Raw genomic sequence first — 115,343 nt, forward strand, 5'->3', positions numbered from 1 at the left:
TCTCCTTCACTTCCTGAAGCTCGTCTTTCATTACCTTCTTGCAAAGTTCAGGATCGTTGAGGATAGACTGCAGATAATTGATCTGACGCTCCAACTCCTCATATTCGGCATGCAACTGCTCAAGACGCAGACTAGTGAGCTGGCTGAGACGCATATCAACGATTGCCTTAGACTGCAACTCATCGAGCTCAAAGCGCTTTTCCAAATTGCGCTGTGCGTCTGACGGAGTCTTGGATGCACGGATGATGTGTACCACCTCGTCGATGTTGTCACAGGCGATGATAAGGCCTTCAAGGATATGTGCCCTTTCCTGGGCTTTCTTCAAGTCAAACTTAGTACGACGAATTGTAACGTCATGTCTATGTTCAACAAAATGATGAACGCATTCCTTGAGAGTAAGCAGACGTGGACGACCTTTAACCAAAGCGATGCAATTCACTGAGAATGAGCTCTGCAGAGCCGTCATCTTGAAGAGTTTATTCAAGATAACATTTGCGTTGGCATCCTTCTTCACGTCAATGACGATACGCATACCCTGACGACCAGACTCATCATTGGCATTGCTTATACCATCGAGTTTTCCTTCTTTGACGAGATCGGCGATATATGTAATAAGCTGAGCCTTATTCACGCCATAAGGTATTTCCGTAATGACAATTTTGTCATGCGAATCACCACTCTCAATCTCAGCCTTCGCACGCATGACAATGCGTCCCCTACCAGTTTCGTAGGCATCTTTCACTCCCTGTATACCATATATATAAGCACCTGTAGGGAAATCCGGAGCCTTGATATAACGCATCAGTCCGTCAACATCGATTTCTGGATTATCGATATATGCGCAACATCCGTCAATGACTTCACCGAGATTATGGGTCGGAATATTTGTCGCCATACCTACCGCAATACCGTTTCCGCCATTTACAAGCAGGTTTGGAATCTTTGTTGGCATGACTGTCGGCTCAACGAGCGAATCATCGAAGTTGTTCGTCATGTCAACCGTATCCTTGTTAAGGTCATCCATGATGTGCTCTCCCATCTTTGAGAGTCGGCACTCCGTATAACGCATGGCAGCAGCAGAATCGCCATCCACGCTACCAAAGTTTCCCTGACCATCAACGAGTGTGTAACGCATGTTCCAGTCTTGCGCCATCCTGACAAGGGCTCCATAAACAGAACTGTCACCATGTGGGTGATACTTACCAAGCACCTCACCGACAACGCGAGCACATTTTTTATAAGGCTTGTCACTTGTATTGCCAATACCCATCATTCCATAGAGTATTCTTCTGTGCACAGGCTTGAAACCGTCGCGCACATCAGGCAACGCACGGGCAACAATCACCGACATAGAATAGTCGATGTATGAGGATTTCATCTCCTCCTCAATGTTAATCTTGAGAATTCTGTCTTGATCAATAGTGTTGTTACTATCCATTAGTTAATCTGTTAATTTTCTTAAATTCCCGTTTTAAGGGCATTTCCTTGCGTTTTAAGCGCATTTTACAATTTGGGTGCTAAGTTACAACAAATTATCCAACTGCCCTAATATTTAACACAAAAAAGATTCTGCAAAATATTTTCAACTTACATTTACCGCTCCTGCCAAAGAACTAGGAATAGGAACAAAGGAGAAAACTGAGGCATACAAACTCAAAATAATTACACACCGAGGGCAAGATGTGCAGATTTTTAAACCATTTTAAACAATAAACACACAAAAGCAATTAGAATTTTGTAATTTTTAGCTTTAAATTTTGTGCAAATAATATTTTTTAGTAAATTTGCAATATCAAAGAAACAATAGGAAGAGAATTTATAGTGAGAAGATTCATATACATAATAATATTCATTTGTATTCAGATAGCATTTTGCTCATGCGAATATAAGTTCAAGGCTTTCGACTTCTTGTATAGCGAACCGCAGAAAATTGAAATCTGCCGCTACGACAGGTTGGAAAGTCAATACCTCACCACGAGCGACTTTTCTGCCCTTCAGCAGATGAACACCGACTACCCGATGGAGACAAGAACACTCATTGAGGATATGCTCAAGCTGGGCGAAGTAAACGACCCCGAGATAAACAAGATATTTCTGACTTTTTATCAAGACTCTACACTACAGACACTTATAAGCGATGCAGAATCACAGTATGCTAACGTTGACGACTTGAACGACCAGTTCAATAAGGCATTCACGAACCTGCAGAAGATTTATCCTAAAATTGTGATTCCAAGGATATACATGCAGATTGGCGCCCTTGACCAAAGCATCATTATCGGCAACAGCACGATAGGAATCTCCATAGACAAATATCTCGGAGAAGATTATCCTCTTTACAGGAAATACTATCCGGAAACGCAGCGCAAAACTATGAACAGAAAGAACATTGTGCCTGATGCCATCTGCTTCTATCTGATGAGCATCCACCAGATGCCCAACTTCGACAAAAGACCTCAAATAGAGCGAGATATACATCTGGGGAAAATAATGTGGCTCTGCAATAAGGTCTTGGAAGAAAAGGCTTTCGACACTAAATTTGTCAAGGCTACCGAAAAGTATATGCGGTGCCATCCAAAGACAGACATTACCAAATTCATCCAAGACAACGATTTTTCCGTAATCATTAAACACATGTAGCAGAAAGTGGAAACAAGCCTTAACACAACAAGCCCAAATGGTTGATCCGGATTACAGAGCGTCTCCCTGGCGAATGTCATTCTCTCGAAGATATTTATTCAATTTATCTGTAAACTCATAGTTCTTCAGCCCCCAGTCTGGAGCAAGAAGCATTCCCTTTGGCGATTGGGAAACGAAACGCTCAATGACAATCGAAGGACGTAGATTGCGGATATACTCTGAGATTGTGCGAATATATTCGTCAACCGAGAAGACATGAAAAGGTTTTCTCTCATAATCCTCAGCCAACCGTGTTCCTCTAACGACCTGTAGCTGATGGATTTTCAGAATGTCGAGAGATGTTGCAGATATCTTTTTAGCCTGAGCTATAATGTCGGAGGCAGACTCTCCAGGCAGCCCCACAATAACGTGCCCACCGGTGACAATTCCCCTTTTTGAAGTTTCTTCTATAGCATGGACAGAGCAACCGAAATCATGACCGCGGTTTATTCTCAACAATGTGGAATCCTCTGTGCTTTCTATCCCATACTCTACCGTGAGGAAAGTCTGACGATTCAATGACTCCAGATAATCCAGAATCTCGTCGTTGATACAGTCGGGACGGGTTCCTATAATAAGTCCCACAACATCATCACACGCCAAAGCCTCCTCGTATTTCCTACGCAAGATGTCAACACCAGCATATGTATTGCTATAAGCCTGGAAATAAGCAAGATACTTCATGTCTGGATATTTGTGCGAAAAAAACTGTTTACCCTTCTCTATCTGGTCTGTAATACTCTGTTCCCTGTCACAATAGGCAGGATTGAATGAACGGTTGTCGCAGAAGCAACAACCTCCCCTACCAACCTTTCCATCTCTGTTAGGACAGGAAAAACCGGCATCCACGGAAATTTTCTGAACCCTGAACGGGAATTTCCTTCTTATCCACTCGCTATAAGAATTATAATTCGGCATATAATATTTATATATAAGTTGGCATATTCTATTATTACTGGTAAGTCAGGGAAATACCTGATGCCGGCAATACGTTTTATTCGTAGCCCCATCAAATATCACCAAGACAGAAGCCATCCAACTGTCGTCGGGATTAAACACATAGCATCAACAGTTTCTGATAAAATGTGAATGCAAAGATACAATTAAAAATTGATAATCTATGGACTAAAGAATGGTTAAAGCCCTACAAACCGTACTATTCACACAATATGCAAATCCTCAACACCGGGTAACAACCCATTTGGGTTAAATTGTGTTTAATCATGAGTACTAATTGCAATATAATTGCTAATTTTGCAATAGATATAGAAATACTATAAAAACAGATAAATTTAATTATGAGAAAATTGTTCCTAATGTGCGCAGCTTTATTGATTAGCGCTACAACTGCTTTGGCTGGCAACGACTTGTCACTCAAGGACATCACGTCCGGCAAGTTCGCCCCCAAAGGAATTGGAAGCATCACGGCTCTCGACGACGGAGAGACCTATGCCCAGGTTAGCAAAGACGGCAAGAAGGTGGTGAGATACTCCTTCCGCACCGGCAAACAAACCGACGTGCTGTTTGACGTGAACAACACCATCGGTCAGAAAATAGAGTCTTTCGAAGACTATATTATGAGTCCTGACGGTACAAAGATGCTTATCCAGACGAATTCACACAAGATTTACAGACGTTCTTTCACAGCCGACTTCTACATCTACACCATCGCAAGCCGCAAGCTTGAGAAGCTGTCTGACAACGGAGCACAGCAGACACCAGTCTGGTCACCAGACGGAAAGCAGATTGCTTTCGTGCGTGACAACAACATCTTCCTTGTAAAACTGCTCTACGACAACGCCGAGAGCCAGGTGACGAAAGACGGCAAGAAGAACGAACTCATCAACGGTATTCCAGATTGGGTGAACGAGGAGGAGTTCGGATTCAACACGGCCATGACTTTCAATGGCGACGGCAGCATGATATGCTGGATAAAGTATGACGAGAAGGACGTACGTGAATACTCTCTGCAGATGTTCAAGGGGGAATATCCTGAACACAAGGAATATGCCACATACCCTGGTCTCTACTCATACAAATATCCTAAGGCTGGAGAGAAGAACTCTACGGTGGCAGTATACAGTTACGACATCAAGTCGCATCAGACAAGGAAATTGCAGGTACCACTCGACGCTGACGGATACATTCCACGCATCGTAGCTACTAAAGATGCCGAGAAAATCATCGTCTATACATTCAACCGCCATCAGAGCGACCTCCGCCTATATGCCGTAAATCCAAGAAGCACAGTAGCAAAGATGCTCATCCAGGAGAAGAACGCCAAATATGTTCAGGAGGAGGCCATGGCAAACATCAAGATTACCGACAGCCATATCTTGCTGCCAAGCGACCGCGACGGCTTCATGCAGCTGTATCTCTACAGCATCAACGGCAGTCTGGTGAAAAAAATCACTACTGGCAAACATGACGTGACCGATGTTTACGGCTACGACGAAAAGACCGGCAACACCTATTATCAGGCTGCAGGCAAGGATCCGATGAACCGCGAAGTATATGTAACGGCAAAGAACGGCAAGACCGAATGTCTGACAAAACGCGACGGATGGAGCTCTGCATCTTTCAGCAAGGGCTTCAAGTATTTCGTGAACATCTGGAGCGACAGAAACACTCCTTTCGAATACTCAATGTGTGACAAGAACGGAAAGCGCATCGCAATGGTGAATGACAACAGCGAGCTGAAAACCAAGCTCAAGGAATACAACCTTCCACAGAAGGAGTTCTTCACCTTCACGACATCCGAGGGAGTAAAGCTAAACGGCATCATGGTAAAGCCACACAATTTTGACGCTTCAAAGAAATATCCTGTCATCATGTGGCAGTATAGTGGTCCTGGCAGTCAGCAGGTTAAAAACTCATGGGCAGTAGGTTCAATGGGCAACGGATGTCTCTATGACGGATATCTCGCTGACAGAGGTTTCATCCTGGTTTGCGTTGACGGACGCGGCACTGGCGGAAGAGGAGAAGAATTCATGAAGTGCACATATCTCAAGCTTGGCGACCTTGAGTCGAAAGACCAGGTGGAAACAGCCCTCTATCTTGGCACTCTGCCATACGTAGACAAAAACAACATCGGCATCTGGGGATGGAGCTTCGGTGGCTTCAACACTCTCATGAGCATGAGCGAGGGAAGAAACGTATTCAAGGCAGGTGTTTCAGTAGCACCTCCAACAGACTGGCGTTTCTACGACACCGTATACACAGAGCGCTATATGCGTACTCCTCAGGAGAACCCTGCAGGTTACGACACCAACCCGATCAAGAGAGCGGCTGGTCTCAGCGGCAGCCTCCTTATCTGTCATGGCCTTGCAGACGACAACGTGCATCCACAGAACGCATATGAATACACGGAGGCTCTTATTCAGGCAGACAAGGATTTCCGCATGAACATCTACACCAACCGCAACCACAGCATCTATGGTGGCAACACTCGCAACCACCTGCTCAGACAGATTGCAGACTTCTTTGTTGAAAAGATGAAGTAAGCTTCTGACACACCTGATTTGGAATAAAAGAACCAAACGAATATAAAAGAATAATGGCGGTTTCCCCAACAAGACATAAAGTCTAAAGGGAAACCGCCATTATTAATTTATCAAAAAGGACACTACAAAGAGCAATTTATAGCTACAAAATGCATTTTATACTACAATGAACAATTCTTATAGCTACAAAAAGCAAGACTTTTAGCTATAACAAAGAACAACGCCCATACCAACATGCACCAACTGGTTATCCTCAACCTACTGTCAGAACATATATTTGAGCATAAGATCATGTCGTTGTTATTATTCCACGATACCTATTTCACTCCACCCACGAAGCAAATTTTCACAGTCTGCCTTTGCCACTTCAGCATCAACATCATACTTTTCCAAAAGTAAAGAAGCCATCATATCGGCATCAAACTCCTTGTCTCCCAAAGCCTCCCAAATGAAGGCCGAAGTCTCGTTCATACTTATGATATTGCTGAAGTCTATGTTCTCTTTACCCTCAGCCACGACAATCTGCTCTCCACAGACGTCACGAAGATTAAATCCAGGTTTCTTACGCATATTTTTCAATTGATATTTTCGGTTTTAACAATCCTGCGATAAGCAGCAAGTATGTAGCGACGCACTATGAGAGGCGTCAGTCTTGTCCACAGAAACGAATATAGACACCATTTCAGGCCATTGGTCTTGTCGATATGTTCCCTGCCTTTGCGGTAGAATCCTATTGCCTCCGCCCTTACGTCAGAGAGCTTGCAGCGTTCGGTACCGATATTTCCGTCGCCACGAAGTACCACATTCTCTCCTTTTATGCTCACAATCCTATGCAATACGAAATAATTCTCGCCTATTTCTGCCAGCACGGGCATTCCCACTTTAGGGTCTCTCGCCCGAATGAGCAATGCCTTGTCACGGTTGTCTTCAAGAAAGGGCCGCATACTATATCCTCTCAGTGGCAAGGTCACGGTATGTCCTTCCTCCAGAAGACTTATAACCTCTGGAATAAGTTCTGAATTTGAAAACAATTTCTCTTCTCTCTTCTTCATAAGATTATGTATTATCTGAACAGGCTCAAGTTCATTCATGGTCAATCATCGAGTGACAGACCTCTGCCGACTCTCTGTCTGGCAGACAATGCAACGTATATAATTCGGAAAATCTTATCACGTCAGAAATACAGTTGCAGACATTGTCAAAAACCCTCTTGTCCCATCTCATAGTGGAACACGAAGGTAGGAATGAAGCAAAAGCCGCCACCGTAGGCAGTTTTTCCACCCAGTTTCTCTCGCAGCGTTCAATACGAGTTACTGCTGCCAGAGGCGCTTTCACATCACGATAGCATGGCGTCTTACCACTCCACGGAGTTCCATAAACAAACACTTCTTCGCCGATGACTCTCACCACAGGATTATCATCGTTCATAAGGTCACAGTCTGGTATATACCTCAGCCAGTTGCTCACCTGAGTGCTCTTTCCCGTTCCGCTTTGGGCTATGAAAGCATAGCCACGTCCGTTGTGTCTCACCAGCGAGGCATGAATCATCAAAGCCTTCTGAAAACTTGCAGCAAACGAGAAAGCCATCATCACGGCATTGTTGAGCGCATACTGCCTCATGAAGAAATCACCGTTCAGCGCACAGCGACAATCGTTGAAGTCTGCGTTTGTCTGTAGCAGGCAGCAAGCCCTGCCTTCAAGATCCTTTATTATATACTGATAACTGGAATCCGGGAAGCGGTCTACTATTACATTGCCATTCCCCGTATCGAAATCTCCAATACGTTCCCTGTTTTCTTTTTTAGGCTGCAGTTTATCGTCTACATAAAGACGCAGCAACAAAGACTCCTCCTTACACATCCTACCAATGACAAAGGGTGTGAAAGAAGGAATCAGACTTGTTCCATCGGTATAATCCTCCGAGAAACTTATTTCAATAGGGAATTCCGCTATTCGATAGAGCATTTCGAATTATTTCAATTATAAAATAAAGACAGGGCCCTGCATCCATTCTCAATGCGCCATCACTACACGCTGATAGGCGAACTCTTCAGCGGGTATCTGCTTTACGATGAGTTTGTTCTTACCAGCCAGCCGCTGCTTCATAGAGCTCAATGATTTCTCTGCCTCTTTGCGAGACTTGGCATTTACTGTTACACAAGTAGCATGCTGAATACCTTTGCCGCCCATGAATTCACGTAGCTGATAAGAATACTCCTGTTTGTTTGCCAGAATGCCTGTTTTTCCTACAGTCGTTACAGAGTCAAGCTGCTGAATGACAGTTACATAAGCCGTAGAATCGTTGAACGATGTTGCCACACCAAACACATAAGTAGTCTTGACTCCCTTTCCCTTGGCAGCATAAGCCAGTTGTACTGTCGTCAAAAGCAGTACAGCCATAAGTGCCACATATTTTAAAGATCTCATTATTCTGTTATTCGTATTGTTTCTATTTCGTTTTTTTTATATACTCATTTATCCATTTCAGAAATCACCCGGACCCTGGTCTCCATCATTCAGTAGCACCGGACTTTCATATCGTTTCCACCTATGGAATTTCGATACGCCAAGCCTACAGACGCCTTTCCCTTGTCTGTAGGCTATCAGCTACCGAGGAAGGATTTCAGCTGTTTGTTCTGAGTGGAATGGCGTAGTCGGCGTATTGCCTTTTCCTTAATCTGCCTTACGCGTTCTCTTGTCAGTCCATACAGCACTCCGATTTCCTCAAGCGTCTTTTCCGGTTGGTCTATTCCGAAGAAAGCCTCTATGACTTTGCGCTCTCTTTCGTTCAGGGCCTGCAACGCTCTTTTTATCTCCTCGCGCAGGGATTCCATCACGAGCTCATTGTCAGGATCCGGCGAGTCGGAGTTAGCCATTATGTCAATAAGGCTTCCTTCCTCACCTTCTTTTATTGGCGAGTCAACGGACACGTGTCTTCCGTTAATTTTCATAGCTTCGCGTATCTTGTCCTCCGGCAGGTCTGTCTGCTCTGCGAGTTCGTCAACGCTAGCCCTTCTTTCGTATTGCTGTTCAAATTTGTTCTGCGCCTTGTTAGCCTTGTTCACGGTTCCCACCACATTCAGTGGCAGTCTCACTATCCTGCTCTGCTCTGCAATAGCCTGCAGAATGCTTTGCCTTATCCACCACACGGCGTATGATATGAACTTGAAGCCTCTTGTCTCATCAAATTTCTCAGCAGCCTTTATGAGTCCGAGATTCCCTTCGTTGATAAGGTCAGGAAGACTGAGACCCTGGTTCTGATACTGTTTAGCGACTGAGACAACGAATCTGAGGTTTGCCTTTGTGAGGCGTTCAAGTGCCTTCCGGTCACCTTTTTTTATCCGCTGCGCCAATTCCACCTCTTCGTCTACGGTCAGCAGTTCTTCGTGTCCGATTTCCTGCAGGTACTTGTCAAGCGAAAGGTCCTCGCGGTTTGTAATGGATGATGTGATTTTCAGTTGTCTCATAGAAAAAAGTTTTAACTAATTTACCAAATGCAAATATAATATTATTTATTCTAACGACAAAAGATTATATTCTTTTTTTTCAAATACCTATGAATATGAAGTCAAAACAGCCTGTTTTGAATAAAAAAAGCACAAACAAACTGCCTTTATGTAGGTAGTTTGCCTGTGCCATTGATATTTTTATCGTTATTCAGTCGAAAGATTTTACTGTTTGTCAAGCATCACAGCGAAGTAAGCCTTCTTTCCTGTTGGCGAAAATCCCTTGAGGATAAGCACAGGATCTTTGCTTGTAGAAGCGTCCTTGACTGCCTTCTGCAGGTCGTTGAGAGTCTTCATCGGTGTGTCGTTAGCCTGCTGGATTACGAAGCCTTTATAAACTGCCGCATCCTTGAGCGCTCCGCCGGTAACCTTTGTCACTACCAATCCGTAGCTGATGTTCAGATCTTTCTTCTCCTGTTCTGTCACCGGGCGGAATGTTCCACCGAGAACATCCAGGTCAGCGTCTTTCACGATGTTCGTGTTGCCCTGCTCGTTCTTGAGAGTGATAGTAGCGGTCTTTTTCTGCTTCTTGCGCAGATATGTCACGGTCACCTTGTCGCCAGGGCGCTTGTTTGTGATATATTCCTGGAATTCGCTCATCTTGACCACCTTCTTGCCATCTACGGCTATGATCACGTCGCCTTCCTTGATTCCGGCCTCGGCTGCAGAGCCGTCCTCATCCACCTTGGCTACATATACTCCCTCCATGGTTCCGAGGTCTACCTCCTTGCCCTGTTCTTTCTGCGAGTCGAAATACTTGTTCACGTCGATAGCTGAAACTCCGAGCACACCACGCTGCACAACTCCGTATTTCTTCAGGTCAGCCACTACTTTGTTCATGATAGTGGTAGGGATGGCAAATCCATAGCCGCTATAGCTTCCGGTCTGTGAGTAAAGCATGGCATTGATACCCACGAGCTCCCCACGTGTGTTTACCAATGCTCCGCCGGAGTTTCCAGAGTTGATGGCAGCGTCGGTCTGAATGAACGACTCTATGCCGTTGGCTCCGAGCGACCGCGCCTTGGCGCTTACGATTCCTGCTGTAACTGTGGAGTTAAGGTTGAAAGGATTTCCCACTGCAAGCACCCACTCTCCCACTTTCAGCTTGTCGCTGTCGCCGATAGGCATGGCTGGGAGGTTTGTGGCACTGATTTTTATAAGTGCGAGGTCTGTAGTCTTGTCCGTACCGATGATGCGGGCAGAATATTCTTTGTTGTCGTTGAGCGTCACGGTTAGTTCGTCAGCTCCATCCACCACGTGGTTGTTGGTCACGATATATCCGTCGGTAGATATGATGACTCCTGAACCGGAACCCTCTCTCTTTGGAGTCTGCACTTTTCTCTTCTGCGTGCCACCATTCCCAGGGTTTCCAAAGAAGCCAAATGGGTCGAAGAAGTCTCCGAAGGGATCAGACTGCACATCAACGGTCTGCACTTTGCTATTCTGCAAGAAACGAATATGCACCACAGATGGCAGAGCCTTCTCTGCTGCGTAAGTCAGGTCAACTGGTTGACTTGGAACTGCATTGACGCCCGCAAAAGCTGCTGTTGGCGTCGCAATGGTCAATGTAAGTGACATTGCAGCCATCGCAATTCGATTAGATAGTTTTTTCATTTCAAAATATCTTTATTGTTACACATTTCAGTTTGGTTTTCGGAGTGCAAATATAGACGCAACAAATGTAAAACTGCCATAATGTCTCATACTTTTCTTCTCTTTTAACAATCAATCTGTAAGCGTTAACGGCTCTTAGCGTGACATGTTCGTTTTTTTACTTTTGTTTAACCCATACGTTATAATGGCATATTGAGGTAAGCGTGAATCTCTCATCAGGCTAAACGGAAGAACGTCTAAAGCTAAATGACAGGAATGAGGTTACGGAATAAAAGAAATCCATCCGCCCGATGCAGCCTACGGATACATAGCCTACATGAGCGGATGGACCGGAATGTTATTTGTTTATATTGTGCTTTTATGCCAATAAATTTCTGTGAGGAATTTTATTCTTGCTTATGAAACTTTGTTGAGTTTCTTGATGATAGAGAAGATGAAGAGTGCCGAAACGAGACAGATGCCTGCAAGAACTCCCCATATAGTCACGAGGTTGAAGTTCATGCCCCACATGATGCCAGGCACCATAACGAGCTGGTTTCCGATAGCAGTAGCACCGAACCAGAGACCCATCATCAAACCTGCATATTTTGGAGGAGCAACCTTCGACACGAACGAGATACCGATTGGCGAAAGAAGGAGCTCTGCAAATGTCAGAATGAGATAAGTAGAGATGAGCACGTTTGCGCTTACTCGTGCGCCTTCCGTAGCTGCGTTGCCCTGTGTGAGCGGAAGTTCAAGACCCATTGAGCATACTGCCATCCACACGAATCCGAGAGCTGCAACGAGCATACCGAGACCGATTTTCTCTGGTGATGTTGGTTCTTTGCCCTTCTTGTTGAGCCATGAGAAGAGAGCCACGCTTACTGGTGTAAGAGCCACCACATAGCAAGGGTTGAACTGCTGGAAGATAGGAGCCTCAATGTCTACGTGGCTGTCGAGTGTGGTATACTTGTAGAAGAGGAAAGCTATGGCAGCGAGGATAACTCCGAATGCGATGCCCTTGCCCTTGCCGGTCTTGCTCTGTGCAAGAGCGAAGCTTCCGTAAACCACAAAGATACAAGCCACGAGGTTTGTCACGTCGAACGCCATAGACTGCAGACCTTCAGAAGTCTTCTGTGTGAAGTCACGTGCGAAGAGTGTCAGCGTGTTTCCGTTCTGATGGAACGCCATCCAGAAGAAGATAACGACTGCGAAGACGAGACACAGACAAACGATGCGCTCCTTTGTCTCAGCCTGAGAGAGTTCCTTGACTTCTGCCTTTGCTGCCGGATCATCCGACTTGGCCTTTGTCTCGTTTGCAAGAACGTGCTTGTATGTAGAGCTGAAAGCATAATAGATTGCTATACTGAGGATGAGCGAAGCACAAGCCACGGCGAAAGCGAAGTGGTAAGAATCAGCCTCAGAAACGCCCAGACTCATCTGCGCCCACTTCATGATCTTGATGGCAGCAGTAGGTGCAAACATAGCGCCGATGTTGATTGCCATATAGAAAAGTGAGAAACCGGAGTCGCGGTTGCTGGCAAACTGTGGCTCGTCGTAAAGACGACCTACCATTACCTGTAGGTTTCCTTTGAACAGACCTGTTCCCAATGCGATGAGGATGAGGGAGATTCCCATGGCAGCAATTGCCACGCTGTCTTTGCCGAGAGGTAGTGAGAGCACGAGATATCCGATGAACATGATGAAGATACCTGTGGTTACCATTTTTCCGAATCCGAACTTGTCGGCAGCTATACCTCCGATAATCGGGAGGAAGTAGACCATCATCAGGAATGTTGAGTAGATGGTACTTGCCACTCCGGTCTGGAATCCGAAGTTGGCCTGCAAATAGAGTAAGAACACGGCGAGCATAGTGTAGTATCCGAAACGCTCACCTGTGTTTGCCAAGGCTAATGCCCACAAACCTTTTGGTTGATTTTCAAACATAATTGTGTTTTTTTTATAGTTAATAGTTAATAATGTTTCTTGGTTAACCTTTCCGCCCGGCTGCTTCCCGTCGTCTGAGCTGTTTTACCGTTGTTTAGGCAGCCTTACCGCCACCTCGACAGCATTCTGCCGCTTCTGCAGTCTTGCGTCGCGACCGAACGGCTATCTGCTTCACTTCGTGAGGTCGAAGAGGTAAGTGAGCTTCACTACGATGTTTCCGAAGTTCGACTTTCCGAAGTAGTCTTTTTTCGAGTCTCCGTAGATGTTGCCGAGTCCGTAATAGTATCTTCCTTCCAGCTGAAGGTGTCCCGCCTTGGGGTGCGAGTATTCCATTCCGAGTCCGGCAGCTATTCCATAGTCGAATTTATTTTCCACGGGCATGGTCTCCTGCGCCACCGTCCTGTTTGCACGGTCTTGCAGATTAGGTGCCGAGAGGTCGTAGCTTGCTTCTGTCGACTCGCTGAGCCAGATCCCCACCTGTGGTCCTGCCTGGAAGAAGAACTGCATTCCTTTCTTTTCCTTTCCCCATGCCAGATGTGCGAACACGGGAATTTGTATATAGTTTATGGTGCGCGAGTATTCCTCTGCCGCTCCTGTCTGCGGGTTTATCACGGGAGAATCGTTGAGGTCGAGTATGTCTTCCTTCCACCCTATCTTGGCGTAGTTTACTTCTGCCTGCACCGAGCAGATGGTGTTGAAATATTTCTCACACACATAGCGGAATGCTAATCCTCCCATCATTCCGCCATACATTTTCTGGTTTACCTTTGGCGTGAATCCAACGTTGCTCATCACGTATCCTCCTCCGGCTCCTATGCTGAACACGCTTCGATGCTCTCCCACCTGTGCCATTGTGCCTACGGGGATCAGCAGCGTCATAAAAAGTGCCACGGCGAGAATTCTTGTCATTCTGTTCATCTGTCTTTTTGTCCTTTTGCCGTCGCCACGGCTTGTGGCGGCGTGTCAATAATTGATTATGGATATTGAGTGGTTCGTGTTGTAGTGAACGAAGCTCAGCGCCACGTTCTGCATTCCTGCTGCCAGGCTTCCCGCCTTCTTGAAATGCAGCTGAGTCTGCAGCACATTGCTGTCGGCCTCTGTCCCGAGGAACTGTCTGCCCTTCTTGCTTATTCCTCTGATGAAGAAGAGAGCGTGGTCGTGTCCTGTTATAGCGAACCGTGGCTGGTAATCCATCAGGCTCTGGTCGAATTTCAGTCTGTATTCCCTCTCGAATGCCTGTGTGGATGATGAGAGTGGGTTATAATAGAAATGTGTGGGTATGTATGTGTCATACTTGCAGAACTTGTCGAGATTGTATTTTGCATACATAAGCCAGTCTGTATATCCGAAGAGTGAGATTTTCACTCCAGGCTGGTCCATCTTCAGCTGGTCGAGCTTTGCTATCACTGTGTTCAGCTCGGGCGAGCGTCCTGTGTTGAGCACAACCACGTTTGGTTTCTGCCTGCTGAATGCCTTGCTGAAATATTCCCCGCTGTTTGAGAGGTTTGTGATGCTGCATGTCATTCCCTTTTCTGCGAGCGCCATTCTGAGCGCCATGGTGAATACTCCCTTGTCGCTCTTGGCGTCGTTGCAGTCCACCACCACCACGTGTGACCCTTGGAAGCGCTCGATGAAATACTTCACCGTCTGCTGTGCGAAGAACTGCGGCGACTGGTATACCTGGAACACGTTCGGGTTTTTCTCCACCTCGTTTCCTGTTATGGAGAATGGTATCACCATCTTTATGCCGTGCTGCTTGGCGAAAGCCGCCAGCGGCGCAACCTGTGCGGAGTATAGCGGACCGAAAATCACGTCACACCTGTCGGCACCCTCCTTGGCGAGTGTCTGGCTGATGTTGGCGTCGATGGGCACGTTCCATGCCATGACTTCCACGTTCTGCCCGGCCTTCTTCAGCTCGTCGCATCCCATGAGGAATCCTCTGTAGTATTCTATCATGCGCCTTCCATCGCCGTCCACGTTGTGAAGCGGCAGCATAATGCCCACCCTCACTGTCTTGTCGTCCTTTGCCTTCTGCGAAGCGGCAGGTTTCTGCGTGGCTTCAGGCTTCTGCCCGTCGGGATATGGTATGAAGATATAGTCGCCTTTCTTCAGTTCGTAGCCCACCGCATTCATGTCGGGGTTGGCTTTTATGAGCTGGTCCACGGTGATTTCATACCTACGCGCGATCCCGAAGAGGGTTTCCCCTTTCTTAACTTTATGCATCTCGCGGTAGTTCTGCTGCTGCGCCTCTGCCACGACGGCAAAGAGCAACATAACCAGCAACATGGAAAATCTGAACAAACTTTTCATTTTATTTTCAAATCATTTATTTGGGCACAAAGATAAGTTGAAAAATCCAAACTCACAAATAATATCTTTTCTATTATTTTGCAGGACAAAGAAAAAAGCCGTATTTTTGCAAAAATAGTTATTAGCATGACAACGACAAGACAAATATTAGCATTCTTATCACTGTTCCTGTTCGCCGGCAACGCCTTCGCCGACGACGAGACCCCGACCATCAACCCCACAGCCACCTACACGAGCGTGGACGGCGAAGTGACCGAAAGCGCCGAGATGTCGGGCCAGGCCCCGCTCAAGGGCTATTTCCAAGCCAATGCCAGCAACGTGGGCGACTACACCGCCACCTACGAGTGGCGCTTCACCCGCGAGGGCTCTACAGAACCTTATCTCACAAGGTATGAGGAGAACACGGAATACACTTTCACCAAGGCTGGCAGCCACAGCATAGTGCTCTACGCCACCTTCACCAAGGGCAACGACGTGATACAATACGGACAAGAATACTGGAGCGAGCAGCAGCCGCTGCGCGTCACCATCAGCGAAAGCAAGCTGGAAATGCCCAACGCCTTCTCACCCAACGGCGACGGCATAAACGACATCTACAAGGCGAAAGACGGCTACCAGTCGCTCACCGAATTCCACGCCTACATCTTCAACCGCTGGGGGCAGAAGCTCTATGAATGGACCAACCCCGCCGACGGATGGGACGGCAAATACAAAGGCAAGGACGTGGCACAGGGCGTGTACTATGTGCTCGTGAAAGCTAAGGGCGCCGACGGCAAGACCTATAATATAAAGAGAGACGTGAACCTGCTCAGAGGCTACACCGAAGGCACCAACACGGGAGGAGGAACCGCCAGATGAAAAGAGAAGACGACAAGATATGCGTCTGGGGAGCCAGGGTGCACAATCTGAAAAACATCGACGTGGAAATCCCAAGCCATAGCCTCACCGTGATAACAGGAATGAGCGGCTCAGGAAAATCATCACTCGCCTTCGACACAATCTTCGCCGAAGGGCAGAGGCGCTACGTGGAAACATTCTCTGCCTATGCCCGTAACTTTCTGGGCGGACTGGAGCGCCCAGACGTGGACAAGATAACGGGTCTGAGCCCCGTAATAAGCATAGAGCAGAAGACCACTAACAAGAACCCACGGTCAACTGTGGGCACCACCACCGAAATCTATGATTTTCTGCGACTGCTCTACGCCCGAGCCGGCACAGCCTACAGCTACGTGACAGGCGAAAAAATGGTCAGATACACAGAGGAAGAGGTTATCAGAATGATACTCACCGCCTATGAGGGCAAGCGAATCTTTATCCTCGCCCCGCTGGTGAGAAACAGGAAGGGACACTACCGCGAACTCTTCGAGAGTATGCTCAAGAAGGGGTACCTCTACGTGCACGTGGACGGACAGGTCATGGAGATAAAGAGCGGAATGAAGCTCGACAGATACAAAAACCACAACATTGAAGTGGTTGTGGACAAGCTACAGGCAAGGGAAAAAGACCAGGAACGGCTGCGCAAGAGCGTACAGACAGCAATGAGGCAGGGCGACGGACTGCTCATGATAATGGACAAGGACACGGGCGAGGCGAAATACTACAGCAAGAGGCTCATGTGCCCCACATCAGGAATAGCCTACAACGACCCGGCACCTAATAAATTCTCGTTCAACTCCCCCGAAGGAGCATGCCCCCGATGCAAGGGACTGGGCACGGTGAACGAGATTGACCTCGCGAAGATAATCCCAGACACCTCGCTCTCGATACACGAGGGAGCCATACTGCCACTCGGAAAATACAAGAACCAGATGATATTCTGGCAGATAGACGCCATACTCGACGACTACGGGTTCTCGCTCAAGACACCAGTGGCGGAACTGCCCGACGACGCTCTCAACGAAATACTCAACGGCAAGCTCGAGAAGATAAGGATAAAGAAAGAGGTGGTACACACAACGAGCGACTATTTTGTCAGCTTCGACGGAGTGGTGAAATACCTTCAGGCAGCCATCCAGGGCGACGACAGCAAGGAAGCGCAGAAATGGGCAGAACAGTTCATGAGCGTAAAGACCTGTCCCGAATGCCACGGCGGACGGCTCAATAAGGAATCGCTCTCCTACCGTATTTACGACAAGAACATCTCGCAGGTGGCAGAACTCGACATCAGGCAGCTCTACCAGTGGCTCGATGAAGCCGAAGCCCACCTCGACCACAAAAACAGGCAGATAGCTGCAGAAATACTAAAGGAGATAAGGACCAGAATACGATTCATACTCGATGTTGGACTGGAATACCTCGCCCTCAACCGCCAGTCGGTGTCGCTCTCCGGAGGCGAAAGCCAACGCATAAGGCTAGCCACACAGATTGGCTCACAGCTCGTCAACGTGCTCTACATCCTCGACGAGCCGAGCATCGGACTCCATCAGCGCGACAACGAAAAGCTCATCACCTCGCTGAAAAACTTGCGAGACATCGGCAACACGGTGATAGTGGTAGAACACGACAAGGACATGATGCTCAACGCCGACTATATCGTGGACATTGGACCGGGAGCCGGACGCAAGGGTGGCAAGCTCGTATTCCAAGGCACACCACAGGAGATGCTCCGCCAGCACACCGTGACGAGCGACTACCTCAACGGCACCAAGGGCATCCCCGTGCCCCAAGAGCGCCGACCGGGCAACGGATCCCATATCATCATACACGGCGCGAAGGGCAACAACCTGAAGAACGTGGAAGTTGACTTCCCATTGGGCAAGCTGATCGTAGTAACGGGAGTGAGCGGCAGCGGAAAATCCACACTCATAAACGAGACTCTCCAGCCCATTCTCAGCCGACACTTCTACCGCTCGCTCAAAGAACCTATGCCCTACGACAGCATAGAGGGAATGGAACACCTCGACAAAGTGGTCAACGTGGACCAGTCGCCTATAGGACGCACGCCACGCTCAAACCCCGCCACATACACGGGAGTGTTCAGCGACATCAGGGCGATGTTCGTAAACCTGCCCGAAGCCAAAATCAGAGGCTACAAGCCCGGACGCTTCTCCTTCAACGTAAAGGGCGGACGCTGCGAAGCCTGCGGTGGCAACGGATACAAGACAATAGAGATGAATTTCCTGCCCGATGTGATGGTGCCCTGTGAGGTGTGCCATGGCAAACGCTACAACCGCGAGACGCTCGAAGTGAGATACAAGGGGAAGAGCATCGCCGACGTGCTCGACATGACCGTAAACCAGGCAGTGGAATTCTTCGAAAACGTACCCGACATACTGCGCAAGATAAAGACCATACAAGACGTGGGACTAGGATACATCAAGCTCGGACAGCCCTCCACCACACTCAGCGGCGGAGAATGCCAGCGCATGAAGCTCGCCACCGAACTGAGCAAACGCGACACGGGCAAAACGATGTATATCCTCGACGAGCCCACCACGGGACTCCACTTCGAAGACATCCGCATACTGATGAACGTGCTGGAGCGGCTCGTAGACAAAGGTAACACCGTGATTATCATAGAGCACAACCTCGACGTTATAAAGCTCGCCGACCACATCATAGACATGGGACCCGAGGGCGGCAGCGGCGGCGGCAACGTGATGACGACCGGCACTCCCGAAGAGGTGGCTCGCTCAGGCAAGGGCTACACATGGCGATTTATAAAGCAGGAGCTTGAAGCAAGCCACAATCCATAATCTCGGTTGGGTTCTTTCCGTTTATTAGACACTACAGGAAATGCATCCTCGCGAAAAGATATTATCATAATTACCAACAAAGAAACTCCCCCGAATGGAAGAGAGAAAGGCCGAATCAAAAAGTTTTGAATTGCCAATCACTCGCCATTCGGGGGAGTTGTCGTTTCCTTCCTTTCCGGAAGGAATGCATGTTTTTTGAGTTTTTATTTCATCACGAACTTCTTTCCTCCAGACACATACACTTGTCCCGGCAGCATCCTCAGGACACGCTGGCCGGCAAGGTTGTATATTGCAGAAGCGACGGCAGAAGAGTTGGAGGCCACCTCGCTGATGCCGTCAGCAGCGCCCTTGTCGATGACAAGAGAGAATGGCTTCACGCCACCGTCGGTGATACTACCGTGAAGCAGTATACAGTTTCTGAAAGCCTCAACGCTGGCATCTGATGCAGCGCTGAACAGGAGCTGCGCCTTATCGGCGTCGGTCAGCTGAGAGAGCATATAGGCATAGAACTCCTCACCAGCCATAGAAGAGGCACTGGTGCTGCTGAATGTACCTTTCAAGGGCAGATAGTCGACAGGAGTGGCAGAGAGGTCTGTCAGAACCACGTTCTCGCCAACGAACGAGATGACGGTCTGAACTGCAGCATCGCCATCGACGCCTGACAACGAAACGAAGAACGGCATTCCAGCAGGGATTGTCTTCGCTACGGAGCCTTTGTATTCTTCGTTTGAAGCAGACTGTAGGATAATCTGCGAGCGCGCCTCATCGATTACGTTCTTCGACGGGTCTAAGAAAGCAATGTCAAACTGGTCACCCTCAAACTGGTCTTGCAGCGAACTGGCAGTAATATCGAATGGCAGTGCGTATGGCTCATAGAGACCATTGCGCGACTGCTGGCGCTCATATTCCACTCGGGCAGCCGCAATTTGCTGAAGTCCCGATGCTGAAGGGAAGAAATAATCCTCTCCATCGGTAAGACGCACTAGGTTTGCCTTTCCGTCGGCAGTAATCACATTGGCAGACAGCGAGGCAACGGAGTCGCTGCCGAGAGTTTCGCTGTCAGCATCGAGCACGATGAAATCGTTGGCGTCGGCTTCGAAATCAAACTCAGAGAGATTGTCGGCATAGTATCTGCCATCCTGAGCATAGAGGACACCACCCTGGGCATCGGCCACATTGGCGAAATATCTAGCCGTTGAAATGGCGTTGTCTGCCGTGAGGAACGAAGGCATCTCGTCGGCACCTATCTTCATTCCGAACACAGACGGAGCTCCGTCTTCGCTATCGAGGAGTTTCCACAGAGCAAAGCAGGCTGACTTGCCCTCGATGGTTCTGGAGTCGGCCTCGAGCATGCCGAGAGTACCGCCAGAGAGTTTGTAGAGATACATGGTGGCTCTTTCGCCTGTGGTGGGGTCTATCTCCTCGCCACGCACACGGGTGAAGCAGTTTATCACCTTCTCGGTGTTCATGTATGCATAGTTCATGAGCTGTAAGGCAGGGGTGTCAGAGGGTGTGCCGTAGCAGCACTCCACGGAGAGTCCGTTGCCATCCTCGTCAGTCGACTGCACATCAGCGTCGAGCAGACTCACGTTGTCGAGGGCGAGGTTTCTGACGGAGCCCGTGAGCGAGCTACCAGCGAAAAGAGCCGGCTCCTCAGCTGCGCCGTAACCCTTGATGGTGTGACGCTTGCCGTCGAAAGAGCCCGAGAAGTTCGTTATCTGCACGTTTGGATTCTCAGCGCTGAACTCAAGGTCAGCGGCAAGTTCAGCATCCACCTTGAAGCCCTGATTTGCAATCGAGGCAAAGTCGTTATACTCATCAACGGTGGTGATGACGCTGTTTGCCTGATATGCGTTGAGAGTGAGCACATAGGTAAGGCTCATTCCCGATGTGGCTTCCGCAACGCTCACGGTAGCCTGTGCGTCTTTTGCTGCTGCCTGTGGAGCATAGGTGAGCGTTACCACGAGCGTGTTTTCGGCGTCGGCATCGGGAGCCACACTGGCAGCCACGTCATCGGCAGAGGAAGTCACTGTGATGTCGTCGGCAGAGAGAGTAGGCAGATAGGTAACATTGAACGTGTCTGTGGTCTGCTGACCCACAACGGTGGTCATGCTGCCCTCTCGTCTGGAGATCATGATCGGAGCGTCAATGTTTGCCACAAGCTTGTATTCTTTAGTGTAACCCTCATTGCCGGAGTCGGCAACGGTAAAGAGCGAAGTAAGCTCACCCACCTGCATCGGCTCCAGCGCCGAGTCATAACAGAAGTCCACTATGGCAGAGCCTTCCTTGCCGGCAACGCCGGATATGGTGAACGATGTGGAACCCTCAGGACCGAAGGTGATGTGATGGTCGGCGGTGGTGACCACGATATCGCCTGCGGGGTTTGAATAAGCCACGCTGAACGTTCCTTTTGCCTTTGAGCCATACTCCATGGAGAGTACGGCTGCATCTGTCTGCGAGGCTATAGGCTCCGTGACGTTGATATTTCGCCAATATCCCATGCGTGAGCCAACGTCGCCGAAGGTATATTTGGCGTCGTAATAGAGCTTGATGTAGCGGGTGTCTTTGCTAAGGTTTGCCGATAGGTTGATCCACGAAGTGGAGGCGGCACCATTATAGATGTCGGTGAACTCCTTGCCGTCCGTGCTTTCCTGGATGAGCATCACGTTACTCTTGCCGTATCTCGTTCTGGAATAGTCGAGATGGAGCATTCCCGGAGTGTCCTTGAAGGTGAACACGGCAACTCCTCCGTCCTGAAAGTTATCGGTCTTCACGGCACTTTCCGTGTCATCCCATCCCACGCGTGTCTTCTCCACGAAAATAGAGTCAGCGTTGAAGACGTCCTTGTTCACGCTGAGCGGCAACGCCACCTGTGCCGTAGCTCCCAAACTGAAGATCGAGAGCGTTGCATACAAAAAATACAGTCTTTTCATCTTTTATAGCTAAAACTTAAATATTAAAAATCACCTGTCTGATCTCTTATGTCGTTATGGAAATAAATATCTCTTTCTGGCGAAAATGCCATGAAACAAAAAAAGACTGCCATATAGCAGTCTTCTTTGCGGTGCGTACGGGACTCGAACCCGTGACCTCCTGCGTGACAGGCAGGCATTCTAACCAGCTGAACTAACGCACCAAATAGAGTTTTGAATTTCAAGAGTTTCAGCGGTGCGTACGGGACTCGAACCCGTGACCTCCTGCGTGACAGGCAGGCATTCTAACCAGCTGAACTAACGCACCAGAACTCTATCGTTTCATTTGCGGTTGCAAAGGTACGAATAATTTTGAAACCTCCAAAACTTTTCGCAACTTTTTTTATAAAAAATATTGCATAAGCACCGCTTCACGGTATTTTTTGCCGTCGAAAAGCCAGTCTTTGAGGGTTATGGAGCTTATAAAGCCGCAATTTTCAAAAGTCCTCAGGGCGGTGGAATTCTGACAATCCACATAAGCATAAAGCTGATGGATAAGGAGAATGTCACGGGCATAGGCCTTGATTCTCTCTATCGCCGCCTGGGCATAATGACGCCCTCGGAAGGGACACTGGATCACGATGCCGAGTTCGGCACGGCGATGGCGGGGATCGAAATCGGTGAGGTCTACAACGCCCACTATATCGCCTGCGTCATTGCTGATTATCATCCTCACCTGCTTGTCGGCATAGATATCACCACTTGAACCGGCTATATACTCATGAAGCATGTATTTGGAATAGGGCACGTTGGTGACACCCACGTTCCATAGGCTCGTGTCATTTTCTATCTTGTAGAGCACGTCGAGATCTTCGGGCTCTATGGCGCGGAATCTCACGGCTGGCAGTTCTTCTCTTGTCATCTCTGCTGTCATGTTGGGGTCTGAAATTGTATTCTCAACTATTTGTAGGGCAGGAATCGTCCACCTTATTTATATAGGCACTTATGTATCGCATGCATCATACTTGCCGACAAGGCAGACTAACAGGCACTATCGCCACCCCTGCCGTCATCTCAGCACTTCCTGGTCGGTGATGAGGATGTGGTTCCGGGGGTTGAAGGTTCCTATCAGCACGTTCTTGCGAGGATTACCCTCAAAGGCTCGCAGTATGTCGCCATAGCTGAAGAGGGAGATGTCGTAGACCACATAGGTAACGGTATCGGAAGAAAGCCTGTCGAGATAAGCCTCATGCCCCTTCTCCCTATCGACAACGGAGCATTCCACAAATCGGGCGGTAAGTCCACGGTTGTCGGCAAGCCGACGGCAGGACGAGAGGTTCTTCCCGGAGCACAGGAACAGGTATTCTGGCTCTTTCTTCCTTTTCACCGAGAAGAAGCCCATAGAATGGGCTGACTTGCCTAGAAGCATCTGAACGAGGGCTATGGTGGCCTTGACATAGATGGCGAGACGGATAGGCAGACTTATCCAGAAGCTGAGATGGCGGTAGTGTTTGCGGAAGAAAATGAGCATGGCCTCATAGAAGACGTGGACGTAACGGAAGGAGGACTTATGGGTGCTCTCGCCCTTGTAGTGGAGTATGGAGACGGGCAGATACCAGTTTTCGAAACCGCCCTTGAGCAGACGGTAAGAGAGGTCAATGTCTTCGCCATACATGAAGAAGTCTTCGTCTAACATTCCTATCTTATCTATCGCCGTGTGGCGCAGCAGGCAGTAGGCTCCGCTTATCACCTCTATCTGGACAGGCTCGTCCCAGCTGAGATAGCTCATGTAATATTTGCCGAAGCGGCGACTCTGGGGATAGCGCCCGCAGAGTCCGCACATCTTATAGAAGGCGGTGAGCGGCGAAGGAAGCCCTCTCCTACTCTCCATCGCTTTATCGCCGTCACACTTCAACATCTTTACACCAAGTCCACCGGCTGCCGGGTGGCCGTCCATGAAATCCAGACATTCACGGATGGTCTCTTCGCCGACGAAGGTGTCGGGATTAAGCAGCAGCACGTACTCGCCCTGGGCTTTCCTGATGGCGAAATTGTTAGCACGGGCAAAACCGAGGTTGTGAGTGCTCGCCACGAAGGTAACTTCACGAAAACGGCGGCGGAGATATTCCACGGATCCATCGCGCGAATGATTGTCTACGACAAACACCTCAGAGGGGATGTCGGCAAGGGCCTTACGAAGGCTCAAGAGACATTGCTCGAGGTAGTATCTAACGTTATAGTTTACTATTATTACTGAGATTTTCATTCTCCAATATTGGTTTCATTGATACAACGGCCTATGCTGGGATAAACAAACGTGAAGCACAGACCGCCGATTATAGCCATGTAGCCATAGGCCACGGACATCGACATATAATAAAGAATGGTATTGGCAACGAGAGGAACGCCTATCATCGCCAGACGACAGGAACCGAAAAGGACAAGTCCACGGACTCTGTCAGCCTTCAGACGACGGCGGACCGCAGAGAGGCCGAACATCTTCAGAGCTAAGGGGATGAAGCATATCGTGAGGACCTCCATTAGCATGAGCACCTGGTATTTCACGAACACGTCTTGGGCACAGGCTCCCACTTCAAGAAAGTCTGACTCGAAACCCACCACCACGGCTACCGCCAGCAAAAGGTAGGCAATGAGTTGTCCAAGCAAGAGTTTCCTTGCGGGATGTAATGTATTTTCTTCCATTGTCATGTTTTTTTTAGTTAACGAAGAACTATTGTTGAGTTTTTTTCAGCTGATGAGAAACCTTATACGGAGTCATTACCTAGCCTCTGACATCAGCCCCATCTGCCCCCCAGTTTGGGAGGAACCGGATACTCTGGGCATTAACATCTGAATATCAGCAGCACATCCACCACAAGCAGCAGAATACAACCTTTCTCCTACGGGGACGGGGGGGGGCAGAACCGGTCAAGCAGAGATCAGGTATTGAACGGCGTGCGGTTGACGATCGACCTGCCCAGAGTGACCTCATCAGTATATTCCAACTCGTTGCCGACAGAAATGCCACGGGCTATGACACTGACCTTCACACCGAGAGGGGCAAGTTTGCGGGAGATGTAGAAATTGGTGGTATCACCTTCCATCGTGGAACTGAGCGCAAGAATCACCTCCTCTATCTCGTCGTGGGCCTGCACACGTTCAACCAGAGAGTTTATCTCTATGTCGTTGGGGCCGATGCCGTCCATCGGAGAAATCACGCCACCGAGGACATGATACAGGCCGTTGTACTGCTGCGTGTTTTCTATAGCGAGCACATCCTGTATGTTTTCCACCACACAGACCAAAGCCTCATCGCGGTGGGGATTGGCACATATCGGGCAGATGTCGGTATCGCTGATGTTGTGGCACACGGAACAATGTTTCACGTTGTGGCGCAAATCCGAAAGCGCAGCGGCGAAAGAGTCAGTCTGACCAGGCTCCTCACGCAGCAGATGCAACACCAGACGGAGCGCCGTCTTGCGACCCACCCCTGGCAACTTGGAAAATTCCGATACTGCCTTTTCAAGCAATCTCGAGGGATATTGCTGGTTTATCATAATTGCATTTATAATTCTTCCAGCCTACAAAGGTAGTGTAAAAGGAATGAAACACAAAGAAAAATCGGCTATTTCACATTTTGTTTCTGCTCCTGCCATTTTATAAAGGGCGGATTTTGAATATTTTCATTGTCGCAAGCGGCTTTTTTATTAACTTTGCAGAATCTCCATCGCAGATACGCACCTAACAGGCTGCATCGACGGCAATGGCGAAATCAAAAGTTTTCACAAAACTACAAACATGGGAAGAAACAAATACTCGGAAAAAGAAATCAAGGAAATAGGCAAGCTACTGCACCTGAAGAATTCTGCCAACAGGGCGAAGCAGAAAGAGATAAGACACACTCTGCGCACGGAATTCGAATTCAACATCTCTGACTTCAACGAGCCTGGCAAGGCGTTCGGCGACAACGAACTAAATGAGGCTATAAAAAGAGGTGCGATCCGAATACTGGACGAAGCCACGATTGAGGCGATGAAAGAGAAAAGGGCGCGCGACAAGGCGAAGGACGAAAAGGAAAAGCAGCAGCAGGCTATCGAAGCCGGAGAACAAACAGACTGGCAGCAGGCGATGAAGGAATGGGCGGAATGGAAGAAAGGAAAAGACGGCGAGAAATAATGAAAAGCGCTGGAAAGAATTCCTGAAAGACCTACATAAGTAAAACTCCAAATTGGTCATTTGTGACATTAGGAATCGAGCGTACCAATAAAAAAGACATGCATTCTGAAACGCATGTCTTTTATTATTATAGTTATTGGCGGATTGTCTTTTTCATCAAATTGTCCCGCTTAAACTGACTTTTCAGATTGCCCGACTTAAACAGACTTTCAGATTGTTTCGATTATAGATCAAATGTTACTTCTTGTCGTCAGCCTTCTCTGCTGCAGGTTTGGCAGTCTTGCGGGTGGAAGTTGCTGTCTTGCGCGTTGTGGTCTTAGCTGCAGCAGCCTTCTTTTTCTCAGTCAACTTGTCAAGCTTGGCATTCAACTTGTCAACATCCTCCTGAGCCTTTGTCAGACGGGTTTTCAAACGCACTATCTCATTGTCTTTAACCTGAATCTCATCGCCCTGGTTCTTGATGGTGGTGAGGAGAGAGTCGAGCTGGTCGTTGTCGATTTCTTCCGGGTAGAGGGAGTTCACCCTGTTTATGAAGTCGCCAAGAATGTTCATGTAATTTGTGAAGGCATCAAACGGCGAATTGTAGATGCCGCGGTCTAGACCTACATTCGACGGCTTGGTGGTCATAAATCTGAAGTTGTTGCTTGCCTGCAGATAGTCCCAGTCCTGATTGATGCGAGGGTCGTTGGCTATTCTCACACGGTCGGCAATACTGTAGAGCTTATCGAACGCCTCGCGTTGCATAGGATTGCCGAGCCAGCAGCTCACATCCCTCTCCTCATCGACCCATGACAGGGTGTCGGGCACGAATAGGTCGCCTACACTGTTCATCCTGCCACACACCTCAGAGGGCGTGGAGAAAGTGATTCCCTTCTGACGGGCACATCTCGGCAAAGCCTTGATGAACTCAAGGATGTTTGAAGACAAAGGCTGCGAAATGCCAAGAGCCAAAAGCTCCATGAAGATATTTATAACCTGCTCGTCTTCTGGCAGTGTGGCAATCCTGTTGACATAATTGTCGGCAAACAACGGATAGCCTTCCCAGTCACTGTCGTTGAAGCGCAGACTGATATCGTCGCTGAGATCTACATCGCGGAGAAGCAACTTCAGACCAGGAGCCTGACAACAGTTGTAGACATAATGCGGAGACTTCCAACCGAGAACGTGCTTGGCGCCTTCTGTCAGCATTCCCTTGAAGCCCATAGAAGCTGCCACATTGCCTATCTCGTCGCTATAGATGAGCGAGGAGTTGCGCAATACGGTAGGACGCTTGCCGAAATATTCTTCCATCTTCGACATCTGCCTCCTGACATCGGCGATGAAACACTCGTCGTTGGCAAGAGAGGAAAGTCCGTGAGAATATGGCTCGGCCAGGAATTCCACGCAGCCAGTGTCGTTGAGTTCCTGAAGCTTGGCTATCACCTGTGGGGCATGCAACTCAAGCTGCTCGAGACCAACTCCGGAAAGCGAAAAGGCAACCTTGAAATAGTCGCCGTTTTCTTTTATCATGTCAAGGAACGCATTGAGCGCAGGCATATAAGAACGCTCGGCTATTTCGCCTATGCTTCTGTCGTTCTCATAGTCGTCATAATAGTAATGGTCTGTTCCAATGTCAAAGAAACGGTATCTCTTCAAATGGACTATCTGGTGTATTTCAAAATATAAGCAAATTGTTTTCATCTTATATAGATTTTTTGTTAATTATCATATTGACTAACGCAAAAGCAGCTGGTCGTAGAGTTTTCTTATCCTCAAGCCCACCTTCTCCCATGTAATCTGGTCGACCTCCTTCTTGCCCTCCTCCTGGAGATAATGGAAAAGGCCGTCATTGTGGCAGATGGAGTAGATGGCGTCAGCAAGGGCGTGAACGTCCCAATAGTCCACCTTAATGCAGTTTGTGAGAATCTCGCCGCAACCACTCTGCTTGGAGATTATCGTAGGCGTGCCACATTGCATAGCCTCCAAAGGCGAGATTCCGAACGGCTCGCTGACAGACGGCATGACATAAACGTCGGAATCCTTCAAACATTCGTAGACTTCCTTGCCTCTCATGAAGCCTGGGAAGTGGAAACGGTCGGCAATGCCTCTCTTGGCAGCAAGATAAATCATCTGGTCCATCATGTCACCGCTGCCTGCCATGCAGAAACGCACATTACGGGTGCGATGCAGCACCATATTGGCGGCCTCGACAAAATACTCCGGCCCCTTCTGCATTGTGAGCCTACCGAGGAAGGTCACAATCTTCTCCTTGCCGGTGTGGTCGGGGCGAGGAATGTCCTGTAGCTCCTGACGCAATGGATAAACGGCATTGTGCATGGCAAAGCACTTGCGTGGGTCCTGATGGTATTGGTTTATCACTGTCTGGCGTGTCAGCTCAGACACACACATGATGCAGTCGGCATTATCCATTCCGTCTTTCTCAATAGAATACACCGTAGGGTTCACATTTCCTCGGCTCCTGTCAAAATCCGTGGCATGCACGTGGATGCAGAGCGGTTTGCCACTAACCCGCTTGGCATGGATGCCGGCTGGATAAGTAAGCCAGTCGTGGGCGTGGATAATGTCGAAATCCTCGGTGCGAGCCACCACTCCAGCTATTATGGAATAGTTGTTTATCTCATCGTGGAGATTTGACGGGTAACCGCCGGCGAAATCCATGCATCCAAGCTCGTTGACATACATATAATTGAAATCCGCATAGAGATGATCGCGCAGACGATAATAATAATCGGGGTCCATCACATTGCCGATTCTACTCTTCACATAGTCGTAGTCTACGTTGCGCCAGGCTATAGGCACACAATTCATCGCCACGATACGCGCTGCTGTATGGTCCTCATCACCAAATGGCTTTGGCAAGCACAATGTTATGTCAATGTCGCCCTGGGCATGAAGACCCTGAGTGATTCCGAAATTTGCAGTTGCAAGACCACCGTATACATGAGGAGGATACTCCCAGCCAAACATTAAAACTTTCATACTGTCTTCCTCCTTATATTATATCTGTGTATTTTTCCAATATACTCAAAGTGCGCAATGTCTCTCCTACATTCATCGCAAAGGATATGGCTCCGCGAGCCTTGAACGGAGGGTTGCCGTCGAACATCTCGGGCAGGGTGCCGAGGCAGTTTGTCTGCATCTCGTCCTCATATCCCACCAGCTGACGCTCGATGAAGCTGAGCCTCGTGCGACGATATATCTTGAGACATGCTTCCATATAGAAACCGCCAAGCCATGGCCATGCCGTGCCCTGATGGTAAGACAGGTCACGCTGCATCTGCGGACCGGCACATATAGGATTATAGCCGCCGCTCTTTGGCGAAAGGGTTCGCATGCCCTTTGGCGTGAGCAATTCCCTGGTACAGACATCAAGGATGCTTTTACGCTGGTCTGCCGTGAGAGGCGAATAGTCGAGAGCTATGGCAAACAGCATATTAGGTCTGACGCTCCAATCCATCATATTGCCGTCGACATAGTCGAAAAGATAACCATAGTCATTGAGGAATGTTTTTACGAACGACTCTTTGCATCGTGCCGACAATTCCTCAAGCGTCTCCGTAAACTGAGCGTCTCCTTCTATCTTGTTGAGTCTTGCGGCAAAGCCCAAAGCATTATACCACAAAGAGTTGATTTCCACTATATATCCGTTGCGAGGTACGACAAGTCTGCCGTTCACAGTGGAGTTCATCCATGTCATGACCTTACCCTTTCCGTCAACATATACAAGACCGTTATCTTCTACACGCATATATGGATGTTTGCCTTCCAAGAGGAAATGGAGAATGTCAAAAATGAATTTGCCATATTTCTTAAGGCATTTCTCATCACCTACCACTTTGGCATACTGCTGAATAGACCATATTGCCCATAATGGCACATCGGGCTGGTCTATCTCACTGAGACTAACGGTAACGGGTTTCTCACGCATGAATTCCTTATAACCCTTCTCGGCAGTAGCCATCACCTTTTCAAAGTAGCCCACTTCGTCTATTGACAATGTAAGACCAGGGAGGGAGATGAACGTGTCTCTAGCCCTGCTCTTGAACCAAGGATAACCGGAGAGCAGATAACACTCAGAACCATTCTTGGTGTTATGGAACTGGTGAGCGGCATTTACAAGACAATGGTAGAAATTGTCTCTCGGATTTCTTTCGTCAACTTCCTTCTGGAAGAGTTTCAGCAATCCTCCAGTCTTGATCTCTGACGTTGAGGCTGAAAAGACAATACTCTCGCCCTTCTTGATTTCTGTCTCAAAATATCCAGGCACATAAAGATCCTCATAAGAATCGTAACCCCTCTCCTGTTCCTTTGGATATTCTATTCCTCTATACCAGTCAGGATGGAAGACAAACTCGTTGCCCTTACTGAACTGCATATACAGATAAGGATAACCTTTATACATCTGGGTCTTGATTCCGTTGTCTACAAGCTGGTAATCCCTATTTGCCGCTGAATTCTCATGAGTAAACTCCCTGACGCTTCTGAATGCCATAAACGGGCGGAAGCGAAGCGTTGTGGAACTATGGGCGTCAAGCAAAGTATATCTCAGAAGAATCCTGTCCTCATAATGCTGGAACACGACTTCTTTCTTCAGAACGACTCCCCCGACACGATAAATGGTAGTCGGCACACTGTCACAATTAAATTCACGGATGTACTTGTGGCCATTGGGGCTGAAGTTGTTTCCGCGATACTTATGAAGGCCAAGATTGAACTCGGCACCATGTTGAACTACTGTAACGTCCAACGAGGAGAGCAATACATGATTTTCTTCATCCAATTCAGGAACGGGCACTACCAACAACCCATGATACTTGCGAGTATTACAGTCAACAATCGTCGAACAAGAATACGCGCCAGACCGGTTGGTGCGGAGCAGCTCTCTGGAAAGAGACTCTTCCAAATTGGTCATCAGACTTCTTTCAAATCGAAGATAGCTCATAATATTCTATTAAGGTGTTAATACATTTATTATGTTATACCAAACTTGAAGCATAGAAACCATACAATCGTTTGGCACTTCAAAAATAATAATTATTATTAATTCCACAAAATAATGTGTTCATTTTTTCGGAACAAATCCGGAATAGATGTTATATAACATAAAAATTGAGTGTAAAGTTTAAACATTTAAGAAAAAAGCAGTATTTTTGCAAATTGAAAAGAGTCTAAGGACAAAACAACTCAAACAGCACAATAGGTTTTGGTAAATGGTAAAAGTCAAAGAAATTAGCACGGAAAAGATTGAAGACATCATTTTTAGCCTGTGGGAACCACTGACAGACAACGAGAAAAAGATAATTTCAGAGAATATAACGGTTGAGGAGTACAACAAGAACGACTATATATACAAAGAACTGGAAATACCTGAAAGCATCAAATGGCTCATCACAGGAAAGGTAAAGATATGCAAAAGCGGCGCAATGGGACGCGACCAGATTTTGCGTACAATACGCCAGTCAGAGATATTCAGCTTCAGAGCATATTTTGCAGAAGACGACTATCTCACGTCGGCAATTGCATTTGAACATTCGATTGTTGCTTCGATGCCTATGAAGCTGGTTGTCAAGCTGATGCACCAAAACAACAATGTATGTATGCAACTAATCAAACAACTGGCAATAGAACTGGGAAAAGCTGATTGCAGGACAATAAACCTCACACAGAAGCATATCCGCGGCAGACTGGCAGAAACGCTAATTATACTTAAAGACAGATATGGGATTGAAGCCGACGGATATACAATGAGCATATACCTCAGCAGAGAGGAGCTCGCCAGCATGTCTAACATGACAACGAGCAATGCCATAAGAACCCTTTCCGCCTTCGCTGCTGAAAAAATCATAGCGATAGACGGAAGGAAAATAAAAATCATCAACGAGAACGAGCTGAAAAAGATATCCGAAAACGGATAAATACAACACTACTACGCCCTACCCTATTTACCCATTAACGGTCATTAGTCCACAATGTCGTATTTGACGGATATCTGCCATAATGAGAGACAACATATAATAGTAATTACTCAGGAATAAGGAAATTGATGACTTCCTGCTCCACCTCTATACTATACTCACCGACTGGTGTCTTGAGCAGTCTGCCGTCTACGGATACCATAGCATGAGAAGCATCAAGAACATCAACACGACGAGTACGATAAGGGTGTACGCTCTTGTGGTTGAGAAACTTACCTGTAAACAAAAGATAAAAGCCTTCTATCAACTGCATCATCTCTGGATGGTAAACCACCGAGACATCAAGCAACCCATTATACGGCACAGCATTGGGCGTCTGGCCATAACCCTCAGCGTTGCCAACACATACAGTCATCACCTTACGCTTGACAACATCATTGTTTATTTTCAGATGCATCTTGTATTCCAGACGCTGGAACACCATCAAAGCCATAGAGAACAGGTATGACAAAGTACGCGAACCAAGAAGACGACGAGTCTGGTTTCTGAGATTCATTATTGCAGACAACAGTCCTATATTAACACAATTAAGGAAATAACGATGACACTTTTCGTTCTTCTTGTTTGTATATCGGATACAACCGAGGTCTACCTTCCTTATCCTCCTTTCTTGCAACCATTTTATGGTCTGCTCAGGCTCACTCTCCTTGAACCCCCAATAACGGGCAAACTCATTCATCATTCCATTTGGAATAACTCCAAGAGCTATTGATTCACGAGTAGCCTTGTCGGTACTCATCAGACAATTCACGGCATCATTAAGCGCAGAATCTCCACCGACAACAACTATAGTCTTATAGCCATTGCTGATAAACATCGAGATTAGCCGAACCACACTGTCGCTACTCTCACTCTGAACGAAATCATAGTCGATTTGATACGCATTGAGTATCTTCTCTATTTTCTTCCAGCGTCGCATCGGACTTGTGACACTGTGCTTAGGGCAATAAAGTATTCCCCAACGAGTTTGCTCTTTCATAATACCTTCTTTATTTCGTTAATTTTCTCTTCCATACTATCAGCTGCATCTATCCAATGGATAGTAAAACCACGACGCTCCATACCACGAAACCATGTCATCTGCCGTTTGGCGAATTGATGTATTGCAATCTCTAATGAACGGTGCATCTCTTCAAACGTCGATTTCCCTAATATATATTCTGTCACGAACTTATACTCAAGTCCATAATATATGAGGTCGTCGGCCGGTATGCCAGAATCAAGCAGGGATTTCACTTCGTCAACCATTCCGTCCTGAAGGCGTTGGTCAAGTCTCCGCGTGATTTTCATGCGACGCAAATCCCTGTCTATGCCTACACCGATAATAACATTGTCTATCTTCGGAAATGTCCTTTCTTCAATATGCGCCTCTTTGTACGCCATCTCAATTTCTATGGCACGTATTGCACGTTTAGAAGTATCGACATCCGTAGAATTGTGCATATTGGAGTTGTTTTCAGCCTTTAGACGTTCGAGAATTGACGTCAATTCGAGAAGGGATTTTCCCTCAAGTTTATGCCTCAGCTCTTTATTTTCCGGCACTGGAATAAGTCTGTACCCCTTGAGCACCGACTCTATATACAAACCGGTTCCACCACACAAAATTACATTCTTGCCACGACTCCTGATATCATTATACGCCTCAAGAAAGTCCCTCTGATACTCAAATAGGTTATACTTGGTGCCTGGCTCAACAATATCTATCAGATGGTAAGGCACACGCTTACCATCAACGACATAGTCCGCAAGGTCTTTTCCTGTACCAATATCCATTCGCCTGTACACCTGACGACTGTCAGCAGAAATTATCTCTGCAGACAGTTCGGCTGCAAGATGTGCGGCAATATCGGTCTTGCCACTTGCCGTAGGGCCAAGAATTGTTATCATCGGTATCATTTCGGCTATATCAAGTTACGTTTAAAGTTAGAAATACAATATTGGTTTACAAAATTAATAAAAAAAGACCGCACGGCAATGCCGAACGGTCTTTTTTTTATAATTGCGGAAAAAACGCCAATGAATTAACCATTGTGCTTCTTCATGATCTTGATCAGGTCAACAACCTTGTGAGAGTAACCGATCTCGTTGTCATACCAAGAAACAACCTTTACGAAGTTGTCTGTGAGGTATACACCTGCGTTAGCGTCGAAGATAGAAGTCAATGGGCAGCCAAGGAAGTCAGAAGAAACAACAGCATCCTCTGTGTATCCGAGTACACCCTTCAACTCGCCCTCTGAAGCAGCCTTCATAGCAGCGCAGATAGCCTCCTTAGTAGCAGGCTTTGCGAGGTTTACAGTCAGGTCAACTACAGATACGTCCAATGTAGGTACACGCATAGAGATACCTGTCAGCTTGCCGTTCAGCTCAGGGATAACCTTACCTACAGCCTTAGCTGCACCTGTTGTAGAAGGGATGATGTTGCCAGCAGCGGCACGACCACCTCTCCAGTCCTTCATAGAAGGTCCGTCAACAGTCTTCTGTGTAGCTGTTGTAGAGTGAACAGTAGTCATCAAACCGTTCTCGATACCGAAGTTGTCATTCAGCACCTTAGCGATAGGAGCCAAGCAGTTAGTTGTACAAGAAGCGTTAGAAACGATCTTCTGTCCGTTGTATTTGTCTGTGTTTACACCGCAAACGAACATGTCTGCCTGATTTCCGTTAGCGTCAGCCTTTGAAGGAGCAGAAAGCACTACGTACTTAGCACCTGCCTTCAAGTGCTTCTCAGCCTTATCATAAGCGAGGAAGAGACCTGTAGACTCTACTACATACTCTGCACCTACCTCGTCCCACTTCAAGTTCTCAGGATCACGCTCAGCAGTAACGCGGATGTGGTTTCCGTTAACGATCAACTCGTTCTTCTCAACATCTGCCTCAACTGTACCGTTGAAACGTCCGTGCATTGTATCATACTTCAACATATATGCCATGTAATCTACAGGGCAAAGATCGTTGATAGCTACAACCTGAACTTCTTTTGCGTTCTCAGCCTCACATGTTGAGCGGAAAACGAAACGGCCGATACGACCAAAACCGTTAATACCAATCTTAATCATTGTAATGTTTATTTTAAGTTGAAAATAATAAAATATTTCTTTTAAATTACATGCCTAATCAGTTATACCTGAATTCTACTATTATATAAAAGAGAAGATTAGCATCCACTTTAAACTTTTCCCTCTTTAACGGCGGCAAAGTTACAAAAAATATCTATATTTGCATCAACTTTAATTATTAAATTATATAAAAATAATATATGGGCAAATTTATAAATGAATTTAAGGAGTTTGCGGTAAAAGGAAATGCCGTTGACATGGCAGTCGGTGTGATTATCGGTGGCGCTTTCGGAAAAATCATATCTTCTATAGTGAACGACATCATCATGCCGCCCATCGGATGGCTTATCGGAGGTGTCAATTTCAGAGATCTGAAAGTAACACTGCCATCGGTTGACGTTGGAATTGAGAGATTACAGCCTGCCACTATCAACTATGGCAATTTTCTTCAGACGACTTTCGACTTCATCATCATCGCCCTCTGCGTATTTATGCTCATCAAGGGAATAAACAAGATGGCAAGAAAGAAAAAAGAGGAAGAAAAGAAGGAGGAAACGGTAGCAGCTACAACTCCGACGAAGGAAGAGCTGCTTCTGACTGAAATCAGAGACTTGCTGAAAGCCAACAAGGCATAATTGTTAATTCTGCAGACGGGAGTATGTAATGATTACCAGAAAGTCTGCACAAAAGTACATCAAAAACAAACAGGACATGCAAAAGGTCATATTCACCCTTTTCATGTCCTGTTTGTTTTTCATTCTTTATCCCCCTTTTCATTGGGCGTTGCCTGATGTGAAGACTTGGTCTCTACTTTAGGCTCACCTTCTGAAACAGGAACAGTTTCCTTGTGTCGCTTTTCATTAGGCATTTTGTCATGAGCATCATTTTCTGTTGTTTTTTCTTTTGCATTGACTGCGGCCTTACTTTTAGTCGCAGGAGCAACCAGAACATTGTCACCTTGCGTCAAAAAATTGAGATAACGCTTGTATATCTTAGGAGAATAAGCATTGAAGATATTATTGGCAAACAAAATATCCGTTATTTTGTTCTCCTCCACATATTTCTTCATATTACGACCGAAATAGCGATAGTCTACAACATGTATCTCTTCGAAACTGTAAAAGAGATAACCAGGAATGGCATTGCCGAAACTGTCCTTCAGAATCATCAGGCGCCGATGGTTCTTCATTCCCGTCCTGACCTGAGTGATCCTCATGTCACTACCCATAAAGGTACAGTATGCTCCACCGCTTCCATCTTTATAATGGTAAAAGAATATGCTCTTGTAAGGTTTACTTACTGAAGTAACATGATAATTCTTATCCACAGTATAATCTATATATGTAGTGGTATACTTTACATTCTTCGGCACATAGTAGACGAAATTCTCTGGGGCATTCTTGACAGATATGTCGTTTGAATAGCCATACATGCTACCTACATATCCATGCACGACCTTACGCTCATAACTAGAGAGGGGCTTGAAAGGAACGCCAGCGACCTGAGCGAATTTCTGAGCGGCGTAATAGGCTCCAAGAGGTGCCCAATGATGGTCAGTACGCAAATATATGTCTTCTTTTGCATGTTGGCCAAGTGGAGTATATATATCAACGGCCTTCACTTTCGGACTAAGCTGAGAATATATATGGTTAATGGTCGGACGCTGAGGACGAGTACATGAAAGGGCATTGTCTGGACAATAGAACTCCGCGGCTGTAGGTATCACCATACAATAAACATGTACCTTATCACCGAAAACCTCTTTGTATTTGTTTGCAGCCTCAGAATATTGGCCACCTCCTCTTGAGCTACCGCCAAAGGCCATCAACGCCCTGACTTTATCACCTTTTCCTACTACAATTATACCGGCATTGGCAATCTTGGCATTATCGTCAGCGGTTATTTCATTCTTATATGCTCCAACATTTCTATCCGACGCATCATCGTATTCGTCATCTGCCGGCACAGTTGTTTTTGCAGCATGAAACCTGACATTGTTTTCTGTCGGGGCTATACCTATAATGTCTTTTATCGTCATACTGAGTTGCATCAACACATCACGGTATGGTTCACTGTCGCTATACCATGATGAGACTTTCTTGGTAAACTCACCACTCAACAAGGCGTCTTCCGTATACTTTGGAAAAGCGGCAAGTTCTCTTTTTTCCAATTCCGACACCTTACTGCGAGGAAAGAAATTAAAGACCAATGCTATTGAGAAGAAAGCAATGCTCATTAAAACGATGTATACTGCTGAATATTTCTTTGAACTCTCGTTAGTCATATATGTAATTGATATTGTTATAGTATAAGCAAATTGTCTTACAAATCATTTTCAAGCAAGTCACCCTACTTAAATAGCGACAGCCAGCCTCCATTCATCGGGCCAGCATATTGAGATATTTCCTTGTCGTAGATGGCGAACAAGCGTGTATCAAGTTATTGGCAAATAAGACATCTGTTATTGAATTGTCAGCAACATATTTACGTATACTGTGAGGGAAATAACGAAAATCTACCACATGCACTTCTTCAAAGCCATAGAATAGATATGCAGGAAGTGCATTTCCATAACTGTCCTTCAATATCATAAGCCGTCTTCCATTCTTGTTTCCTGTCACTACCTTGACAGTACGGGTATCTCCTCCCATAAAGGTACAATATGCGCCGGCACTACCGTCTTTATAATGTATGAAGAAGTTTCGTTCAATAGGAGCACTTTCACCTACCGTCTTGCCTTTACTCAACGTATAATTGATAAACCAACTCTTGTAGTCTATTCCCTGAGGCATATAATAGACGAAATCTTCTGGTGCATTCTTAACGGCAATATCTTTAGAGAAGGTGTACATACTTCCTACGTAGTTGTGCACCGTCTTGGCATCATAGGATGAAAGGGGCCTAAAATTCACACCTGCAGCATTTGCAAAACAACGCGATGCATAATATGCACCTAATGGAGCCCAATGATGGTCTGTACGGGAATAAATAGGCTCACTTTTGTGAGATTCCAACTCATCGTAGATTTTCACCGGTATTATTGTATTATCGAGGTTTGCATAGAGCTTATCAAGAACGGACTTCTCATTATTTGTCCATGAGCGCTGTTCTTCAGGACAATAGTAAGCTACTGCATTGGGAATTGTCATACAATAAACCGCAACGCTATCACCAAATGCCTGCTTATAACTGTTTACCATCTCTGCGTATGACATTGCTCCAACTTGTGTTCCGCCAAAGGGTTCGAAAGCCCGAGTTTCGGCTCCGTTGTCTATTACAATTATGCCGGCACGCGCTCTGCGTACTTCATATTTGGAGCCATCATTAATTGTATCCGCATTGGAATATTGGGATTCTTGCTTTTGAATTTGTGAAAACACTGGCATTATTGAACATGCAGCAAAAGACAGAAGCAAGATTAGTCTTATTCTTTTCATTTGATATATCATTTCATCATTAAAAACGAGTGTAAATAAAGGCATTGTTAGTTGCACCAACGAGTAGTGCAGCACATACAACAAGCATAACAACGGAGAATACCGTCTTTACAATGAGCGACATGGCATTGTAAACAGAGGGAACCGATGATTCTTCTTGTCTATGAAGCACAAAAGAGGAGACGGTCTTGCGCAACGGCATTGAGAACACTATAGCTGCTACCCATATCCAGAAATGGTCGAGAAAAGCGCTGTGAGTGACAAAGCTATCAAACGTTTTGCCTCCTCCAAAGAAACTCTTGAAGAAGACGAGCATTCTGCCGAAATCATCAAAATAGAATATTCCCCATCCTATCACTACAAGCAACAGGCTATATAAATGGAGCAAGGGAGATGGTATGTTGTCCTTAACTTTCAGCAGAGTGTATTTCTCCGTCATCACTATTATGCCGAAATATACGCCCCAAATGATGAAGTTCCAACTCGCACCATGCCACATTCCTGTAAGGAACCATACGACAAGGATGTTGACGGCCTGATGTTTACGGTTTCCTCCCATTGGAATGTATACATAATCTCTGAAAAAGCTACCTAGCGAAATATGCCATCGACGCCAAAAATCAGTTATAGTATCACAACAATAAGGATGGTTGAAGTTCTCATTGAAATGGAAACCCAACATTCTGCCGAGTCCGATAGCCATATCAGAATAACCAGAGAAGTCAAAATATATCTGGAATGTAAACGCTACGATACCCAACCAAGCTCCTGTCGTGGTTAAATCATTCAGACCATTGACAAGGAATTGGTCAGAAATCTCAGAAAGCTGATTTGCCAAGATGACCTTTTTCCCAAGACCGATAAGGAAGCGGTATGAGCCATCTGCAATGTCCCTGCTATTGACACGACGATTGGCTATCTCATTTGCCACTGTACCATAACGCACAATTGGACCGGCAACAAGTTGTGGAAACATTGATATATAAAGCAACAGGTCTGGATAACGACGCTGAACAGGAGATTCGTTCCTGTAAACATCTACAAGATACGAAATAGACTGGAAGGTGTAAAAACTGATACCTATAGGCAAAGCTATATTGGGGACCTTGATATTCATCCCCAAATCAGAAAGTATTCCCGCAAAGAAACCAAGATACTTGAATATGCCGAGCATCAAAAGGTTTAAGCTTATACCCACAACGAGTGCAGTCTTTCGTCTTGACTGCATCCTGCCAGCTATATTTAGACCTGATATATAATTTATCAAAGAACTGAAAAGCATAAGGAACACATAGACTGGTTCACCCCATGCATAGAAAATCAACGAGAAAACAACAAGAACAGCATTCTTGAGAACATTTCTACATGCCATTTGTGACGGGTCTAAAGCAGAAACTCTACTTGAAAACAGTTCCTTATCACCGACCGCTGCCAATAGATAACATAGAAAGAAAGCCGGAAGGAAAGCGAAGAGAAAAAAGAGATCAGAAAATATCATTTGCTGAGATTATTATGTTTGAAAAAGATTTCGTGAAAACTAAAACAAGTAAATTAATAGCACAACAAGGAAGTAATATGATTGGCAATGAGATATCCGTTTCGCCGAGCACCTCTCTCTGATGTATGAGTGCCATCAACTGTCAAAAAATAGCCATTCATCTCTCTGGAAGAATACACACCTGTAATATAATCCTGCCTAATTATAGGAATTGACATACGATGGGCACATTCTTCAAGAATATTTCCAACTTTATTGATAATATCATAGGATGCTTTCGTAGTCTGCATAGGTGAAAGGAGCACTATTTGGGCATCAGGAAATCGGGACATCAGTTTCTCACAAATCAATTTGACGGAACCTGCTAAAGACACTACAGAAGAAACTTTCTGAGGTGCATTAAATGTATTAGGTGTACCGAATGCCTGTTCTACTGTTTTCGAAAATATCCCAGGACGCTTACTGTTAAACCATGCGTCGTTTGTACCTGCAGCAATCAGTATCAGGTCTGGCGAAGGCTGCTGTTGGTTATCACAAGCAGTTATCAATCTGTTCATCTGATTGAATATCACATTGTTGTCTGAAAGGACTTGTGTGTTTTCTACTATGTCATAGCGGGTTCTGACAGTATTCGTCCAAGTAGCACCACTTCTTGCATAGCTTTTACATGTCTTGGGAGAAATTTTATCTGCAAACCATTTTGACCAACCTTTAGGGTTCGTACAATCATCTCCACCAATAGAGGTGTTTGAATCTCCAAGAATCACAATATTCAAGTCATGTCCATTAACAGCCGAAAGCAGACAGCTCTTGCAAATCAACACACAAAAGAGTAAAAGAAACCTTATAGGGATGTTCATTATTTGTTTACTAGTTTAACTCGAAATAATTATTTCTGAACGGTTGGCAAAGGTAATGTATTTTTTTGACATAAGAATAAACAATTGAAAATATGTCAAAAAAAAACAATAAAAAAAATGATGCCAAATCCAATATTGAATTTGACATCATTTTTTATTATATCAAATAAATCACATTCCTGCTGCTTGTGCCAGCCAATCATAAACACAGCTACAAACACCAAACAGTAATATGCCTATAGTACAAAGTGCAAGAGCAAAACGAGTATTGTTGTCACTCTTGAACGTTGGCAACGGTGTTTCGGTCTGATTGATATACATGCACTTCACAATCTTCAGATAGTAGTACAAGCTTGGTACTGTGTTCAACAAAGCAATGAATACAACAAGGTATGCCAATGTTGAACCTTGTTCAGCAGCTGCCATGAACACGAAGAACTTACAGAACATTCCTGCGAAAGGTGGAATACCTGCAAGAGAGAACAACGCCAAGGTCATCAAGAACGAAAGTTTTGGATTCGTTCCATAGAATCCATCGTAGCAGTTCATCTTGGTATTGCCATTTCCACGTGTCTCTACAACATTGATAATAGTGAAAACTGCCATATTGGCTGCAACATAAATCAACACATAGTACATGAGAGCTGTAAGACCCATAGCACTGTTTCCAATTACAGCAAGCATTATGTATCCAGCCTGAGAAATAGAACTAAATGCCATGAATCGTTTCAACTCCTTCTGACGGAGAGCAAAGAGGTTAGCAATGGTGATGGTAAGCAGAATTACTATATACATAAGATATTCCCAATACTCAACCATCGGTGCGAAAACCTTCATAAGAATCGTCATCAGAGCAAACGCTGCAGCTCCCTTTGAAACTACACTAAGATAACCAGTTACTGCTGTTGGTGCACCCTGATAGGTATCAGCAGTCCAGAAGTGGAATGGAACAAGAGAAATCTTGAAACCAAGTCCGCTGAAAAAGAACACCAATCCAAGAATTGTCAGTGGCGAAGCACTGATTTGTGCTGCTACATCACCAAAATACAATGTACCGACAGCACCATAGATAAATGAAATACCATAAAGCATTACACCACTTGAAAATGTTGCCGTAAGGATAAACTTGGCAGCGCCCTCAGCTGAATTCTTCTTGAACTTGTCAAAAGCCACCAGACATGCCATAGGAACTGATGCCATTTCCAATCCTAAGAAGAACATAAGGAAATGTCCTGAAGAAATCATCACATACATACCCAAGAGGGTTGAAATGATGAGTTCATAATATTCACCTTCCTTGTTCTTCACGTCAGCACGCTCAAGCCAAGACTGTGACATCACCAGAACGATGAACGCACCAGCTGTAAGAATTATCTTCATAACATTGGCTGCTTGAGTTGACTCATAGCATCCACCAAAGACAGAAGCTGGTTCTGCATAGAAGCAGAGAGCTGTCTGACAAATGAAGAGAGCGCCTGTCAGCAGGCTCAACACAGAATGTTTCTTCTCACCTTTCAGAATAAGATCGGCGAGGAATACTATTACCAGCACTGCAATAAGGCCAGCCTCTGGTATCATATTAAAAAACTGACTATAATCCATTTTGTCCTACTGATTAATTATAAGTTAACGACTTGGAGAATTGGTGTCACTGCATCTGTAATTGCATTGCTAGCCCACAATGGGAATGATCCAAGACCTGCAACACAGAATATCAAACAGCAAACAGCAAAGCGCTCATCCCATGTAGCATCTGTCAATGTGAGATAGTGCTCATCCTTGACTTTCTCAAACAAGATGAAACCTACTGTACGCAGGATATAAACCGCGGTAACAACAATTGATGTGATTGCAATTATCGTACAGCAACGATGGAATGTGTCTGGATTTTCAAATGAACCTGTGAAAATTGTCATTTCGGCAATGAAACCAGAGAAACCAGGCAAACCAAGGTTGGCAAGACCTGCAATGACATATCCTACTGAAAGGAATGGCATGATCTTCATCAGACCACCGAGCTTGCGGATATCACGTGTATGTGTTCTGCCGTATATCATACCGATAAGGGCAAAGAACAAAGCTGTCATCAAACCATGAGAGAGCATCTGAAGTATTGCACCTGTGCAAGATACCTTTGTCATCATGAGTAGTGCGAAAAGCACAAGACCACAGTGAGAGACTGAAGAATAAGCATTGATAAACTTCAAGTCTGTCTGTACACATGCAGAGAAAGCACCATATACTACAGAAATTGTGGTAAGGATAAGGAATATCCAAGCCAAATCCTGAGCCGCATGAGGAAGCAGGAACATGGCAATGCGGAAACAACCGTAACCACCAAGTTTCATAAGCACACCAGCATGAAGCATTGACACAGAAGTAGGTGCACAACCGTGACCGATAGGAGACCAAGTGTGGAATGGGAACAAAGCACCAAGCACTCCGAAGCCAATGAACACGAATGGGAACAGAACATTCTGTACTGCATCAGGAATATGATTGTTATGAGCAATCTCCAGAATGTTCATTGTTGAAGCACCATTAAAGAAATAGATACCAACAAGACCCAAGATGATAAGTGCAGATCCACCCATCAACATAAGAGTCAACTTCATTGCTGCATATTCTTTTCTTCCTGATCCCCAATAACCAATCAATAGATACATAGGAATAAGGGCAACCTCATAGAACATGAACATCGTGAAAAGGTCGATGCTGATGAAGAAACCATAAACTCCAGTAGAAAGCAATGTAAACCACATGAAGAATTCCTTCGTCAAAGGTTGTAATTTCCACGAAGCGAAAGTTCCTGTAAAGACGATGATGCTTGAAAGAAGCAACATCACTACAGAGATACCGTCAACACCAACTGCATAGTTGATGTGAAGAGGAGCAAACCAAACTGTAGATGACTGAAGAATCATCTCTTCAGTGTTTCCTGCAGCGCGCTCTCCAATGAAATGTAATGTCAACCAAATTGACATTGCCAACAGACATGATGATCCTATGACCATCACCGTACGGACCTGCTTGATGTCACGGGCAGCCCAAAGGCCGAGCAACATCAAAACTGGGATTACTACAAATATACTTAATATACTCATCGTTCTTATAATATGCTAAGTAATACTAATGTTAATGCAACAGCTCCAGTCAGGAACCAAACGGCATATTGACGTACATCACCACTCTGCCAAGGACGGAGACTCTCGCCAGCTTCGTTTGCACCCCATGCACTGAAATCAATGAGACCATTGATGATATGCTCATCAATCCACTGAACCGGACGAGATACAAAACGGAACAAAATCTTATGTGTGACGAACATATAGACTTCATCCATATAGAAACGTTTGTAAGCCCAACGATGAAGACGAGGGAATGTCTTATACAACTTGTCAGCAATCGGCTGTTTCTCACCCTTATATATATATGTAGCAAGAGCAATTGAAATAACGGCAATTACTGTGGAAGTGATAGCTACCTGAGGAGCGAAATGTACTGTATATGCAGTACCTGCAGCACTTACTATCTCACCGAAGCTTGCCCAGCTCCAATCCAAGAAACCACCAAGCGTAGTGAAGACACCAACGCCGACGGTGATTATACTCAAGAATATCAATGGGAAGGTCATTGTCAGCGGAGCCTCGTGTGGAGTGTGATGAGCATGAAGTTCCTTATTCTCTGTACCCCAGAAAATACCATAGTAAAGACGGAACATATAGAACGCTGTCATAGCGGCAACACCAGTCATCCACCAACCGATGAACTGAGAATGCTCAAAACATGCAGTGATAATCTCATCCTTAGAGCTGAAGCCTGAGAAGAATGGAATACCCGCGATGGCAAGACAGGAAATCAAGAATGTGGCATGGGTAATAGGCATATATTTCTTCAGACCACCCATCGCAGACATCTCATTTGAGTGAACAGCGTGAATGATACAACCAGCACCCAAGAAAAGACAAGCCTTGAACATAGCATGAGTGAAGAGATGGAATAGAGATGCCATATATCCAAGCTGAGCATGATTGTCGAGAACAGCACCATGATGACCTGGCAAGCAAACGCCAAGTGCCACCATCATAAAGGCAATCTGAGAAATCGTAGAGAATGCAAGTACTCGCTTGATATCACTCTGTGCACATGCCACAGCAGCAGCATAGAAAGCAGTAAACGCACCTACATACACGACTATTTCCATTGCCTGTGGAGCATATTCAATCCAAATAGGGAACAGACGAGCAATCTGCACTACTCCTGCAACCACCATGGTCGCAGCATGAATAAGCGCAGAAACAGGTGTAGGTCCCTCCATAGCATCTGGCAACCAGATGTGAAGTGGGAACATGGCAGACTTACCAGCACCTCCGATAAACATCAGCACGAGAGCTGTAGGAAGAATAAAACCTCCTGCGGCTGCAGCACGTGAAGCATCACATGTTGTGAATGCAGTCATTCCCTCTGCTATATGAACTTCAGTTCCAGTGAAAGAGAAGTTAAATGAACCTGTATAATATCCGAAGATGAGAATACCGATCAAGAAGAACATATCAGCGAAACGAGTCACTATAAATGCCTTCTTACTAGCATGAACTGCTGCATGCAATCCATAATAGAATCCGATCAAAAGATATGAGCTGACACCCACGAGCTCCCAGAACATATACATCTGGAAAATGTTGGTAGCCAGAACAAGTCCTAGCATTGACATTGTGAAGAGAGACAAGAAAGCGTAATAGCGCTGGAAGCCCTTCTCACCATGCATATAGCCAAATGAATAAATGTGCACCATAAAGCTAACTGTGGAAATGACAATCAGCATCATCACTGAAATAGGATCAAGAAGGATACCTAAATCAAAGTGAAGATTACCGAGTGGCAACCAAGTGTAATTGTATGGTACTAATGTCGCAAAAGTTCCGTCAGCCAAACGCGGAGCTGTGAAATACTGGAAAGCTGTGATATAGCTCAACACAGTAACCAATCCAATAGAACAGGTTCCGATAAGACCGGCTGTTTTATGCGACCATGCATACTTGTTTCCCGCAAAATCGGGCAAGCCAATGACGAGGAAACTCAACAATGGCAAGAGAAGTATCAACAATGAATATGTATAATCCATAACTTATTAATATTTCATGTTTTCAATACTGTTCACCTGATCGCTGTGGAAATTACGGTAAACATTAATAATTATAGCGATAGCCACTGCACTTTCTGCCGCACTTACGCCCACTGAGAAAAGGGTCATGAAGAAGCCCTCGAATTCACCGGGGAAGAGCAGTCTGTTAAAGGCAGCGAAATTGATGTCTACAGCATTGAGCACAAGCTCAATGGAGATAAGCATTGCTATCAAGTTACGACGAGTGACGAATCCGTAAACGCCGATGAAGAACAGAAGTGCGCTAAGCACAAAATAACATTCTACTGGTACCATAATTATTTATCCTCCTTTTCTTTACGAGCCACAACGATGCCGCCGATAATGCAAGCGAGCAAGAATACAGAAATGAACTCAAACGGTAAAACATACTGGTATTTCTCGCTTCCAACAAGAGCCTCACCAATGACATTCATTGAAACCTCCTCGTCAGCAACCTCACATGCTCTGAACAAGAATTCATTCTTGAGCAGAACAATAGTCACTGTAAGGAAGCCAGCGAGAGTTACAAGAGCAGCGCCAATGGCACGGCTTCCTTTCACATGCTCTACCAAGCCCTGAAGTGTACGGCGATTAACGAGCTGAATAGCAAAGATATACATCATCGTGATGCCACCAGCATAGATACTCAACTGGGCAGCACCCAAGAAAGTGTAGTCAAGAATAAAATACAATCCAGCAACACCGAACAAAACGAAGAGCAGGAATGTGGCTGCACGCATGATACGCTTTGTAGCGACACACATAACAGCAGAACCCAGAATTATTACGGCAAGAATGCCAAACATTATAATATTAGCCATTTCTTATGTCCTCCTTATTTTGTTTTGGTGTTAAACTTACCGATTTCAAGAGGAGCTCCACCATCTATGAGGTTAGGAAGGCTTCCTCCGGTATATACCTCCTTGTCAAGGTGAAGAACGAGTTTGTCTCTATCAAAGACAGAGTTCTCGAAGTCATTCGTGAAATGAATGGCACCGAAATTGCATGCATTGACACATAGTTCACAGAACATGCAATCTCCGAGATCATATTGATAGTCAACCAACTTGCGTTTCTTCTTGCCCGTCTCAGGGTCCTCCACCATCTCTGTAAGAATCTTTATCGAGTCATTAGGACAAGCCTTCTCACACAATGTGCAGCCAACGCATTTGTAGTTTTGGTTCTCGTCGCGTGAGAAAACAAGTCTACCACGATGGCGAGCCGACACATGGAGCGTTGTCTTGCGGTTCTCAGGATACTGCTCAGTGCTCTTCTTGGTGAAATACTCAGTAAGAGTAGTCTTCATACCAATGGCGAGAGTCTTTACAGCAGAACCAATTTCTCCAAAATATGATTTATTATTATCTTCCATATCTATTTAAACTCCTTATTTAAAAGTGCCAGCCAAATGCCACAATGATAGTCATAAGCACCAAGTTGATGAGACAAAGCGGCATGAGATATTTCCACTCAAGTTTCAATATCTGGTCAATACGCAGACGTGGGAAAGTCCAACGTACCCACATAAGCAACCAAACAACGGCGAAAGTCTTGCCAAGGAACCATACGATACCAGGGATGAGGTTCATGATTCCATCGAAACCTTCTATACCGATATTTACAGGTGCCCATCCTCCAAGGAATACAGTAGTTGCGATTCCAGATACCACGAAGAGGTTAAGATACTCTGCAAGGTAATAGAAACCGAATCCCATACCAGAATACTCTGTATGATAACCGGCTGTCAACTCGCTCTCAGCCTCAGCCAAGTCGAACGGACCACGGTTTGCTTCTGCATTACCAGCTACGAGGAAAACCAGGAAGGCTATAATAGCAGGAACATGACCTTTGAAGATTAGCCAGTTCCATGGTCCGACCTGTGCTTCAACGATACCGCTCACCTGCATTGTACCTGTAAGTATTACTGCAGTAATGAGACACAAGCCGAGAGACATTTCGTAAGATATGAGCTGAACAGCTCCACGCATAGCCGAAACGACACTATACTTGTTGTTACTTGCCCAACCGGCGAGGAAGATACCAACCACTCCGATACTTGACACCGCTGTCAGCAAGAACACACCAACGTTGAAGTTCAGCACCTCAGCGCCATTATTCCATGGCAAGAAAGAGAAGGTGCCCACAGAAGCAATGATAACAAGGAACGGAGCCACGAAATACAGCAGCTTGTCAGCCTTGTCTACAGTGAAAATCTCCTTGATGAGCATTTTCAGAACGTCGGCAAAAACCTGGAATATACCCCATGGACCGACACGCATCGGACCAAGTCGGCACTGGAAGTAAGCACAAACCTTACGTTCCATGAAAATCAAGCAAATAGCAAGTATGGCATAACCTGCAAGAATAAGTACGCCAACCAGTATGCACTCGATAAGGATCGACCAGAAATCTCCAAGTCCAATAGTCTGGCGGAGAAGAGCGTCGAACCATATTGTTACGTTACTAAAGTCAAACATAATATAAATTTTGATTTTAGAGTTTAGAATACATCGAATGTTTCCAACCCCTTAATTCATTTTTCGATTATCTGTCAAGGTCAGGGATTACGAAGTCGATAGCCGCACCGGTTGTGATGAGGTCAGCGATTTTCTGTCCACGCAACATCGAATCGAGAGCACCTGCCAGAGTAAGACCCATCGGACGCATCTTCATACGATAAGGACTCTTGTCACCTCTTGAGTCAAGATATACCCCGAACTCACCGCTTGCACCCTCTACAGAAAAATACCACTGTCCCTCAGGAACCTTTATGATTGGTTTCTGCTTGATGTAATATTCTCCCTCTGGGATGTTGTCGATAAGTTGTTCGATAATATCAAGACTCTGATAAAGCTCCTTGATATGAACATAATAGCGATCCATAGAGTCACAACCTGTCATGGTAATCTCCTCCCAGTTCACTTTGTCATAGCAATCGTATGGATGACGCTTACGTGTATCGTTCTTCCATCCGGCAGCACGTCCTGCAGGACCAGTCACCGCATAGTTGATACAGTTTTCCTTATCCATAGGACCAACGCCTTCAAGTCGCTTATGTGTGATGACGTTATCTCCGAACACATCGAGATACTCCTGAATCTTAGGTCTCAAATACTTGCAGAGTTTCTTTGTATTCTCAACGAAATTAGGATCGATATCAGCCTGAAGACCACCGATACGATAGTAGTTCATAATGAGTCTGCCACCAGTTGTCTCCTCCATCACATTGAGCACATGCTCACGGTCGCGCATGCAATACAAGAATGCTGTGAGTGCTCCAAGGTCCTGGGCTGTACAGCCCAAGAACAACAAGTGGCTGTCGATTCGCTGCAGCTCATCCATGATAGTACGGATGTAGCGGATGCGGTCTGACAATTCGATTCCCATCGCCTCTTCAATCACACCCACGAGAGCATGACGATGCATCATTGCAGAGAGATAGTTAAGACGGTCTGTAAGAGCCAATGTCTGAGGATAAGTCATTCCCTCCCACATTTTCTCTATACCACGGTGGATATATCCGAGATGAGGATAAATGCGTTTTACAGTCTCACCGTCGATAACGGTCTGCAAACGCAGCACACCGTGAGTTGACGGATGGTTAGGACCGATATTTACTACATATTCGTCCTCTTCAAACAAGCGATGCTTTGTTTCCACCAAATGACCATCCTTGTCGAGTGAATACTCTACTGTGAAATCGTCCTCTGGCTCATCAGTCAGAGGGAACTTGTTTGCTTCCGGACTCATATCAAAGTCCTTGCGCAATGGATGTCCCACGAAATCAGTACGCAAGAAGAGTCTGCGCATGTCTGGATGTCCAAGGAACTTGATTCCTACGAAGTCGAATACCTCACGCTCAAGTAAGTCTGCGGCTTTCCAGAGGTTTGTTACGGTAGGGATAACATCGCTACCATCCACTTTCTTGGCTATTGTCCTTACGGAACAACGCTCATTGTTCTGAGTGTTTTCAAGAATGTAGATACAACCCAGACCTTCTTCACCGAAGTCCTCACCGATTATAGTAACAAGGTAATCGAAATGCTTCTCGTTCTTCAGCTTGGCCATCTCATTGGCGAAGTTTTCGAAAGTGAGTTCTATATTATTCAGTTTCATGTCTTATACCTTATTATATTATACAGTTTGGTTTTTCTCAGAATCAGCGAGGTCGCCGACTTTGAAATCAGCGGGAACATCAGTCACGATGATTGGCTCCGGATGTCCGAGCTTCTGAGAATCCTGAAGGTTCTCGTTGCTCAATCCACGGAGACCTCCCTTGCTCATTGAAAGTTCCTTCTCCTCCTTTGTCATCTTGTGGTTAGCGCCACCAAAGAACTTCTCGATCTTAACCTTTCTCTGGAGCTGCATCATACCATAGAGAATTGCCTCAGGACGTGGAGGACAGCCTGGGATATACACATCAACAGGCACGAGTTCATTGATACCACGCACTACATTGTAGCTCTTCTTGAAAGGTCCGCCACTGATGGTGCATCCTCCGACGGCAACGACATACTTTGGCTCAGCCATCTCATCATAAAGACGCTTGAATACCGGTGCCATCTTGTTGGTGATAGTACCGGCACACATGATAAGGTCTGCCTGACGTGGAGAGTTTCGTGTCACCTCAAATCCGAAACGCGAGAAGTCATAGCGCGCACAACCCACAGACATGAATTCGATACCACAGCAACTGGTACCGAATGTGAGCGACCACAACGAGTTGCTTCTTCCCCAGTTGATCACCTGATCAAGGGAACCGAGCACCACATTGCAACCGCCTTCATGAAGTTGGTCTACTATCTTCTCAAGAGTGTCATTGTCCTTAAACTCGTTGTAAGGAATGCTTTTGATAACGGGTTTTCTTACTTCCATTCCAACGCTCCTTTCCGCCAAGCATAAGCAAGGCCAAACACCAACACTAAGAGGAAGAATCCAATGCTACACAAAGCCATTGGACCAAACTTGCTGACTGCCACAGCCCATGGATATAGGAACACTGTCTCGATGTCGAACATCAGGAAGAGAATGGCAAAGAGGTAGTAACCCACATGCATTGGCACCCATGATGTGCCGCGCGTTGGGATACCGCACTCAAAAGGCTGTCCCTTCACTGGGTTGTACGACCTAGGGCCAATGAGTTTCGCAACTACATACGCTCCTACAACCAATACAACTGCCGTCAAGATAACGGTAATAAATAGGATAAAATACATAAATATTTTATTAAATAAAAAATTTGACTGTCAAAATCGTTTGCAAAGATACATATTTTATATTATAATCTGCAATGAAAGGTAAACAAATCGTAAAATAAGATTATTTCTCCGACTTATCCTTACCTCCAAACCACTTGTCTATCAGCAAAGCCAGAGAACCGTCACCTGTCACATTACATGCAGTTCCGAAGCTGTCCATTGCGATATATAGGGCAATCATAAGGGCTTGGTCTGCCTCTGTGAAGCCCAATATTGAAGCCAGTACACCGAGAGATGCCATTATCGCTCCACCAGGAACACCCGGAGCAGCGACAATAGATATTGCAAGCATCAGAATGAATCCTATAACGGTGACGAAATCGTATGATATATGCTGCATCATCATGAGCGCCATGGCACAGGCAACGATTTTCATCACGCTTCCCGACATGTGGATTGTTGCACAAAGAGGTATGACGAAACCCGCTATGCTTTTATTCACTCCATTGGCTATAGTCTGTCGGAGAGTCACGGGAATAGTGGCAGCTGAAGACTGTGTTCCGAGCGCTGTGAAATAAGCCGGCAGCATCCGTCCCAAGAGTCTGAACGGATTCTTTCCCACAAATGCGCCTGCTACACAATACTGGAATATGAGCAAGAAGATATGCATCACGAAAATCACTCCGATGATTTTCACGAATACTGTCAATACGCGTGCTGCATCACCGGTGTATGCCATATTGAGGAATATAGCGAAAATGTATATCGGCAAAAGTGGAATTATTGCCACATTGATTGTCTTGATGATTACCTGCATGAAGTCTTTCATAACGTTTTTCAACGCCACAGACTGCATTGTTGCCGTTGTCAGACCGAGGGTGAAAGCTAACACAAGGGCTGTCATAACATTCATTGGAGCTGGTATCTCAACGGTAAAAAACGGAGCCATCGCCTCTGTCGTCGCCAACGATGCCGCCGTAGTCTGTGTGTCAATAAGCGACGGGAACGTAAGCTCACTAACCGCATAAGACAGGAGTCCAGATGTCACCGTAGCGAAATAAGCCAAAGCTGTAGTGGCAATCAACATTTTGCCGGCTCCCTGACCGATGTCGGAAATAGCTGGAGCAACAAGTCCGAGAATCAGCAATGGAATAAGGAAGCCAAGGAACTGGCTGAAAATGCCGTTGAACGTGAGGAACACCCTGACGACCTCTCCCGGCAAAAACATTCCGAACACTACACCACAGACAATGGCAATGATAATCTTAGGCAGCAGGCCTATTTTGAAAGTTTTCATTTGATATAGATTTTTAGGTTTTTAATATTTCATTTCAACACGTTAGCAACCAATCCTTCCATCGGGCTTTTGATTATTTTCCCAACGGTATATCCGCATTGTCTTGCTGCTTCGACAAGTTGCTTTTCGTAATAATGTGCCACACTACCCACAACATTTACTTTAAGGTCTTTTCTTTCATAGCGGTCAACATTCTTGACAAAGAAAGCCTTGAAGTTTTCCACGACGATTGCCTCTAATTCCGGCACATCGAGGTGTTTATAAATAAACGGCGACAAAGAAGCAAGAAAACGGTTTGCCAGCGGTTCCTTGTAGACACGCCTTATGATATCGTCCAAATCAAGATTTGTAGATTCAAAGAATTCCTCACACAAGGTTTTCGGCAGTCCGCCTTTGAAAACGGCATTCAAGAAAAGTTTCCCGAGAACGGCCCCGCTACCCTCGTCACCGAGTATATATCCCAGCGGTGATATATTGGCTACTATCTTCTCGCCATCAAACAAACAGGAGTTGGCTCCAGTTCCAAGAATGCATGCAATACCTTCCTCACCTCCACAAAGAGCATGAGCCGCAGCCATCAAGTCACTGTCTACAAAGACTTTACCATCTGCAACAGACAGACAGCCCACCAATATTGCCTTCAACGATTTGGCTGCTTCGCCACGACATCCCGCCCCATAGAAACGCACATCAACATTGCCACGACTTTCATGCCACAACTCCGCAACGTTGGCCCTGAACTGCATCAGCAGCTCTCTTACCAAGATATTTCTGATCTGTTCTTCTGTCTGATGTGCAGGATTTATGCCTTGTGTATGACAACTGAATACCGGTTGTCTGCCTGAAACGAGACACCAGTCTGTCTTCGTACTGCCACTGTCGGCAAAAAGCGTCAATGGCAATTCTTTATTGATGGTAATGTCTGACATTTGATGGTAGTAATTAAAACGTGGCAAAATTAATAAAAAAAGTGTGAGTTGGCAAACTTAACATTGAAGAAAATGCATTATCTTTGCAAAACGGAAAATCGCTTTTCTGATTGCAGCATGCCAGTGACGACAAACGCGACACTGCAAAAACAAATCAAATCGGGAACTGTAATACAACAAAAAAAGACAAACAATAATTTTATAAAGAACAATATGAAGAAGAGACTGTTTTTACTATTTCTGTTCGCAATAACAATCACCATTTCTTGCAATGCCGTGCTCAAGGAGAAAGACCTTGACAACACATTGTCGATACTCAGAAATGAATTGACCACTTATCACCAAGAGCAGAAAAAGAGACAGATGAAATACAAGAACAGCAGTGAGCTGATAAGGAAGAACCTCTTCTCCATTCTTGCAAAGAGTAATCAAAATGCCCTCATGCTTTATTCTCAGAAGCCGGAATATGTTTTTGACCTTGCTTACGCATGTCATGAGGCAACCGACCAGTTCAGCAATTTCCGCAAGAGTTCTCTGCCATTCCGGTCGTATATCACGCAATTGGACAGTGAAATCGCCCGCTACGACAGCCTTGTAAACTCGCTCAGTTCCATGCCCACCTTCGCTCTTAGCGACAAGGCAAAGGTAAACCGCAACGTGTGTCTCACCCTGGCGGTAAGCATCCGTAACAACATGACGGAAAACAAATCCATGCTGCAGGACTACATAAAGTATTACAACCTGACAGAGAATCACTTGAAAAGCCTCAACGATTATGCCAACGGCAGATACAGTGAAATTCAGAACAACATATTCCGGAATGGCGGAGAAAACTATTTCAGTATCCTAGCCAATCTCGGCACTCAAGTGAGCAAGACAACCGAAACGGTAAACGACAAATACCGTTCTTCCAAGAAGCTCCACTCGCAGTGGGACTCTCGTATGATCTTCGGATTGTTCGTCAGCATACTTTTCTATGGCATCATAGCCATTCTCCTGAACATGCTCGCAATACGCTTTCTGATGCCGAAGAAATTCCGCACCGAACAGTTCATGCTGAAACGTCCGTGCATCATGATGGCGACATCCACAATAACATTTGCAATTCTTATCGGCATCATACGCAGCACGGTGAACCAGAATTTCATCACCATGGCGAGCAACCTGCTCGTTGAATATGCCTGGCTGCTTGGCGTAATCCTGATATCTCTACTTCTGAGGGTAGACGGAAAACAGATAAAGAGCGCCTTCCGCATCTACTCACCGCTAACGCTGGTGGGATTCATAGTGATAACATTCCGCATCACGCTGGTGCCTAACGACTTGGTAAACCTGATTTTCCCTCCGGTCCTATTGCTCTGCACACTATGGCAATGGAACGTGATAAGAAGACACAACGAGAAGATACCCCGGTCTGATATGTTCCTGACATACATCTCATTGCTGGTATTCGCGACGAGCGTCGTGTGCTCATGGATAGGATTCACTCTCCTCAGCGTGCAGATGTTGATTTGGTGGATAATGCAGCTCACCTGCATCCTGACAATCAGCTGCCTGGCAAGTTGGATGAGCGAATACGCCGCAAAGCATCATCTTGAGGAGAAACCTATAAACAAGACATGGATATACAGACTGCTTCTGAAAGTCATAATCCCCTTGATGGCAATCTCTTCCATACTGATTTCCATATATTGGGCTGCCGACGTCTTCAACCTCAGCGACCAGATGATGCGCATCTTCACCACGCGTTTCATCGACGTCAGCAACTTCAGCGTCAGCATATCATCCATTGCCACGGTATTGGCACTATGGTTTGTTTTCGCTTATATCAGTTATATAACGATAGAATTCATGCGACTGCACCTGATGAACATAGACTCTCGCACGGCTGCCAGCCGCAACGTGATGGGAAAGAACATCGTGCAGGTTGTAGTCTGGGGCACATGGCTGCTGATAAGCCTCGCCATTCTCCATGTGAGCAACACTTGGCTGGTTGTCGTTTCGGGTGGTCTGTCCACTGGTGTCGGCTTCGCATCCAAGGATATTCTCGAAAACATATACTATGGAATATCGCTAATGGCTGGCCGTATCAACATCGGTGACTGGATAGAGTGTGACGGCACTCGAGGAAAAGTGAGCAGCATAAGCTACACAAGCACTATGATAGAAGCCACCGACGGTTCGGTGATCGCATTCCAGAACTCCCAGCTGTTCACCAAGAACTACAAGAATCTGACCCGCAACCATGGTTACGAGCTTTCTGTAGTAAACTTCGGAGTGGGCTATGGCACTAATGTGGAGAGAATGAAAAAAGTCGTTACCGATGCCATCGAGAAACTTCATATTCCCTATATCGACAAAGAGAAACAGCCAAGCGTACTGTTCAAGGAATTCGGCGACAACAGCATAAACTTCAAATTCGTATGCTGGGTTGACGTAACGAAACAGGTAGTTACAGAGAGCATGATCATGGAGAGCATCTACAACACGCTCAACGAGAACGACATAGAAATGCCATTCCCGAAACGCGATGTTTACATCAAGGAAATGGCAAAGTAAACAGACTATCCAATAAAATTATGACCTCGGAACATATACTCCGGGGTCATTGTTTTATCTGGTAACGGAACATACACAAACCAGATCAGAATAATATACTCAAGTTTCTGATTTAGATAACGCCGAAATGCTCCAGCGCATTCTTCACACCGTCATCATCAACTGAGGTAGTGATATAATCAGCAGCAGCCCTCGCCTCGTTACCGGCATTTCCCATTGCCACACCGATTCCCGCACGCCGCAATATCGACTCATCGTTTCCGCCATCGCCAAAAGCCATGGTTTCCGAAATGTTGAGGTCCAGATATTGCGCCATTGCTTCAAGTCCTTTTCCCTTGTCAGCCTGCTCTGCCGTAATATCCGTAAATGCAGGATTCCAACGTCCCGACACGCAGCCCGGCATCTTTTCCATGATTTCCTTTTCATATTCCGCAGAGAAGAAGGGCGTAAGCTGAAGAATCTGCTCATTCCTCATAATGTCCTTCACATCAATAGCCATATCGATATTCTGGACAGCGAGATCCCTCACGAACACATCATAATACACCTGTTTGGGATTATACACGCCAATTCTCTTCTCACCAACCACGATGCAGGTATAGTCATTCTTTTCGGCATCCGCCATCATGACATCAACATCTGCCATGGGGATTGGATTGCAGCATATCGCCTTGCCATCCACTATGCAGAGTGCTCCATTGGTCGTTATATATCCATCTATGTATTGTTCTATAGCCTTCAGATTCGTAATTATAGGCAACGGTCTGCCCGTAGAGATGAACACTCCTACCCCATTAGCCTTTGCCTGGGCTATGGCATCGACAGTAGACTGTGGTATCTGGTGTGTCTTGAAGCTTACCAGCGTACCGTCTATATCGAAAAACAATGCTTTTACGTTGTCGTTCTTCACTTTAAAACAAATAAAAAAAGCAATCGGCTGCGACAATGAGCGTTTTTTTAATGCTACACTCCGCAACCGATTGATAGTTGATTAAAAATTAGTGTTCAATATTCTTGGCAATCGCACTTGCGCCCAGAACTGCAGCACCGGCGCCGTCGAGTGAGCTGACAAGGAATTTTGCCTTTCCACGGAAAATTCCCAACACGTTCTCTTCATAACCCTTTATCAATGGCTTCATAAGCAAGTCGCCAGCCTTTGTCAGTCCGCCGAAGAACACGAATGCCTCCGGACTGCAGAATGTCATGAAGTCGGCACAAGCCTCGCCGAGCATCTTTCCAGTGAACTCATACACTCTGAGAGAGAGAGCGTCGCCTTTGGCAGCGGCTTTTGAAACATCCAGAGATGTGATCTCCTCTGGATTCATGTCGCGCAACAACGATGGTTCGTTGGATGTTCCCAGAAATTCTCTTGCCGTGCGTGCCACTCCTGTAGCAGAGCAATACGCCTCAAGACATCCCTTTCTGCCACAACCGCAAGTTCTGCCATTCTCTCTGCGCATGATGACGTGACCGAGCTCACCGGCCATACCGTCAGAACCATACACCATCTGTCCGTTGATGACGATACCAGCCCCCACTCCCGTGCCAAGGGTAATCATGATGAAGTTCTTCATTCCCTTTGCCACGCCATAAGTCATCTCGCCGAGAGCTGCAGCATTGGCATCGTTTGTTATAGCCACTGGGACAGATAACTTGTCGCTGAACATCTTAGCGAAAGGCACAACGCATTCATGCGCCCACGAAATATTTGGGGCGTATGCTATCGTACCGTCGTAGAAGTTGGAGTTTGGCGCTCCGATGCCCATTCCTTCGATTTTGTTTATTCCTCCCACTTTGTCAACGATTGGCATAAGAGCTTCAACTCCGGCGTTCACGAAATCCTCCGCCGTACTGTATTGCTGTGTTTTTATTGACGTATGCTCCAGGATATTTCCCTGAGCATCAACGATGCCGAAAACGGCATTTGTTCCTCCGAGATCAAGACCTATAGTATAAGGTCTTCTTGTAATCTGTGCTTCCATTTTTAGTTGATGATATTTAGTCTGATAAATTGTTTCTCTTGCAAAGATAATGCAAGGCGAGAGGAGAATGAAATGAAGACATTCATTTCTTATCCCGAGCCGAAGCTTATTTTCTGCAAAGATAATGCAAGGCGAGAGGAGAATGAAATGAAGACATTCATTTCTTATCCCGAGCCGAAGCTTATTTTCTGCAAAGATAATTGAATTCGCCATAAACGCCAACCTCTAAAAAAGTTTTTTTCCCAATCAACGCTCTTCAATAATCTAAATCAATGATATACATCATCTTAGCGTTCAAATTAACTGTCGTTTGGAAAGTTTATGTTACAAAATTTGTATTTTTCGTGAAAATTGCGGAACTTTGCACCCACTATGCCATTTCCATTTCATATAAACATATTAGATCTACTCCTGAAAGGAGTTGCAATAGGTATTCTTGTATCAGCCCCGATGGGCCCGGTAGGAGTGCTTTGCGTTCAGCGCACACTCAACAAAGGCAGATGGTTCGGTTTCGTGACAGGCATCGGCGCCTGTGTCAGCGATTTCATATACGCCCTTATAACGGGTCTTGGAATGTCTTTCGTCATGGACTTCATCAGCAATTCCCACTATCGGTACATATTGCAGATTTCTGCAAGTATCATCCTCATGATATTCGGAATCTATTCGTTCAGAAGCAACCCGATGAAGAAAGTTCACGTAAGCAACCGTGGCACCAAGGGCTCTCTCATCCACAACTGCATCACGGCATTCCTCGTCACATTCTCCAATCCTCTCATCATAATGCTCATGATGGGACTCTTCGCCCAGTTTGCATTCATAATCCCCAACCATCCAGTCGAGATGTGTGCCGGATATATCGGCATTATCGGCGGTGCGATGCTGTGGTGGTATGGATTGACATGGCTCGTAGACAAGATCCGTGCGGTTTTCGACACCAACGGCATTCAGATAATCAACAAGGTGGTGGGCAGCATCGTCATAGTGATGTCTATCATCGTCCTCATCGGCACGGTGTTCAACCTTTACACCCTGCCAACGATAAACTATTGACAACCTTCAATAACTTGATAAATATATGTTCATATCTCAGGAATTAAGAAAGAAGAGCATAGCTGAATATCTGCTATATATGTGGCAGATAGAAGATATCATAAGGGCATACGGATGCTCGCTGTCGAGGATAAAGCACGAGTATATAGACCGCTTCGACTATACCGAGGAACAGAAAGAGGAAATGACAGACTGGTATGGCAATCTCATCACGATGATGAACACCGAGGGCTGCCGGGAGAAGGGACATCTGCAGATCAACAAGATCGTGATACAGCAGTTGTCCGAACTGAGCAGCACGCTTCTTGCCTCACCGAAATTTCCTTTCTACAACAGCGAGTATTACAGGGTATTGCCCTTCATCGTTGAACTGCGCAAACGTGGCGCCAAGGATGAGGACGAGATAGAGACATGCTTCAATGCCCTATACGGAGTAATGATGCTCCGACTGCAGAAGAAGCCCGTCAGCCCTGACACGGAACATGCCATAAAGGAAATAACGACCTTCATCGGCATGCTCTCCGACTATTACCTTCAGGACAAGAAGGGCGAACTGGAACTGGAATAAGAATTTCTCCGACGGTTTGCACCATCGACAACATAAGAGGTTCACACATCCTCAACGACTCATCAGCAACAAAAAACAAGCAATCATGAACATATTGGTAACCGGCGCCGGTGGTCAGCTCGGCAACGAAATGCAAATCGTGGCAAAAGGGAGCGAAGACAAATACATCTTCACCGACGTATGCGATGGATACACGCATCTCGACATAACATCAATCGACGACATCAGAAAGATGGTGAGCGAGAACGACATCAAATGCATCATAAACTGTGCCGCATGGACAAATGTTGACGCTGCGGAAACCGCTGGCGATATCGTGGAAACGCTAAACGCGACAGCTCCGGAAAATCTCGCCAAGGCAATGAAGGAGGTTGACGGACTGCTGATACATATCAGCACCGACTATGTGTTCGGCGCCGACCCATACAACACTCCTTGCAAGGAGGACCAGAAAGGAACTCCGACCGGTGTCTACGGACTGACCAAGCTGCACGGCGAACAGAAGATCATCGCCACCGGAGTGAAGCATATCATACTGCGCACGGCATGGCTATACTCTGAGTTCGGAAAGAACTTCGTGAAAACGATGCTCAACCTCACCGCCACGAAGCCTCAGTTGAAAGTGGTGTTCGACCAATGCGGCACTCCGACCTACGCCTTAGACCTTGCCAAGCTGATAGGTCATATCATCGACAACAAGTTGTATGAAAACAACTATGGCATCTACCATTTCTCCAACGAGGGAGTATGTAGCTGGTACGACTTCACCATACAGATAGCAAGACTGGCAGGCAACAACGGCTGCGACATTCAGCCATGCCACAGCAGCGAATTCCCAAGTCCGGTGACACGTCCTGCCTACAGCGTGTTCGACAAGACAAAGGTGAAGAACACCTTCGGAATAAAAATCCCATATTGGACTGACAGTCTCATGGCATGTATGGAAAATATGGGTGCATTGAAAAAAGTAAGATAATATTAACTATATACATTTATAATGCTGGATGAATAATAAAAAGACAATGAAAAATCCCAATATCGTCTTTCATCCATTCATCACTCTTCAACAAAGAATATGGCTAACGAAATAGAAAGAAGGCGAACCTTCGCCATCATATCCCATCCTGACGCCGGTAAGACAACGCTGACGGAGAAATTTCTCCTCTTCGGAGGACAGATACAGGTGGCTGGTGCCGTGAAAAGCAACAAAATCCGCAAGACCGCAACTTCCGACTGGATGGACATCGAGAAGCAGCGTGGTATCTCCGTGTCTACCTCCGTTATGGAGTTTGACTACAAAGACTACAAGGTGAACATCCTCGACACCCCTGGTCACCAGGACTTTGCCGAGGACACTTACCGCACATTGACTGCCGTTGACTCCGCAATCATCGTAGTGGACAGCGCCAAGGGTGTGGAGACGCAGACGAGAAAACTCATGAGCGTCTGCCGTATGCGCAATACACCGGTGATAATCTTCATCAACAAGATGGACCGCGAGGGACGAGACCCATTCGACCTTCTCGACGAACTGGAAGATGAACTGGAAATAAAGGTGCGCCCTCTGTCATGGCCTATCAACCAGGGTGTGAAGTTCAAAGGTGTCTATAATATCTACGAGAACAAGCTCGACCTTTTCACGCCTGACAAACAGCGCGTTACGGAGAAAGTAGAGGTTGACATCAACAGCGAAGAGCTCGACAAGCATGTCGGCGAACAGGATGCCGGGAAACTGCGCGAAGACCTGGAACTGGTGGAGGGTGTCTACCCTGAGTTCAACGTAGAAGACTATCGTAAGGGCATGGTAGCCCCGGTATTCTTCGGATCGGCCCTCAACAACTTCGGTGTTCAGGAACTGCTCAACTGCTTCGTGGAGATTGCTCCAAGTCCACGCCCCACAAAGGCTGTGGAGAGAATAGTAGAGCCGGAAGAGAAGAAGTTCACCGGTTTCATCTTCAAGATAACGGCAAACATCGACCCTAACCACCGCTCCTGCATCGCATTCTGCAAGGTGTGCAGCGGAAAGTTCGAACGCAACAAACCTTATCTCCACGTGAGAATGGGCAAGACGGTACGTTTCTCCTCCCCCACCCAATTCATGGCTCAGCGCAAGAGCACCATCGAGGAGGCTTATCCTGGCGACATCGTCGGACTGCCAGACAACGGCATATTCAAGATTGGCGACACGCTGACGGATGGCGAACAGCTGCACTTCCGCGGTCTTCCTTCATTCTCTCCTGAGATGTTCAAATACATCGAGAACGACGACCCTATGAAAAGCAAACAGCTCAACAAGGGTATCGACCAGCTTATGGACGAGGGTGTGGCACAGATGTTCATAAACCAGTTCAATGGCCGCAAGATCATCGGTACTGTCGGTCAGCTGCAGTTTGAGGTGATACAATATCGTCTGGAGAACGAATACAACGCCAAATGCCGTTGGGAACCGGTACACCTGTATAAGGCATGCTGGATAGAGAGCGACGACGAGGAAGAACTGGAGAACTTCAAAAAGCGCAAATATCAGTATATGGCGAAAGACAAGGATGGCCGCGATGTCTTCCTTGCCGACTCCGGCTATGTGTTGTCTATGGCACAGGAGGACTTCAAGAATATCAAGTTCCACTTCACGAGCGAATTCTAATCATCCCCCATCGGTCATAAGAGCCTACTTGGAATGACCGATTTGGACTTGACAGATATCTCTGCAAATGCCACTGAAAGACATTTGACGGAAACAATAAAAGCAAAGCGACAAGCAACGGGAATCAATCCACATGCTTGCCGCTTTGTCTTTTTTTTATTTATCTATCCTATTATTCCATTGTTTCTTTGAGACAACCATCTGGTGGAACATCAGGGCAATCAGCATCAACCCTGCCTCATCTGCTGCAACAGCTCCTTCTGCCGCTCCGTGAGATTAGTAGGCAACTTCACGTTATAGGTGATTATCATGTCGCCTATCGTTCCGTCGCCACGGTCATAGCCCTTGCCACGCAGACGCACCTTGGTACCGTTCTGGGTCTCCGGTTTTACCTTCAGCTTTATCTTCGAACCGTTGCCAAGCTGCAGCATCACCTCTCCGCCGAGCAATGCGGTATAAAGGTCGATGTTCACCGTTGCCTGCATCTCTCCCGAGTTCTGGCGCATCCTGCTGCCTCTGCCGCCGCCCATTCCGCCACCACCTCCGAAGAGGTTCTGGAAGAAACTGGAGAAGCCGCCCGTACCGGAACCGAAGCTTGAGAAATCGAAACCGCTGAACGGTACATCCTCGCCATCATAGAAACCACCACCGGCTCCTCCTCGTCCGGCGCCCCGTCCGAAGGCTTCCGCCTCCTTCCAGTGCTCACCGTACTGGTCGTATTTCCTTCGTTTCTCCGGATCGTTTATCACCTCGTATGCCTCATTCAGCGCCTGGAACTTTGCCTTTGCCTTGGGGTCATTAGGGTGAAGGTCGGGATGAAACTGCTTGGCTCTCTTCAGATAAGCCTTCTTCACATCCTTCTGCGGTATGGTCTTGTCCACACCAAGTATCTTGTAATAATCAATAAATGCCATATTGTCAACTCCTTTCCTCTAAATTAATCTTTTATAAGTCATCAGCAAATTTCATGCCGAAGCAAAACCGCACATATCGTGGATTCATTTTCCTGCCCGAAAGTGTCAAAGTATCATTTTGGGGTATCGAAATGGGCGTAACTATCTCGCTATCAACATATTGAGAGAATGCTACTTTTCTGTTTTCCTTACAGAAAAGTAGCATAAAAGTATCACAAACGGGTATGAAGTATCATCATCGGGCGAAATCACGTTCTTTTTCTCACCAGATACTTCATTCCTGAAGCAAAACGCTTGCGACGGATATCTGCCATGTTGGCGAGGCGTCTGCCGAATCCCATCAGCGAATTCACCTTCAGCGACGAACCTACGGTCTTCTTCAGGAAATCGAAGATCTCTGCTGCCGTAAGCCACTCGCCTTCATTCTCGTCGTCAACAATCTCATAATAGATGTTGAAATACTGGTCGGTGGGCGACATGACCTCGAACTCACAGTTGCTATGCATGATGAGGCGCACCTGTTCGGAATCGAAATAGCTCTTCTCGCCATCCCTCAATGCCGCCAACGCCTGGGCATAGAGCTGGCGGTAGTTGGGGCGGACGCTCACATCTATGGGTCCGGTGAGCTCTATTCCGATAAAGCGTCTGTTGCCCGACGGGTCGGCAAGGATATCCGTGAGATTGCTCGTGGCTATAAACGAGGCGAGGCGCGGAAACTCCTCCACATGACTGCCATAGGGACGCTTTATCTTCAGCGTAGGCAACTGTATGAGGTTCTTCAGGAACCCCTGCTGCACAGAGGGTGAAATCTGATTGAACTCGTCGAGATTGACAAGCAGAAACTGCGACATTGCCTGATACACCTGACGTTTCTCAGAGAGTATGAGGTTGTCGTTGTAGCCCCACTGAAGTTCCGGCGGCAGAAGGCGGCGGCAGAAGGTGCTCTTGTTGTATCCCTGCCGGGAAATCAACAGCGGTGCCACGGAGTTGCCATACTGGCGGAAGGTGGTGCCCTGCCACTGGCTCACCATAGCGAGAAACCACGTGTAGAACCAGTCTTCCCAATGCGGATTGGATGTAGGTACGGTGCGTGCCAGCTCACGGATATGGTCTTTGCCGTCCCACTTGCCGTTACACTCCTGCAGGAAGTCGCTTATCGGGTCATAATTCTGTATATAGTCCGACTCCAGAAAATTACGCACATCCTTGATGCTGACACGGATATCCGCCAACTGCACTTCGAGAGTCATACGCTTCTGCACCCTCGGCTCCACCGGCATATAGCCATACCATGGCTTTTCCTTTGACTGGTATTCCACGTATTTCATCACCACATTATAGCGGAAATCATAACGGCTACGCAGCAGCCTCATCATCCTAACGATATTCACTCGCACGCCATTGTCTTCTTTCTGCGCTTCCTCATTGTCGTCCGCATAGGGTTCATCTTCAATATCGCCCAACGAAACGGGCGACGACATGGGCTGCACTCCGCTACTGTCGTCGATACGCAATGCCACAGCATCGGGATTGTAGTATGGCTCTGCATCCACGGTCATAAGGAAACTGTCGAAGAGAGACGGTTCGCCGCCGCGCAACGGCACGTTCACCACTGCCCTGTATATCGGCAGTATGCGTTGGTGGGCAATACGATACTGGCGGTCTGCCTCTTCTTCTGCAGAAGGCAACTTGCCGTCTGCCCCGGCATATCTCACCAGCACCACCACGCTCATGCCATCGGCTCCCTGAAAGGCTGCCATAGTGGACGGGACGAAAGCTACGGCACGCTTCACTTTCTCTATAGCATCGCGGTCTGTGACATCTCCAAACTGCAAGGTGATTATCCCGTTGCAGCATTTCATCACCATATTGTCATTGTCATCCCGCTTCAGTTCCGCTCCGGGATATACATGTCTCCACTGTGGCATATCGTCGTAATTATGAATTTTGCGGTCTCTATATGGCGCCACCTCTCTGAAGCGCATCACCGTACGACGGGAATCATCGGTTGTCATGCGTGACAGCAAGCGGTCTATCGAACAGTGGCTCATCACCATCTTGTTTTTATTATCCGTATGTCGAATTGTTATCTTCATAGTATTTTTCAAAAATTTGTTTTACTTGAGTAATTCGGGTTTAAGCATCCTGAATTTCCCCCACGGCGTGGGGAACGATTCCCCCCAATGTGGGGTTTCATTCCCCACGGTGTGGGGGAAATCCGGAATCATCTGTTATGGAAATCTATCTCTGTGGAATAATTGTCAAAGTCCACGTTTTCGTATCCATATTCAGCAAAGAGCTTCTTGATATGCGCCTGCTGGTTGGGATTGAGTTTGAGCTGACCGAGCTTATAGCGGTAATACTGGCTGTCGCTGCCGAGATATTCCTTCATCGTCTCGCGCAGGGATTGGGCATCACGCACCTTGACATCGATGAAGAGCGAATCGAATCCCCATGCCATTTTCACCACACGCAGAGGAACGAACCACTTGCACTCTCCATCAGCCAAAACGTCAGGAAACATAGCATAGTCCAGCCTGATTGCCCGGTTCTTGCATTTGGTACACTGATAACGGAGACACTCCGTCTTCTTCTCACACTGCTCCAGGAAGCAATAAACGATTCCCTTTGGAGTCTTGCCTTCTTTAAAGGCTTGTTCAAGAATCTTGATGTTTTTCATGGTTGAAATAATTAATGAATTAATGACGCAAGTTTTCAACTTGCAAAATCTGTATTAAAAATAAAAACGGTCATTTAACCGTGAATATCCTGTATCTATATCTTATCGCATTAGCACTGCAAATATACGAAATAATTTCCATACAATGACACTTTTGTGATACTTTTATGATACTTTTCTGTAAATTATTCAGAAAAGTATCATTTTCATATAATCCTTGTGTTCAAGGACTTATGCAAGCTGATGCCCCAGGAATGATACTTTGACACTTTAGGCTGATGAAACTTATACGTGTGCGCGATAAAAAGCCATACGGAAGGAAGACAACATTATCCTGATTCTGTTCGCCACAAAAAGCAAGTCAATTGCACAATTTTGTCTCATTTACGCAGAAAAAGAACAACCCTGTAGTTGTGTTTTCTCGTAAAAATCAGTTATCTTTGTAAGCGAAATGGCAATAGCCATAATTACGATAAAAAAAATACAAGTAAGATTTGCCAGTACTCGCTCCTGTTCTTGCCAACAATATATCACGATTATTCACAAGATAGTTATCTGTCAAAATCCCATCTGGAGAAACGATGTCCTTATCTGTGTAAGTGGATGATGCTTCGTCTATATCCGTGATACGAATATATTTGTTTACACCATCATAGTTTTTTGCAGCAGTGTTCATGCCATAGTCAAAACCTGTTGCAATATCACCAAATTTTGTTTTTACCCACTCTCCCTGAAACCCCTTAAATCTGAGATTTGGGACATAAGAGGTCTATTTTCTCTAATTATTATGTACACCTTCAAAATTAAGGATTACAATGACAAAAAAAACAATTAGGGAAATTGCGTTGGTTTGGAAAAGTGACAAGCAACGCTACGTAAAGCAGTCTACATACGCTGCTTATGCGTTGGTTTTGGAGAACCACATTCTGCCATCATTTGGCGATTGTGAGGCTCTGAGTGAGAAACTTGTACAGGAGTTCGTTTTGCAGAAACTCAATGGCGGACTCAGCATCAAAACGGTGAAGGACATCTTGATTGTCCTAAAAATGGTGATGAAGTTCGGAGTAAAGAACGAATGGATGAACTATTGTGAGTGGGATATCAAATACCCCACGACAGAGACCAACAAGGAAATAGAGGTGCTGACGGTGGCACACCACAAGAAGATCCTCGATTTCATCAAACAGAACTTCACATTCCGCAACCTTGGTATCTATATAAGTCTGACCACAGGCTTGCGTATCGGAGAGATTTGCGGTCTGAAATGGTCGGACATCAACACCGACAACGGCACAATTACCGTGAACCGCACCATTGAACGCATCTACATTGTGGAGGGCGAACGCAAGCACACGGAGTTGGTCATCAACACACCCAAGACCAAGAACTCATGCCGTGAGATACCGATGAACAAGGAACTGCTGGCGATGGTGAAACCACTGAAAAAGGTGGTAAATACAGACTTCTATGTGCTGACCAATGAGGAGAAACCAACCGAACCTCGCACCTATCGCAACTATTATCATCGGTTGATGGCGCATCTTGACATTCCTCGACTAAAATATCACGGACTGCGCCACAGCTTTGCCACACGCTGCATTGAAAGCAACTGCGACTACAAGACCGTAAGCGTACTGCTCGGTCATACCAACATCACAACAACCCTTAATCTCTATGTTCACCCAAACATGGAACAGAAGAAAAAGTGCATCACCAAGATGTTCAAGTCTTTGGGAAAATAGGGAAGAAAAATAGCATAGGCAATAAAAGGCAAAAGGATGAGGTGACTCCACATCACCCCATCCTCCGCTTACTTGTCTATGTATGATGCAACAAAATAAACAATTGAAATGACCGCTTAAAGGAAACACGGCAAGACCTCATCCGTATTTTTTCTTCCACAACCGAACCAAGTTAATGATAAAATCCGTAAATTTGCATTATCCCAAATCCCGAGACAAGGAAAGCGGATTTTAGCTTCATCGAGATTGGAGCACAACCTAAAATTTCAATAATAAGCAATAACCATTAAATCAAACAACAATGACAGTTCAGACATTTCAAAAGGGCAAATTCTACACGCTGCCCATCAAAGCCTTAAGGGAAGAAGGCAACAACACTTTCTTCATCGTAAACGCCAACAACAGGGAGTATGCAATCCGAATGTTCGATTTCCAGAAATCCGACAAAAAAGTATTGCAAATGGAGGAATTGCCATGTATGGTTAAAGACATACACGGCGACAACATCGTATTCGTGCAAAACTTCGCCCGGATGTTCGAAGACATTTATATATCTGGAAAGGTTTACCCATTCATTGTAAACAAGGAAGCCTATAATCCGAATAACGAGTTCAGGTATTATGACATAAGGGATTACAATGGTGTGCCCTTCAGAATAAAATGTGAAAAGAACACATTCTTAGTGCCAAACCAGAAAATCAGATGTATGGTGTCAAGGCCAAGCCTGAACAAGATGATTCTGATACTTGAAAACACGAAAAAGGACGTTATTGTAAACTGCATAAGCCCCAAGGAACTGCTGAGGAAAAGCGGCATCGAAGAAAGGTATCAAAGGTTTATCCTGTACAGTTTTGCGACCAATCCCGGATTTGAAGAGGCAAGGGAATATTATGAACAAGGCAATCCGGAATGGGTGATAAAGGCGATAACAGCCATCGTGGAAGTGGAACAATGGCCGAACCTTTCAAATAAAAACAAAGAAATTCTACTCTCATGCTACCACAGAATTTGCCTTTATCTGCTTGAAGATTCCGATTATCTGCATCAGTTCAACGAGTCGGAAAGGGAAAATTTCCAGACATGGATTGCCGACAGGGTGACGATGTCTGAAACTTATCTTGAATGCCTTTCGTTTATCGGCGAAAAGAAATGCAGCGAAGAGACAGACCTGATACTCAGGAAAATCCGCAATTCAGGATATATTTACCACCCACACAAAAGGATGCGGCTGCTGATTGCCATGTTCTCACTCCAACCGGAACTTCTGGAAGAGAAGATCGACGCCATCCTTGACCTGCTCGCAGAAAAGGCAAAAGAATGGAAAACGGCATCATTCAACGATGCCTTCTCCAGCTTCCTTCAGTTCTATGTCATGTCTAATATGGAGAAGACAAACCGCGAGGCAGTAATCGACAACGAGCAGAACAACTTGCTGCTGAGCCGCATGGTGCGTTCTATATGCTATCTGCTCCTGATGACCAACGGCAAGGACATAAACGTGGCATTATACCGTTCGCTGCTGTTCCACTATCTGTCATTCACAAGGAGCAGAAATGTGCTTGGCGACAACGACCACACCCACAACCTCGCCGAACAGCTTGCAGACAGGGCTTTCACCACCCTTGTGGTGTCTGAAGACAAGATGAAAGACTTCTCATGGGGCAGGGATTTCAGACAGACGGAACTCCTGGCATACCAGATGGCGGCAACCAAGGCAAGCAGCACTACCTTCCTCACACGCTCATACGAGGCTCATAACGTGCGCTTCACCGTAAGTGCCGACAGCATAACAATAGCGAGGTCTTCTTCTGCCTCAAAAGAGAAGAACATACTCCCGCAGGATTTCCCTGGATGGTTCAACCTGCAGATATTCCTTGACCAACCCGGAAAATACTCTATCGGAAAGAAGGCAAAGGTAAGAATGTGGAAAGACTATTGGAAGAAAGTTGAAAACGCCCTTTTTGAGGAGAAGAAGACGCCATCCATACACCCCCAACGCAAGATTGCCCCAGAGGTGGGCACAACTGTCACCATCAGAGTGCTCTGGAAGGACGAGTACCACCAAAACAGGTTTTACTGCAGAATTGAGGATGACCAATATGAGGGCGAGGGCTGGATTGACACATACCAGAAAGGAGGCTCCATCGGTCTGTTCCATTACGACCCACAACTGGACATCGATTCTTTCTACATCGACGGCAAGCCTATCCTGTTCAAGGCAAGGGTGAATTCCGTTGGCAGCCCAAACGACGAGGTGCGCACCTATATGTTTGACGCCGTGTCATTCATTGACGGGCTAATCAAAGACCAGGTTAGTTTCGGCGAAGAGTCCGACTGCACCATATTCTACTACGATCCAAAGAATGATATCTTCTGTGGTGTTACAGAATACGGCTATGGCATCTTCATACATCCCTCTGATGAGTTCGCCCAGTTAAACATCGGCGACACGGTAAGTGTTCGTGTGACTGACGCTTCCCGTCCAAACGCAATACAGGGAGAAATAACCGGTATTGGAGAAAAGGCGGTTGTCATCAAAGAGGCAGCAGAAAGCGTGCTTCATGAGTACAAGGATGAGCTATACGAGGAAACAGAGGAAGAACTGGAAGAAGAAGCGATGGCGGCATCTGAAGACATCTTCGAACTGGACTACATGAAAGAAATCATCAACATCTTCGACCATAAGGCGGTGTTGGAAACCGACAATATCCGTGCCTATGCGTTCCTGTCGATAGCCCACATCCTGTCAAAGATGATCGACGACAAGGCGATGATGCAATATCTGGAACAAAGGCAGCACTTCCTCAGCATACTGGAAGACTATGGCGAGAATGGCAAGATTAACGACGAGGAACTTGAAGCATTGGGCAATGACTACGGCGACATCGTTGAAAAGTTCCCTATCCTCAAGCAGCGCCTCTCGGAAATGAGAATCGTGAACTGCTTCGGACAGCAAGACAAGAACCCGTATCTGTGGAGCATGGTGAACGACAACGAACCTGACAACATTCTCAGCAAACTCTCGCGTCTGATGCTGTCATACAACATGGCGGAAGGCTTTGGACTGCAGGAGCACCAGAAGGCTATCATAAACAAGATAAGGGGCGTTCTGAACGTGAACGTAGAACTTCCGCAAATCTACTCGTTCGGAGAAGAGAACCAGACCACAGAGTTCAAGACATCAATCGTGTTCCCTCCAAACAACAATATGCGTGCGGATATCAAGCAACAGACGTTCAACATCATGAAGGTGATCTGCGGCATGGTAAACGCATACGGTGGAACCCTCTATCTCGGTGTCTACGACACAGGCACCGCCAAGGGTCTTGCCGACGACCTGGAATTCTTTGAAGATAGCAAAGACAAGTTCGACCTCTATGTCAGAAACCAGATTCGCACTTCTCTCGGCGATTCGGTAAACGCCTCTGTTGTCATTGAGCATCCTGAGGCAGGCAAGCACTGGATATATGCCATCAAGGTGGCTGCAAGCAAGACTCCGATTCCTTTGCGGCTCGACAACAATTTCTATCTGCGGGAAGGGTCTTCAACACATCTCATCGACCAGTCGCAACTGATAGACATCATGAAAGAACGAAACTTCGCCCAATACGACACAAGAGTGTCGGAACCGGAAGAAGAAGACGATGTTCAGGAAACTGCCGAGCAGGAGGAAAAGAAGGAGCAGACGGTCAAAATCAAGACAAAGGCATTGCCTGACGACATAATCGGCACAAGTGAACTGAGAAGCAACATCACAGAAAACTGGGTTGACGGCTATGGCATTGACACTTCCTGCTATCTGCGCATACAATCAATCGGAAACTGGTGCATGCTGGACGAAGTGGAATGGGAGGACGGCATCCTGACGCTCGCCATTCATGACGATGAACTTGAGGGCAGTCTGATTGTCGTATATGAAGACGGCAAGGTGAACAGGATTCCTATGGACCAGCTGACAGACAAGAGCAGAGGCAGTTCATACAAGATGTATGCACAGAGCAAACCAATCTTCATCTGTCCTGCCCGTAAGGATGACGCTCTGCTTACAGCATACGAGGATGACAAGGGGAAACAGTTCCTCCGTCTTGACGATGTTTCAAACATAGAAGAGGGAAAGATGCTTTCTGCCGGCAACACGCTTACTGACGTTGGGTTCTCCAAAATATTCTTCTGTGAGATCATTGCCAAAGAGTATCACGAAGAACTGCATCGCCTGCACAACCTGAAACGCAGCTCTCTTGGTTTCCAGGCTCTGACCAGCTACGGACAGAAGGAGCAGGAAGTAATGAGAAAGATAGGCATAGAATTATAAGCCTCATCTCAACTGACAATGAATAACGCAACTCAGGCAATAACGTTTGAGTTGCGCTTTTCATCTTGACATGCATCAAACCGATGTTTCACATGGCCCAGACAGGCTCTAAGACAAAGAAAATCCATAATGCTTACAAAAAGTAAGTTAAAACGGCAAGAAACAGCAAAAACCTGCTATGTAACATATAAATTTATTTTGTTACAAGCCAAAAACGCTATAAACTTGCAACAGTTATCCTGAATACAATCTTTTTACCTTAGAAGCTAATACCTATTGAATCAAAAAACAGCTCTCTGTGAAGAAAGCTGTTTTTATTTTTTTATCCTAAATCTGTAAATAATCAACCTTGCATTATCCTCAGGACCAGAATCCCGGCAAGCCTTAATTACCGATTTCGGAATATATGAAAAATCTACGGAAAAGAAACTCCAGTTAAGCCTCAGCCATACCAGGAATCTCCTCTGCGCAAGAAACGCCGGTGTAGGTCAGAACAGGAAGTTCGCCGGTCAATGCTCCGAAAGCATTCTCTGCCAACGACTCCATCTCGTTCTCTCCCGGCAAAACGACTACCTTACAAAGATATTCTATCTGCTCCTTGATGTCGGCAACGCAATAATCGCTGTATGCTATACCACCTGTAAGGATAATGGCGTCGCATTGTCCCTTCAAGGCAACGAACATCGCTCCGATCTCCTTTGCCACGGTATAATCCATAGCTGCAACGAGAGTCTTGTATGGCTCCTTGCCTTCAATAGCCTTCTCTTCGATGGTAATCATATCTGATGTACCAAGATATGCTGCAAGACCAGCCTTGCCATGGAGCATCTTCTTAACTTCATTGAGGGTATATTTGCCGCTAAAGCATAAAGTAGCCAATGCCTCTGAAGGAACTGTTCCGGCACGCTCCGGAGAGATAGGACCTTCACCGTTGAGGGCGTTGTTGACATCAATCACGAGTCCCTTGCGATGGGCACCTACTGAGATACCACCTCCCAAGTGGACAACGATAAGATTGAGCTCTTCGTATTTCTTGCCGATAGACTTGGCGTAACGGCGGGCAACAGCCTTCTGGTTGAGAGCATGGAAGATTGACTCACGCTTGATGCCTGGAACGCCGGAAACGCGGGATTTCAACTGGAACTCGTCTACTACGACAGGGTCTGCGATGAAAGCAGGACAACCACACTCCTTGGCAATCTCGTCGGCAATGATAGCTCCGAGGTTGCACACATGGTCGTGCTTGGTATGAAGCAGGTCGTGCTTCATCTTCTCGTTGACAGCATAAACTCCACCCTTGAGTGGGCAAAGCAGACCGCCACGACCCATAACAGCATCGAAATCCATAGCGATACCCTCGTCTTTCAGACGCTTCACGATGAACTCCTTACGATACTCATACTGATCTATCGTCTGATGGAAATGAGCGATTTCATTGAGGTCGTGATGGGCACCACCGGCCCAAACCTGTTTTCCATCTTCATAAATAGCCAACTTGGTAGAAGTGGAACCTGGGTTGATAGCAAGTATTTTCATTAAGATTAATATTGTATAGTTTTGTAATATTGATTACTTGTTAACCTTGTCTGCCAAACAAGCAAGGGCAAGGCTGTTGAACTTAGACTCTCCGCTGTCGGCTCTTGAAGCCACTACGATAGGAGCGGTTGTTCCGCAAAGCATTCCGGCTGTCTCTGCCTTGGCAAACAAGGTGAGAGTCTTGTAGAACACATTTCCTGACTCGATGTTCGGGAAAATCAGAGCGTCGGCATTTCCTACTACAGGAGAGCTGATGCCCTTGATTGCACCACTGTCTGAATCGCAGGCTGTCTTGACATCCATAGGACCATCAACACAGCAGTCGCCATACTCGCCATTGCGTGCCATCTCCTTCATTGACTCATAGCTCAATGTGTGTGGGAACTTCTCGCTCACCTTCTCTGTGCAATGGATAAGGGCAACCTTCGGGCTTTCGGCACCGAGACTGCGGCAAACTCCGAGAACATAACCAAGGATAGCCTTGAACTGCTCGTCGGTCGGCCGTGGGCAAACGGCAGCATCTGAGAAAACGAGAAGCTTGTCGTATGATGGTATCTCTACAACTGTCACGTGTGTCATCACATGGCCCTTCTCCAGAAGACCATATTCCTTGTTGAGCACAGCGCGCAGGAGATTGTCGGTATTGAGGGTACCCTTCATAAGAACATCAGCTCCACCATCATGAACGAGCTTCACGGCATAGGCTGCGGCATCGTCAGGTGTGGCTGTCTCATGAACGGTAACATGATCAGGATAGTCTGCAAGGAAGCGGTCGATGAACGGTGCTCTCGTACCTCCAAGCACGAGGGTGAAATCAACGAAACCTTCTTCCAAGGCGCGGTTAATCACGTATTCAGTATGTGAGTCATTTGGGCAAACAAGTACAACTTTTTTTCTGTTTTCCAATGACTGCAAACGATTAATTAAGGTGTTAAAATTTTTAAGTAACTGCATAAACTTATAATTTTTGTGCAAAAATACATCAAAGGACTTTTGAAACAAAGCCAAACTACACATTTTTTTGTCGTTTGTGCAGATTTCCGACTTTATGTATAATAAATGCGAATTTTGGAACACACGGCAATATTTCGCAATTTACAAATAGTCAGCACCTGATGTGTTATATAGTACACTCATTCACGGTTCGGTTGACAAATGAAAGTCAGCTGTTTCCGGAATAAAGACAAGGTAGAGACGACTGGCAAAAAATATGACTGCAAGCAATTGAAATTTGATGCAATTAACGTAACAATGATCATTGGAAGTTAAGGAAAAACCGACAAAAACGATTTTATACGTACAAAATTCAAGTGTTAATATATTTTTTAGTACTTTTGCAGACTTATAAGAAAAATGAATCGAAAAATAATGAATAAAAGACAGTTCAGAGGTGCCCTGTTCGACCTTGACGGCGTGGTGTTCGACACCGAACCGCAATACACGATATTCTGGGGCAACCAATTCAAGGAATACTATCCAGGAAGCCACGAGATGGAAAAGCTCATCAAGGGGCAGACCCTTGTGGAGATATACGACAAATACTTCCCTGACCCATCGGTGCAGGAAGAGATAACAAGAAGGCTCGACAGGTTTGAAGACGAGATGAAGTTTGAATACGTCAGAGGCTTTGAGGATTTCGTAAAGAACATACGCAAGAACGGCGTAAAGACTGCCGTCGTGACAAGTTCCAACGTGATGAAGATGAAGAACGTGTATGCCAAGCACCCGGAGTTCAAGGGGTATTTCGACGAGATTCTCACTTCAGAAGACTTCGACGAGAGCAAACCGTCGCCAGACTGCTATCTGAAAGCCGCAGAGCGTTTCGGACTGACTTCTGACGAATGCGTGGTTCTGGAGGACAGCTTCAACGGACTGAAATCAGGAAGGGCTGCAAAAATGTTCGTAGTGGGATTTGCAACGACAAACTCCCATGAGGCAATAGAACCATACTCAGACACCGTTGTTGACGACTACGTTGGCTTGAGTTACGAAGGAATAATGAAATCATTGGGACAAGATGCCTGATGAACATAATAATGAGTATAAACCAATTAAAGAAATAAAAAAACAAGAAAAGAAAATGTCAGGTTATTTAGTAAGCGACAACCGAAAGGTTACGACCCATCGTTTCATCGAAATGAAGGAGCGTGGAGAGAAAATCTCAATGTTGACGTCATACGACTTTACCACAGCTGGTATCGTTGACGGTGCCGGTATCGACGGTATTCTGATAGGCGACTCTGCCTCTAACGTGATGGTGGGCAACAGCACTACCCTACCTATTACGATAGACCAGATGATATATCACGCAAGTGCCGTGGCAAGAGCAGTAAAAAGAGCTCTCGTGGTATGCGACATGCCGTTCGGAAGCTATCAGGTGGACAGAAAAGAGGGCGTGAAAAACGCCATCAAGATAATGAAGGAAAGCGGATGCGACGCTCTGAAACTTGAGGGCGGAGTGGAAATCATTGATACCGTGAAGGGTATATTGGATGCCGGCATCCCTGTTATGGCACATCTCGGACTGACTCCGCAGAGCATCAACAAATTCGGTACTTATGCCGTGCGCGCAAAAGAGGAGGCTGAGGCTGAGAAACTCGTTTCTGACGCTTTGCTGCTCCAGGAAGCAGGATGCTTCTCTGTGGTATTCGAGAAGGTGCCGGCAAGTCTTGCCACAAAGGTGAGCAAGGAACTGACCATCCCTACAATCGGTATCGGAGCCGGAAACGGAACCGACGGACAGATTCTCGTGGTGGACGACATGCTCGGAATGACAAAGGGATTCAGTCCTAAATTCCTGCGCAGATATGCCGACCTCAACACTGTCATGACCGACGCCATAGGCAACTACATAAGAGACGTGAAGAGCAGCGATTTCCCCAACAGCGAGGAATCGTATTGATATTAACTAAAACAATGCCAAATGCATACTGACTTCTGGAAACTGACTACTTCTACATTTTTCATTGCCGCGGCAATGTATATGCTGATTCCGACAATGCCGGAGATTCTGTCTTCTGTCCTGGAACTGTCACAGACACAGATAGCATCATGGACTGGAATGCCGGGAGTATCGGTATTCGCCTTTGGCTTATTCTGTTCATATCTCATCCAGAGATACAGACGCAACAAAGTCTGCATATTGTCAACGGCATGTATGGCGCTGACAATTCTGGCAACGACGTATCTGATGGATGAATTCCTGCTCAAAGGAATAATACAGGAAAGTCCCGTCTTCCTCCTCGCGACAAGGGGGTTGATGGGAGCTTTCTTCGGTTTGTCGCTGATGATTCTCAGCAGCACGCTGACAATAGACTGCTGCGACTCTGACCACCGCACAAAAGCAAACACCATCATGGCATGGACGCATCTGGCGGCAATTCCTGCCGGAGGATCAATCGGACTGCTGATGGTGATAGAATCCAACATACAGAATGTGCTGTATACCGCCATGGCATCTTGTTTCATCGCGATATATATAATGTCGAGCATCAAGTTCCCGTTCAAGGCCCCGGAAGAAACCCTGAAGAGAATGTCATGCGACCGTTTCTTCGTGGTGTCAAGTCTGCCGATCATTATCCCGAACATCGCCATCGGCATAGTAATAGGAACCGTGATCATCTGCATAAGACAAATGAAAGAGTTTGCCGGCATATTGGCTGGTATTCTGCTGGCAATATTGGCAATATACATCATCTTCTTCCGCAAATCACAGGCCACGAAATGCAAATTCACTCTCTGTGGCGGAAATCACACCACTACAATGCTGCCAGCCATAGGCTATGCGCTGCTTGCGGCATCGCTGATTCTGGCAATAAGGGCATTGACAGTAAATCCCTTGCTGCATCTCATCTGTATGGTGGCATCAGGAGCGGCGGCAACGATACTGATGTCTGTACATCATTCATGCTTCATCGAGACAGCAGACCATTGTCAGCGCGGCTCTGCCTTGAGCACATATTTCCTGACTCTGGAATTGGGAATAAGCATAGGATTATTCACAAGCTTGATGACCGCAGCCCCACAAAACCCTGTCTGCGAGTTTACAACAAACAATATTTACTACATCCTGTTGACAAGCAGCATTATTGCAGCATTGTCATATTTCTTCATCACAAAAAAGTATATTTCTGACAAGATAGAGCGGAATATGTAAAATAGAAATCAAAAATCAAGTGATTTTCAAAAAAAGTCCACGGATATTTTGCAGATTAAAAATAAATCCCTACCTTTGCACTCGCAATTCAGAAATATGGCTCCGTAGCTCAACTGAATAGAGCATCTGACTACGGATCAGAAGGTTACAGGTTTGAATCCTGTCGGAGTCACTAAGAATTAGATTTCATCAAGAGGTGTTTACGAAAGTAAATGCCTCTTTTTGTTTTATAATCTCCACAATAATTATTAAACCCAAATCGGTCATTAGGGCTTGCCTGGATTTTGTTTTTTAGAAGAGTGGATTTTGTTTGGCTTTTAATGAGTAATAGCGGGCTATTGCGAATTAAAAACAAGCAAAAGACGCCTTATAAAAGCAAAAGACTGCAAGCAGTTATTAAAATTATACATTAAACGGGCTAATGACTGATTTGGGTTAAAACCAAATCGGGGACTGCTGCCGGATTTGGTGACGGAAACCACGTCCTTCGTTTCCCTTTTTACATTTTTTATCCCAGCACGGCATTTTGCTTCCGCATAAAAGACATACCTTTGCATTATTGAACATCATATAATTATTTGAGGTATAAATTTGACATTGAGATGAAAAGGAAAAATACAGTTACAGGATGGCTTGTGGCATTTATTGTCGGCGGATTACTACTGACAGGATGCTCAAAACAAGCGAAGAAGAAGGAGCAGAAGACAATCAAAACGGAGACTATCACCGTGGGCAGTACAGCGCTTGGAGAAACTAAAGATTATGTCGGGACTATAGAAGAAAAAATAGGGTCAACACTAAGTTTCGAGATTGCCGGCAACATCACTTCCATAAGAGTGGATGAGGGAGACAGAGTGAGCAAAGGACAAGTGCTCGCCACCATAAACCCGACCACAGTGAGGGAGGCTCACAAAAGTACGATGACTGCTCTGAAGCAGGCGGAAGACGCATATAGGAGATTTCTGCCCCTGCATAAGGCTGGAACGATTTCCGAACTGCAATGGGTGGATATTGAAAGCAAACTGGAACAGGCGAAAGCGGCAGAGAGCATAGCCCGCCAACAACTGTCGCACACCACGCTCACGGCTCCTTTTGCCGGAGTGATAGCCTCAAAGAATGCGGATTTGGGAACGTACGTCCTGCCAGGACAACCCGTACTGAAGTTGGCTGATGTGGAACAGGTAAACGCGAAGGTTTCTGTTCCTGAAAGCGAGATATCACATCTACGCATCGGCGACAAGGTGAAACTGACGGTTGCTGCACTTGACAATGCTGTATTCTATGGAACGGTTTCGGAAAAAGGCATCGACGCCAATCCCATATCACATACTTATGACATAAAAGTGGGTATCGCCAACACTCATGGGCGTCTTCTCCCCGGCATGGTGTGCAACGCCAACGTTACGGGCGGCGCAACAAAAGAACAGGCGCATATCATCGTGCCACCACAAAGCATAGAACTGGATGTGGACAATTCTAGATTCGTTTGGACTGTAGTAGACGGGAAGGCGCATCAGCAGCGTGTGGAGACCGGCGACTTCGAAGGGGACGGGATTATAATCCTGTCTGGACTGAAACCAGGCGACCAAGTTATAGTAAACGGCCAGCAGAAGGTGTCTGAGGGAATGAGAGTGGACACCGGCAAGGGTATGGACAGATAATGACGGAAAGGAAATAACATGGACATGGACAAAAAGGCGAAGAAGAAGGACACTGCCCTTCGGGAACACATCAAAGCGCGCCTCACGAGGAAACCTAACCGGGTGATAAAACGGTCATTCATAGAGGCTGCGATGTGTAACCACAATATCGTGATATTGCTTATGGGAATGCTCGTGCTCCTGGGAATACTGGGACTCGCCACGATGCCGAAGCAGGAGATGCCGCAGTTCACGGTACGCCAAGGTGCATGCGTAGCAGTATATCCGGGTGCCACATCGGCAGAGGTGGAAGAACGGGTGGCGAAACCTCTGGAGAATTTCATCTTCGGATATAAAGAGGTGAACAAAAAGAAGACATACACACAGAGCAAAGACGGCATGCTGATTGCATTCATGGAACTGAACGACTATGTGGAAGACAAAGATGCTTTCTGGAGCAAGTTCAAACATGGACTGCAGGCATTCAAGTCTTCACTGCCTTCGGGAGTAATCGCATTGCAGGCGGTAGACGATATTGCCGAGACATCGGCTTTGCTCATAACGATTGAAAGCAAACAGAAGACTTACCGGGAACTAAACACCTATATAGACAACCTGAAAGACAGGCTCCGACGCATCGACGCCATATCCAACCTCCGGACATACGGTTTGCAGAACGAACAGATAAGCATTTATCTGGACCAGAACAAGCTGTCGAAATATGGCATCGGACCCTTCAAGATACTCAACGAACTGGCGCTTCAGGGATTCACCACCATTAGCGGAAGTCTGGACATGGGCAATCTAACTCTGCCTATCCATATCACCGACTCCTACAACAACGAGCGTGATGTGGCGGAACAGATTGTATATTCCGACCCGAAAGGCAACATCGTGAGGCTCAAAGACATTGCACGCATAACGAGGGAATACCCGAAACAGGAGAAATACATCAAGAGCAATGGCAACAAATGTGTGCTCCTGTCTATCGAGATGCGACCAGGAAACGACATTGTGAAGATGGGAAATGATGTCCACAAGGCATTGGACGAGTTTGAGGAGACCTTGCCAAAGGATGTGCATATCGCCACCATCACCGACCAAAGCAAAGTGGTGAACGAATCGGTGATGAACTTTCTGCAGGAACTGCTCATCTCGGTCATTTCGGTCATCATTGTGGTCATCCTGCTGATGCCAAGACGCGTGGCTGAGGTTTCTGCCCTCAGCATTCCTATCACCATATTCTCGTCGGTCGGCATTTTCTATCTCTTCGGCATGGAACTGAACACTGTGACACTGGCAGCACTCATAGTGACATTGGGAATGGTAGTAGACGACTCCGTAGTGATTATTGACAACTACATGGAAAAACTGGGACACGGCATGTCTCGATGGCATGCTGCCATAGCAGCCCCGAGAGAATTCTTCATGTCGGTGCTATCTGCCACACTGAGCATCTCACTGACCTTTTTCCCGTTTCTGTTCACCATGCACGGTGATATGGGCGATTTCGTGCAGTCGTTCCCATGGGCGATGTTCATCATCTTGAGCATTTCGCTGACAGTATCACTGCTGCTTACTCCTTATCTGCAATATATCGTGATACACCAAGGCATATCCAGCACACCGAAACCTAACGCAAAGAAGAAACCTCTTGACTATCTGCAGACGGGATATACGTGGTTGTTAGACCGCTGTTTTGCCTTTCCACGCACCACGCTTGTCATAGGAGCCGCTCTGGTTGCCACTGGAGCCATGATATTCGTGAAACTGCCACAGCGAATGATGCCTATCGCAGAGCGCAACCAGTTTGCCGTTGAATTCTATCTTCCCAACGGTACGACAGCTGAAAAGACATCCATTATAGCCGACTCCATGGCTAATATTCTGAAACGAGACCCTAAAGTGACTGCCGTAACGATGTTTATCGGACAAGGATCGCCACGTTTTCACACTACATACGCTCCACAGATTGGCGGACCAAACTTCGCACAGTTTATTGTAAATACCGTGAGCAATGATGCTACGGAGGAGGTGCTCAACAAGTATGCCGACCATTATTCCAACTATTTCCCGAATTGCTATATCCGCTTCAAGCAGATGGACTATAATTCTGCTTCTTATCCCATCGAGATAAGAGTGAGCGGCGACAGTATCAGCGACCTGAAAAAGGCTGCCAAACAGATTGCCGCCTGCATGCATGAGGTGGAGGGAATAAACCTGATACGAACAAATTACGAGGAACCGCAGCCTGGAATAAGGGTTACACCGGATGCTACAGAGGCAAACAGACTGGGTGTGAACAAGACTATCCTCTCTGCTGACCTGGCAATTCATTTCGGCAGCGGTTTACCGATGTCTACTCTCTGGGAAGGCGATTACCCGGTGAAAATGGTACTGAAATCGAAAAACGACAGTGATTTGGCAAATGAATACATCCCCGTAATGGGTGGAACAGCCAGCGTACCGCTACGGCAGTTGGCAAAGATTTCACCTGACTGGCATGACGGCAGCATAATACGCCGTAATGGTGTCCGCACAATATCTATCGTGGGCGAACCATTACGAGGATATAACGCCAACAAGCTGTCTGAAGAGCTAAAGACAAAGGTTGCCGGACTCTCACTCGACCCGGATCTCACATGGGAAGTAGGAGGTATGTCGGAAAAAGATGCTGAAACCATGCCGCAAGTGATATCAGGAGTGATGGTTGCGATACTGGTGATATTCTTCATTCTCCTCTTCCATTTCAAACGCATCAGTCTGGCATTGGTAAATCTCTCTTCAATGTCGCTCTGCATCTTCGGAGCAGCCATAGGACTCTTCATCACGGGATATGACGTCAGCCTGACATGTGTATTGGGTGTTGTCAGTCTGATGGGAATACTTGTGCGCAACGGTATCATCATGCTCGACTATGCCGAGGAACTCCGACGCGACAAGGGACTGTCAATACGCGATGCCGCCTTCCAAGCCGGCGAGCGACGCATGCGCCCTATCTTCCTCACATCAGCAGCAGCCTCAGTGGGCGTATTGCCGATGATGTTGGAAAACAACACGTTATGGTCGCCAATGGGTGCTGTGATATTCTTCGGCACACTAATCTCGATGGTTCTCATAGCCACAATCCTGCCTGTGCTATACTGGCTCGTGTTTGACAAGCACGGAAAGTATAGCTTAAGGAAGAAGAAAACAAATATTCTATAGCAACCAAACAAGCAGTATTACTTGACGAAAAGCCAAGCAAACTCAAAATACTACAAAATGAGGGTATGCCAAATACGACATACCCCCATTTTGTTATATAAGAAGTTGAAATATTACTGCTTCTGCATGATGTCTCCACCAATCTTGATAGCCTCCATGTTCAGAGGAATCAACTTGTGGTGACGCTCAGGAAGAGTCTTGAATAGAGCCTTCTCAACACCATTCTCACTAACCACAGGAGAAACCTTGAGCATACCACCAAGTACGATCATATTAAACACCTTGGTATTCTTGAGCTCTGCAGCCTTGTCCATAGCATCGATGCGATAGATGTCAATGTCGGTGCGGGTTGGGGGGGTGATGATACCATTTCCCTCGTAGATGAGGATACCACCTGGCTTAACGCGAGACTCGAACTTGTCGAGTGATGGCTGGTTGAGTACAATAGCAATGTCAAACTTGCTGAGCACTGGTGATGAAATACGCTCATCGCTTACGATTACAGTAACGTTGGCAGTACCACCACGCTGCTCTGGTCCGTAAGCTGGCATCCATGTTACTTCCTTGTCTTCCATAAGTCCAGAGTAAGCTAAGATCTTACCCATGGAAAGAACACCCTGACCACCAAATCCTGATATGATTATTTCTTTTTTCATTCGTCTATAGTATTTTTAAGGTCTCCTTTCGGATAGAATTCGAACATTTTCTCACGCAACCACTCGTTTGCCTTTACAGGAGAGAGTTTCCAACCACTGTTACATGTACTTGTAATCTCTACGAGGCTTGAGCCCTTGCCCTGCATAGAAGCCTCGAAAGCCTTGCGGATAGCCTTCTTTGCTGAACGGATAGCTGCTACTGTGTCAACGCTCTGGCGTGTAACATAGCATGTACCCTGAAGTGTGGCAGCGATTTCTGTCATCTTCAATGGGTATCCGTGAAGCTCCGGTGTACGGCCATAAGGACAAGTTACAGTCTTCTGTCCGAGCAATGTAGTAGGAGCCATCTGACCACCAGTCATACCATAAATGGCATTGTTGATGAAGATGATAGTGATGTTCTCACCACGGTTCAGTGCGTGGATTGTCTCAGCTGTACCAATACAAGCCAAGTCACCATCACCCTGATATGTGAACACGAGACGGTCTGGCCAGCAACGCTTGATACCAGTAGCAACTGCAGGAGCACGTCCGTGAGCAGCCTCAGACCAGTCGATGTCAATATAACGATATGCGAATACAGAGCAACCTACCGGGCTTACACCTACAGCCTTGTCCTGCATGCCCATCTCTTCGATAACCTCTGCAACGAGCTTATGAACAACTCCATGAGAGCAACCTGGGCAGTAGTGCATAGGAGTGTCGTTCATCAACGACGGTTTTTCATATACCAGATTCTCTGGTGCAATTATATCTTCTTTCATGCTGTTTCAAAATTAAAGATTAGCCATTAAATCTTCCGCTCTTGATATTCTCTTTCAGAGAGTTTACAATCTCCTCTGGATCTGGAACGATACCACCAAGACGGCCGAAATGCTCTACTGGCACAGTGCCGTGGGTAGCGAGACGTACATCCTCTACCATCTGGCCGGCGTTGATCTCAACAGAGAGAACACCCTTCTTGCCCTTAGCAAGAGCCTCAAGCTGCTTCTCCGGGAAAGGCCACAATGTGATAGGACGGAAGAGTCCGACCTTCAAGCCAGCCTCGCGAGCGAGCTCCATTGCCTTCTCTGAGATACGGGCTGCACTACCGAATGCAACAAACAGATAGTCAGCATCCTCACACTGTGAAGTCTCATATCTAACCTCATTCTCCTTTACCAGCTCATACTTCTTGAGAAGCTTCTGGTTACGGATTTCCATGACCTCTGGCTGCAACTCAAGAGAAGTGATGATGTTTGGCTTACGGTCTGGTGTGCGACCGAATGTAGCCCAAGGACATTCTTTCTTGATTTCCTCCTCGGTACGACGTGGCTTAACTGGTGGCAATACCACCTTCTCCATCATCTGACCGATAACACCGTCGCTAAGAATCATCGCTGGCATGCGATACTTGAATGCAAGTGTGAAAGCGAGATCCATGAAGTCTGCCATCTCCTGAACTGAAGATGGAGCGAGAACGATAACATAATAGTCACCATTACCACCACCACGAGTAGACTGGAAATAGTCACTCTGTGAAGGCTGGATAGTTCCCAGACCAGGACCACCACGCTGCACGTTGATGAATACACCTGGAAGCTCAGCACCTGCCATATAAGAGATTCCCTCCTGCATAAGGGCTACACCAGGGCTTGATGAAGAAGTGAATACCTTCTTACCTGCACCTGCCGCTCCATAAACCATGTTGATGGATGCCACCTCACTCTCAGCCTGGAGAACTACCATACCAGTTGTCTCCCATGGCTTGAGCTCTGCAAGAGTCTCGATCACCTCACTCTGAGGTGTGATAGGATAACCGAAATAAGCATCACATCCGCAACGGATTGCTGCGTGAGCGATAGCCTCATTTCCTTTCATTAAAAGAATTTCTTTTTCTGCCATTGCTTAATCCTCCATACGTTTTTTGTAAACACTGATACATCCATCAGGACATACGATACCACACGACGCACAACCGATACAATCATCGGGGCGTACAGCCACGGCATAAGGATAACCGTTCACATTGACATGTTTGTCAGACAATGCGATGACATCCTTAGGACAAGCTACAACACACAGAGAGCAGCCTTTGCAGCGGTCTGTGTTAACTACAATTGATCCTTTGATTTTGCCCATGTCTTTTCTAAATTAAATTAAAGGGTAACAGTTAAGGACTACAGGAGATAACCCGTCTCCTCATGTCCATCGCCTTAAGCTTATAAAATCTTTTAGTCTAAATATTTCTTTCGTCAGTCACAAGAAAATGCACAAACCCACATCATGTTTATGGGTTGTACATATCCTTGTTGTAGAAGTTGAGGATGTCCATAACCATCCTCTTGGCCTCAACGGCAGCGCATTCTGCATCTAGAGCTATCGCTTCATTATAGCAGCGGATAGCCTCCTGCCAGTTTCCAGCACGCTGAAACTCCCTTCCTTCCATGTAAAATTCTTCTGCCGTCATGATATTGAATTATTTTGTTCTGTCTTATTATCATTTGTAATACTCCTTCTTACCTGCCGCCAAAGTGTTTTTCATGAGCGAGCAGATAGTCATCGGTCCTACTCCGCCAGGAACAGGAGTGATGAAAGAGCATTTTGGAGAGACCTCATCGAACTTCACGTCTCCATTAAGACGGAATCCGCTCTTGCGTGTAGCGTCCGGCACACGTGTGGTACCGACATCGATCACTACGGCACCCTCCTTCACCATATCAGCAGTAACGAAGTCCGGTCTGCCGATGGCTGCAATTATGATGTCAGCCTCGCGACATTCCTCCTTGAGAGTCTTGGAATGGCTGTGACATACAGTCACCGTGGAGTCACCATACTGCTTCTGCATCATCAACTGTGCCATAGGCTTGCCTACGATGTTGCTTCTGCCGAGAACAACACATTTCTTGCCAGACGTCTCAATATTATAACGCTGAAGCAATGTCAGTATGCCGAGCGGTGTGGCTGAGATGAAGCAAGGCAGACCTATCGCCATTCTACCCACATTGACTGGATGGAATCCGTCAACATCTTTTCTATAGTCGATAGCCTCGATTACCTTCTGCTCATCAATATGCTTGGGGAGCGGGAGCTGAACGATAAAACCGTCAACATCAGCATCGTCATTCAGTTTCTTCACTGTATCAAGGAGTTCCTCCTCGCTCACATTCTCTTCGAAACGTATCAGTGAACTTTTGAATCCGCAAGCTTCACAAGCGAGAACCTTGTTCTTTACATACGTCTCGCTACCGCCATCGTGACCCACGAGAATAGCGGCAAGATGAGGCTGTTTACCTCCCTTTGCCATTATATCTTTCACTTCAGCGGCAATCTCTTCCTTGATTTTCGCCGCTGTAGCCTTTCCGTCAATCAACTGCATATCTTGTTTATATGTAAGTTTTGTAATTTCTTAATTAAAACTCCTGCCTATCACATCTTAGGCATACCACCCGGCATTCCTGGCATTCCGCCCTTCATGTGCTTCATGGCGTTCATCATCTGTGTCATCTTCGAGCCAGTCACCATCTTCATCATCTTGCGAGTCTGGTCGAACTGCTTTATCAGACGGTTCACGTCCTGGATATTCGTACCGGATCCCTTGGCGATGCGCTGGCGGCGACTCGTATTCAGGAGTTCCGGATTAGTGCGCTCCTTTGGAGTCATACTGAGGATTATCGCCTCGATACCCTTGAAAGCATTGTCATCGATGTCCACATCCTTGATTGCTTTTCCCACACCCGGAATCATCGAAGCCAAGTCTTTCAGATTACCCATCTTCTTGATCTGCTGAATCTGTCCGAGGAAATCGTTGAAGTCGAACTTGTTTTTCTGAATCTTCTTCTGCAGACGTTTTGCCTCCTCTTCATCAAACTGCTCTTGAGCACGCTCAACCAAGCTGACGATATCTCCCATTCCGAGGATACGGTCAGCCATACGTGACGGATGGAAAACATCGATTGCCTCCATCTTCTCACCAGTTCCGACAAACTTGATAGGCTTTGTCACAACCGTTCTGATACTCAATGCCGCACCACCGCGTGTATCACCATCGAGCTTTGTCAGAACGACACCGTCAAAATCAAGACGGTCATTGAATGTCTTTGCCGTATTCACGGCATCCTGACCGGTCATGGAGTCAACAACGAAGAGTGTCTCGTCGGGATTGACGGCATTCTTCAGTCTTTCTATCTCGTCCATCATCTCTTCATCAACGGCGAGACGACCGGCGGTATCTATAATAACGACATCGTAGCTCTTTGCCTTAGCCTCCTTTATGGCATTGTTGGCAATCTCTACGACATTCTTGTTTCCATCTTCTGAATACACAGGAACACCGATCTGCTCTGCAACGACCTTGAGCTGCTGAATAGCGGCAGGACGATAAACGTCGCACGCCACGAGCAACGGATTCTTGTGTTGTTTCTTCTTGAGCATATTGGCAAGCTTTCCACTGAAAGTTGTCTTACCGGAACCTTGAAGACCAGACATCAGGATGATAGACGGTCTGCCCTGAAGCTTCAGCTCGGCAGCATCACCACCCATAAGTTCAGCAAGCTCGTCGTGAACGAGCTTCACCATAAGTTGTCCTGGTTTTACGGCAGTGAGCACATTCATACCCATCGCCTTCTTCTTTACGGTGTCAACAAAAGTCTTGGCAACCTTATAATTGACATCCGCTTCCGTCAATGCCCTACGTACATCTTTGAGCGTTTCTGCAACGTTAATCTCTGTAATCTTTCCCTCTCCTTTCAGTATCTTGAAGGAACGCTCAAGTCTGTCACTTAGATTCTCAAACATAAATTTCTATATAATATTTCGTTCTTCTTTTAATTTTCTTTTGCAAATATAAGAAATATGGTTTAGAAACAAAAGGAACTGAGGATGTATTTAAAATATTTTAAACACTTTGACTATAAAAAATGCTTTAGCAAAGGAAATCAGGCCTTGCCACATTTACAAAATTGCGATTAAACACGTGAAATCCACTAAAATGTAAACTACACACTACAAGTCAAATCACCTCATGCCTCCAAATCCCATATCCGGTTCTGAACCGAACATTCCACCATATGGATTTCTGTAGTCCCGTTGTCCCATAGAAACAGACACCTGAACGCTGAAACTCGGACTGAAATTATACTTCACGGCAGCGCCTATACGGTCACCGAGGTCGTCCATCGTACAAAAGCGATATGGGATTGGTTTGTTTACAAGGCTTTTTCTGCCATAGACATATGCCTCCCAGTGCTCATCAAATTTATATCCGAGAACTGCGCTGACACCGGCATCTGTAAACCTGTCGTGTGCCCAATATGCATTGCTCACCCATCCGCCAATGGCAAGAGTGAGCCGTTTGGTCAACGGCAGAGCATACATCATAGACAAATCCTGTGCGAAGCCTGCTCCCTTGGGGGCTCCTTTGCCAAAGGCTGCGAATACGGAAGCACCGAGATTCACGTTGAGACCTTTATGGAGAGTCCAGTTGTTGACCCCCCACCACCCATCATAAGGATAAGTCATGAGCGGCACTTGTCCTTTCATATTGAGAGTCGGCAAATTCAACGTATCCGCATTCTGTCTGCCTCTGTCGAGATATTCTGTGCGAGCGTATGGCTGCGGCCCTACCGATGGAGGGAGAATACAGTCTTTGTTCATCTCAAGACTTGCCAATGAATCTGCCTGCAAAACATCCTTAGGTTTCACCTGCTTCATATCATCAAGATTCTCCTGAGCCATTACTATCGAAGGCAAGGCAAGGATAGCGGAAAATATCAGAAACAATATTTTTTTCATACAGACAAAAGTAATCTATTATCGTCTTTCCACCAAATGACTAAAACTTTTTTCACCTTTATTATATATAAGTAGATGAACTGAAAGAAATTTGAAGTCAAGCCGGACGGCCACTCAAATCGCACAAGAGGAATCGCCCAAGAAGAGAATGCCTACCAGTTGACAAATACAAGTCAATGAGAAACTACAATATTTCCTGCGGAGTTTCCACAAATGTCGTAGCCCCATTCTCTATCAAGAATTCTTTGTCACGGAATCCCCACAAAACACTGATGCATGGAATGCCGACATTTTTTGCTGTGTTCACATCAACATCACTGTCACCTATATATACAGCTTCCTCTTTGTCTACACCAAGCAGACGGAAGGCTTCGAGCACGGTGTCCGGAGCTGGCTTCTTTCTTATATTCTCCCTCTCACCGATTGCTACCTTAACATATTCTCCAAAGAAATGCCGCACGAGTTCACCTGTGGCATCATAGAATTTATTGCTCACCACTGCAATATTCTTTCCTCTCTTTTTCAGTTCGCGAAGAAGATCCACGATACCCGGATATGGCTTTGTTGTGTCGAGTCCATGCTCCAAGTAATGTTTTTTGAATGTGGCATAAGCATCCTCGAACAATGGGTTGTCGAGTCCATCGGGAACAGCCCGCTCCATAAGTTTCTTCACTCCATTACCTACGAAGTTTCTCACTTCATCAACCGTATGCTGCGACATTCCATATTCTTTCAATGCGAAGTTAACACTTGCCGCCAAATCATTGATGGTATTTAGCAGCGTACCGTCCAAATCAAAAACGTAGGTCTTGTATTCTCTCATTTTAATAATGAATTAATGATTGCTATAATATATCTTTCCAGCTTTTAAAATATACCTGAACACGTACCGGCAAAGGTATGATTGCAGGATGCAAAAGTATTACAAATATATGAAACGACAAAGACAAGCATGATTATTATACGCTCCATAACAAGAATGAAACAAAAGTACGACATGATGGTTGGAATTACAAAATGAACTTTTTGGGCATTTGTCTGACAGCAATTCTGCCCATCCGGGACAAGCAGCGTACCACAGTTGGGAAAGCAGCGTGCCCATTTAATAACAAACCGACATTAGGATTAATGTGTGCACTAAATTAATTCCACCAACGAGTTAAACCAGCAATAATCTACCAAGAAAAAGGTATTTTAGACTAATTATGCACGTTTTTGTTTACTAAATGCCTGTTATCCGACAAAAAACTTGTAACTTTGCAGCGCTTAATTATAAACAAACATATAGATAAAAATGAAAGCATTTGTATTTCCCGGACAGGGAGCACAGTTCGTAGGTATGGGCAAGGACCTCTACGAAAACAATCCATTGGCAAAAGAACTTTTCGATAAGGCTAACGAGATTCTCGGTTATAGCATCACCGACATCATGTTCAACGGAACAGACGAGGAACTGAAGCAGACCAAGGTTACTCAGCCTGCAGTATTCCTCCACAGCGTAATCAGCGCACTCTGCATGGGCGACGCTTTCCAGCCATCAATGGTTGCAGGTCACTCTCTCGGAGAGTTTTCTGCTCTCGTAGCAGCTGGAGCGCTGAGCTTCGAAGATGGTCTGAAACTTGTTTACGCCCGTGCCATGGCTATGCAGAAGGCATGTGAGGCAGCTCCATCGACAATGGCAGCAATCGTAGGTCTGGCCGATGACAAGATCGAAGAAATCTGTGCTGAAGTAAGCAAGCCTGGTTGCGTGGTAGTGCCTGCAAACTACAACTGCCCAGGCCAGCTCGTTATCTCAGGAAACATCGAGGCTATCAACGAGGCATGCGAGAAACTGAAGGCAGCCGGAGCAAAGCGTGCCCTGCCGCTGAAGGTGGGTGGTGCTTTCCACTCTCCACTCATGCAGCCAGCCAAGGATGAGCTTGAAGCAGCTATCGAGAAGACCGAAATCCACGCTCCTAAGTGTCCGGTATACCAGAACGTTGACGGCAAGCCTCATACTGACCCTACCGACATCAAGAAGAACCTCATCGCACAGCTCACAAGCTCTGTACGCTGGACAGAGTGTGTAAAGAACATGATCGCTGACGGAGCAGACGACTTCACAGAATGTGGTCCTGGCAAAGCTCTTCAGGGTATGATCGGCCGTATCGACAAGACTGTAGCCGCTCACGGAATACAGTAAGAACAACCTCTTAAACAGCATAAGGAGTCATAGGTTTTTCACCTATGGCTCTTTTTTGTACCTACTTCTGGCGATAATTTGAAAATAATATGTAAATTTGCATAAAACGGAAAACTTATGGAAAAAGCTATAATCTACCAAATCTTCACAAGACTGTTCGGAAACACGAATACAACAAGGAAACACAACGGTACGCTGACGGACAACGGATGCGGTAAACTCAACGCATTCACTCCAGCTGTGTTGCGCAGAATAAAGGAGCTTGGCGCCACACACGTATGGTATACAGGAGTGATACGACACGCCACAACAACAGACTATACCCGATACGGAATACCACGGCAACATCCGGCTGTGGTGAAAGGAAATGCGGGAAGCCCGTATGCCATAACCGATTACTACGACATCGACCCAGACCTGGCGACTAACGTAGAAAAGCGAATGAACGAATTCGAATCTCTCGTAAAGCGCACACACAAAGCAGGTCTGAAGATGATAATAGACTTTGTGCCCAACCACGTGGCACGACAATACAAATCGACAGCAAAACCAAAAGGCATTGCCGACTTCGGTGAGAACGACAATACAGGAATGCAATTCTCTCCGCAAAACAATTTCTACTACTGCCCGGAACAGAGTTTTGCAGCCGACATCGATCTCTATCATGGTGAAGAACTACCATACGAGGAATTCCCAGCCAAAGCCACAGGCAACGACTGCTTCGGAAACAGACCGGGCAGGAACGACTGGTATGAGACGGTGAAGCTGAACTACGGCGTGGACTACTGCGATGCCGGCGGAGTATCCACACACTTCTCCCCCACTCCAGACACTTGGAAGAAGATGCTCGACATACTGCTATTCTGGGCAGGAAAAGGAGTAGACGCATTCAGATGCGACATGGCAGAAATGGTGCCGTCAGCTTTCTGGCAATGGGTCACGACGGAAGTGAGGAAAAAACATCACAACGTGAAATTCATTGGCGAGGTATACAATCCCGGCAGATACAGAGAATATATAAATGCCGGTTTTGACTATCTATACGACAAGGTGGGAATGTATGACAGCTTGCGTGACGTGGTATGCGGCCACAGGAGCGCCACTGATATCACGAGACAGTGGCAAACGAATGACGACATCGCTGACCACATGCTCTATTTTCTGGAAAACCATGACGAGCAGCGAATAGCAAGCGACTTCTTTGCCGGAGACGCCAGGAAAGGCATACCGGCTCTCATGACAAGCGCACTTATGAGAACCAACCCATTCATGCTTTATGCCGGACAGGAATATGGAGAGAGAGGAATGGACGAAGAGGGATTCAGCGGAAGAGACGGAAGAACGACAATATTCGACTACTGGTCTGTCGACTCGCTGATACACGGATATTCAAGCAGAAGACAACTGACAAAAGAGGAAAAATCAATCGAAGCCACATACAAGAAGGTGCTAAACATTGCGACCAGCGAGAATGCCGTAACAGAAGGCAAGTTCTTCGACCTCATGTATGTAAACCCAACATCTGCAGACTTCAATGCAGACAGGCAATACGTTTTCTTAAGAAGCAACGAAGACGATTTGATGATAGTACTTGCCAACTTCAGCGACGAGAGCAGCGACTGCAAGGTAAACATTCCGCAACACGCATTCAACTATCTCAACCTGAAGAAAGGAATAATGGAAGGAACCGACCTGCTGAACGGAGAGAAAATCACCATCACCCTTTCTGACACCGACCCTCTGAATCTTTCAGTGGAGGCATGGAGCGGCAGAGTGATAAAGATATCAAAATGAATCAAACAATAATAATCTATGGACTACGAACTGAATACACACAACAAAGAGGAGTTTCCGCCGGCTCATACCGCCGAACATCTTCTCAACCAGACGATGATGAGGATGTTCGGATGTGAACGATCACGAAACGCTCATATAGAGCGAAAGAAAAGCAAAATCAGTTATATCCTTGACCACAAGCCCGACCGCAACGAGGAAAAGGAAATAGAACGCAGGATGAACGAGCTGATAGCCGAAGACCTGCCAGTGACTTTCGAATATGTGGACAGAGACCATGTTCCCGACAATGTACAGCTTGACAGACTGCCCGACGACGCATCGGAAACCCTGCGTATCGTGCGCATCGGCGACTACGACGCATGTCCTTGTATCGGAAAGCATGTGCGTTCTACTGCACAAATAGGAAAGTTCGTGCTGCTCGGCACCAACTGGGACGAGATGAAGCATTCGTTCAGAGTAAGATTCAAGATTGTGGCGGAATAAGGATTGGCGGGACAACTGCAAAGGATGCAACCAAACAGCATCATTCTCCCAACCAGTTCCCGATGATTCTCTTTCCATCCGGTGTCAACACACTCTCTGGATGGAATTGTATTCCATGCACTGCATAATGACGGTGACGGAAGGACATTATCTTTCCGTCATCGCTCACAGATGTAATCTCAAGACACTCAGGAAAGCCTTCTCTGCTGACCACCCAACTATGATAACGTCCCACCTCGATACGTCTTGGCAGGCCATCAAACAGACTATCATCTGCTATAATATCACATGGCGTAGCCACACCATGATAGACATGCGACAGATTCTCAATCTTTGCTCCAAAGACTTCGGCTATAGCCTGGTGGCCCAGACAAATTCCCAGGATTGGCAACCTGCCGGCATATTCTCTTATCACATCAAGAAGAAGCCCTGCCTCTGACGGTATGCCGGGACCGGGACTGAGCAAAAGCTTGTCGTATTCCGCCAGACTGTGGAGTTCGAAACAGTCATTGCGCAACACGTCAACATCAACACCGATGGCCTTCACGAGATGTGCAAGGTTATATGTAAAGCTGTCGTAATTGTCAATTATAGCGATTCTCATATTCTCCCTGATTTTTGTCTTCAAATCATTTTCTCAATAAGGAGATGAAATCTTTAAGTTTTGAGGTATCTTTGATGCCAGGCTTCGTCTCAAATCCTTCGTTCAGGTCTACACCTGCAAAACAAGGATTGGAAACAGCCTTTATGCCGTCCAAATCCTCCGTCACTATTCCTCCTACAAGGAATGGCAAACCACCATCGTATTCATCAAGCAACTCAAAGTCGGAATGCGACCTTACCCCCTCCGTATCATCGTTTTTCATATTGAAGACCAACATGTCGGCATGAGCTGAATATTGTCTGCTTGATTTCAAATCATCTATATTCGCCACATTCAGTGTCTTGAAAATTCTGACACCTTTGCAAATATCAGGATCAAGAGTCCGGCGAAGGTTGTCTATCATTACTGGCGACTCGCTGCCTTGAAGTTGAACACAATCGAGCTTGTAATTATATACAGCAGTGACGATGTTCTGCGGCATGTCGTCGGCAAAGACTCCCACACGCCGTGGTGAATTGTTTTCGGCGATGAGTCTCCTGTCTGCATAATCGGGAATAATGGCAGCCAAAGACGCTATCATGCCGACATGACGCGGATCATCTTTACAGAAATTAAATCCCATCATGTCGATGCCCAGTTTCCCCACATCGCGAATATTCTCCGGATCGCGCATTCCGCATACTTTTATCATCATAAGCTGGTGATTAAAAAAAAAGAATTATCCTATAGAAGCTGTCTGAATGCGAGTTGACGACAAACAGCCCACATGTCATTTTTCCATTCCTTTCATGGAAACGGCAGACAAAGGTAATGTTTTATTTTCAATCTCCATTCTTTTCCATCAAATTACTGTGAGGTAAACAGGAAAAAATTCACTCAAAAAACACGAAAAGCCCGCTTATAGAAAGCTTATTTACGAGAAATACATTAAATTTGCAAAAATTGGGATTATCACTGCGGATACGACAACAATGACTTACAATAATAAATAAAAAAAAATCAAGATGAAAAAGATTGCACTTATCACAGGAGCCACAAGCGGCATTGGAGAAGCCTGTGCAAGAAAGTTTGCCGAAGGCGGTTATGACTTGATTCTCACGGCACGCCGCGAGGAGAAACTGGCTGAAATCAAAGCCGAACTGGAAGCCAGGGGCACGGAGGTGAAGACCTTGGCATTCGATGTACGCGATACGGCTGCTGCAAAAAAGGCGATAGACTCGCTCGATGAGGAATGGAAGAAAATCAACGTGCTGATAAACAATGCCGGACTCGCCCTTGGCCTCGACAAGGAATATGAAGCCAAGCCAGAAGAATGGGACGCGATGATCGACACCAACGTGAAGGGACTGCTCACGATGACGCGCCTTGTGGTGCCGGGTATGGTGGAACGCAACGAGGGCAACGTGATAAACATCGGTAGCGTGGCAGGCGATGCCGCCTACGCCGGAGGAAACGTATACTGTGCCACAAAGGCAGCCGTGAAGGCTCTGTCTGACGGACTGCGTATCGACGTAGCCGACACTGCTGTGCGAGTGACGAACCTCAAGCCGGGACTCGTGGAAACGAACTTCAGCAAGGTGCGCTTCCATGGCGACAACGAGCGTGCCGACAATGTATACAAGGGAATCAAACCGCTCACTGGTGCCGACATCGCCGATGTAGCCTTCTATGCAGCATCGGCTCCGAAGCACGTGCAGATTGCCGAAGTGCTCATACTTGCCACACACCAGGCAAGCGGAAGCGTAGTGCACAGGGAAAAATAACAAATCCCTATCCTATCATCAGGGAAAAGTCTGGACAAATAAGAACCAATGGTCAAGGGGCAAGAATCACCTGACAGATTCTTGCCCCTATTATTTTCAATTTCAAATCTCTTACAATTCGTTCTTATGCAGCACTGCATGCAGTTTTGCGCTCTGACAATGAATGTCGATATGGCGCTGGAGCTTCTCGTAGATGCTGTTTACCTCTGTGTAATAATCCAAAGCATTGATTTCTCCATGCTGGAGAGCTTTGGAGAATAGTACTATAGACTCCTGCATCATCTTGACATCACTATGGTCAAGCACCTGCTGCAAGCCGACAAGCTGTTGATAGCCAGACTGCAACTGCGATTCAGCATCCTTACGTGCCTGCTCCACTTGCAGCTCTGCACTCTGCCGTCGCTCCCGGGCTGCCTTGATTCTCTTGCTGTTGCTATAGAGCGGAAAGCTGACTCCTACCATAAGGCCGTTCACACCTTCTTTCTGCTCCGTGTTGCGACGATAGCCAAAAGAGATGTTAGGCAACCACCCTCTTTTCTGCATTTTCACATTCATATCAGCAGATTTCAGCATCGTCTCAGCCATTTGTATATCGGCATCGCTGGCAAGATAAAGAGCCTTGTAGTACTCAAAGTCCTTTATCGGCTGGAATTCAGGAAACTTCTCACTGTCAATTGTCACGGGCTTTCCGCCATTCAGCTGTTGCAGCTGCTGTAGCAGGAGCATCCGTTCGTTCTGCGCCTCGCTTACCATGGTCTGCACCTCCATGCAGTCGAGCTTCACCTTGTTTACCTCAAGGATATTTGCATCTCCTGCCGCCATACGTTTGTCGTACATCTGATGCAGGGTTTCGCTGTTCTTCAGACGCTGGTCGAGCATTGCCAGGGTCTTGTTCAAACGTATCACGTCGATACACAACTGTTCTGCTTCGAGCAGTATGTCGCGACGGTTCTTTTCATACATCTTGCCTCCCACCGACTTCTGCATCTTCGCCTGTTTGTTGCGGTCGGCATACTTGGTAGGAAACTGTATCTCCTGGCTCACCACGAGTTCGCTCTCCGCCACACCCGAATATCCGCTTCTGAAGAACGGACTGTATTCCACCGACAGTCCGTCGAGGGAATTTTCAGCCTTTATGTCGAGTACGTCAGCCTCGTTATCGTGTTGCAGAGCTCTCAGAGTGAGATTATTCTGGGCTATCTGCTTCAGCACATCGTCAACGCTGTTGTCTGCCGAGGCTGTGAAAGCCATAAGTACGAAACTAACGGCGATTAGAAATCTTTTCATATATTACCGGAATTATAAATGCGTTAAGTAATGTTGAACTAATCAATCCTCCGAGAATTACCTTTGCCATAGGCGACTGTATCTCATTTCCCGGCAGGTCTCCACCAAGGGCGAGTGGCACGAGGGCAAGAGCCGAAGTGAGAGCCGTCATCAATATAGGATTCAATCGAGACAGCGAACCGTTCACTATAGCCTCCCTTACTGTAGCGCCTTCTTCTGTGCGCAGACGCTTGTATTCTGTCACGAGGAGCATTCCGTTTCGTGTGGCGATACCAAAGAGGGAGATGAATCCGATGATTGCCGGTATGCTCACTTCTCCTGTAGTAATCACCAGAGCAAATATACCTCCGATGAGTGCAAGAGGCAGATTCATAAGAATAACGCCTGCTTCCTTGGCATTGCGGAACTGCATGAAGAGCAGCAGGAAAATTATTGCAATGGCGATGGTACAAGTGAGATAAAGCACTCTGCTTGCACTCTCCTGGCTCTCAAACTGTCCACCGTATTCTATGCGATAGCCTTCTGGCAATTTCACCTCTTCGCCCACTGCTTTCTTGATATCAGCTACGACGTCGCTCAATGCCCTGCCGCTGGTGTTGGCAGATATTACTATCTTGCGCTGCACGTTCTCACGGTTGATGGTGTTCGGTCCGGCACTCGACACGATGTCTGCCACGTCAGACAACGGCACCTTGCGTCCGTCTGGCGCGTCTATGATGAGGTCGCTTATCTCATCGTAGTCGCCGCCTTTCACCACGAGGTTGAAGGCCCTGCCAGCCTCATACACCTGAGAAACAGTTTCACCGGCAAGGTTAACAGAGATGAACTCGTTGAATTCGGGCAACGTGATACCGTTGCGCAAGAGGAGTTCGCGGCGCGGAATGATTTTCAGTTCCGGACGCTCTATCTGCTGTTCCACATTCAGGTCGGCGATTCCGTCGATGTCCTTGCAAGCCTTCTTTATCTGATTGCCGATGGTGAACATCTTGTTGAGGTCTGTTCCAAAGAGTTTTATGGCGATGCTTGCCTGCGTACCTGAGAGCATGGCGTCGATACGATGGGATATCGGCTGGCCTATCTCTATGTTTGCGCCCGCCAATACGGAGAGGCGATGGCGCACATCATCGAGTACCTCCTCATGACTACGGCCGTCGAGCTTGAATGGTGCTTCTATCTCACTTACGTTCACACCGAGAGCATGCTCGTCAAGTTCTGCACGTCCTGTTTTCCTCGCCACGGTCTGAATCTCCGGCACCTGCAGCAGAAGCCTTTCCGCCCGCGCTCCTATGGAATCGCTCTCCTCCAGGGAAATGCCGGGTAGCGAGGATATGTTTATGGTGAATGATCCCTCATTGAATTTTGGCAGGAAACTGCTGCCAAGCGAGAGGAATATCACTAAAGCCAAGACAAGCAATGACGCAGAGGAAATTATGACGGTGCGGGTATGGTCGAGCACCCAGAGCAAAGCCTTACGGTAGTATTTCTTCAGCCACACCGCCACGAAAGCCTCCTTCGGCATCTCACCATTGCTTTTGTTCAGCATATAGCTGCAGAGCACCGGTGTGAGCGTGAGAGCTACGAGTGTGGAAGCGAACAAAGCCGTGACGAAAGCTATGCCAAGAGGAATGAGCATCCTGCCCTCCATACCGCTGAGGAAGAACAGCGGGGCAAAGCTGACGATAATGATAAGTGTGGAATTGAGAATCGGCATACGCACCTCACGTGAGGCGTTGTATACGAGTTCTATTATCGGTATGCGCTCTGCCTCCGGCAGTTCGCGGTTCTGCCGTATATGTTTATACACGTTCTCCACATCCACTATGGCATCATCCACAAGCGAACCGATGGCAATTGCCAAACCGCCAAGGGTCATGGTGTTTATGCTTATGCCAAGAACGTTAAGCACTATCATTGCCACGAGGAATGAAATTGGGATTGTGACAAGTGAAATCACCGTAGTACGGACATTGGCAAGAAATATCATCAGCACGATGACCACGAATATGGCTCCCTCGATGAGCGACTTCTGCACGTTGTCGATACTGCTGTCGATGAAATCTGCCTGACGGAAGATATCGGTTGAGATATGTACATCTGCCGGAAGGTTGGTCTTCAGTTCGTCGAGCGCATTGTTCAGTTGTTCGGTGAGTTTCAGCGTACTGGTATCCGGCTGTTTTGTCACAGTGAGCAATACTGCCGGACGTGCTTTCTCGCTTGCCACACCGAGTTTGGGCGACTGGTTGCCGACCTTGATGTCTGCGACATCGGCAAGTGTTATCACGCTCTCGCCGTTTTTCTTCACGATGCAGGCACCGATCTTGTCGATATCGTTGGTAGAGGTGATGCCGCGGATGATATATTCGTTGCCGTATTTATAGCGGACACCACCATTGGTGTTGGTGTTCATGCCGCGTGTGCTGGCCATAACTTCGGAGAGCGACACACCGAAATGCTTCATCTTGCCGGGACTGATGAGTATCTGGTATTCTTTGATGTCACCTCCGTGCACGCTTACCTGTGCCACGCCACCCGTTGAGAGCAGCTGCGGACGGATTACCCAGTCGGCATAGGTGCGCAGATCCTGAAGCGACGCCTTGTCGCTGGTAAGACTCACGATGAGCACCTCGCCAAGAATAGACGACTGCGGTCCGAGCACTGGCGCACTGACACCTTCTGGCATCTGTTCGCCAACGGCTGCGAGTTTCTCGCTGACTATCTGGCGTGCAAGATATATATCTGTGCCCCAGTCGAACTCTACCCAGACTACAGAGAAGCCATGGGTTGACTGCGACCTCACCCGGCGCACTCCGGTGCTGCCGTTCACTGCCGTTTCTATAGGAAAGGTGACGAGCTGTTCCACCTCCTCTGCTGCCATACCTCCCGCTTCTGTCATTATGACAACGGTTGGGGCATTGAGGTCGGGAAAGACGTCAACTTCGGTCTTGCTTGTAGAATACAGCCCTGCGATGACAAGCAGAACTGCCGCCACAAGAACGAGTATTCTGTTCTCAAGCGAGAACCTGATAATCTTGTTCAGCATAATTTATAATCTGTCTGTTACGTAGGATTTTCTTTAATGATTATGGTTGTGGGCAGGGATAGCGTTAGAGGCCGAAGCGAGCTTCACCTGTATGGCTCCCTTGGTCACCACCCTGTCGCCTTTCTTCAGTCCGCTGAGGATTTCCACCCTGTCGCCATCGTTCTCGCCGAGTGTCACCTCCTGCTTGCGATATCCCTCCTTGTCCACCTGGATATAGATGTAATGCACGCCCTGCTCTTCCGTTATGGCAGTGAGCGGCAGGGTCATCACGTTAGGTCGGTCTTGGGTGATGAGGAATATTTCAGCGTAGGAACCCTGAACAACATCGCCTGTATTGTTGAATTCGAATATGACTGGAATGTAGGAGTTGTTTACCTCTGCCGAACGTCCATACGACTGTATGTGTCCGCCCATATCAGTGATGTCATAAAGGCGGTCACTGTAGCTGGTACGGAATTTCGCACACTTTATCTTGTTCAGTTCCTTGAACTCGCGCTCTGGGATTTCTGCGCGGAGATAGAGGTGCTGGTTCTGGGTTATAATGGCAAGCGGCTGGCCAGCCTCAACATAGTCGCCGCCGTTTACCAGACACTGTTTGATGAAGCCTCCGCGAGGTGCGGTGACTACTACGCCGCCAGCACTGCGTGTTTTCTGCATGCTTGTATATGTCAGTTTTGCAGCCTCATATTCTGCCTTCGCCACAGCGAGGTCTTTATCGCTTATTATCTTATCTTTTATAAGGATTCGCGCACGGGTGTAGTCACGCTCTGCACGCTCGTAGTCGATACGTGCACGCTGCACGGGATCGCCGTCGGCAACCTGCATTCCTGCTGACGTGATTGAGAACAAGGCCGCACCATTGGCTACCTTCAATCCTTCACTCACATGATTCTTGTTTGCCACACGGCCACTGATTGTGGCAACGACAGTGGTCTCGTCGCACGATGCAGACAACACTTTACCGCTGGTATGGATAACGCCATGAAAGGTTCCAGGCATAATTGTTTCAACCTGCACTCCGGCAGCTTTTGCCTTTTCTGGAGTCAGCAAAATCACGTCACCATCGTGGTCATGGTCATGGGCGTCTTCGCCGGCATGCTGCTCCGTCTCTTCTTCATGGTCATGATCGTGGTTTTTGCTGCCACAGGCAGCCATACCAAGAGCGAGAATGAACAGCGATAAACAGTAAAAGCTTTTCTTCAGCATAATTCTTGATTCTTTATTTTTTTCGGTTTTCATTTATTTGGATGCAAATATACCACAACAGTATTGCAACCCGATTGCAAAAGCGGATTTCCAAAGATGAATGATAAACTGAAGTATAGCTCCCCATCTGACAATAAACCTCAAACGGACATAATGACAGATAGGGGAATTTTCAGTTAAAAATCCACTCTTCTGAAAAATCAGAATTCAAGCAAGCGCCAACGACCGATTTGGGATCAATGAAAATAAAAAAAAGTGCGTCTGAACCATTCGGTTGACACACTTTAATATGATTAGGGATATTGTTTACCCTGGAAATACCTTCAGAACATTACTTGATGAACTTCTTGCCATTCTGAATGAGAATTCCCTTGGCATTGGCATTTACGCGCTGACCTGCGAGGTTGTATACAGGAGCATTGACGTCGAGCTTGTCAGCCTTGATCTCGTTGATGCCAGAAACATCGGTGCTAACCTTGAAGTTTCTGATTTCCCATGTACCGGCTGCTTTGTCGGTGCTTATATACTTGAAGCCAACCTTTAACTTCTTGCCCTCATAACCGGCAAGGCTTACTGTCTGAGTCTCAAAAGGAGAGAAGCTCTTGTCCTGTGGCACTTCTGGATATGCGATAGAAGTGATCTGAGTCCAGTCGCCGCCCTCGACCTTGATCCACAATGTAGCCTCCTCTGAAACATTGCCAAAATACTTAGACACTGCATGGTCGAAAAACAGGTTGCGCTCTACTTCAGCTGCAGAAAGCTCTATCCAAGGAGAAACGAGCCAGCTTTCAGAAGGAAGGTTCTTCTTGTTGACATAAGCAGAAGCCTTGGCACACTTATAGCTCTTGTCGATAGCCCATACGTATGAGAGACCCTCAGAAAGGTTCACGTTGTCGAGAACGAAGGAACCGAACTCTGTCTCAAACGACTCTGAGTAAGGCTCTTTAACTACATCGAGAGCTGGAGTTGTAACAGTGAGTGTATATGATGCAGAACCACCATTATATTCATCGTTCTCTGCAGCAGTAGCAGTGATTTTTGTCTCACCGGCAGCGAGAAGTGTCACTTCGCCTGTCTCAGCATTAACGGTAGCCACAGCCTCGTCTGACGAAGTATAAACCACGGCAGCAGTGGTAGCCTTTGTGAGAGTAGGAGCAACGAAAGCCTCGCCTACAACACCACTTGCTGTAGTCTCACTGAACGACAGAGCCGGGTCTTTCTTCATTGGAGCGGAAGATGACTGGTATGTCACTACAGCAGAGCTGATCGGAGTGTTCTTCTCTGTAATGTTGGTTGAGATAACCACACTATTGGCTGAACCAGTCCATGTGCCATTGGCGTATGTACCTACAGCAGACTCGAATTTTGCAGGAACTTTGGCTGTAAGCTCAACCTTTGTGATGACATTACCCTCTGGCACTTTGAAAGTCATATCTGCGCCTTTATAGAAACGCAACTCGTTGCCGTTGGTTGCTTTCCACCAACGGGTCTGACCATTGAGAGTAAGAGTGACATCACCCTCTGTACATACCGTAGGGTCAGCGTTGTATTCTTTTGTAGAGCCACTCAAAAGTGTCATGCCATAAGCAGACTCGCCTGTGAAATCGAATTTCGCAGTCTTAGACTGTGCGAACATTCCCATTGTCATAAGCAATGAAACGAATAAGAGTAAAGTTTTCTTCATAATGTAATAATTAATTAAACAATATATTTACACAATTTTATTTGCTTGAGCAATTTTATAATCCAAAGCTTATCTTATGCAAAGATAATGCAAGGCGAATGCAGAACATCAAGCTTGCTTGAGTGTTATGCTGAGGTGAAGCTTATCTTATGCAAAGATAATGCAAGGCGAGAGGAGAAAGAAATGAAGACATTCATTTCTTATCCCGAGCCGAAGCTTATTTTATGCAAAGATAATGCAAGGCGAGAGGAGAATGAAATGAAGACATTCATTTCTTATCCCGAGCCGAAGCTTATTTTATGCAAAGATAGAACTTTTATAGATATGAAGTATCTCTTTGCGTGTTAAAATAAGGTTAAGAAACAAAAGTCATTAAAAAAGGGAAGCACCGAACAGCACTTCCCTTCTTTATCGCTAATTAGAAAACGGTCATTTTGCGGAATTATAATTTTTCGAACCTCAACGACCGTTTCAAGATAATTGAAATTATTTCTTCAAGACTTTGTCTACTACAGTCTGGCCATCTGTCAAGACCATCTTGCGAATTGATATTCCCTGCTGTGGCTCAGAGAGTCTGACGCCATTCAGTGAATAATACTCGATTGACTTAACCTCAGACTTCGTTGACGAAGCAGAAATGCCTGATGTAAACGCTGGATAATACTCATCCACTGGCGACACGGCATCAGCATTCTGTGATTTCACGATATGCTCAACGATAGAATTGAGATATACTTCAAGATTTGAATACCAACCCTTCGCGGTATCGAGAGTCTTCAACTGTGCATCGCTTGGGTCATCAGGATTAAGACCGTTGGCAATCTCCCACTCGTCTGGTATGCCGTCGCCATCAGTATCATAGTTGGCAGCACGTGATTCTGATGGAAGTTCGGGGAAACTTGCCGTAGCGGAATTCTGGCTGTCTGAAGACGGATCGTTGATAACATCGATAATACCAGGAACATTGGCATGAGAAGCGTTATAGGTAACAGTACCATTGGTTGCTTCCTCCACATAACGCACATCGCAAGCGTCTCTATAGAGACTCGCTCCACTGTATGCGAGTACCTTCTCGTATGCCGTCTCAGCGGTCTGGGTCGTGATGGTGCCCGGGTCAAACTGACTGTCAAGTTTTATCTTGATGCAGTCTACACCGCTGGCATCCTTCACATAGGTTTGATCCTCACCATAATAATGCTTGGCATCCTGCATATAATAATCATTGCCTATCTTGATTTTCTGGTCGTAAATCACACCGCTCCAATCATAGTTGGCAGCCTTGGAACCGGCTGCAGACACGTAGTTTCCGCTGATAAAATAACGGCTGGAATAGTTGGGGAACGGATTGTCGCCGCCGTTTGATGCATCAGAGAATGAAATCTGCGTAACGCGAGTCTTGTTCTTCGTGCCAGGACCAGCCTTGAAATAGTTGTTCACCATATTCACATAGCCACCACCAGGACCGCCATAACAACCGTTTCCGTTACCCCAGTTATAAACCACGCAGTTGCGGAAGTCTACCCTCTCTGCCTGTATGGAGTTGGCATATTGGGTCTTGTCATAACCGTTCCAGTTATAGCGGGCGCCATTGAAGCGAGGTGCTCTGTTCTGGACGTGGGCAAGGAAGTTATGATGGAATGATGCCGGTTTTCCACCCCAAATACCACCATAGCTGTGGTCGCCTTTAGCATGTCCTGCGTTGAGGCCTTCGGCGAGCATACACCACTGCAGGGTGAAATCCCTGTTGTCATAGAAAGACGCTAGCTCATCAATGCTCCACGACATAGAGCAGTGGTCGATGAGGATATTCTTACGGTATCTTCCCCATGTTGCATCGGCACCGTCGTCAACATACTTCACCTGTGAACGGCGGAAGCGCAAGAAGCGGACGATGACATTATCACAGTTTGTGAACTCCACGGTGTAATAACGGAGTGTAATTCCGTTGCCTGGTGCAGTTTGGCCTGCAATAGTGGTATTTGATGATATTTTGAGATTTGACTTCAAGTCAATGTAACCGCTCACGTCAAACACGATGGTGCGAGGACCAGACTGCGACAAAGCCCATCTGAGTGAACCAGTGCCGCTGTCGTTGAGATTTGTGACATGATAAACCTTTGTCGTACCATCGGCAGCGCGTCCTCCGGTGGCTGCGTAACGGGCAAATCCCTCAGCACCAGGAAAGGCAGGAGCACCAGTCTGTGCTGATGCTGAAGCGGAAAGTGCCAAAGCTACCAATGGCAAACATAAATTCTTCATAATTTGATATTTGTTTTAGTTTGATTTTATGCGTCCTTTTGGATAAGGCAGCAACGGAGTCGTTACTTGTTGAGCGACTCCACGTCGTAGCCAAGATGTTCCATCTCCAATGAAGCCCAGATGAACGGACCAACGCCCTTGCCGTCGTTGTCGCGGATTGGCTCACTGATATAATACTCGAAAGAACCATCGCGGCGCTTGTTCTCCTTCACCTTTGGAGCTGCCTTCAGCACCTTAGCGCTGAGACCCGGACCGAGTCCTGACACCTCGCAGCAACGTGTGAGAGAAAGGGTCTTGTCGGCATTCACTTTCACGAAATTGTTGAGGATTCCCTTGTATGCCTTGATGCCGGCTTCCTTCAGTTCGTCACCGAAATAACCGAGGCGTGAGCCCTTCAGCAGTACGTAAGAGAACATTGAAGATGCTGTTGCCTCAAAATAGTTACGATTGTCTTTCACGTCCATTACGTCATACCAAAGGCCAGTCTTCTTGTCCTGATATTTCACGGTCTTTGTCATCACGTCGTTGAGCATCGCTACGAGAGCCGGACGGTTTTTGTAGTCTGCCGGCATTGCATCGAGAACTTCAAGGATTGCCATTGCGAACCATCCCTGTGCACGAGCCCAGGTGTGCTGCGAGAGTCCAGTCTGCTTGTCAGCCCAGAACATCTCGCCTGTCTCATCCCAAGCATGCTTCCAAAGACCGGACTTGTCATCGAAGGTTCTGTTGTATGTCTTGGTAATCTGTGTGAAAGTGTCATCGTAATATTTCTCTGCCTTTTTCTCGCCTTTCAGCTTTGGGGCTGCCATTGTATAGAACGGATGACCCATGTATACTCCGTCGAGCCACACCTGATATGCATAAATAGCCTTATGCCACCATACGCCGTCGTTTGTGCGTGGCTGTTTCTCAAGCTGCTTGAAGATGGTCTTCAAGGCAAGTTCATTCTTCTTCTCAGGGAACAGTTCATTCATACGCAGGATGAAACGCGCCGGACGGGTATTGTCGAGGTTGAAAGCTGAATACTCATAACCTGTGATATTACCCTTTTCGTCTATCATCTTGGCTGGATACTGCTTTAGATAATTGATGATGCTCTCGTCTTTGCTTGAAAGATAGGCATCGAGGAGTGCCTCCTGCTCTATACCAACCACATAGCCCCACTTTGGAGTCTTTGCGAAATCGAGATAGCATGGATCCGGATTGCGCTGCATTTCTGAGTGTGCCATCCACTGGCTGTATGTCTTGTAAGGCAGCTGCGAGAGCACTTGTGAACCATTGATTACGAGGTTCTCATAGTTTGGCTTGTCTGTCTGGCCTGTGATATACACAGGCTGGCCATATACTCCTGTGAAGTTACAGTTTTTCAGATTGATGTTGTGGATAGTGTTGATGTTGTCGAAGCCAACGATCATAACGCCATACTTGCTCTTCTGGCAGGTCACATTCTCCATGTATACGTTGCGCACGGTTGGATAGAAGCCACGACGACCCTTCTCCTTTGGTTCATAGTTTGTGTTTATCTTCAACACCGCCTCACGGCACTGTCCAACCTTCACGTTGCGGAAATATACATTCTCAATCACACCGCCACGGCATGAGTTTGTCTTGATGCGGAGCACACGATCCAGGTCCGGACTGTCCATCGTACAGTTTTCAACGAACACGTTGCTGCATCCTCCTGAAATCTCTGAACCAAGAACCACACCACCATGACCGTCTTTCATATTGCAGTTGCGGATGATGATATTCTTGCTTGGACGCCCCACGTATTTACCTTTACCGCCCTCACGGCCGTCTTCATTACGTCCGCTCTTGATTGCGATACAGTCGTCGCCGGTATCAAAGATACAGTTCTCAATAAGCACGTTCTCACAAGACTCAGGGTCGCAGCCATCGCCGTTAGGACCGTGGTTCTCAACGTGTACGCCACGCACCGTTATATTCTTGCTCAGCAGCGGATGCATAACCCAGAATGGTGATCGTATCATCTTTACGCCCTCGATGAGAATTCCGTCACATTGGTTGAGGTTCACCGTCTGAGGACGAAGACCTTTCCACGGACCAAAGACACGCTTTTCAACAGGCACACCGTCTTCTGCCATCTGCAGCAAATCGGCACGGCCGCCAGGATTCTGCTGTTTCTCCTTCACCTCTATGTTGCGGCTCTTCGGAGTCTTGCCGCTCATGAGCCACCAAGTCTCGTCAGATCCGTTGCCATCAATAACTCCCTCACCGGTAATGGCGATGTCGGTCTCCTTGAAAGCATAGATAAGAGGTGAGTAGTTGATACAGTCGAGACCTTCCCAACGTGTTTCAACAAGGGGATAGAGACTGCGGTCGAACTCGAAGAAGAGTGTAGCGTTCTTCTCTATCACGAGGTTTACATGACTACGCAGTCTGATGGCTCCTGTCTTCCATGTTCCGGCAGGGATAACCACCTTGCCGCCGCCAGCCTTTGAACAAGCCTCGATGGCCTTGTTAATGGCTTTCTGGTTCTTGGCTGCCGTATTCTTCAGCGAAGCGCCATACTTGGTGATGCTGAAGGAGCGGTTAGGGAACTTCGGTTCTCTGATGCTCTGCTCCACTTGCTTGTAGTCTGTATCCCACACCGAAGCCAATAGGCTCATAGGGAAGAGCAAGCAAAGCAGTAAAAATGCTTGTAGCTTTTTCATACTGTCTTGTTTGAAATGTATTCAGTTAAGTTTTTTAGAAATACAATAGTAGTTTTATTTTTTGATGCTGCAAAGATACGCATAATAAAATACATCAGAAAAATATAACAACAAAAATAAGGATTATTTGCATTTATCATATAGCGAACCACGACATTGAATGACACGCACACTAAAAGCAATGACACAAAAGCTGCCTTATAACATAAAAAAACGGGACAATTTGTTAAATTCAACATTTTATAGTCGGAATTCTTGCAAGTTTCATAATAAAGGCTTACATTTGCCGCATCTTATTTATGATTTCGCCATTTACGAAATCTCATGAGGTTGGTAGCATCCTGCGCCAACCTCTTTTTTTGCCCAAGCTATCCCTTGAATACAAAAGACGGCAAATCTTTGGAGTTCTGCATTTGATTGCTTACATTTGCATGTCAAATAAACAAAAAGCAATTATACACACCATTCCAATGAAACACATATACAGTCTATTTCTTTTCTTCTTCATCTTGTCGTTCGTCTGCTGCGAAAAGCCCGTAATCGACGACACTGAAAACAAGAAGGAAAACAACGACAAAGTCAACGGATCAACCTCCACCGGCAACAATGGCGACAACGGCGGATGGGCAAACGGTGACGGAAAGAACGATACTGAATGGGTGAGCACCGACACGGTGGACGTATACACATTCAAGAACCACGTCTTCGAAGACCCCATCTGCGTGAAAGGCTATATCGTAGGATGTGCTACATCAACGGGAGGCTACAAGTATTTCTTCGACAGCCCCTATGAATCAAACACATCCATCCTCATCGCCGACGATAAGAACGAGAAATCAAAATCCAACGTCATAGCCATACAATTGAAGAACGGTTCGAAGATTCGCCGCGACCTGAACCTCGTGGACAACCCTGGAAACATACAACGGCTCGTTGCCATATATGGCTACCAGACAAAATACATGAAGATGACAGGAATGAAAGAGATATTGAGTTATGAACTGAAATGAAAAGCAACGCCCCTCGATGAACGCCCCTTACATAGGCTATTCAATTTCCGCAATCAAGTCTTATTCGGGACTTGCGCGTCAGTCAGACAATGCTCATGCCGAGCATACCGACAAAAAGGCATTGCCTCACGACAATGCCTTTTCTCAGCATAAAAAATAACTTATATAATAATACACGTATGATTGCCATACCAAACGTCCCGCAAAAGCTGCCGAAATCAAAGTATGGTCAAGCACAATTATGACGTAAGCGAATGTCGCCAAGCAAATTATACTGCCGACTACATATCAACCGCTTCATATATTTACACAATTACGCTTCCACTCCTTACATCGAGAAGATTCCGCAAAGACTAACATAAAGGCAGGTATTCTGACTTCGCTCCACTCTCATGACACCTTCCCACCCGAAACAGAAAAACCGAAGAAACATTCTTCTGGGCAGTGGCCTGTCGTCACTGAGCATAAAGGAGCTTACAGCTGCGGGACAGTCGGAGATTCTCACTCCGTTCCCTTTCAATCACGTATTAGGCGAACCTTTACGGTGCAAATTTATAAACATTTTTCGAAACTTCAAAAAAAAACGGCATTATAAAGAAAAAAATTTGTTCAAACAAACATTTATACTTACTTTTGCAAGTGTGTTGAACATCTATGAAAAAGATAAAAACGCAAAAGAGAGAACATTATTATATAATAACAAATAAAATTCTAAAGCCTATTGAAACATCATTTACTTCACTAAAAAATTGAATTAAAATGATAAGACTAAATGAAATGACCGATGAAGAGTTGGCATTGTCATACGTTAGAGGAAACAATCAGGCCTTCGATTTGTTATTATCTCGAAATCAATCCAAATTGTTTTCATATATCCTGTTCGTAGTGCACGAGCAGGACTTGGCTAATGATATCTTCCAGGAAACCTTTGTGAAGGTGATAACAAAACTGCAGGAGGGCAGATATATTGACTCCGGCAAGTTTTCGGCGTGGATAATGCGCATCGCCCACAATGTGATAATGGACTGGTATCGAGACAACCGCGCCAAAAACATCGTGGAAACTTCTGACGACAACGACCTCTCGAATGTCACAGGAAACGACATAACAGACTTCAACATCGAGGACAGATATGTCAACGAGCAGGTGCTGCGCGATGTGAAGAAGATGATGAACCTGCTGCCTCCGACACAGAGGGAAATTGTCTTCATGCGCTTCTATCAGGAGATGTCGTTCAAGGAAATCGCCGAGACTACCGGTGTGAGCATCAACACTGCCCTGGGACGAATGAGATACGCCATACTCAACATGAGAAGAATGGCGAGAAAGAATAAGCTGTCACTTGAAACCGTTTATTGACACAAAGCCATAAACGCAGCACTCATGACGTTTCAACTACAGGAACTTATATTTTAGCCTCAATCGGTCATCAGGCCGCTTGGGTTTAAAAGGTCTATATAACATCTAAAAAACATACGGGTAAATCCATATTTCTCAAAAGGACTATGGATTTACCCGCATTATTTTATTCTTGAATCAATATCACATACATACTTCCCCAATGGTCTTCACCATGCAACCTACATTATTGTTATATTGAGGAAAACTTCCATATCAGAGCGATCTCAAATCATGGATTGTCTGGATAGGATCGGCAGCCTTGAACACATAGCTTCCGCTAACAAGAACATCCGCACCTGCCTCAACGAGACGCGGAGCGGTCTCAGCCTGCACACCACCGTCAATCTGTATCAGAGCACGAGAATTCTTCCTGTCCACCATCTCACGCAGCGCTCTCAGCTTGTCGATAGTGCCCTCGATGAATTTCTGTCCGCCGAATCCGGGGTTGACGCTCATCAGCAACACCATGTCCACATCATTCAGGATATCCTCAAGCAGACAGACTGGAGTTGAAGGATTGAGAGTCACACCAGCCTTCATGCCGGCATCGTGAATCTCCTGCACAGTACGATGCAGATGCACGCAAGCCTCATAATGCACGTTCATCATCATGGCGCCGGTCTTTGCCGTGCGCTGCACATAACGCTCAGGGTGTTCAATCATGAAATGCACATCGAGAGGCTTCTTGCAAATCTTTGCCACCGCATCGATAACGGGAAATCCGAATGAGATATTAGGAACGAATGTTCCGTCCATAATGTCAAGATGCAACCAGTCAGCATCACTTTTGTTAATCATTTCCACCTCATGGCGCAAGTCTGTGAAATCAGCAGCCAGCAGGGATGGAGAAATAATTGTTGCCATAAATTCTTTTAAATATGTTTTTCTGTTTATCAGTTTAGACAATAGGATTTCATACTGCCATTGATGTTCATCACCCTATAGGTGTAGGCAATGGCTTTGATAATGTCGATAGTACGCTTCGACGGCATTGGATTTTCTGAAGTAAAATGTTCCATAGGCATTGTTTTTTGAAATAAATTCATCCCTCTATTGTATTAACGCATCTCCTCGGGATTTATTACATTATGATATATTTTTTTCTGATTACGATCTGCATACCCCAATGGGAATACTTCCCGTTGGCGGAATTATGTTATGTTGATAGATATGAGTAAAAGTTGCCAATATCGCTGATTTTCAGTAAAAACAAGAATTTCCGAAAAACTGTCAGACCATCTGGTTTTTTGCCGTAATATTCTGACAGACAGGCACTTGACCATCTATCAACTGTCAGCCAATTGTCTGGATGATTTGCTGATGAAAGGAATTGTCAGATGTAAGGAATTCAGACGACATGAATTGCATGCGTTGGCAGAATCCTGGAAACTGGAATATGGGTGTTATAACATTAATTTATTGGGCATACGCCTGACAGCAATTCTGCCCATCCGGGGCAAGCACATTGCCCATGATGGGCAAGCACCGTGCCCCAGATGGGCAAGCAGCGTGCCCAATTTCAACCCAAATCGGTCATTAGTAATAAGTGTGCACTAAATTAATTCCACCAACGGGTTTATTCAAGATTTTTACAAGTAATCCAGTCACAACCACAACGTTTTGCAAGCAGAATTATCACCTAATTCTGTTACTGTTTATAAAGGCAAGTGTTCTGAAAAAAGCATAGGCTGAAATGACTGTCAAAAGATAGAAAGCTTCTATTTACTGAAGCTGAATTCATATTTCTTAATGCATTGGCTGAAATCTGAAAACATGAATATGGTATGCATGAATGTATCGGACAGACATAGGACGGCAATTCTGCCCATCAGGGGTAAGCACCGTGCCCTTGTTGGGTAAGCACCGTGCCCTTTAAGTCCCAAGCTGCCATCTGGGTTAATATGCTTTAAATATATTCCGCCAACGTTTTTTTTTAGTATATTTGCAACGCTAATCAAATTAATCATTAGAGGAGGAAAGCATCCCATGACTCTACAACAAATGGAATACATCGTGGCTGTATACAGATACAGACACTTCGCCAATGCCGCAGAACAGTGCGGCGTGACACAACCCACACTGAGCGCCATGATTCAGAAACTGGAGAAGGAACTCGGAGTGAAAATCTTCGAACGTTCATCACAACAGGTCACTCCTACTGCCATCGGCAAACTTGTGGTGGAACAGGCATGGAAGGTGCTTTCGAGAGCAAACAAGATAAAGGACATCGTAGCTGAAGAACAACACTCGCTGAATGGTTCGTTCCGCATCGGCATACTGCCCACGATAGCGCCATATCTGCTGCCACGCTTCTTCACCAAACTGGAGAAGGAGAATCCTGGCATCGACTTCCACATCATCGAGATGAAGACTGCCGACATCAAGAAGGCATTGAACCGCGGCGAACTGGACGCTGCCATCGCCGTGAGACTCGACGAGCTGGAGGCTTTCAACCAGACATCGCTATATTATGAGCAGTTCATAGCCTATGTGGCAGAAACCGACCCGCTGTTCAACAACAAGAACATAAAGACTTCGGACCTTGGCAACGAGTTTCTGTGGCTTCTCGACGAGGGCCATTGCTTCCGCGACCAACTTGTGAAATTCTGCGATCTGAAATCGGCAACAGAGAGCAAATCAAAATATTCTCTCGGCAGCATAGAGACTTTCATGAGAATGGTGGAAAACGGACAGGGCGTGACGTTCATTCCGGAACTCGCCCTTAGCCAACTTTCCGACAAACAGATGCGACTGGTGCGCCCCTTCGCACTGCCTATACCGGTGAGAGACGTGGTATTGCTTACCACAAAGACTTTCGTGCGCCACTCAATGGCTGAACTGATAATCAAAAGCGTGAAAGACAACGTGCCGCAAAGTATGCTGACCTACAACAATACAGAGCAGAGAATCTAGCCCAAATCAGTCATTGGCCGTTATATTAAGAATTTTATAACTGCTTGCTATAAGCGATAAAAGAACAAAAGGTTGAGCAGGGATTACACACTCCCCTACTCAACCTTTTATTTCATTGTCAAGCAAATTCGTCTACTTAACAAATTTCTTCCCGTCTTTGATGTAAATACGACCATCCACAGTGTGTTCTACACGCATACCTTGAAGGTTATAGATGTTGCCATCTTCCACATTGTTGTTATCCAGCGTAACATCGGCAATACCTGCAGCATCTTCATACGTCATACTGCCACTGAGGAGTCTACCTCCCTCGTTCTCTTTAGTCATGATACTCTCCACGATACTGTTCAGATAATGCTCCAGATTGGTATATCCATCGGCAGCGAGCGTATTACCATCTGCAGCATCATTCTTGTCGAGTCCATTGGCATCTTCCCAACCATCCGGCATTCCGTCGCCATCAGTATCTGTAACGTCGATAGAAGTATCTGTGGCAAGTGTTGGCCAAGGACTCCAGTCTGCAGAAGCGTCGGCTGGCTTCGTGTCATCCTGACTGTTGATTATGCCTGACGTGCATCCGCTGCCTGTATAGGTATCAGAACCGCTACGGGTATCGCTTACGATGACTTTGTCAAGAGCATCGCGGCGCAATGACGCACCGGCATAGTCGAGCACACGGTTGAAGGCATCTGCCGCAGTATGGGTAGTAACGGTCTCAAATACCATCGGTGTCTTCAACTGTATTGCTTCATCACCAGGATAAGTGCCATCGTTGCCGGTCTTGTCAATCTGGTCGGAAACGCCATACTTGAAGTTATCCTTATTCACCACATCCCAATCTGGATTATGATTGCCTTCCACGTAAAATTTTCCCCACACATGGAGCATCTTTGCCCAATCATTCCACGGTACATTAATCTGAGTGCCATTCACGGTGATTGTGGCAAGTTTTCCGCTCATATCCATCTCGTACTTCGTTCCCTTGATGGTAACATAATTTCTGCCATCTTCTGCCGACCCTTTCACGTCGTTTTTATTGCAGGTTATACCGGTTGTCTGCTGGAATCGTGCTGCAAGGAGTGTCTTGTCCAGACAGTAGTCCACAGTGCGTATACCCGGACAAGCGATGCGGCGCTGGATGGTCTTGCTTCTTTTCCGCGTTGTAGCTCCTGGCTTATAATAGTTGTTCACGATGTTCACGTTCATTCCTTCACCGCCATAGCAGCCGTTGCCGCCCCAGTTGTATATCACGTTGTTACGCATATCCATCCTTTCGTCAGTCTGGGTTCCGGGACGCGGACCCAGTCGTGGAGTTCTAGAATCGTGGTCGGCAAGCAGGTTATGATGATACGATGCACCGCTTCCACCCCAGTTGCCACCATAGCCATGGGCACCTTTGGAATGTCCGGAGTTCTTCAGACTCTGTGAGGCTATACACCATTGCACGGTGAGATTCTTACTGCCATAGACGGACAGGCATTCATCGATACTCCAGCTCACAGAGCAATGGTCCACTATGATATTCTTACGATCCATCGCTCCAAGTCCGTCGCCCTCGTGCTTGTCCACATGACGATTGCCACAACGGAAACGCAAAAAGCGAAGAATAACATTGTCAGAATCTATCGTGAAGGGGTAATCAGCAATACAAATGCCATCACCGGGGGCTGTCTGTCCGGCAATTGTGACATTACCTTTCTTCAACTGCAGAGCACTTTTCAGGAATATCGTACCGCTGACATCAAACACGATGGTTCTGACTCCACTCTTGTTGCAAGCCCATCGGAAGGTGCCTTCCGATCCGTCATCATCTAATTTCGTCACATGATACACGGTTCCGCCTCTACCGCCAGTAGTGTAGCGACCAAACCCTTCGGCTCCAGGGAATGCGGGTTGATTGTCGG

Annotated in this window: 91 protein-coding genes, 3 tRNA genes and 1 riboswitch (2 of these 95 cut by a window edge); of the genes, 27 read left to right on the plus strand and 67 right to left on the minus strand. The window is 46.3% G+C overall.

Annotated features, from left to right (window positions below; translation table 11 throughout):
• Positions 1 to 1,438: the 5' portion of a DNA gyrase subunit A gene (gyrA, locus tag ACDC99_RS05480; RefSeq protein ID WP_287072570.1), read on the minus strand. The gene continues 1,184 nt to the left of window position 1, outside the view; the window shows 1,438 of its 2,622 coding nt (coding positions 1–1,438); the start codon lies at positions 1,436 to 1,438; its stop codon lies off the left edge, out of view.
• 383 nt (positions 1,439 to 1,821) lie between these two features.
• On the opposite strand from gyrA, the gene ACDC99_RS05485 reads away from it, so the two are divergent.
• Positions 1,822 to 2,640: a gliding motility protein GldB-related protein gene (locus tag ACDC99_RS05485; RefSeq protein ID WP_042517131.1), complete on the plus strand. Its 819-nt coding sequence runs from the start codon at positions 1,822 to 1,824 to the stop codon at positions 2,638 to 2,640.
• Between the two features lie 51 nt (positions 2,641 to 2,691).
• On the opposite strand, the gene mnmL is transcribed toward ACDC99_RS05485, so the two are convergent.
• Complete coding sequence (gene mnmL / locus ACDC99_RS05490; protein ID WP_370756109.1) at positions 2,692 to 3,597, minus strand: tRNA modification radical SAM protein MnmL/YtqA; 906 nt, start codon at positions 3,595 to 3,597, stop codon at positions 2,692 to 2,694.
• 380 nt (positions 3,598 to 3,977) lie between these two features.
• Here mnmL and ACDC99_RS05495 point away from each other — a divergent pair, with 380 nt between their 5' ends.
• On the plus strand, positions 3,978 to 6,182 hold the full coding sequence (locus tag ACDC99_RS05495; RefSeq protein WP_288767933.1) for a S9 family peptidase: 2,205 nt from the start codon (positions 3,978 to 3,980) through the stop codon (positions 6,180 to 6,182).
• Between the two features lie 303 nt (positions 6,183 to 6,485).
• Here ACDC99_RS05495 and ACDC99_RS05500 read toward each other — a convergent pair whose 3' ends face one another.
• The 9 genes from ACDC99_RS05500 to ACDC99_RS05540 all read right to left on the minus strand — a co-directional run bounded on the left by ACDC99_RS05500 (position 6,486) and on the right by ACDC99_RS05540 (position 15,538).
• A complete protein-coding gene (locus tag ACDC99_RS05500; protein ID WP_042517138.1) occupies positions 6,486 to 6,752 on the minus strand; it encodes a PqqD family protein in 267 nt (88 codons plus the stop codon).
• Positions 6,753 to 6,757: 5 nt separating this feature from the next.
• A complete protein-coding gene (locus tag ACDC99_RS05505) occupies positions 6,758 to 7,234 on the minus strand; it encodes a S24/S26 family peptidase (RefSeq protein WP_022315944.1) in 477 nt (158 codons plus the stop codon).
• A 31-nt stretch (positions 7,235 to 7,265) separates the two neighbouring features.
• Entirely contained in the window at positions 7,266 to 8,147 is an 882-nt protein-coding gene (locus ACDC99_RS05510; protein WP_022315945.1) for a hypothetical protein, read from the minus strand.
• A 48-nt stretch (positions 8,148 to 8,195) separates the two neighbouring features.
• Positions 8,196 to 8,609 carry a hypothetical protein gene (locus ACDC99_RS05515; RefSeq protein WP_022315946.1) on the minus strand — a complete coding sequence of 138 codons (414 nt, stop codon included), beginning with the start codon at positions 8,607 to 8,609 and terminating at the stop codon, positions 8,196 to 8,198.
• Between the two features lie 176 nt (positions 8,610 to 8,785).
• Positions 8,786 to 9,649 (minus strand): sigma-70 family RNA polymerase sigma factor, encoded by an 864-nt coding sequence (locus ACDC99_RS05520; RefSeq protein WP_022315947.1) that lies wholly within the window; start codon positions 9,647 to 9,649, stop codon positions 8,786 to 8,788.
• 204 nt (positions 9,650 to 9,853) lie between these two features.
• Positions 9,854 to 11,302, minus strand: a complete 1,449-nt coding sequence (locus tag ACDC99_RS05525; RefSeq protein WP_370756113.1) for a Do family serine endopeptidase — start codon at positions 11,300 to 11,302, stop codon at positions 9,854 to 9,856.
• A gap of 396 nt (positions 11,303 to 11,698) precedes the next feature.
• Positions 11,699 to 13,228, minus strand: coding sequence for a peptide MFS transporter (locus ACDC99_RS05530; protein WP_022315950.1), 1,530 nt, complete (start codon positions 13,226 to 13,228; stop codon positions 11,699 to 11,701).
• Positions 13,229 to 13,399: 171 nt separating this feature from the next.
• Positions 13,400 to 14,146 (minus strand): porin family protein, encoded by a 747-nt coding sequence (locus ACDC99_RS05535; RefSeq protein WP_022315951.1) that lies wholly within the window; start codon positions 14,144 to 14,146, stop codon positions 13,400 to 13,402.
• 45 nt (positions 14,147 to 14,191) lie between these two features.
• Complete coding sequence (locus ACDC99_RS05540; protein ID WP_370756115.1) at positions 14,192 to 15,538, minus strand: ABC transporter substrate-binding protein; 1,347 nt, start codon at positions 15,536 to 15,538, stop codon at positions 14,192 to 14,194.
• Between the two features lie 126 nt (positions 15,539 to 15,664).
• On the opposite strand from ACDC99_RS05540, the gene ACDC99_RS05545 reads away from it, so the two are divergent.
• Both ACDC99_RS05545 and uvrA read left to right on the plus strand, forming a co-directional pair.
• Positions 15,665 to 16,396: a gliding motility-associated C-terminal domain-containing protein gene (locus ACDC99_RS05545; protein ID WP_052484702.1), complete on the plus strand. Its 732-nt coding sequence runs from the start codon at positions 15,665 to 15,667 to the stop codon at positions 16,394 to 16,396.
• Positions 16,393 to 19,233: an excinuclease ABC subunit UvrA gene (uvrA, locus tag ACDC99_RS05550; RefSeq protein WP_370756117.1), complete on the plus strand. Its 2,841-nt coding sequence runs from the start codon at positions 16,393 to 16,395 to the stop codon at positions 19,231 to 19,233. Before ACDC99_RS05545 ends, uvrA begins: the two co-directional genes overlap by 4 nt.
• A 203-nt stretch (positions 19,234 to 19,436) precedes the next feature.
• On the opposite strand, the gene ACDC99_RS05555 is transcribed toward uvrA, so the two are convergent.
• From ACDC99_RS05555 to recR, 7 genes are all read right to left on the minus strand, one after another.
• Positions 19,437 to 22,166, minus strand: a complete 2,730-nt coding sequence (locus tag ACDC99_RS05555) for a hypothetical protein (protein ID WP_370756119.1) — start codon at positions 22,164 to 22,166, stop codon at positions 19,437 to 19,439.
• Positions 22,167 to 22,295: 129 nt separating this feature from the next.
• A tRNA-Asp gene (locus ACDC99_RS05560) sits at positions 22,296 to 22,369 on the minus strand.
• A 30-nt stretch (positions 22,370 to 22,399) separates the two neighbouring features.
• Positions 22,400 to 22,473: transfer RNA gene (locus ACDC99_RS05565), tRNA-Asp, on the minus strand.
• Positions 22,474 to 22,548: 75 nt separating this feature from the next.
• Complete coding sequence (locus ACDC99_RS05570; protein WP_156139340.1) at positions 22,549 to 23,067, minus strand: GNAT family N-acetyltransferase; 519 nt, start codon at positions 23,065 to 23,067, stop codon at positions 22,549 to 22,551.
• Positions 23,068 to 23,214: 147 nt separating this feature from the next.
• Positions 23,215 to 24,411, minus strand: coding sequence for a glycosyltransferase family 2 protein (locus tag ACDC99_RS05575; protein WP_022315957.1), 1,197 nt, complete (start codon positions 24,409 to 24,411; stop codon positions 23,215 to 23,217).
• The gene (locus ACDC99_RS05580; RefSeq protein ID WP_042517217.1) at positions 24,408 to 24,848 is read right to left on the minus strand and encodes a hypothetical protein; all 441 of its coding nucleotides are present in this window, start codon (positions 24,846 to 24,848) and stop codon (positions 24,408 to 24,410) included. Before ACDC99_RS05580 ends, ACDC99_RS05575 begins: the two co-directional genes overlap by 4 nt.
• Positions 24,849 to 25,084: 236 nt before the next feature.
• On the minus strand, positions 25,085 to 25,699 hold the full coding sequence (gene recR / locus ACDC99_RS05585) for a recombination mediator RecR (protein ID WP_370756914.1): 615 nt from the start codon (positions 25,697 to 25,699) through the stop codon (positions 25,085 to 25,087).
• Positions 25,700 to 25,943: 244 nt separating this feature from the next.
• Here recR and ACDC99_RS05590 point away from each other — a divergent pair, with 244 nt between their 5' ends.
• Entirely contained in the window at positions 25,944 to 26,321 is a 378-nt protein-coding gene (locus ACDC99_RS05590) for a hypothetical protein (RefSeq protein WP_022315960.1), read from the plus strand.
• A 237-nt stretch (positions 26,322 to 26,558) separates the two neighbouring features.
• Here the strand turns inward: ACDC99_RS05590 and ACDC99_RS05595 are convergent, their stop codons facing one another.
• From ACDC99_RS05595 to ACDC99_RS05605, 3 genes are read right to left on the minus strand one after another with little or no spacing between them, the layout of a single operon-like run.
• A complete protein-coding gene (locus ACDC99_RS05595) occupies positions 26,559 to 28,001 on the minus strand; it encodes a glycoside hydrolase family 57 protein (RefSeq protein ID WP_288767854.1) in 1,443 nt (480 codons plus the stop codon).
• A gap of 33 nt (positions 28,002 to 28,034) precedes the next feature.
• On the minus strand, positions 28,035 to 29,300 hold the full coding sequence (locus ACDC99_RS05600) for a glycosyltransferase family 4 protein (RefSeq protein ID WP_370756122.1): 1,266 nt from the start codon (positions 29,298 to 29,300) through the stop codon (positions 28,035 to 28,037).
• Between the two features lie 13 nt (positions 29,301 to 29,313).
• Positions 29,314 to 31,263 carry a glycogen debranching enzyme N-terminal domain-containing protein gene (locus ACDC99_RS05605; RefSeq protein WP_288762651.1) on the minus strand — a complete coding sequence of 650 codons (1,950 nt, stop codon included), beginning with the start codon at positions 31,261 to 31,263 and terminating at the stop codon, positions 29,314 to 29,316.
• 268 nt (positions 31,264 to 31,531) lie between these two features.
• Here ACDC99_RS05605 and ACDC99_RS05610 point away from each other — a divergent pair, with 268 nt between their 5' ends.
• Complete coding sequence (locus ACDC99_RS05610) at positions 31,532 to 32,236, plus strand: Crp/Fnr family transcriptional regulator (protein ID WP_022315964.1); 705 nt, start codon at positions 31,532 to 31,534, stop codon at positions 32,234 to 32,236.
• 106 nt (positions 32,237 to 32,342) lie between these two features.
• Here ACDC99_RS05610 and ACDC99_RS05615 read toward each other — a convergent pair whose 3' ends face one another.
• From ACDC99_RS05615 to gap, 3 genes are all read right to left on the minus strand, one after another.
• Positions 32,343 to 33,275: a diacylglycerol/lipid kinase family protein gene (locus tag ACDC99_RS05615; protein ID WP_042517165.1), complete on the minus strand. Its 933-nt coding sequence runs from the start codon at positions 33,273 to 33,275 to the stop codon at positions 32,343 to 32,345.
• Positions 33,272 to 34,192: a tRNA (adenosine(37)-N6)-dimethylallyltransferase MiaA gene (gene miaA / locus ACDC99_RS05620; RefSeq protein ID WP_042517167.1), complete on the minus strand. Its 921-nt coding sequence runs from the start codon at positions 34,190 to 34,192 to the stop codon at positions 33,272 to 33,274. The genes ACDC99_RS05615 and miaA overlap by 4 nt, the downstream gene beginning before the upstream one ends.
• 125 nt (positions 34,193 to 34,317) lie before the next feature.
• Complete coding sequence (gene gap / locus ACDC99_RS05625; protein WP_022315967.1) at positions 34,318 to 35,349, minus strand: type I glyceraldehyde-3-phosphate dehydrogenase; 1,032 nt, start codon at positions 35,347 to 35,349, stop codon at positions 34,318 to 34,320.
• A gap of 200 nt (positions 35,350 to 35,549) precedes the next feature.
• On the opposite strand from gap, the gene mscL reads away from it, so the two are divergent.
• Complete coding sequence (gene mscL, locus ACDC99_RS05630; protein WP_370756126.1) at positions 35,550 to 35,984, plus strand: large-conductance mechanosensitive channel protein MscL; 435 nt, start codon at positions 35,550 to 35,552, stop codon at positions 35,982 to 35,984.
• Between the two features lie 119 nt (positions 35,985 to 36,103).
• Here mscL and ACDC99_RS05635 read toward each other — a convergent pair whose 3' ends face one another.
• From ACDC99_RS05635 to ACDC99_RS05710, 16 genes are all read right to left on the minus strand, one after another.
• Entirely contained in the window at positions 36,104 to 37,633 is a 1,530-nt protein-coding gene (locus ACDC99_RS05635; RefSeq protein WP_082027855.1) for a DHHW family protein, read from the minus strand.
• A 94-nt stretch (positions 37,634 to 37,727) separates the two neighbouring features.
• Positions 37,728 to 38,786 carry a DHHW family protein gene (locus tag ACDC99_RS05640; RefSeq protein WP_288767857.1) on the minus strand — a complete coding sequence of 353 codons (1,059 nt, stop codon included), beginning with the start codon at positions 38,784 to 38,786 and terminating at the stop codon, positions 37,728 to 37,730.
• A 19-nt stretch (positions 38,787 to 38,805) separates the two neighbouring features.
• On the minus strand, positions 38,806 to 40,284 hold the full coding sequence (locus tag ACDC99_RS05645; protein ID WP_044074528.1) for an MBOAT family O-acyltransferase: 1,479 nt from the start codon (positions 40,282 to 40,284) through the stop codon (positions 38,806 to 38,808).
• A gap of 53 nt (positions 40,285 to 40,337) precedes the next feature.
• Positions 40,338 to 41,144: an SGNH/GDSL hydrolase family protein gene (locus ACDC99_RS05650; RefSeq protein ID WP_370756129.1), complete on the minus strand. Its 807-nt coding sequence runs from the start codon at positions 41,142 to 41,144 to the stop codon at positions 40,338 to 40,340.
• A gap of 171 nt (positions 41,145 to 41,315) precedes the next feature.
• Entirely contained in the window at positions 41,316 to 42,746 is a 1,431-nt protein-coding gene (locus ACDC99_RS05655) for an NADH-quinone oxidoreductase subunit N (protein ID WP_022315974.1), read from the minus strand.
• Between the two features lie 17 nt (positions 42,747 to 42,763).
• The gene (locus tag ACDC99_RS05660; RefSeq protein ID WP_042517173.1) at positions 42,764 to 44,248 is read right to left on the minus strand and encodes a complex I subunit 4 family protein; all 1,485 of its coding nucleotides are present in this window, start codon (positions 44,246 to 44,248) and stop codon (positions 42,764 to 42,766) included.
• A 5-nt stretch (positions 44,249 to 44,253) separates the two neighbouring features.
• On the minus strand, positions 44,254 to 46,269 hold the full coding sequence (gene nuoL / locus ACDC99_RS05665; protein ID WP_022315976.1) for an NADH-quinone oxidoreductase subunit L: 2,016 nt from the start codon (positions 46,267 to 46,269) through the stop codon (positions 44,254 to 44,256).
• A 6-nt stretch (positions 46,270 to 46,275) separates the two neighbouring features.
• Positions 46,276 to 46,584, minus strand: a complete 309-nt coding sequence (gene nuoK, locus ACDC99_RS05670; RefSeq protein ID WP_370756132.1) for an NADH-quinone oxidoreductase subunit NuoK — start codon at positions 46,582 to 46,584, stop codon at positions 46,276 to 46,278.
• 2 nt (positions 46,585 to 46,586) lie between these two features.
• The gene (locus ACDC99_RS05675) at positions 46,587 to 47,111 is read right to left on the minus strand and encodes an NADH-quinone oxidoreductase subunit J family protein (protein ID WP_370756134.1); all 525 of its coding nucleotides are present in this window, start codon (positions 47,109 to 47,111) and stop codon (positions 46,587 to 46,589) included.
• A 14-nt stretch (positions 47,112 to 47,125) separates the two neighbouring features.
• Positions 47,126 to 47,662 carry a NuoI/complex I 23 kDa subunit family protein gene (locus ACDC99_RS05680; protein WP_044074524.1) on the minus strand — a complete coding sequence of 179 codons (537 nt, stop codon included), beginning with the start codon at positions 47,660 to 47,662 and terminating at the stop codon, positions 47,126 to 47,128.
• A gap of 19 nt (positions 47,663 to 47,681) precedes the next feature.
• On the minus strand, positions 47,682 to 48,767 hold the full coding sequence (gene nuoH, locus ACDC99_RS05685; RefSeq protein WP_044074523.1) for an NADH-quinone oxidoreductase subunit NuoH: 1,086 nt from the start codon (positions 48,765 to 48,767) through the stop codon (positions 47,682 to 47,684).
• A gap of 67 nt (positions 48,768 to 48,834) precedes the next feature.
• On the minus strand, positions 48,835 to 50,406 hold the full coding sequence (locus tag ACDC99_RS05690; RefSeq protein WP_022315981.1) for an NADH-quinone oxidoreductase subunit D-related protein: 1,572 nt from the start codon (positions 50,404 to 50,406) through the stop codon (positions 48,835 to 48,837).
• Between the two features lie 18 nt (positions 50,407 to 50,424).
• Positions 50,425 to 51,165: an NADH-quinone oxidoreductase subunit B gene (locus ACDC99_RS05695; protein ID WP_022315982.1), complete on the minus strand. Its 741-nt coding sequence runs from the start codon at positions 51,163 to 51,165 to the stop codon at positions 50,425 to 50,427.
• Positions 51,156 to 51,506 (minus strand): NADH-quinone oxidoreductase subunit A, encoded by a 351-nt coding sequence (locus ACDC99_RS05700; RefSeq protein WP_022315983.1) that lies wholly within the window; start codon positions 51,504 to 51,506, stop codon positions 51,156 to 51,158. The genes ACDC99_RS05695 and ACDC99_RS05700 overlap by 10 nt, the downstream gene beginning before the upstream one ends.
• A 103-nt stretch (positions 51,507 to 51,609) precedes the next feature.
• Positions 51,610 to 52,785, minus strand: coding sequence for a dicarboxylate/amino acid:cation symporter (locus ACDC99_RS05705; RefSeq protein WP_370756137.1), 1,176 nt, complete (start codon positions 52,783 to 52,785; stop codon positions 51,610 to 51,612).
• Positions 52,786 to 52,814: 29 nt separating this feature from the next.
• Complete coding sequence (locus tag ACDC99_RS05710) at positions 52,815 to 53,681, minus strand: hypothetical protein (protein ID WP_042517224.1); 867 nt, start codon at positions 53,679 to 53,681, stop codon at positions 52,815 to 52,817.
• Between the two features lie 246 nt (positions 53,682 to 53,927).
• Here ACDC99_RS05710 and ACDC99_RS05715 point away from each other — a divergent pair, with 246 nt between their 5' ends.
• Positions 53,928 to 56,273: a mechanosensitive ion channel family protein gene (locus ACDC99_RS05715; protein ID WP_022315986.1), complete on the plus strand. Its 2,346-nt coding sequence runs from the start codon at positions 53,928 to 53,930 to the stop codon at positions 56,271 to 56,273.
• Positions 56,274 to 56,385: 112 nt separating this feature from the next.
• Here the strand turns inward: ACDC99_RS05715 and ACDC99_RS05720 are convergent, their stop codons facing one another.
• Together ACDC99_RS05720 and ACDC99_RS05725 are read right to left on the minus strand one after the other, a co-directional pair.
• A complete protein-coding gene (locus ACDC99_RS05720) occupies positions 56,386 to 57,159 on the minus strand; it encodes a Cof-type HAD-IIB family hydrolase (protein ID WP_370756139.1) in 774 nt (257 codons plus the stop codon).
• 112 nt (positions 57,160 to 57,271) lie between these two features.
• On the minus strand, positions 57,272 to 58,255 hold the full coding sequence (locus ACDC99_RS05725; RefSeq protein ID WP_022315988.1) for an ROK family protein: 984 nt from the start codon (positions 58,253 to 58,255) through the stop codon (positions 57,272 to 57,274).
• Between the two features lie 372 nt (positions 58,256 to 58,627).
• Here ACDC99_RS05725 and ACDC99_RS05730 point away from each other — a divergent pair, with 372 nt between their 5' ends.
• The 4 genes from ACDC99_RS05730 (at position 58,628) to ACDC99_RS05745 (ending at position 62,520) form a co-directional block, all read left to right on the plus strand.
• Positions 58,628 to 59,308 carry a LysE family translocator gene (locus tag ACDC99_RS05730; protein ID WP_022315694.1) on the plus strand — a complete coding sequence of 227 codons (681 nt, stop codon included), beginning with the start codon at positions 58,628 to 58,630 and terminating at the stop codon, positions 59,306 to 59,308.
• 25 nt (positions 59,309 to 59,333) lie between these two features.
• A complete protein-coding gene (locus ACDC99_RS05735; protein WP_022315693.1) occupies positions 59,334 to 59,876 on the plus strand; it encodes a DUF4924 family protein in 543 nt (180 codons plus the stop codon).
• A gap of 85 nt (positions 59,877 to 59,961) precedes the next feature.
• The gene (gene rfbD, locus ACDC99_RS05740) at positions 59,962 to 60,852 is read left to right on the plus strand and encodes a dTDP-4-dehydrorhamnose reductase (protein ID WP_370756142.1); all 891 of its coding nucleotides are present in this window, start codon (positions 59,962 to 59,964) and stop codon (positions 60,850 to 60,852) included.
• Positions 60,853 to 60,951: 99 nt separating this feature from the next.
• Complete coding sequence (locus ACDC99_RS05745; RefSeq protein WP_022315691.1) at positions 60,952 to 62,520, plus strand: peptide chain release factor 3; 1,569 nt, start codon at positions 60,952 to 60,954, stop codon at positions 62,518 to 62,520.
• 227 nt (positions 62,521 to 62,747) lie between these two features.
• Here the strand turns inward: ACDC99_RS05745 and ACDC99_RS05750 are convergent, their stop codons facing one another.
• From ACDC99_RS05750 to ACDC99_RS05760, 3 genes are all read right to left on the minus strand, one after another.
• A complete protein-coding gene (locus ACDC99_RS05750; RefSeq protein ID WP_370756144.1) occupies positions 62,748 to 63,434 on the minus strand; it encodes a DnaJ domain-containing protein in 687 nt (228 codons plus the stop codon).
• A gap of 248 nt (positions 63,435 to 63,682) precedes the next feature.
• Positions 63,683 to 65,530 (minus strand): VapE domain-containing protein, encoded by a 1,848-nt coding sequence (locus tag ACDC99_RS05755; RefSeq protein ID WP_370756146.1) that lies wholly within the window; start codon positions 65,528 to 65,530, stop codon positions 63,683 to 63,685.
• 128 nt (positions 65,531 to 65,658) lie between these two features.
• Positions 65,659 to 66,114 carry a DUF6078 family protein gene (locus ACDC99_RS05760; protein ID WP_022315688.1) on the minus strand — a complete coding sequence of 152 codons (456 nt, stop codon included), beginning with the start codon at positions 66,112 to 66,114 and terminating at the stop codon, positions 65,659 to 65,661.
• Positions 66,115 to 66,929: 815 nt separating this feature from the next.
• On the opposite strand from ACDC99_RS05760, the gene ACDC99_RS05765 reads away from it, so the two are divergent.
• Positions 66,930 to 67,856, plus strand: a complete 927-nt coding sequence (locus tag ACDC99_RS05765) for a tyrosine-type recombinase/integrase (protein ID WP_370756148.1) — start codon at positions 66,930 to 66,932, stop codon at positions 67,854 to 67,856.
• Between the two features lie 301 nt (positions 67,857 to 68,157).
• Positions 68,158 to 72,168, plus strand: a complete 4,011-nt coding sequence (locus ACDC99_RS05770) for an AlbA family DNA-binding domain-containing protein (protein ID WP_370756149.1) — start codon at positions 68,158 to 68,160, stop codon at positions 72,166 to 72,168.
• A gap of 435 nt (positions 72,169 to 72,603) precedes the next feature.
• On the opposite strand, the gene buk is transcribed toward ACDC99_RS05770, so the two are convergent.
• Both buk and ACDC99_RS05780 read right to left on the minus strand, forming a co-directional pair.
• Positions 72,604 to 73,704 carry a butyrate kinase gene (gene buk / locus ACDC99_RS05775; protein WP_044066241.1) on the minus strand — a complete coding sequence of 367 codons (1,101 nt, stop codon included), beginning with the start codon at positions 73,702 to 73,704 and terminating at the stop codon, positions 72,604 to 72,606.
• 33 nt (positions 73,705 to 73,737) lie between these two features.
• A complete protein-coding gene (locus ACDC99_RS05780; RefSeq protein WP_022316216.1) occupies positions 73,738 to 74,658 on the minus strand; it encodes a phosphate acyltransferase in 921 nt (306 codons plus the stop codon).
• A 414-nt stretch (positions 74,659 to 75,072) separates the two neighbouring features.
• On the opposite strand from ACDC99_RS05780, the gene ACDC99_RS05785 reads away from it, so the two are divergent.
• From ACDC99_RS05785 to ACDC99_RS05810, 6 genes are all read left to right on the plus strand, one after another.
• Positions 75,073 to 75,729, plus strand: a complete 657-nt coding sequence (locus tag ACDC99_RS05785) for an HAD family hydrolase (RefSeq protein ID WP_288763027.1) — start codon at positions 75,073 to 75,075, stop codon at positions 75,727 to 75,729.
• Positions 75,730 to 75,784: 55 nt separating this feature from the next.
• On the plus strand, positions 75,785 to 76,606 hold the full coding sequence (gene panB, locus ACDC99_RS05790) for a 3-methyl-2-oxobutanoate hydroxymethyltransferase (protein WP_022316214.1): 822 nt from the start codon (positions 75,785 to 75,787) through the stop codon (positions 76,604 to 76,606).
• A gap of 21 nt (positions 76,607 to 76,627) precedes the next feature.
• On the plus strand, positions 76,628 to 77,860 hold the full coding sequence (locus ACDC99_RS05795) for an MFS transporter (protein WP_370756153.1): 1,233 nt from the start codon (positions 76,628 to 76,630) through the stop codon (positions 77,858 to 77,860).
• A gap of 98 nt (positions 77,861 to 77,958) precedes the next feature.
• Positions 77,959 to 78,032, plus strand: a tRNA-Arg gene (locus ACDC99_RS05800).
• A 430-nt stretch (positions 78,033 to 78,462) separates the two neighbouring features.
• Positions 78,463 to 79,521, plus strand: coding sequence for an efflux RND transporter periplasmic adaptor subunit (locus ACDC99_RS05805; protein ID WP_044066244.1), 1,059 nt, complete (start codon positions 78,463 to 78,465; stop codon positions 79,519 to 79,521).
• Between the two features lie 18 nt (positions 79,522 to 79,539).
• Positions 79,540 to 82,707, plus strand: a complete 3,168-nt coding sequence (locus tag ACDC99_RS05810; RefSeq protein ID WP_370756155.1) for an efflux RND transporter permease subunit — start codon at positions 79,540 to 79,542, stop codon at positions 82,705 to 82,707.
• Between the two features lie 113 nt (positions 82,708 to 82,820).
• Here the strand turns inward: ACDC99_RS05810 and ACDC99_RS05815 are convergent, their stop codons facing one another.
• The 9 genes from ACDC99_RS05815 to ACDC99_RS05855 form a co-directional block, all read right to left on the minus strand.
• Positions 82,821 to 83,363 carry a 2-oxoacid:acceptor oxidoreductase family protein gene (locus tag ACDC99_RS05815; RefSeq protein WP_042517200.1) on the minus strand — a complete coding sequence of 181 codons (543 nt, stop codon included), beginning with the start codon at positions 83,361 to 83,363 and terminating at the stop codon, positions 82,821 to 82,823.
• Complete coding sequence (locus ACDC99_RS05820) at positions 83,360 to 84,127, minus strand: thiamine pyrophosphate-dependent enzyme (protein ID WP_022316209.1); 768 nt, start codon at positions 84,125 to 84,127, stop codon at positions 83,360 to 83,362. The genes ACDC99_RS05815 and ACDC99_RS05820 overlap by 4 nt, the downstream gene beginning before the upstream one ends.
• A gap of 19 nt (positions 84,128 to 84,146) precedes the next feature.
• A complete protein-coding gene (locus tag ACDC99_RS05825; protein ID WP_042517202.1) occupies positions 84,147 to 85,247 on the minus strand; it encodes a 3-methyl-2-oxobutanoate dehydrogenase subunit VorB in 1,101 nt (366 codons plus the stop codon).
• A gap of 3 nt (positions 85,248 to 85,250) precedes the next feature.
• Positions 85,251 to 85,484, minus strand: coding sequence for a 4Fe-4S dicluster domain-containing protein (locus ACDC99_RS05830; RefSeq protein WP_022316207.1), 234 nt, complete (start codon positions 85,482 to 85,484; stop codon positions 85,251 to 85,253).
• 148 nt (positions 85,485 to 85,632) lie between these two features.
• Positions 85,633 to 85,812, minus strand: coding sequence for a tetratricopeptide repeat protein (locus tag ACDC99_RS05835; RefSeq protein WP_022316206.1), 180 nt, complete (start codon positions 85,810 to 85,812; stop codon positions 85,633 to 85,635).
• 30 nt (positions 85,813 to 85,842) lie between these two features.
• Complete coding sequence (folD, locus tag ACDC99_RS05840; protein WP_022316205.1) at positions 85,843 to 86,721, minus strand: bifunctional methylenetetrahydrofolate dehydrogenase/methenyltetrahydrofolate cyclohydrolase FolD; 879 nt, start codon at positions 86,719 to 86,721, stop codon at positions 85,843 to 85,845.
• Positions 86,722 to 86,771: 50 nt separating this feature from the next.
• On the minus strand, positions 86,772 to 88,139 hold the full coding sequence (gene ffh / locus ACDC99_RS05845; protein WP_022316204.1) for a signal recognition particle protein: 1,368 nt from the start codon (positions 88,137 to 88,139) through the stop codon (positions 86,772 to 86,774).
• A 219-nt stretch (positions 88,140 to 88,358) separates the two neighbouring features.
• On the minus strand, positions 88,359 to 89,135 hold the full coding sequence (locus tag ACDC99_RS05850) for a hypothetical protein (RefSeq protein ID WP_370756159.1): 777 nt from the start codon (positions 89,133 to 89,135) through the stop codon (positions 88,359 to 88,361).
• Positions 89,136 to 89,319: 184 nt separating this feature from the next.
• Positions 89,320 to 89,958: an HAD family hydrolase gene (locus tag ACDC99_RS05855; RefSeq protein WP_022316202.1), complete on the minus strand. Its 639-nt coding sequence runs from the start codon at positions 89,956 to 89,958 to the stop codon at positions 89,320 to 89,322.
• Between the two features lie 471 nt (positions 89,959 to 90,429).
• On the opposite strand from ACDC99_RS05855, the gene fabD reads away from it, so the two are divergent.
• The 3 genes from fabD to ACDC99_RS05870 all read left to right on the plus strand — a co-directional run bounded on the left by fabD (position 90,430) and on the right by ACDC99_RS05870 (position 93,597).
• Complete coding sequence (gene fabD, locus ACDC99_RS05860) at positions 90,430 to 91,317, plus strand: ACP S-malonyltransferase (RefSeq protein ID WP_022316201.1); 888 nt, start codon at positions 90,430 to 90,432, stop codon at positions 91,315 to 91,317.
• A gap of 117 nt (positions 91,318 to 91,434) precedes the next feature.
• A complete protein-coding gene (locus tag ACDC99_RS05865) occupies positions 91,435 to 93,111 on the plus strand; it encodes an alpha-amylase family protein (RefSeq protein WP_370756161.1) in 1,677 nt (558 codons plus the stop codon).
• Between the two features lie 18 nt (positions 93,112 to 93,129).
• Positions 93,130 to 93,597: an alanyl-tRNA editing protein gene (locus tag ACDC99_RS05870; RefSeq protein WP_370756163.1), complete on the plus strand. Its 468-nt coding sequence runs from the start codon at positions 93,130 to 93,132 to the stop codon at positions 93,595 to 93,597.
• A 40-nt stretch (positions 93,598 to 93,637) separates the two neighbouring features.
• On the opposite strand, the gene ACDC99_RS05875 is transcribed toward ACDC99_RS05870, so the two are convergent.
• Positions 93,638 to 94,201, minus strand: coding sequence for an anthranilate synthase component II (locus ACDC99_RS05875; protein WP_042517242.1), 564 nt, complete (start codon positions 94,199 to 94,201; stop codon positions 93,638 to 93,640).
• A gap of 25 nt (positions 94,202 to 94,226) precedes the next feature.
• The gene (locus tag ACDC99_RS05880) at positions 94,227 to 94,895 is read right to left on the minus strand and encodes a phosphoribosylanthranilate isomerase (RefSeq protein ID WP_370756165.1); all 669 of its coding nucleotides are present in this window, start codon (positions 94,893 to 94,895) and stop codon (positions 94,227 to 94,229) included.
• Positions 94,896 to 95,205: 310 nt separating this feature from the next.
• On the opposite strand from ACDC99_RS05880, the gene ACDC99_RS05885 reads away from it, so the two are divergent.
• Complete coding sequence (locus ACDC99_RS05885; protein ID WP_287072419.1) at positions 95,206 to 95,964, plus strand: SDR family NAD(P)-dependent oxidoreductase; 759 nt, start codon at positions 95,206 to 95,208, stop codon at positions 95,962 to 95,964.
• 111 nt (positions 95,965 to 96,075) lie between these two features.
• Here ACDC99_RS05885 and ACDC99_RS05890 read toward each other — a convergent pair whose 3' ends face one another.
• The 6 genes from ACDC99_RS05890 to ACDC99_RS05915 all read right to left on the minus strand — a co-directional run bounded on the left by ACDC99_RS05890 (position 96,076) and on the right by ACDC99_RS05915 (position 108,115).
• Entirely contained in the window at positions 96,076 to 97,251 is a 1,176-nt protein-coding gene (locus ACDC99_RS05890; protein ID WP_370756167.1) for a TolC family protein, read from the minus strand.
• Positions 97,226 to 100,291 (minus strand): efflux RND transporter permease subunit, encoded by a 3,066-nt coding sequence (locus tag ACDC99_RS05895; RefSeq protein ID WP_370756169.1) that lies wholly within the window; start codon positions 100,289 to 100,291, stop codon positions 97,226 to 97,228. Before ACDC99_RS05895 ends, ACDC99_RS05890 begins: the two co-directional genes overlap by 26 nt.
• A gap of 33 nt (positions 100,292 to 100,324) precedes the next feature.
• Positions 100,325 to 101,494, minus strand: coding sequence for an efflux RND transporter periplasmic adaptor subunit (locus ACDC99_RS05900; RefSeq protein ID WP_082027861.1), 1,170 nt, complete (start codon positions 101,492 to 101,494; stop codon positions 100,325 to 100,327).
• A gap of 334 nt (positions 101,495 to 101,828) precedes the next feature.
• On the minus strand, positions 101,829 to 103,181 hold the full coding sequence (locus tag ACDC99_RS05905; protein ID WP_370756171.1) for a choice-of-anchor J domain-containing protein: 1,353 nt from the start codon (positions 103,179 to 103,181) through the stop codon (positions 101,829 to 101,831).
• Positions 103,182 to 103,667: 486 nt separating this feature from the next.
• The gene (locus ACDC99_RS05910; RefSeq protein WP_370756173.1) at positions 103,668 to 105,440 is read right to left on the minus strand and encodes a pectate lyase; all 1,773 of its coding nucleotides are present in this window, start codon (positions 105,438 to 105,440) and stop codon (positions 103,668 to 103,670) included.
• A 62-nt stretch (positions 105,441 to 105,502) separates the two neighbouring features.
• On the minus strand, positions 105,503 to 108,115 hold the full coding sequence (locus tag ACDC99_RS05915; protein WP_288768312.1) for a glycoside hydrolase family 88 protein: 2,613 nt from the start codon (positions 108,113 to 108,115) through the stop codon (positions 105,503 to 105,505).
• A gap of 470 nt (positions 108,116 to 108,585) precedes the next feature.
• On the opposite strand from ACDC99_RS05915, the gene ACDC99_RS05920 reads away from it, so the two are divergent.
• Positions 108,586 to 109,125 (plus strand): DUF6359 domain-containing protein, encoded by a 540-nt coding sequence (locus ACDC99_RS05920; protein ID WP_288745561.1) that lies wholly within the window; start codon positions 108,586 to 108,588, stop codon positions 109,123 to 109,125.
• A gap of 346 nt (positions 109,126 to 109,471) precedes the next feature.
• Positions 109,472 to 109,681, minus strand: a riboswitch (cobalamin riboswitch).
• 203 nt (positions 109,682 to 109,884) lie between these two features.
• Positions 109,885 to 110,484, plus strand: a complete 600-nt coding sequence (locus ACDC99_RS05925) for an RNA polymerase sigma factor (RefSeq protein WP_042517861.1) — start codon at positions 109,885 to 109,887, stop codon at positions 110,482 to 110,484.
• A gap of 255 nt (positions 110,485 to 110,739) precedes the next feature.
• Here the strand turns inward: ACDC99_RS05925 and rpe are convergent, their stop codons facing one another.
• Both rpe and ACDC99_RS05935 read right to left on the minus strand, forming a co-directional pair.
• Positions 110,740 to 111,390 carry a ribulose-phosphate 3-epimerase gene (rpe, locus tag ACDC99_RS05930; protein WP_022316185.1) on the minus strand — a complete coding sequence of 217 codons (651 nt, stop codon included), beginning with the start codon at positions 111,388 to 111,390 and terminating at the stop codon, positions 110,740 to 110,742.
• A 29-nt stretch (positions 111,391 to 111,419) separates the two neighbouring features.
• On the minus strand, positions 111,420 to 111,545 hold the full coding sequence (locus ACDC99_RS05935; protein WP_262503124.1) for a hypothetical protein: 126 nt from the start codon (positions 111,543 to 111,545) through the stop codon (positions 111,420 to 111,422).
• Between the two features lie 967 nt (positions 111,546 to 112,512).
• Between ACDC99_RS05935 and ACDC99_RS05940 the strand changes: the two genes are divergently transcribed.
• Positions 112,513 to 113,439, plus strand: a complete 927-nt coding sequence (locus ACDC99_RS05940; RefSeq protein WP_022316183.1) for a hydrogen peroxide-inducible genes activator — start codon at positions 112,513 to 112,515, stop codon at positions 113,437 to 113,439.
• 132 nt (positions 113,440 to 113,571) lie between these two features.
• On the opposite strand, the gene ACDC99_RS05945 is transcribed toward ACDC99_RS05940, so the two are convergent.
• Positions 113,572 to 115,343: the 3' portion of a pectate lyase family protein gene (locus ACDC99_RS05945; RefSeq protein ID WP_044074104.1), read on the minus strand. Its footprint extends 28 nt past the window's final position; only the last 1,772 of its 1,800 coding nucleotides appear in the window; the start codon falls outside the window, past its right edge — the gene reads right to left on this strand; its stop codon occupies positions 113,572 to 113,574.

The sequence above is a fragment of the Prevotella pectinovora genome, assembly GCF_041323955.1.
Taxonomy (GTDB): Bacteria; Bacteroidota; Bacteroidia; order Bacteroidales; family Bacteroidaceae; genus Prevotella; species Prevotella pectinovora.

What these genes read in the sequence shown, in the direction of transcription:
- ACDC99_RS05830 (WP_022316207.1), bottom strand. Translation starts at nt 85,484, where the DNA reads ATGGGCAAAATCAAAGGATCAATTGTAGTTAACACAGACCGCTGCAAA.
- rpe (WP_022316185.1), bottom strand. Translation starts at nt 111,390, where the DNA reads ATGGCAACAATTATTTCTCCATCCCTGCTGGCTGCTGATTTCACAGAC.
- ACDC99_RS05530 (WP_022315950.1), bottom strand. Translation starts at nt 13,228, where the DNA reads ATGTTTGAAAATCAACCAAAAGGTTTGTGGGCATTAGCCTTGGCAAAC.
- ACDC99_RS05810 (WP_370756155.1), top strand. Translation starts at nt 79,540, where the DNA reads ATGGACATGGACAAAAAGGCGAAGAAGAAGGACACTGCCCTTCGGGAA.
- ACDC99_RS05495 (WP_288767933.1), top strand. Translation starts at nt 3,978, where the DNA reads ATGAGAAAATTGTTCCTAATGTGCGCAGCTTTATTGATTAGCGCTACA.
- ACDC99_RS05535 (WP_022315951.1), bottom strand. Translation starts at nt 14,146, where the DNA reads ATGAACAGAATGACAAGAATTCTCGCCGTGGCACTTTTTATGACGCTG.
- ACDC99_RS05910 (WP_370756173.1), bottom strand. Translation starts at nt 105,440, where the DNA reads ATGAAGAATTTATGTTTGCCATTGGTAGCTTTGGCACTTTCCGCTTCA.
- ACDC99_RS05660 (WP_042517173.1), bottom strand. Translation starts at nt 44,248, where the DNA reads ATGAGTATATTAAGTATATTTGTAGTAATCCCAGTTTTGATGTTGCTC.
- ACDC99_RS05915 (WP_288768312.1), bottom strand. Translation starts at nt 108,115, where the DNA reads ATGAAAAAGCTACAAGCATTTTTACTGCTTTGCTTGCTCTTCCCTATG.
- ACDC99_RS05885 (WP_287072419.1), top strand. Translation starts at nt 95,206, where the DNA reads ATGAAAAAGATTGCACTTATCACAGGAGCCACAAGCGGCATTGGAGAA.
- ACDC99_RS05580 (WP_042517217.1), bottom strand. Translation starts at nt 24,848, where the DNA reads ATGGAAGAAAATACATTACATCCCGCAAGGAAACTCTTGCTTGGACAA.
- ffh (WP_022316204.1), bottom strand. Translation starts at nt 88,139, where the DNA reads ATGTTTGAGAATCTAAGTGACAGACTTGAGCGTTCCTTCAAGATACTG.
- ACDC99_RS05705 (WP_370756137.1), bottom strand. Translation starts at nt 52,785, where the DNA reads ATGAAAACTTTCAAAATAGGCCTGCTGCCTAAGATTATCATTGCCATT.
- ACDC99_RS05525 (WP_370756113.1), bottom strand. Translation starts at nt 11,302, where the DNA reads ATGAAAAAACTATCTAATCGAATTGCGATGGCTGCAATGTCACTTACA.
- ACDC99_RS05905 (WP_370756171.1), bottom strand. Translation starts at nt 103,181, where the DNA reads ATGAAGAAAACTTTACTCTTATTCGTTTCATTGCTTATGACAATGGGA.
- ACDC99_RS05650 (WP_370756129.1), bottom strand. Translation starts at nt 41,144, where the DNA reads ATGAACATCCCTATAAGGTTTCTTTTACTCTTTTGTGTGTTGATTTGC.
- ACDC99_RS05515 (WP_022315946.1), bottom strand. Translation starts at nt 8,609, where the DNA reads ATGAGATCTTTAAAATATGTGGCACTTATGGCTGTACTGCTTTTGACG.
- ACDC99_RS05695 (WP_022315982.1), bottom strand. Translation starts at nt 51,165, where the DNA reads ATGGAAGTAAGAAAACCCGTTATCAAAAGCATTCCTTACAACGAGTTT.
- ACDC99_RS05715 (WP_022315986.1), top strand. Translation starts at nt 53,928, where the DNA reads ATGAAGAAGAGACTGTTTTTACTATTTCTGTTCGCAATAACAATCACC.
- uvrA (WP_370756117.1), top strand. Translation starts at nt 16,393, where the DNA reads ATGAAAAGAGAAGACGACAAGATATGCGTCTGGGGAGCCAGGGTGCAC.
- ACDC99_RS05875 (WP_042517242.1), bottom strand. Translation starts at nt 94,201, where the DNA reads ATGAGAATCGCTATAATTGACAATTACGACAGCTTTACATATAACCTT.
- ACDC99_RS05510 (WP_022315945.1), bottom strand. Translation starts at nt 8,147, where the DNA reads ATGCTCTATCGAATAGCGGAATTCCCTATTGAAATAAGTTTCTCGGAG.
- mnmL (WP_370756109.1), bottom strand. Translation starts at nt 3,597, where the DNA reads ATGCCGAATTATAATTCTTATAGCGAGTGGATAAGAAGGAAATTCCCG.
- ACDC99_RS05940 (WP_022316183.1), top strand. Translation starts at nt 112,513, where the DNA reads ATGACTCTACAACAAATGGAATACATCGTGGCTGTATACAGATACAGA.
- gap (WP_022315967.1), bottom strand. Translation starts at nt 35,349, where the DNA reads ATGATTAAGATTGGTATTAACGGTTTTGGTCGTATCGGCCGTTTCGTT.
- buk (WP_044066241.1), bottom strand. Translation starts at nt 73,704, where the DNA reads ATGAAAATACTTGCTATCAACCCAGGTTCCACTTCTACCAAGTTGGCT.
- panB (WP_022316214.1), top strand. Translation starts at nt 75,785, where the DNA reads ATGTCAGGTTATTTAGTAAGCGACAACCGAAAGGTTACGACCCATCGT.
- ACDC99_RS05795 (WP_370756153.1), top strand. Translation starts at nt 76,628, where the DNA reads ATGCATACTGACTTCTGGAAACTGACTACTTCTACATTTTTCATTGCC.
- ACDC99_RS05615 (WP_042517165.1), bottom strand. Translation starts at nt 33,275, where the DNA reads ATGAAAGAGCAAACTCGTTGGGGAATACTTTATTGCCCTAAGCACAGT.
- nuoL (WP_022315976.1), bottom strand. Translation starts at nt 46,269, where the DNA reads ATGGATTATACATATTCATTGTTGATACTTCTCTTGCCATTGTTGAGT.
- ACDC99_RS05920 (WP_288745561.1), top strand. Translation starts at nt 108,586, where the DNA reads ATGAAACACATATACAGTCTATTTCTTTTCTTCTTCATCTTGTCGTTC.
- ACDC99_RS05855 (WP_022316202.1), bottom strand. Translation starts at nt 89,958, where the DNA reads ATGAGAGAATACAAGACCTACGTTTTTGATTTGGACGGTACGCTGCTA.
- ACDC99_RS05655 (WP_022315974.1), bottom strand. Translation starts at nt 42,746, where the DNA reads ATGGATTATAGTCAGTTTTTTAATATGATACCAGAGGCTGGCCTTATT.
- ACDC99_RS05555 (WP_370756119.1), bottom strand. Translation starts at nt 22,166, where the DNA reads ATGAAAAGACTGTATTTTTTGTATGCAACGCTCTCGATCTTCAGTTTG.
- ACDC99_RS05870 (WP_370756163.1), top strand. Translation starts at nt 93,130, where the DNA reads ATGGACTACGAACTGAATACACACAACAAAGAGGAGTTTCCGCCGGCT.
- ACDC99_RS05780 (WP_022316216.1), bottom strand. Translation starts at nt 74,658, where the DNA reads ATGCAGTTACTTAAAAATTTTAACACCTTAATTAATCGTTTGCAGTCA.
- ACDC99_RS05760 (WP_022315688.1), bottom strand. Translation starts at nt 66,114, where the DNA reads ATGAAAAACATCAAGATTCTTGAACAAGCCTTTAAAGAAGGCAAGACT.
- ACDC99_RS05815 (WP_042517200.1), bottom strand. Translation starts at nt 83,363, where the DNA reads ATGAAAAAAGAAATAATCATATCAGGATTTGGTGGTCAGGGTGTTCTT.
- nuoK (WP_370756132.1), bottom strand. Translation starts at nt 46,584, where the DNA reads ATGGTACCAGTAGAATGTTATTTTGTGCTTAGCGCACTTCTGTTCTTC.
- ACDC99_RS05745 (WP_022315691.1), top strand. Translation starts at nt 60,952, where the DNA reads ATGGCTAACGAAATAGAAAGAAGGCGAACCTTCGCCATCATATCCCAT.
- ACDC99_RS05570 (WP_156139340.1), bottom strand. Translation starts at nt 23,067, where the DNA reads ATGACAAGAGAAGAACTGCCAGCCGTGAGATTCCGCGCCATAGAGCCC.
- ACDC99_RS05505 (WP_022315944.1), bottom strand. Translation starts at nt 7,234, where the DNA reads ATGAAGAAGAGAGAAGAGAAATTGTTTTCAAATTCAGAACTTATTCCA.
- ACDC99_RS05770 (WP_370756149.1), top strand. Translation starts at nt 68,158, where the DNA reads ATGACAGTTCAGACATTTCAAAAGGGCAAATTCTACACGCTGCCCATC.
- ACDC99_RS05700 (WP_022315983.1), bottom strand. Translation starts at nt 51,506, where the DNA reads ATGTATTTTATCCTATTTATTACCGTTATCTTGACGGCAGTTGTATTG.
- ACDC99_RS05765 (WP_370756148.1), top strand. Translation starts at nt 66,930, where the DNA reads ATGACAAAAAAAACAATTAGGGAAATTGCGTTGGTTTGGAAAAGTGAC.
- ACDC99_RS05825 (WP_042517202.1), bottom strand. Translation starts at nt 85,247, where the DNA reads ATGGCAGAAAAAGAAATTCTTTTAATGAAAGGAAATGAGGCTATCGCT.
- folD (WP_022316205.1), bottom strand. Translation starts at nt 86,721, where the DNA reads ATGCAGTTGATTGACGGAAAGGCTACAGCGGCGAAAATCAAGGAAGAG.
- ACDC99_RS05500 (WP_042517138.1), bottom strand. Translation starts at nt 6,752, where the DNA reads ATGCGTAAGAAACCTGGATTTAATCTTCGTGACGTCTGTGGAGAGCAG.
- ACDC99_RS05540 (WP_370756115.1), bottom strand. Translation starts at nt 15,538, where the DNA reads ATGAAAAGTTTGTTCAGATTTTCCATGTTGCTGGTTATGTTGCTCTTT.
- ACDC99_RS05880 (WP_370756165.1), bottom strand. Translation starts at nt 94,895, where the DNA reads ATGATGATAAAAGTATGCGGAATGCGCGATCCGGAGAATATTCGCGAT.
- ACDC99_RS05690 (WP_022315981.1), bottom strand. Translation starts at nt 50,406, where the DNA reads ATGAAACTGAATAATATAGAACTCACTTTCGAAAACTTCGCCAATGAG.
- ACDC99_RS05675 (WP_370756134.1), bottom strand. Translation starts at nt 47,111, where the DNA reads ATGGCTAATATTATAATGTTTGGCATTCTTGCCGTAATAATTCTGGGT.
- ACDC99_RS05590 (WP_022315960.1), top strand. Translation starts at nt 25,944, where the DNA reads ATGGGAAGAAACAAATACTCGGAAAAAGAAATCAAGGAAATAGGCAAG.
- fabD (WP_022316201.1), top strand. Translation starts at nt 90,430, where the DNA reads ATGAAAGCATTTGTATTTCCCGGACAGGGAGCACAGTTCGTAGGTATG.
- mscL (WP_370756126.1), top strand. Translation starts at nt 35,550, where the DNA reads ATGGGCAAATTTATAAATGAATTTAAGGAGTTTGCGGTAAAAGGAAAT.
- ACDC99_RS05545 (WP_052484702.1), top strand. Translation starts at nt 15,665, where the DNA reads ATGACAACGACAAGACAAATATTAGCATTCTTATCACTGTTCCTGTTC.
- ACDC99_RS05865 (WP_370756161.1), top strand. Translation starts at nt 91,435, where the DNA reads ATGGAAAAAGCTATAATCTACCAAATCTTCACAAGACTGTTCGGAAAC.
- ACDC99_RS05645 (WP_044074528.1), bottom strand. Translation starts at nt 40,284, where the DNA reads ATGATATTTTCTGATCTCTTTTTTCTCTTCGCTTTCCTTCCGGCTTTC.
- ACDC99_RS05735 (WP_022315693.1), top strand. Translation starts at nt 59,334, where the DNA reads ATGTTCATATCTCAGGAATTAAGAAAGAAGAGCATAGCTGAATATCTG.
- ACDC99_RS05610 (WP_022315964.1), top strand. Translation starts at nt 31,532, where the DNA reads ATGGTAAAAGTCAAAGAAATTAGCACGGAAAAGATTGAAGACATCATT.
- ACDC99_RS05520 (WP_022315947.1), bottom strand. Translation starts at nt 9,649, where the DNA reads ATGAGACAACTGAAAATCACATCATCCATTACAAACCGCGAGGACCTT.
- ACDC99_RS05640 (WP_288767857.1), bottom strand. Translation starts at nt 38,786, where the DNA reads ATGAAAAGAATAAGACTAATCTTGCTTCTGTCTTTTGCTGCATGTTCA.
- miaA (WP_042517167.1), bottom strand. Translation starts at nt 34,192, where the DNA reads ATGATACCGATGATAACAATTCTTGGCCCTACGGCAAGTGGCAAGACC.
- ACDC99_RS05680 (WP_044074524.1), bottom strand. Translation starts at nt 47,662, where the DNA reads ATGGAAGATAATAATAAATCATATTTTGGAGAAATTGGTTCTGCTGTA.
- ACDC99_RS05600 (WP_370756122.1), bottom strand. Translation starts at nt 29,300, where the DNA reads ATGAAAGTTTTAATGTTTGGCTGGGAGTATCCTCCTCATGTATACGGT.
- ACDC99_RS05595 (WP_288767854.1), bottom strand. Translation starts at nt 28,001, where the DNA reads ATGAAAACAATTTGCTTATATTTTGAAATACACCAGATAGTCCATTTG.
- ACDC99_RS05935 (WP_262503124.1), bottom strand. Translation starts at nt 111,545, where the DNA reads ATGGAACATTTTACTTCAGAAAATCCAATGCCGTCGAAGCGTACTATC.
- ACDC99_RS05890 (WP_370756167.1), bottom strand. Translation starts at nt 97,251, where the DNA reads ATGAAAAGATTTCTAATCGCCGTTAGTTTCGTACTTATGGCTTTCACA.
- nuoH (WP_044074523.1), bottom strand. Translation starts at nt 48,767, where the DNA reads ATGTTTGACTTTAGTAACGTAACAATATGGTTCGACGCTCTTCTCCGC.
- ACDC99_RS05605 (WP_288762651.1), bottom strand. Translation starts at nt 31,263, where the DNA reads ATGAGCTATCTTCGATTTGAAAGAAGTCTGATGACCAATTTGGAAGAG.
- rfbD (WP_370756142.1), top strand. Translation starts at nt 59,962, where the DNA reads ATGAACATATTGGTAACCGGCGCCGGTGGTCAGCTCGGCAACGAAATG.
- ACDC99_RS05750 (WP_370756144.1), bottom strand. Translation starts at nt 63,434, where the DNA reads ATGGCATTTATTGATTATTACAAGATACTTGGTGTGGACAAGACCATA.
- ACDC99_RS05785 (WP_288763027.1), top strand. Translation starts at nt 75,073, where the DNA reads ATGAATAAAAGACAGTTCAGAGGTGCCCTGTTCGACCTTGACGGCGTG.
- ACDC99_RS05850 (WP_370756159.1), bottom strand. Translation starts at nt 89,135, where the DNA reads ATGAAAAAAATATTGTTTCTGATATTTTCCGCTATCCTTGCCTTGCCT.
- ACDC99_RS05755 (WP_370756146.1), bottom strand. Translation starts at nt 65,530, where the DNA reads ATGAAGATAACAATTCGACATACGGATAATAAAAACAAGATGGTGATG.
- ACDC99_RS05730 (WP_022315694.1), top strand. Translation starts at nt 58,628, where the DNA reads ATGCCATTTCCATTTCATATAAACATATTAGATCTACTCCTGAAAGGA.
- ACDC99_RS05895 (WP_370756169.1), bottom strand. Translation starts at nt 100,291, where the DNA reads ATGCTGAACAAGATTATCAGGTTCTCGCTTGAGAACAGAATACTCGTT.
- ACDC99_RS05575 (WP_022315957.1), bottom strand. Translation starts at nt 24,411, where the DNA reads ATGAAAATCTCAGTAATAATAGTAAACTATAACGTTAGATACTACCTC.
- ACDC99_RS05925 (WP_042517861.1), top strand. Translation starts at nt 109,885, where the DNA reads ATGATAAGACTAAATGAAATGACCGATGAAGAGTTGGCATTGTCATAC.
- ACDC99_RS05725 (WP_022315988.1), bottom strand. Translation starts at nt 58,255, where the DNA reads ATGGAAGCACAGATTACAAGAAGACCTTATACTATAGGTCTTGATCTC.
- ACDC99_RS05805 (WP_044066244.1), top strand. Translation starts at nt 78,463, where the DNA reads ATGAAAAGGAAAAATACAGTTACAGGATGGCTTGTGGCATTTATTGTC.
- ACDC99_RS05635 (WP_082027855.1), bottom strand. Translation starts at nt 37,633, where the DNA reads ATGACTAACGAGAGTTCAAAGAAATATTCAGCAGTATACATCGTTTTA.
- ACDC99_RS05820 (WP_022316209.1), bottom strand. Translation starts at nt 84,127, where the DNA reads ATGAAAGAAGATATAATTGCACCAGAGAATCTGGTATATGAAAAACCG.
- ACDC99_RS05835 (WP_022316206.1), bottom strand. Translation starts at nt 85,812, where the DNA reads ATGACGGCAGAAGAATTTTACATGGAAGGAAGGGAGTTTCAGCGTGCT.